General features: G+C 56.5%; 111 protein-coding genes (1 of these 111 cut by a window edge). 55 read left to right on the top strand and 56 right to left on the bottom strand.

The window, feature by feature from the left end; all coding sequences use genetic code 11:
* Window positions 1-109, top strand: a 109-nt coding sequence (locus TU84_RS26130) for an IS3 family transposase (RefSeq protein ID WP_138762977.1), incomplete at its 5' end; no start/stop codon positions are given.
* Between the two features lie 485 nt (window positions 110-594).
* Here TU84_RS26130 and TU84_RS19440 read toward each other — a convergent pair.
* The 6 genes from TU84_RS19440 to TU84_RS19415 form a co-directional block, all read right to left on the bottom strand.
* Window positions 595-810: a hypothetical protein gene (locus tag TU84_RS19440; protein WP_048371910.1), complete on the bottom strand. Its 216-nt coding sequence runs from the start codon at window positions 808-810 to the stop codon at window positions 595-597.
* 87 nt (window positions 811-897) lie between these two features.
* Window positions 898-1,401: a DUF4411 family protein gene (locus TU84_RS19435; protein WP_048371907.1), complete on the bottom strand. Its 504-nt coding sequence runs from the start codon at window positions 1,399-1,401 to the stop codon at window positions 898-900.
* Window positions 1,398-2,531, bottom strand: a complete 1,134-nt coding sequence (locus tag TU84_RS19430) for an ImmA/IrrE family metallo-endopeptidase (protein WP_048371905.1) — start codon at window positions 2,529-2,531, stop codon at window positions 1,398-1,400. The genes TU84_RS19435 and TU84_RS19430 overlap by 4 nt, the downstream gene beginning before the upstream one ends.
* Window positions 2,532-2,780: 249 nt before the next feature.
* Complete coding sequence (locus tag TU84_RS19425; RefSeq protein WP_241486419.1) at window positions 2,781-3,035, bottom strand: hypothetical protein; 255 nt, start codon at window positions 3,033-3,035, stop codon at window positions 2,781-2,783.
* Window positions 3,032-3,238, bottom strand: a complete 207-nt coding sequence (locus TU84_RS19420) for a hypothetical protein (protein WP_048371904.1) — start codon at window positions 3,236-3,238, stop codon at window positions 3,032-3,034. Before TU84_RS19420 ends, TU84_RS19425 begins: the two co-directional genes overlap by 4 nt.
* Before the next feature lie 12 nt (window positions 3,239-3,250).
* Complete coding sequence (locus tag TU84_RS19415) at window positions 3,251-4,045, bottom strand: LexA family transcriptional regulator (RefSeq protein ID WP_048371901.1); 795 nt, start codon at window positions 4,043-4,045, stop codon at window positions 3,251-3,253.
* A gap of 105 nt (window positions 4,046-4,150) precedes the next feature.
* Here TU84_RS19415 and TU84_RS19410 point away from each other — a divergent pair, with 105 nt between their 5' ends.
* The 15 genes from TU84_RS19410 (at window position 4,151) to TU84_RS19340 (ending at window position 12,626) form a co-directional block, all read left to right on the top strand.
* Window positions 4,151-4,351: a Cro/CI family transcriptional regulator gene (locus TU84_RS19410; RefSeq protein ID WP_048371899.1), complete on the top strand. Its 201-nt coding sequence runs from the start codon at window positions 4,151-4,153 to the stop codon at window positions 4,349-4,351.
* A 33-nt stretch (window positions 4,352-4,384) separates the two neighbouring features.
* Window positions 4,385-5,005, top strand: a complete 621-nt coding sequence (locus tag TU84_RS19405) for a hypothetical protein (protein ID WP_048371897.1) — start codon at window positions 4,385-4,387, stop codon at window positions 5,003-5,005.
* Between the two features lie 20 nt (window positions 5,006-5,025).
* Window positions 5,026-5,451, top strand: coding sequence for a hypothetical protein (locus tag TU84_RS26125; RefSeq protein ID WP_157403814.1), 426 nt, complete (start codon window positions 5,026-5,028; stop codon window positions 5,449-5,451).
* Complete coding sequence (locus tag TU84_RS26120; protein ID WP_157403813.1) at window positions 5,438-5,839, top strand: hypothetical protein; 402 nt, start codon at window positions 5,438-5,440, stop codon at window positions 5,837-5,839. The genes TU84_RS26125 and TU84_RS26120 overlap by 14 nt, the downstream gene beginning before the upstream one ends.
* Before the next feature lie 2 nt (window positions 5,840-5,841).
* Window positions 5,842-6,711: a BRO-N domain-containing protein gene (locus TU84_RS19395; RefSeq protein ID WP_048371893.1), complete on the top strand. Its 870-nt coding sequence runs from the start codon at window positions 5,842-5,844 to the stop codon at window positions 6,709-6,711.
* Entirely contained in the window at window positions 6,711-7,637 is a 927-nt protein-coding gene (locus TU84_RS19390; protein WP_048371891.1) for a DnaT-like ssDNA-binding domain-containing protein, read from the top strand. The genes TU84_RS19395 and TU84_RS19390 overlap by 1 nt, the downstream gene beginning before the upstream one ends.
* Window positions 7,627-8,439, top strand: a complete 813-nt coding sequence (locus TU84_RS19385) for an ATP-binding protein (RefSeq protein WP_048371889.1) — start codon at window positions 7,627-7,629, stop codon at window positions 8,437-8,439. The genes TU84_RS19390 and TU84_RS19385 overlap by 11 nt, the downstream gene beginning before the upstream one ends.
* Window position 8,440: 1 nt before the next feature.
* Entirely contained in the window at window positions 8,441-8,731 is a 291-nt protein-coding gene (locus TU84_RS19380; protein ID WP_053225270.1) for a phage protein NinX family protein, read from the top strand.
* Window positions 8,728-9,198 carry a hypothetical protein gene (locus TU84_RS19375; protein WP_048371887.1) on the top strand — a complete coding sequence of 157 codons (471 nt, stop codon included), beginning with the start codon at window positions 8,728-8,730 and terminating at the stop codon, window positions 9,196-9,198. The genes TU84_RS19380 and TU84_RS19375 overlap by 4 nt, the downstream gene beginning before the upstream one ends.
* On the top strand, window positions 9,195-9,470 hold the full coding sequence (locus TU84_RS19370) for a hypothetical protein (protein ID WP_048371885.1): 276 nt from the start codon (window positions 9,195-9,197) through the stop codon (window positions 9,468-9,470). Before TU84_RS19375 ends, TU84_RS19370 begins: the two co-directional genes overlap by 4 nt.
* Window positions 9,467-10,093 carry a recombination protein NinG gene (locus tag TU84_RS19365; protein WP_048371883.1) on the top strand — a complete coding sequence of 209 codons (627 nt, stop codon included), beginning with the start codon at window positions 9,467-9,469 and terminating at the stop codon, window positions 10,091-10,093. The genes TU84_RS19370 and TU84_RS19365 overlap by 4 nt, the downstream gene beginning before the upstream one ends.
* Window positions 10,094-10,107: 14 nt before the next feature.
* The gene (locus tag TU84_RS19360) at window positions 10,108-10,434 is read left to right on the top strand and encodes a hypothetical protein (RefSeq protein ID WP_241486418.1); all 327 of its coding nucleotides are present in this window, start codon (window positions 10,108-10,110) and stop codon (window positions 10,432-10,434) included.
* 142 nt (window positions 10,435-10,576) lie between these two features.
* Window positions 10,577-11,263, top strand: a complete 687-nt coding sequence (locus TU84_RS19355; protein ID WP_048371880.1) for a hypothetical protein — start codon at window positions 10,577-10,579, stop codon at window positions 11,261-11,263.
* 674 nt (window positions 11,264-11,937) lie between these two features.
* On the top strand, window positions 11,938-12,309 hold the full coding sequence (locus TU84_RS19345; RefSeq protein WP_048371876.1) for a hypothetical protein: 372 nt from the start codon (window positions 11,938-11,940) through the stop codon (window positions 12,307-12,309).
* Window positions 12,309-12,626, top strand: a complete 318-nt coding sequence (locus TU84_RS19340; protein ID WP_048371874.1) for a hypothetical protein — start codon at window positions 12,309-12,311, stop codon at window positions 12,624-12,626. The genes TU84_RS19345 and TU84_RS19340 overlap by 1 nt, the downstream gene beginning before the upstream one ends.
* 343 nt (window positions 12,627-12,969) lie before the next feature.
* On the opposite strand, the gene TU84_RS19335 is transcribed toward TU84_RS19340, so the two are convergent.
* Window positions 12,970-13,158: a hypothetical protein gene (locus tag TU84_RS19335; RefSeq protein WP_048371872.1), complete on the bottom strand. Its 189-nt coding sequence runs from the start codon at window positions 13,156-13,158 to the stop codon at window positions 12,970-12,972.
* 74 nt (window positions 13,159-13,232) lie between these two features.
* Between TU84_RS19335 and TU84_RS19330 the strand changes: the two genes are divergently transcribed.
* The 18 genes from TU84_RS19330 (at window position 13,233) to TU84_RS19245 (ending at window position 25,837) form a co-directional block, all read left to right on the top strand.
* Entirely contained in the window at window positions 13,233-13,856 is a 624-nt protein-coding gene (locus TU84_RS19330; RefSeq protein ID WP_048371870.1) for a putative metallopeptidase, read from the top strand.
* Between the two features lie 31 nt (window positions 13,857-13,887).
* Entirely contained in the window at window positions 13,888-14,439 is a 552-nt protein-coding gene (locus tag TU84_RS19325; protein ID WP_048371868.1) for a DUF2280 domain-containing protein, read from the top strand.
* Complete coding sequence (locus tag TU84_RS19320) at window positions 14,384-15,664, top strand: terminase large subunit domain-containing protein (RefSeq protein ID WP_048371866.1); 1,281 nt, start codon at window positions 14,384-14,386, stop codon at window positions 15,662-15,664. Before TU84_RS19325 ends, TU84_RS19320 begins: the two co-directional genes overlap by 56 nt.
* Window positions 15,665-15,666: 2 nt before the next feature.
* The gene (locus TU84_RS19315) at window positions 15,667-17,040 is read left to right on the top strand and encodes a DUF4055 domain-containing protein (RefSeq protein WP_048371865.1); all 1,374 of its coding nucleotides are present in this window, start codon (window positions 15,667-15,669) and stop codon (window positions 17,038-17,040) included.
* Window positions 17,041-18,153: a hypothetical protein gene (locus tag TU84_RS19310; protein ID WP_048371863.1), complete on the top strand. Its 1,113-nt coding sequence runs from the start codon at window positions 17,041-17,043 to the stop codon at window positions 18,151-18,153.
* Window positions 18,154-18,160: 7 nt separating this feature from the next.
* Entirely contained in the window at window positions 18,161-18,412 is a 252-nt protein-coding gene (locus tag TU84_RS19305; protein ID WP_048371935.1) for a hypothetical protein, read from the top strand.
* A 162-nt stretch (window positions 18,413-18,574) separates the two neighbouring features.
* Window positions 18,575-19,360, top strand: a complete 786-nt coding sequence (locus TU84_RS19300) for a DUF6651 domain-containing protein (RefSeq protein WP_048371861.1) — start codon at window positions 18,575-18,577, stop codon at window positions 19,358-19,360.
* A 77-nt stretch (window positions 19,361-19,437) separates the two neighbouring features.
* Window positions 19,438-20,586 (top strand): P22 phage major capsid protein family protein, encoded by a 1,149-nt coding sequence (locus TU84_RS19295; protein WP_048371859.1) that lies wholly within the window; start codon window positions 19,438-19,440, stop codon window positions 20,584-20,586.
* A 55-nt stretch (window positions 20,587-20,641) separates the two neighbouring features.
* Window positions 20,642-20,992: a hypothetical protein gene (locus TU84_RS19290; RefSeq protein WP_048371857.1), complete on the top strand. Its 351-nt coding sequence runs from the start codon at window positions 20,642-20,644 to the stop codon at window positions 20,990-20,992.
* Between the two features lie 39 nt (window positions 20,993-21,031).
* The gene (locus tag TU84_RS19285) at window positions 21,032-21,400 is read left to right on the top strand and encodes a hypothetical protein (protein WP_048371855.1); all 369 of its coding nucleotides are present in this window, start codon (window positions 21,032-21,034) and stop codon (window positions 21,398-21,400) included.
* 7 nt (window positions 21,401-21,407) lie between these two features.
* Complete coding sequence (locus tag TU84_RS19280; RefSeq protein WP_048371933.1) at window positions 21,408-21,791, top strand: hypothetical protein; 384 nt, start codon at window positions 21,408-21,410, stop codon at window positions 21,789-21,791.
* Complete coding sequence (locus TU84_RS19275) at window positions 21,791-22,363, top strand: hypothetical protein (RefSeq protein ID WP_048371853.1); 573 nt, start codon at window positions 21,791-21,793, stop codon at window positions 22,361-22,363. Before TU84_RS19280 ends, TU84_RS19275 begins: the two co-directional genes overlap by 1 nt.
* Window positions 22,360-22,782 (top strand): phage tail terminator-like protein, encoded by a 423-nt coding sequence (locus tag TU84_RS19270; protein ID WP_048371851.1) that lies wholly within the window; start codon window positions 22,360-22,362, stop codon window positions 22,780-22,782. Before TU84_RS19275 ends, TU84_RS19270 begins: the two co-directional genes overlap by 4 nt.
* Before the next feature lie 142 nt (window positions 22,783-22,924).
* Entirely contained in the window at window positions 22,925-23,440 is a 516-nt protein-coding gene (locus TU84_RS25280; protein ID WP_053225269.1) for a hypothetical protein, read from the top strand.
* A gap of 66 nt (window positions 23,441-23,506) precedes the next feature.
* On the top strand, window positions 23,507-24,670 hold the full coding sequence (locus tag TU84_RS19260) for a phage tail tube protein (RefSeq protein WP_048371849.1): 1,164 nt from the start codon (window positions 23,507-23,509) through the stop codon (window positions 24,668-24,670).
* A gap of 80 nt (window positions 24,671-24,750) precedes the next feature.
* The gene (locus tag TU84_RS19255; protein WP_048371847.1) at window positions 24,751-25,164 is read left to right on the top strand and encodes a hypothetical protein; all 414 of its coding nucleotides are present in this window, start codon (window positions 24,751-24,753) and stop codon (window positions 25,162-25,164) included.
* A gap of 71 nt (window positions 25,165-25,235) precedes the next feature.
* Window positions 25,236-25,484, top strand: coding sequence for a hypothetical protein (locus tag TU84_RS19250; protein WP_048371844.1), 249 nt, complete (start codon window positions 25,236-25,238; stop codon window positions 25,482-25,484).
* 56 nt (window positions 25,485-25,540) lie between these two features.
* Window positions 25,541-25,837 carry a hypothetical protein gene (locus TU84_RS19245; RefSeq protein ID WP_157403812.1) on the top strand — a complete coding sequence of 99 codons (297 nt, stop codon included), beginning with the start codon at window positions 25,541-25,543 and terminating at the stop codon, window positions 25,835-25,837.
* On the opposite strand, the gene TU84_RS19240 is transcribed toward TU84_RS19245, so the two are convergent.
* Entirely contained in the window at window positions 25,823-26,077 is a 255-nt protein-coding gene (locus TU84_RS19240; protein ID WP_048371841.1) for a hypothetical protein, read from the bottom strand. The two genes, TU84_RS19245 and TU84_RS19240, sit on opposite strands and share 15 nt — an antisense overlap.
* Window positions 26,078-26,288: 211 nt before the next feature.
* Here TU84_RS19240 and TU84_RS19235 point away from each other — a divergent pair, with 211 nt between their 5' ends.
* From TU84_RS19235 to TU84_RS25705, 10 genes are all read left to right on the top strand, one after another.
* Window positions 26,289-26,630 (top strand): superinfection immunity protein, encoded by a 342-nt coding sequence (locus tag TU84_RS19235; protein ID WP_048371838.1) that lies wholly within the window; start codon window positions 26,289-26,291, stop codon window positions 26,628-26,630.
* Window positions 26,631-26,685: 55 nt separating this feature from the next.
* Complete coding sequence (locus tag TU84_RS19230; RefSeq protein ID WP_053225268.1) at window positions 26,686-30,102, top strand: phage tail length tape measure family protein; 3,417 nt, start codon at window positions 26,686-26,688, stop codon at window positions 30,100-30,102.
* Entirely contained in the window at window positions 30,099-30,578 is a 480-nt protein-coding gene (locus tag TU84_RS19225) for a DUF1833 family protein (RefSeq protein WP_048371836.1), read from the top strand. Before TU84_RS19230 ends, TU84_RS19225 begins: the two co-directional genes overlap by 4 nt.
* Window positions 30,575-30,955, top strand: a complete 381-nt coding sequence (locus tag TU84_RS19220; protein WP_048371834.1) for a hypothetical protein — start codon at window positions 30,575-30,577, stop codon at window positions 30,953-30,955. The genes TU84_RS19225 and TU84_RS19220 overlap by 4 nt, the downstream gene beginning before the upstream one ends.
* Window positions 30,952-33,948 carry a host specificity factor TipJ family phage tail protein gene (locus tag TU84_RS19215; protein ID WP_048371832.1) on the top strand — a complete coding sequence of 999 codons (2,997 nt, stop codon included), beginning with the start codon at window positions 30,952-30,954 and terminating at the stop codon, window positions 33,946-33,948. The genes TU84_RS19220 and TU84_RS19215 overlap by 4 nt, the downstream gene beginning before the upstream one ends.
* Window positions 33,949-33,957: 9 nt before the next feature.
* Window positions 33,958-34,437, top strand: a complete 480-nt coding sequence (locus tag TU84_RS19210; protein ID WP_048371830.1) for a hypothetical protein — start codon at window positions 33,958-33,960, stop codon at window positions 34,435-34,437.
* Window positions 34,438-34,507: 70 nt separating this feature from the next.
* On the top strand, window positions 34,508-37,831 hold the full coding sequence (locus TU84_RS19205; RefSeq protein WP_048371827.1) for a hypothetical protein: 3,324 nt from the start codon (window positions 34,508-34,510) through the stop codon (window positions 37,829-37,831).
* A gap of 472 nt (window positions 37,832-38,303) precedes the next feature.
* Window positions 38,304-38,972 carry a glycoside hydrolase family 19 protein gene (locus TU84_RS19200; protein WP_048371826.1) on the top strand — a complete coding sequence of 223 codons (669 nt, stop codon included), beginning with the start codon at window positions 38,304-38,306 and terminating at the stop codon, window positions 38,970-38,972.
* Window positions 38,969-39,343 carry a hypothetical protein gene (locus TU84_RS19195; protein ID WP_048371824.1) on the top strand — a complete coding sequence of 125 codons (375 nt, stop codon included), beginning with the start codon at window positions 38,969-38,971 and terminating at the stop codon, window positions 39,341-39,343. Before TU84_RS19200 ends, TU84_RS19195 begins: the two co-directional genes overlap by 4 nt.
* 446 nt (window positions 39,344-39,789) lie before the next feature.
* The gene (locus TU84_RS25705; protein WP_082148767.1) at window positions 39,790-40,629 is read left to right on the top strand and encodes a MinD/ParA family protein; all 840 of its coding nucleotides are present in this window, start codon (window positions 39,790-39,792) and stop codon (window positions 40,627-40,629) included.
* A 53-nt stretch (window positions 40,630-40,682) separates the two neighbouring features.
* Here the strand turns inward: TU84_RS25705 and TU84_RS19185 are convergent, their stop codons facing one another.
* Window positions 40,683-40,898: a hypothetical protein gene (locus tag TU84_RS19185; protein WP_048371822.1), complete on the bottom strand. Its 216-nt coding sequence runs from the start codon at window positions 40,896-40,898 to the stop codon at window positions 40,683-40,685.
* Between the two features lie 1,084 nt (window positions 40,899-41,982).
* Here TU84_RS19185 and TU84_RS19180 point away from each other — a divergent pair.
* Window positions 41,983-42,759, top strand: a complete 777-nt coding sequence (locus TU84_RS19180) for an APH(3') family aminoglycoside O-phosphotransferase (RefSeq protein WP_053225267.1) — start codon at window positions 41,983-41,985, stop codon at window positions 42,757-42,759.
* Between the two features lie 129 nt (window positions 42,760-42,888).
* Here the strand turns inward: TU84_RS19180 and TU84_RS19175 are convergent, their stop codons facing one another.
* The 7 genes from TU84_RS19175 to cho all read right to left on the bottom strand — a co-directional run bounded on the left by TU84_RS19175 (window position 42,889) and on the right by cho (window position 50,831).
* Window positions 42,889-43,644 carry a fimbrial biogenesis chaperone gene (locus TU84_RS19175; RefSeq protein ID WP_048371820.1) on the bottom strand — a complete coding sequence of 252 codons (756 nt, stop codon included), beginning with the start codon at window positions 43,642-43,644 and terminating at the stop codon, window positions 42,889-42,891.
* Entirely contained in the window at window positions 43,641-44,939 is a 1,299-nt protein-coding gene (locus tag TU84_RS19170) for a fimbrial protein (RefSeq protein WP_048371819.1), read from the bottom strand. Before TU84_RS19170 ends, TU84_RS19175 begins: the two co-directional genes overlap by 4 nt.
* Before the next feature lie 26 nt (window positions 44,940-44,965).
* A complete protein-coding gene (locus tag TU84_RS19165; protein WP_082148766.1) occupies window positions 44,966-47,605 on the bottom strand; it encodes a fimbria/pilus outer membrane usher protein in 2,640 nt (879 codons plus the stop codon).
* A 19-nt stretch (window positions 47,606-47,624) separates the two neighbouring features.
* Window positions 47,625-48,266 (bottom strand): fimbrial biogenesis chaperone, encoded by a 642-nt coding sequence (locus tag TU84_RS19160; RefSeq protein ID WP_053225266.1) that lies wholly within the window; start codon window positions 48,264-48,266, stop codon window positions 47,625-47,627.
* A gap of 172 nt (window positions 48,267-48,438) precedes the next feature.
* Entirely contained in the window at window positions 48,439-48,966 is a 528-nt protein-coding gene (locus TU84_RS19155) for a fimbrial protein (protein ID WP_048371814.1), read from the bottom strand.
* Window positions 48,967-49,359: 393 nt separating this feature from the next.
* Window positions 49,360-49,797, bottom strand: a complete 438-nt coding sequence (locus tag TU84_RS19150) for an acetyltransferase (protein WP_048371812.1) — start codon at window positions 49,795-49,797, stop codon at window positions 49,360-49,362.
* Between the two features lie 194 nt (window positions 49,798-49,991).
* On the bottom strand, window positions 49,992-50,831 hold the full coding sequence (gene cho / locus TU84_RS19145; protein WP_048371809.1) for an excinuclease Cho: 840 nt from the start codon (window positions 50,829-50,831) through the stop codon (window positions 49,992-49,994).
* Between the two features lie 136 nt (window positions 50,832-50,967).
* Between cho and TU84_RS19140 the strand changes: the two genes are divergently transcribed.
* Window positions 50,968-51,528: a nucleotidyltransferase family protein gene (locus TU84_RS19140; RefSeq protein ID WP_048371807.1), complete on the top strand. Its 561-nt coding sequence runs from the start codon at window positions 50,968-50,970 to the stop codon at window positions 51,526-51,528.
* Window positions 51,529-51,604: 76 nt separating this feature from the next.
* Here TU84_RS19140 and TU84_RS19135 read toward each other — a convergent pair whose 3' ends face one another.
* From TU84_RS19135 to TU84_RS19095, 9 genes are all read right to left on the bottom strand, one after another.
* The gene (locus TU84_RS19135; RefSeq protein WP_048371804.1) at window positions 51,605-53,017 is read right to left on the bottom strand and encodes an amidase; all 1,413 of its coding nucleotides are present in this window, start codon (window positions 53,015-53,017) and stop codon (window positions 51,605-51,607) included.
* A complete protein-coding gene (locus tag TU84_RS19130; RefSeq protein ID WP_048371801.1) occupies window positions 53,014-54,294 on the bottom strand; it encodes a Zn-dependent hydrolase in 1,281 nt (426 codons plus the stop codon). Before TU84_RS19130 ends, TU84_RS19135 begins: the two co-directional genes overlap by 4 nt.
* Before the next feature lie 16 nt (window positions 54,295-54,310).
* Window positions 54,311-55,006 carry an ABC transporter ATP-binding protein gene (locus TU84_RS19125; protein WP_048371799.1) on the bottom strand — a complete coding sequence of 232 codons (696 nt, stop codon included), beginning with the start codon at window positions 55,004-55,006 and terminating at the stop codon, window positions 54,311-54,313.
* The gene (locus TU84_RS19120; RefSeq protein WP_048371797.1) at window positions 55,006-55,767 is read right to left on the bottom strand and encodes an ABC transporter ATP-binding protein; all 762 of its coding nucleotides are present in this window, start codon (window positions 55,765-55,767) and stop codon (window positions 55,006-55,008) included. Before TU84_RS19120 ends, TU84_RS19125 begins: the two co-directional genes overlap by 1 nt.
* Window positions 55,764-56,774: a branched-chain amino acid ABC transporter permease gene (locus TU84_RS19115; RefSeq protein ID WP_048371796.1), complete on the bottom strand. Its 1,011-nt coding sequence runs from the start codon at window positions 56,772-56,774 to the stop codon at window positions 55,764-55,766. Before TU84_RS19115 ends, TU84_RS19120 begins: the two co-directional genes overlap by 4 nt.
* 1 nt (window position 56,775) lies before the next feature.
* Window positions 56,776-57,636 (bottom strand): branched-chain amino acid ABC transporter permease, encoded by an 861-nt coding sequence (locus TU84_RS19110; RefSeq protein ID WP_048371794.1) that lies wholly within the window; start codon window positions 57,634-57,636, stop codon window positions 56,776-56,778.
* Window positions 57,637-57,703: 67 nt separating this feature from the next.
* On the bottom strand, window positions 57,704-58,906 hold the full coding sequence (locus tag TU84_RS19105; protein ID WP_048371792.1) for an ABC transporter substrate-binding protein: 1,203 nt from the start codon (window positions 58,904-58,906) through the stop codon (window positions 57,704-57,706).
* 126 nt (window positions 58,907-59,032) lie between these two features.
* Window positions 59,033-59,803, bottom strand: coding sequence for a FadR/GntR family transcriptional regulator (locus TU84_RS19100; RefSeq protein WP_048371789.1), 771 nt, complete (start codon window positions 59,801-59,803; stop codon window positions 59,033-59,035).
* 190 nt (window positions 59,804-59,993) lie between these two features.
* Complete coding sequence (locus TU84_RS19095) at window positions 59,994-60,701, bottom strand: murein L,D-transpeptidase catalytic domain family protein (RefSeq protein WP_048371787.1); 708 nt, start codon at window positions 60,699-60,701, stop codon at window positions 59,994-59,996.
* Between the two features lie 142 nt (window positions 60,702-60,843).
* On the opposite strand from TU84_RS19095, the gene TU84_RS19090 reads away from it, so the two are divergent.
* Both TU84_RS19090 and TU84_RS19085 read left to right on the top strand, forming a co-directional pair.
* Complete coding sequence (locus TU84_RS19090) at window positions 60,844-62,400, top strand: L,D-transpeptidase family protein (RefSeq protein ID WP_048371786.1); 1,557 nt, start codon at window positions 60,844-60,846, stop codon at window positions 62,398-62,400.
* Window positions 62,401-63,273: 873 nt separating this feature from the next.
* The gene (locus TU84_RS19085; protein ID WP_048371784.1) at window positions 63,274-64,359 is read left to right on the top strand and encodes an NAD(P)H-dependent flavin oxidoreductase; all 1,086 of its coding nucleotides are present in this window, start codon (window positions 63,274-63,276) and stop codon (window positions 64,357-64,359) included.
* Between the two features lie 57 nt (window positions 64,360-64,416).
* On the opposite strand, the gene TU84_RS19080 is transcribed toward TU84_RS19085, so the two are convergent.
* The 13 genes from TU84_RS19080 to TU84_RS19020 all read right to left on the bottom strand — a co-directional run bounded on the left by TU84_RS19080 (window position 64,417) and on the right by TU84_RS19020 (window position 79,659).
* A complete protein-coding gene (locus TU84_RS19080) occupies window positions 64,417-66,024 on the bottom strand; it encodes a phospholipid carrier-dependent glycosyltransferase (RefSeq protein ID WP_048371782.1) in 1,608 nt (535 codons plus the stop codon).
* A 101-nt stretch (window positions 66,025-66,125) separates the two neighbouring features.
* Complete coding sequence (locus tag TU84_RS19075; protein WP_048371780.1) at window positions 66,126-67,490, bottom strand: UDP-glucose dehydrogenase family protein; 1,365 nt, start codon at window positions 67,488-67,490, stop codon at window positions 66,126-66,128.
* Window positions 67,487-67,894 carry a 4-amino-4-deoxy-L-arabinose-phosphoundecaprenol flippase subunit ArnF gene (gene arnF / locus TU84_RS19070; RefSeq protein WP_048371778.1) on the bottom strand — a complete coding sequence of 136 codons (408 nt, stop codon included), beginning with the start codon at window positions 67,892-67,894 and terminating at the stop codon, window positions 67,487-67,489. The genes TU84_RS19075 and arnF overlap by 4 nt, the downstream gene beginning before the upstream one ends.
* On the bottom strand, window positions 67,891-68,235 hold the full coding sequence (gene arnE, locus TU84_RS19065; protein ID WP_048371776.1) for a 4-amino-4-deoxy-L-arabinose-phosphoundecaprenol flippase subunit ArnE: 345 nt from the start codon (window positions 68,233-68,235) through the stop codon (window positions 67,891-67,893). Before arnE ends, arnF begins: the two co-directional genes overlap by 4 nt.
* A complete protein-coding gene (gene arnT / locus TU84_RS19060) occupies window positions 68,232-69,881 on the bottom strand; it encodes a lipid IV(A) 4-amino-4-deoxy-L-arabinosyltransferase (protein ID WP_048371775.1) in 1,650 nt (549 codons plus the stop codon). Before arnT ends, arnE begins: the two co-directional genes overlap by 4 nt.
* Entirely contained in the window at window positions 69,878-70,762 is an 885-nt protein-coding gene (gene arnD / locus TU84_RS19055; protein ID WP_048371772.1) for a 4-deoxy-4-formamido-L-arabinose-phosphoundecaprenol deformylase, read from the bottom strand. Before arnD ends, arnT begins: the two co-directional genes overlap by 4 nt.
* Complete coding sequence (gene arnA, locus TU84_RS19050; RefSeq protein WP_048371769.1) at window positions 70,762-72,753, bottom strand: bifunctional UDP-4-amino-4-deoxy-L-arabinose formyltransferase/UDP-glucuronic acid oxidase ArnA; 1,992 nt, start codon at window positions 72,751-72,753, stop codon at window positions 70,762-70,764. The genes arnD and arnA overlap by 1 nt, the downstream gene beginning before the upstream one ends.
* Before the next feature lie 2 nt (window positions 72,754-72,755).
* Window positions 72,756-73,763 (bottom strand): undecaprenyl-phosphate 4-deoxy-4-formamido-L-arabinose transferase, encoded by a 1,008-nt coding sequence (gene arnC, locus TU84_RS19045; RefSeq protein WP_048371766.1) that lies wholly within the window; start codon window positions 73,761-73,763, stop codon window positions 72,756-72,758.
* A gap of 481 nt (window positions 73,764-74,244) precedes the next feature.
* Entirely contained in the window at window positions 74,245-75,069 is an 825-nt protein-coding gene (efeO, locus tag TU84_RS19040; RefSeq protein ID WP_048371765.1) for an iron uptake system protein EfeO, read from the bottom strand.
* 42 nt (window positions 75,070-75,111) lie between these two features.
* Window positions 75,112-76,431 (bottom strand): iron uptake transporter deferrochelatase/peroxidase subunit, encoded by a 1,320-nt coding sequence (gene efeB, locus TU84_RS19035; protein WP_048371763.1) that lies wholly within the window; start codon window positions 76,429-76,431, stop codon window positions 75,112-75,114.
* Window positions 76,432-76,447: 16 nt separating this feature from the next.
* The gene (gene efeO, locus TU84_RS19030; RefSeq protein WP_048371761.1) at window positions 76,448-77,641 is read right to left on the bottom strand and encodes an iron uptake system protein EfeO; all 1,194 of its coding nucleotides are present in this window, start codon (window positions 77,639-77,641) and stop codon (window positions 76,448-76,450) included.
* Window positions 77,642-77,649: 8 nt separating this feature from the next.
* A complete protein-coding gene (gene efeU / locus TU84_RS19025) occupies window positions 77,650-78,492 on the bottom strand; it encodes an iron uptake transporter permease EfeU (protein ID WP_048371759.1) in 843 nt (280 codons plus the stop codon).
* Window positions 78,493-78,657: 165 nt separating this feature from the next.
* Window positions 78,658-79,659 carry a DNA-binding protein gene (locus tag TU84_RS19020; protein WP_048371756.1) on the bottom strand — a complete coding sequence of 334 codons (1,002 nt, stop codon included), beginning with the start codon at window positions 79,657-79,659 and terminating at the stop codon, window positions 78,658-78,660.
* Between the two features lie 177 nt (window positions 79,660-79,836).
* On the opposite strand from TU84_RS19020, the gene TU84_RS19015 reads away from it, so the two are divergent.
* From TU84_RS19015 to ahpF, 3 genes are all read left to right on the top strand, one after another.
* The gene (locus TU84_RS19015) at window positions 79,837-80,775 is read left to right on the top strand and encodes a site-specific integrase (RefSeq protein WP_048371754.1); all 939 of its coding nucleotides are present in this window, start codon (window positions 79,837-79,839) and stop codon (window positions 80,773-80,775) included.
* A gap of 172 nt (window positions 80,776-80,947) precedes the next feature.
* Entirely contained in the window at window positions 80,948-81,511 is a 564-nt protein-coding gene (ahpC, locus tag TU84_RS19010) for an alkyl hydroperoxide reductase subunit C (RefSeq protein WP_016780891.1), read from the top strand.
* Window positions 81,512-81,636: 125 nt separating this feature from the next.
* Window positions 81,637-83,199 (top strand): alkyl hydroperoxide reductase subunit F, encoded by a 1,563-nt coding sequence (ahpF, locus tag TU84_RS19005; protein WP_048371751.1) that lies wholly within the window; start codon window positions 81,637-81,639, stop codon window positions 83,197-83,199.
* A gap of 94 nt (window positions 83,200-83,293) precedes the next feature.
* Here ahpF and TU84_RS19000 read toward each other — a convergent pair whose 3' ends face one another.
* From TU84_RS19000 to TU84_RS18985, 4 genes are all read right to left on the bottom strand, one after another.
* The gene (locus tag TU84_RS19000; protein ID WP_323370413.1) at window positions 83,294-83,875 is read right to left on the bottom strand and encodes a TetR/AcrR family transcriptional regulator; all 582 of its coding nucleotides are present in this window, start codon (window positions 83,873-83,875) and stop codon (window positions 83,294-83,296) included.
* Between the two features lie 167 nt (window positions 83,876-84,042).
* Window positions 84,043-84,564 carry a lactoylglutathione lyase gene (gloA, locus tag TU84_RS18995; protein ID WP_048371747.1) on the bottom strand — a complete coding sequence of 174 codons (522 nt, stop codon included), beginning with the start codon at window positions 84,562-84,564 and terminating at the stop codon, window positions 84,043-84,045.
* 467 nt (window positions 84,565-85,031) lie between these two features.
* Window positions 85,032-85,391, bottom strand: coding sequence for a histone-like nucleoid-structuring protein, MvaT/MvaU family (locus TU84_RS18990; RefSeq protein WP_048371921.1), 360 nt, complete (start codon window positions 85,389-85,391; stop codon window positions 85,032-85,034).
* Window positions 85,392-85,609: 218 nt separating this feature from the next.
* The gene (locus TU84_RS18985; protein ID WP_048371745.1) at window positions 85,610-87,166 is read right to left on the bottom strand and encodes an EAL domain-containing protein; all 1,557 of its coding nucleotides are present in this window, start codon (window positions 87,164-87,166) and stop codon (window positions 85,610-85,612) included.
* 329 nt (window positions 87,167-87,495) lie between these two features.
* Here TU84_RS18985 and hppD point away from each other — a divergent pair, with 329 nt between their 5' ends.
* Window positions 87,496-88,572: a 4-hydroxyphenylpyruvate dioxygenase gene (gene hppD, locus TU84_RS18980; protein WP_048371743.1), complete on the top strand. Its 1,077-nt coding sequence runs from the start codon at window positions 87,496-87,498 to the stop codon at window positions 88,570-88,572.
* Window positions 88,573-88,671: 99 nt separating this feature from the next.
* Here the strand turns inward: hppD and TU84_RS18975 are convergent, their stop codons facing one another.
* From TU84_RS18975 to TU84_RS18965, 3 genes are read right to left on the bottom strand one after another with little or no spacing between them, the layout of a single operon-like run.
* Window positions 88,672-89,310, bottom strand: coding sequence for a DUF1345 domain-containing protein (locus TU84_RS18975; RefSeq protein WP_048371741.1), 639 nt, complete (start codon window positions 89,308-89,310; stop codon window positions 88,672-88,674).
* Between the two features lie 56 nt (window positions 89,311-89,366).
* Window positions 89,367-92,468 carry an efflux RND transporter permease subunit gene (locus TU84_RS18970; protein WP_048371739.1) on the bottom strand — a complete coding sequence of 1,034 codons (3,102 nt, stop codon included), beginning with the start codon at window positions 92,466-92,468 and terminating at the stop codon, window positions 89,367-89,369.
* Between the two features lie 2 nt (window positions 92,469-92,470).
* Window positions 92,471-93,676 (bottom strand): efflux RND transporter periplasmic adaptor subunit, encoded by a 1,206-nt coding sequence (locus TU84_RS18965; protein ID WP_174479339.1) that lies wholly within the window; start codon window positions 93,674-93,676, stop codon window positions 92,471-92,473.
* Window positions 93,677-93,804: 128 nt separating this feature from the next.
* On the opposite strand from TU84_RS18965, the gene TU84_RS18960 reads away from it, so the two are divergent.
* Window positions 93,805-94,506 carry a response regulator transcription factor gene (locus tag TU84_RS18960; protein ID WP_048371735.1) on the top strand — a complete coding sequence of 234 codons (702 nt, stop codon included), beginning with the start codon at window positions 93,805-93,807 and terminating at the stop codon, window positions 94,504-94,506.
* A 3-nt stretch (window positions 94,507-94,509) separates the two neighbouring features.
* A complete protein-coding gene (locus TU84_RS18955) occupies window positions 94,510-95,805 on the top strand; it encodes an ATP-binding protein (protein ID WP_048371733.1) in 1,296 nt (431 codons plus the stop codon).
* Between the two features lie 33 nt (window positions 95,806-95,838).
* On the opposite strand, the gene rarD (TU84_RS18950) is transcribed toward TU84_RS18955, so the two are convergent.
* The 4 genes from rarD (TU84_RS18950) to TU84_RS25275 form a co-directional block, all read right to left on the bottom strand.
* Window positions 95,839-96,720, bottom strand: coding sequence for an EamA family transporter RarD (rarD, locus tag TU84_RS18950; RefSeq protein ID WP_048371732.1), 882 nt, complete (start codon window positions 96,718-96,720; stop codon window positions 95,839-95,841).
* A 235-nt stretch (window positions 96,721-96,955) separates the two neighbouring features.
* On the bottom strand, window positions 96,956-97,840 hold the full coding sequence (gene rarD, locus TU84_RS18945; RefSeq protein WP_048371730.1) for an EamA family transporter RarD: 885 nt from the start codon (window positions 97,838-97,840) through the stop codon (window positions 96,956-96,958).
* 117 nt (window positions 97,841-97,957) lie between these two features.
* Window positions 97,958-98,233 carry a peptidylprolyl isomerase gene (locus TU84_RS18940; RefSeq protein WP_019409622.1) on the bottom strand — a complete coding sequence of 92 codons (276 nt, stop codon included), beginning with the start codon at window positions 98,231-98,233 and terminating at the stop codon, window positions 97,958-97,960.
* 45 nt (window positions 98,234-98,278) lie between these two features.
* Window positions 98,279-100,012 (bottom strand): ATP-binding protein, encoded by a 1,734-nt coding sequence (locus TU84_RS25275; protein WP_048371728.1) that lies wholly within the window; start codon window positions 100,010-100,012, stop codon window positions 98,279-98,281.
* Between the two features lie 241 nt (window positions 100,013-100,253).
* On the opposite strand from TU84_RS25275, the gene TU84_RS18930 reads away from it, so the two are divergent.
* Window positions 100,254-101,555 carry an OprD family porin gene (locus tag TU84_RS18930; protein WP_048371726.1) on the top strand — a complete coding sequence of 434 codons (1,302 nt, stop codon included), beginning with the start codon at window positions 100,254-100,256 and terminating at the stop codon, window positions 101,553-101,555.
* Window positions 101,556-101,628: 73 nt separating this feature from the next.
* Here the strand turns inward: TU84_RS18930 and TU84_RS18925 are convergent, their stop codons facing one another.
* The 7 genes from TU84_RS18925 to TU84_RS18895 all read right to left on the bottom strand — a co-directional run.
* Window positions 101,629-102,567: a carbohydrate kinase family protein gene (locus TU84_RS18925; RefSeq protein WP_048371723.1), complete on the bottom strand. Its 939-nt coding sequence runs from the start codon at window positions 102,565-102,567 to the stop codon at window positions 101,629-101,631.
* 5 nt (window positions 102,568-102,572) lie between these two features.
* Window positions 102,573-104,060 (bottom strand): xylulokinase, encoded by a 1,488-nt coding sequence (gene xylB / locus TU84_RS18920; RefSeq protein WP_048371721.1) that lies wholly within the window; start codon window positions 104,058-104,060, stop codon window positions 102,573-102,575.
* A 58-nt stretch (window positions 104,061-104,118) separates the two neighbouring features.
* Window positions 104,119-105,594, bottom strand: coding sequence for a mannitol dehydrogenase family protein (locus TU84_RS18915; RefSeq protein WP_048371719.1), 1,476 nt, complete (start codon window positions 105,592-105,594; stop codon window positions 104,119-104,121).
* A gap of 30 nt (window positions 105,595-105,624) precedes the next feature.
* Complete coding sequence (locus TU84_RS18910; protein WP_048371717.1) at window positions 105,625-106,728, bottom strand: ABC transporter ATP-binding protein; 1,104 nt, start codon at window positions 106,726-106,728, stop codon at window positions 105,625-105,627.
* Window positions 106,729-106,750: 22 nt separating this feature from the next.
* Entirely contained in the window at window positions 106,751-107,584 is an 834-nt protein-coding gene (locus TU84_RS18905; RefSeq protein WP_048371715.1) for a carbohydrate ABC transporter permease, read from the bottom strand.
* A 7-nt stretch (window positions 107,585-107,591) separates the two neighbouring features.
* On the bottom strand, window positions 107,592-108,518 hold the full coding sequence (locus tag TU84_RS18900) for a carbohydrate ABC transporter permease (RefSeq protein ID WP_048371714.1): 927 nt from the start codon (window positions 108,516-108,518) through the stop codon (window positions 107,592-107,594).
* 138 nt (window positions 108,519-108,656) lie between these two features.
* Window positions 108,657-108,933, bottom strand: partial view of an ABC transporter substrate-binding protein gene (locus tag TU84_RS18895; RefSeq protein WP_048371712.1) — the 3' portion only. Its footprint extends 1,034 nt past the window's final position; only the last 277 of its 1,311 coding nucleotides appear in the window; the start codon falls outside the window, past its right edge — the gene reads right to left on this strand; its stop codon occupies window positions 108,657-108,659.

Raw genomic sequence — 108,933 nt, 5'->3', positions numbered from 1 at the left:
CGATTACATCGAGATGTTTTACAACCCAAAACGACGCCACAGTTTCAACAATCAGCTGTCACCGGTAGAGTTTGAAAAGCGTTACGCAGCGAGCCTGGAGAGTGTCTAGGAAACCCGGGGCGATTCAGGATCGACTCGTTAGCCAACCATCTCTCTCCGAGAAGCATAGACTTCATAAACTAGTTCCTCGGCAAGCTTATGAACGCTTGAGCTGTCTGCAAGTTTGGCCAAGTCGATGCCAGTCGTACAAAACAACGAGCCATGCTCGGGTTGCCTGACGAAAACGGTCGCTGTCCATCCATTGATCAAAACGCAATCTACGAGGTGTCCTGGAAGGCTTTGCTCAAGGCTTTCAGTAAGGGCGATTTTCTTCCAGCTGTGCATTATTAGGTACTGACTTAGAGGGGTGGAAGGTTGGCATGTGGCTGCTAATGTAATAAGCGTGAAAGATGTGAAAAGTGTGGTCCACGACAAGCCGACCACTATCTTTCCATCACCACATGCCACCTTTTTAAATCAGGGCTGGACCTTACCACTAGTTGCGTGCGGCCACCATACGCGGGGAGGAGGTCTTAGGTCGAAGAGGTAGGGGCTTCAATTTGATCCCAGTGCCTTAAGTCGTGCCAGGCCCTGCTTGATATAACCAGCGTTCTCACCGATTGTCTCAAGTGAGCCGCGTACATTTTCGTCCGCTTGCGTACCGCCCTGTTCTGCGACCCAAAGAGAAAGCTCCATGATGGCAGCCTCAAGGGCGAGTTGGTTTTCGTATATCCGCTCAAGGATATCTGGGAGGGAGTGGGGCGTAGGCATGGGGCTGACTCCAGAGGAAATGCCTGCAGCGTAGCAGGAGGCCAGATACAAGAAGCCCGGCGCTGGGCCGGGCTTGGCGCATCTCAATTAAACCTGAGGCCTTTCGATAACAAGCCTAGCCTGGAGTACGTCCAGTAGGTCGAATGATGTGATGTAGTTAACATCAAAATGCTTGCAAATATTTGGAATTTTAATTTTTTTGCTATTGTCTGGGGCTAAAACCTCATGAGTCACAATGGTTTTACCGGTCGTGGCTGCTTTTGCAATTAACCAAGGATCTGCACCACCTAAAAAACGAATTTTTTCAGGGTCCGTAGGGAGTTTCATATTCATTACATGCTCGGCAATTCGCCCGAAAAACTCCTGAGTATCTTTGTCGTCAATTGTATCGAACTGCGCGTGACGAATCTTTACCCAATCCGATAGTTCATCACCATAGTCGGACAATTCCTTGTATACCATGGTTATGCTCGATAGTTGTCCTAATTGAAAGGTCGTATCGAGCCAATCCCAAAAGCCAGGACAGAAATTCATTCGATAGTGAGCGTTTTTGGCTTGTATATAAGAGTTTGCATCTAGCAGGTAGCTCAAAATCCAAGTTCCTTCTTAGAATATTCAGAAATCTTGTGTGGCTTTATTCCTATCAGCCTAGAGGCATCCCTGAATAGCATGCGACCACTCAATGCCTCACTTGCCACGGCTTTGGCAAGCGCCTTACTGATTCGTGCAGTCTGTAGTCGCGAGTAGGGCGGAGCTCCATCTTTATTTCTGGCTTTATGCGCTGCTATTTTGCCACCAATGAAATTACTGTAATCAGCTTGGTTGATGAACCCCAGCGTCAATGCGCGCCTAGCAATCACCCACTCACTGACATGGAATGTCCGTGTGATGAAAGGGAGGTTATCTTTCCAGTCCTCAAAATGCTTCCAGGCAATACGAAACTCACGTTCTGGCGCCAACAGTTCAGCGGCAACGGCATTGCAGAATATTTCTTCTCTATTGTGTGTTTGTGGCTCTGCGTCAGATACGCCAGACTTTCCAATCCAGATATGCGAAAGCTCGTGGATAAGAGTAAAGAGTCGAGCCTCGGGGCAGTCGGCAGTATTAACGAATATTACAGGAGCTAGAGCGTCGCTCATCGCAAAGCCGCGAAACTCATCAATCGATAGAGGTCTACTCGTATTGTTGTTTACAATACTATTGCGCATGACCAGAATCCCGATACTTTCTATGCTTTGAACCAGTTTAGAAAAATAATCATCGAAAGTTCCGCGCTTAGGCATTTCAGGTATTCCCAACTTCTCCCGCATGCTAATCACAACTGCCGGAATTCCATCGTTAATACTTAGGATGCCAACTACTTCGTTTTTCTCATATCCCTGGGAAGTTAACCAGCTACGATACCAATCTTGTCGTTCCATCGCCCAGCGAATTGTGTCTCTGAGAGCGAGACTATAGCTTGGCTCTCGACCGTTTACGGTTCTAAGGTCGGGTAGAGGCAGGTCTTCAACAGGCGGTTTTGTCAGATAAAGATACCCAAAAGGGATGTGGGTATGATGCGCGTAGTTCATGGCCTGGTTAAAAGAAGGTCGTTTAGCTCCGTCTTCCCAAGCAAGCACGTTATCCTCAGCTGTACCGATACTTTTCGCAAGCGTGCCCGCGCTGATTCTCGCCCTCGAGCGGGCCCATCGCAGTATTTCTGGGTTGATTAGCGCTTCCATGTGCGAAACCTTTCATTAGACATTACACAAACACCTAGCATGGATCTGACTCTACGCGACATAGACGGCCTCTAAAAGCGATTCGTCACCGATGAGTCAGTCCGTTCATCGCGCAACTCGAGCACCGCGAGCTTTCTGCTAGATGCTGGTCCGCATGTTAAGCATTGACCAGCCTTCACCCTATTAATCGGCCGACAACCAATTTCAACCGCACGAACCAAAACACCATCCCAGCAAATCGCGCAGCTGCTAGGGCTTAGCTCTCGTGATCTGTCCTGTCTTCACCTCATCTATATAGCCCGCCAGCTTGTCCTCTGCATCCTTAAAGGCTTCCAGCTTCTTGACCAGTTCCAGCGCTTCAGTCTCAAGCCCTGCTTCTGACAGCAGCGCAGCCAGTTGCATCAGATCGACGGCAGACCACATGAGTAGGTGCGCGATGTCTTTCAGATCGCGCCGCAGTTCTTGCGTTGGTTTAGTAGAGCCCCATGATTTGCTCCATATCAAGGGCACCTCCAAACCGAATGGTTCCGCGCAAGCACCTTCACCAGCATCCGATCATACTTATCGGCCAAGAACAGAAGCTTTTCAGCTTCCTCTAGGTTGCCCGCCTGAATCTGTACCCATGCTTTAACCCGCATTTGTTGGCTGTGGTCATGCAGGTTTTCGTATGACTTGGCTATGCCTTCAGTGCCAGGTGCGTTTTGCATGGGGTAGGGCTCCTACAGGTCGCCGCCTCGCCAGATGACACGGCCTAACAAGCGGTGCTCGTTGATTTCTTCTTCAGAAAGCTCTTTATCCGGGTACCGAGTTTTGTCCGGGTTGTCACTACAGATGATCCAATCGCCGTATTCGGTCTGTATCAGGCGCTTGACGATATCGCCATCCAAGGTGCCCATGACGAAAATCTGGCCGTCGACAGGCTCTAAACACGACTCATCAACCAGCAATATGTCGCGATCACTGATCGTTGGCCACATGCTTTCGCCGTGCGCATAGATCACCTTGAGATTTTTAGCCTTGGCGCCTTTTGCACGCAGCCAGTCAGTTTTAAAGGCCAGGGTATTACGCAGGGCGAAATGCTGGTTTTCGTAGCCAGGCCCAGCAGCGGCCCGCGCATCGTACTGGTCGATGAATGTGTATTTCTCAAGATCGACACCCTGGTGGTCACGAGACGCCACCTCATCTTTAACCGCCGGAGTTTCTGGAGCAGGGCTGCTAAGCCCGGGAGTTCCGTCACGCAGCCGATCAAGGTCCGCAGCCAGACGCTCACTGAACGCGGCCACTGGAACCTTGAGCAGGCGAGCAAACACCACGGCAGCTTCCAAATTGAGGGCCGTTCGCCTGTTAAGGAAATGGCTAACAGCGCCCTGAGTGACACCGTCACCCAATTCAGCCGCGATCTTTTCTTGGGTTAGCCCAAGTTCTTTTTTTTTGCCTTCAAATAAAGCCTTCAGCCGATCACTTTCGAGCAGCTGTTCTTCTGTAAGCGGCAGTTTTCGTGTGTTTTTACTCATAAAAGAATCTTATTACCTGCGGTAATTCAAGGCTAATAGTGGCGGTATTGACTTAAGAACTACCGGCGGTAATACTTGCTCATGCATCACGTAGGAGAGATCCGTATGCAACGCACATCACTAAAAGAATTTGTCTCCGAGGTCGGGCAGTTGAAGGCCGCGCAGGCGCTTTGCATGACTCAGGGCGCCATTAGCAAGGCTCTCAGAGTTGAGCGTGAGGTTTATGTCATCAGCCTTGGCGACGGCAAGTACCGGGCCGAAGAGATCAAGCCTTTCCCCGCCCAGATACAACGCCTCGCCAGCTAACCATTGAAGACAGATTAAAAGAGAGCAGACCCCATGCGAACGTCCAGTCCCAGACACACAGCGCAAACCCGTGATCAGGTTCTGGTCGCGCATGCAGCCAACCAGATTGCTCGTACCAGCCTGAGCCAGGACGACTTTGCCCAGGCGCTGAGCCATGAGCTTCACCTGGCCATTCCTGAGAGAGCGTCCAAGAAGGACGTTCCTGACTTCAATTCGCCGGAACTCACCAGTAACGCAGGCGAATTTGTGAAGGCGACCGGCCGCTGGCTCAAGCGCGTTCAGCGCTGGCTGTCAGGGGATCAGGAAATGCCGTCATGGCTGGAAGAATCATGGGTCAGCGCCCTTGAGCCTGAATATCGCGATAACTGCGTTAACGAGCTTGCCAGCCGCTACGGCCTGACCGGCGCCCGCCAGATGACCGACGACCAGTGCGCGAACAAGAGCTTCGGCGCACTCATCCGTGCCTTTGGCGACGTGATCAACACCGGCAGCGAAGTATTCGACGACCAGGTTATGTGCGAGCAAGACCTGCCGCTCTTGCCGAAGTTCGCTGAGCAGTGCCGCCAAGTTGAAGCCAAGGCAGGGGAGTTGGGGCGCAAGGCCGAGCAGTTGATAGCGGCTGCGGGCCGGCCAACTTTGAAATCCATAGCCTGAATTTGACTCGGAGAAAAAACATGCTCGAAACAAGTATTCGTCAAATCGCAGTCCAAGCCATTGCGGCGCGTGCGTCCGGCTCTCCGGTCGAGGCTGCCGGCCAAATCTTGGCGGGGATTGCAGCTCTCGATTCGCCCGGCAAGCCATTTGTTATCTGGCCAACCAATCTTCCCCTTGCCGAGCAAATTAAGGCGCTGGAATCAGAGCTTGAGCGAATCCGCCATATCACTCAGTCCATGGCGGATTACCGGGCTATGCGCGATCTGCATCCTCAGGCGGATTCAGGCGCACACCTCCAACCTCAAGATACGCAAAGTCATCAAGAAGCTTTTGATATGCCGACTGAGGAAGTCGCATCTCAACCAATTCCTGGTGAAGCAAAAGAAGAAGCTGCTCTTCTTTCAGTGCAAAAGCCTGATCGGGGAGCCAGTGATGCTTCTCAATGAGGTAGAGCTGAGCCGGGATGAAACCCTCAAAGGCTTGCCAGTGAGTGGCGTGTTTCTGCCGGTACTTCTCGCAAAAGCAGAAGAGCAAGTATCCAGGGTAGGCGTCGTAGGCGGCATTTCTTCTCTCTCTATCGCTAACAGTCGCTCCCTCTGGAAGTGCTTTGTGAAGGGCGTCATCAAGGCGATCCCGCCATTCAACCTCGTAGTTAACCCTTTTCGTCGTGAAGCTCATATGTCCGGCCTCCTGGGCCTTTTCGTGTGGAAGCAAAAAGCTATCACGGATGCGCCGGACACCAAATTCACCCGCACCACCAAATCGTGGGCACAAAAAAACCACCGGGCAATGGTGGTTTCTTGTGCAGCACTTACAGCTAAATCCTGGAGCTGATTATGCACAGTTCAGTAAATACCGGCAATAGCCCCAACAATCCCGCGCCACGTTTTTCACAATCTGAAAACGTGGCGCGGATTAAGCGGGTCACGCCATTTGACTTTCATGGCTTCCCCGTTCGCGTCATTGACGAAGGAACCGGCGAGCCTTGGTTTATAGCCAAGGACATTGCCGAGGCGCTGGGTTACTCCAACACCTCCAAGGCAATCAACGCCCACTGCAAGGCTGTGAGCACCTGCCATACCGAAATGGGAGGACAGGTTCGCGCCGTGCAGATCATCCCTGAGCGGGATCTTTACCGGCTGGTGATGAAGTCGAAGCTTCCGGCTGCCGAGCAATTCGAAGAGTGGGTGGTGGGCGAAGTTCTGCCCAGCATTCGCAAGACGGGCGCTTACACCGCGCCTCAGCCAACCAACAACGCAAAAATCGTCGGCGAACTGGCAATCCTGGAGTGCTTCGACCGCCTACTGAAACCTGCCCCCTCCAGCAAAATGATGATGCTGGCCCAGATTGCCGCCAACAACGGACTGGACGCGAAGTTTCTCCCTGGCTACGCCATTGACGCCGCTCCTGACGCTACTGGCGGCAGTTCGATGCCAACCAAGGCCGTGACCGCTCTCATCAAGGAAAACGGTATCAGCAGCACAGCCGCTGCATTCAACCGCGCCCTGGCTACCCATGGCTTCCTGAAAACTTTGACTCGGTTGAATTCAAAGCGGGAAACCGTGGAGTTCTGGGGCGTTACTGACAAAGGCCTGCAATACGGCAAAAACCTCACAAGCCCTCAATGCCCCCGTGAAACGCAGCCTCACTGGTACGTAGATCGCTTCCTTGAACTGGCCGACCTGATCGGCAAAGGAGCCAAGTAATGGCCCGTGCACGCAATATCAAACCCGGCCTTTTCAGCAACGAGCTTCTTGTTGAGCTGCCTGCTTTCGACCGTCTGGCCTTCATTGGCCTGTGGTGCCTGGCTGACCGGGAAGGGCGCCTTGAGGATCGCGTAAAGCGCATAAAGATCGAACTGTTCCCATGCGACGACTACGACGTGGATGCCGGCCTTGATCGCCTGGCCGCTGCTGGCTTCATTTCTCGCTATCAGGTGGCTGGCTTCTCGGTCATTGAAATCATCAACTTCCAAAAGCACCAGAGCCCACACGGATCTGAAAAAGATAGCGTTCTCCCTGACATTAACGGGTATCTCACTGTTTACGAACGGAAAAAGAACGTTGTTGTAGCCGGCTCTCAACGGAAGGTTCTCGTAGGCGAACAAGCTTTTAACGTTAAACCACCGTTAGAGCCCGTTAACCCATCGTTAGATAACGCCCTGATTCCTGATTGTGGAATCCTGATTCCTGATTCCGGAATCACTGCTTCTCCGAATCAGGAAAATCAAAACCACTCTCTCTCTGCGGGCGAAGAAAACTCGCAGCCCGAGCCCGAGTCAGAAAAAGAGCCAGAGCCTGTCGACCCAAAGGCCCCGGTCGAAATGACCCTGGACTGGATGCCTGACGCCAACCTCCTGAAAACCTACTGCGTGCACTTCGGCGTATCGGTCGACCTGTTCACCAAGGAGGCCGTGGCTCCGTTCACTGCCCACCATGAAACCACCGGCCTGTTGCAGGTTCAGTCCAAGTGGGTATCGCTGCTGGTGAAGTGGGTCAAGGACGACAAGAACCGCGCCAGTAACGTCCGTCCATTCCCGAAACGTGAACCCCAGTCCCGCCACACCGGCTTTGCCGAACGTGACTACACCGACGGCTTGATCCAGCGGGAGGACGGTACCTATGCGCTCTGAAAAAATCGTTCCAATCACGGACACCGTTACGAGCACCAACGTCCGCACCCAGCCAGCCGACTGCGAGAAACACGGGCCTTTCGAGCAGAAGGTAACCGTGATCCTGAACCGCGAGCTTAAGGGCGGTTGTCCTGAGTGCCTGCGCGCCGAAGCCGCCGAGCGTGAAGCCAATGCTCAGGCCGCTGCCGCGTACGAACAACGCCTGTCCCTGACCCGCAAGCTTGGGGATGCGCTTATCCCGCTGCGCTTCCAAGGCAGCACCCTGGACAACTTCCGCGTCGAGCATGGCGAACAGAGCCACGCACTGAAGTTCTGCCGCCACTACGTCGCTGAGTTTGACCGGATGTACGAAACAGGGCGCTGCATGGTGCTGATCGGTAAGCCTGGTACTGGCAAAACCCACTTGGGCGCAGCCATCGCGAACGCGCTGCTGCACACAACCCCACGCACAGCCGTGTACCGCACTGTCGGCGCCGTCCTGCAGGCCATCAAGGCGACATTCGACCGCAAAAGCGAGCGATCCGAGTCGGACATTCTGTCCAGCCTGGTCAATCCCGATCTGCTGGTTCTGGATGAGATCGGCGTGAGCAAGGAAAGCCCGAGCGATTTCGAGCTAACCACTCTGTTCGCGATCATCAACGGCCGGTACGAGCAGCGGCGCCCAACGGTGGTGATTACCAACCTGTCTGCCGGTCAGTTGCCGGCCGCAATGGGGGAGCGCTGCGTTGATCGCTTGCGCGAGGGTGGCTTGATCGTTGTTCCGTTCAACTGGGAGTCGCAGCGCGGCAAGGAAGGGTTCTGACATGACCGAATTCGTAGAAGTGAAGACGCAAGACCTGTCGGGCGCGGCTCTTGATTGGGCTGTGGCAATGGCGGAAGGATATCGGGTTGACCCTGAAGGTGATGGCCGCTCAGTGATCAGCCCAAAGGGCGTGTTCACAAGTGTCAGCGTTCGTGGTGCTGCAGAAGGTTTTGGCTATCGACCATCCAGTGACTGGAATCAGGGCGGCCCGCTGATTGCTTACGTCGGCTGCGTTGGGTTCTTTTTTGATGTTGGAAGACCAAAGCCTGAGCGCGGGGAGAAGTGGCAATGACGGACAAGATCAGCGTCAACTGTCAGGCCAAACTCTCTGAAGCCATCACCTGCCTGACCATCATGTACCGGGAGAAAAAGTACGTGGTCGTGTCTCTGCGCCCCGGCAAAGACCGCACGCTGGATCAAAACGCTCTTTGGTTCGGAATGTACAAGCGCATTGCCGAAATGACCCAGATCGGCGACATCGAGGACGCCCGCCGCTACTGCAAGCTGCACTTTGGTGTGCAGATCCTGCTGAACGAGGACGAAGACTTCCGCGCGGCCTGGTACCGGACCATGCGTCATCTGAGCTACGAGGAAAAGCTCGACCTTATGGGCGGCAACCCGTTGTTTGGCCCGGATGGCTTCCCGGTAACTCGCCTGTTCAATCGCGCCCAAGGCGTGGCCTACACCGATCGCATCGCCGCTCACTTTACTGAATTGGGTGTGGTGTTCACCGACTTGCTGAGCAAGGAGACCGCATGAGCCATAACTTCAAGCCGGGCGATATAGTGATCATTGTCAAAGCTCTCCCTGAATGCGCCGAAAACATCGGCCGGTGCGTTGAAGTCGTCGAGGTTGATAGTCCAGCCGTCGATGATTATCCGATTCGTGTCGGGGGCGAAAGCCTCGTGGGATTGAATCAATTTTCCGGGGCTCCAGAGCTGACGGATCAGTGCTGGGGTTCTCCTAAATGTTTTATGCCCCTGCGCGGCGACTTCAGTCATGAGCAGCAGAAAGCCAGGGAGGTCGTATGAAACGCACCCCACTAGAGCGGAAAACCCCGCTCAAGTCCGGCGGCCAACGTCGAAAGCGCTGTCCATCGTGCCGGGTCATGTTCACTCCGGCGCGTAATGGTCAGGCTGTATGCGGGGAAATCGAATGCGCCATTGCTTACGGCCAGTCCGAGAAAGGGCAGGCGACTGCTAAGAAGGCTTTGGCGGATGTTGGTCGCCGCGAGATCAAGGTCCGCAAGGAGAAGCTGAAGTCCCGCGGCGAACACATGCGCGAAGCACAGCAGGCGTTCAACGAGTTTATCCGCGCACGGGATCAGGCAGCAGGACACCCCTGCATATCCAGCGGCAAGCCTTTGGACTGGAGCGGCAACGCGGTAGATGCAGGTCATTACCGCAGCGTTGGCTCCGCACCTCACCTGAGGTTTGACGAGCGCAATTGCCACGCTCAAAGCAAACAGGACAACCGGTTTCTGTCGGGCAATGCCGTGGATTACCGAATCGGCCTGATTGCTCGCATTGGCCAGGAAGCAGTTGACGCACTAGAGGCTGATCAGAGCGTGCGCAAGTACACCATCGAAGAAATCAAGGCCATCAAGGCTGAATACCGGGCAAAGACCCGTGAACTGAAGAGGGTAGCAGCGTGATTGAGCCAATCAAGATGAATCCTTGCCCGTTCTGCGAAGGGCCGCCCTGCATCACTGCGCTCAACTGGATCACCAAGGAAGAGTTGGGCGAGGGCCACAAGCAGAACGAAGACTGCGACGAAGCCTACGAGGCGCATGTCTGGTGCCATGACTGCGGCGCACAGGGCCCAAACATCAATACCTGCACGCTCGGCACCTTCGAGCAAATCTACGACCTTGAGGTGGCTGACGTGATGCGGATCGCGGTTGAGCGCTGGAACGAACGACACAACCGGGCTCGCAACTGCTATGACGCGGGCGAAAAAAAGGATTTGAACATCTGGCCGAGGGCTGCGGCATGACAGCAAACAACTTGATGATCGGCTTGTTGGTGGGGTTCGTCGTCTTCTCTGTCGCCGGTCTTATGGTCGCCGAGAGCCGCAGGAACCGCAGTTACAAAGATTTCGTATCGCGCAAAAAGAAGCCTACCGAGGGGGGAGCAGCATGAAACTAGTCAACGCAAGACAGGTTTGGACAGAGGCTCAGCATGAGTCGAACGCGTCAATCAGCGCTGTAGCCATCGATCGGGCAGAATCGGCACCTTTGAAGACTGGTCGGCGAATTGGCAAGCGTGATGCCCAGTTTCCAGCCATGGGGAGCGAAAAGGGGGAGGAGGCCGGGCGCTTCTCCGTTCCAGGGCAGCGCATCAGCATCAGCGAAACCCGGCGCACATCCGCCGGGCGATCTACCGCACGCGCTGCGCACCTAGCCATGATCGGCAAAGTCCTGCGCGCCATCGACACGCTTCCATTCCAAGTCCAGCAGTTTGGCCACTACCTCTACCATCCGGTCATGAATGTGCGACACCTGATGAATGCGGTACTGCTGATCAATACCAAGGCAGAGTTGCCGGGTCTTACCTCGGTCAAGCGGGCCAAAGCTCAATACCTGGTCCCGATGGCTTTGCAGTCATACAAGGGCGAAGTGCATGGCGCCGCAGAGTGGGGGCCAGCCCGCGTGGCAGCCGAGATCAAGGACTTCTTTGGGATCACAATTGACCCGAAGAACTGGACGCGTGACTGGCAAGGGCTGTGGGAATCCCTGAAAGAGGTGGTTAAGGAAGTGGATATTCAGGCGCAGCAGCCGATTTGGCAGTTGATTCACGCGGAAAAAGATCAAGAAGCGGCATAAAAATATTGACATGACGGGGTTTTGCGCGTACTTTTCCCATAGTGCACAAGTAACGCGAAACGCACACAGAAACCTAAACCCGGCCATGGCGCCGGGTTTTGTTTTTTAGACACCTTGAAAGGTGAGGCAGGGCTGGTAAAGTCGGCGCCCTGTTTTTCAGGACTTGAGAAGGATCTTATGCGACAGTTTTTTGCTATGAGTTTTGGTGGGCTGACCCCGAGCTACTATATCCGGCAGTTGTTTTTTGGGGCATTGTTTGCCGCGCTTTTCGTATATGTAAAATCGCAATCCCCAAGCGGGCTAGGATTAGGCCCCTTGTCTCTAGCTGTAGTGTGCACACTCCTGTATCCATATTCGCGATTTGTTTATGAGAGCGTTGTCGGGTTTATAGTTGGGAAGAATGTGTTCTTCGTGAATGCACTGCTGATGCTCATAGTGAAAGTTTTCACCATGCTCCTGTGCTGGTTCCTTGCTCTGTTCATTGCGCCGATCGGCCTTGCATATATCTACTGGCATCACAGTCGGCAGTCATCCAACTAAAAGAGTCTGAGCCCAGCCCTCCCGCTGGGCTTTTTCGTTTTCGGCCCCACCACACCCACTGCTCTGAGCTGGGAGTGCTGCCGAGACTGAATCAATTGCACTGGCCAGACGGCCATTTTCTCGATGGAGCAACGATGGACCCTACCGATCTCGGCCCAGGCACAGCCACCTGGCTGGGCGGTAGTGCCACGGTCATTCTCGGCGGCCTGCTTTGGCTGCGCCGATTCCTTTCCAAGGATGCGGCAGACCGCGCAATGGACAGCGCCGATATCGGCACGCTGAAGCGCCTGAACGAACTGCTAAACCAGGAGCGCGCCGCCCGCAAAGAGGCTGAGGCTCGCGCTGACCAGTTCGCGAAAGAGCGAAACGACCTTGCCGCAGCCGTTGGCCGCATGGAAGGCAAGATCGAAGCGCTGACCGGTCAAGTCGCCCAGCTCACCGAACGCGTGACACTTCAGAGCGACGAAATCCACCGCCTGCGCACCAAGTTGGGAGGTGGCGCCTAATGGACAGATGCTCGCTGGAATTTATCGCCCGCCGCTGGTGGCGCCGGACTGAGGTCTGGGCCATTGCCGTCGTGCTGGTGTGTGGCGGTGCTGTGCTGGGCTATCAGGCCGCTGACTGGCGCCTAGCCGAAAAGCAGAACAGCCAGGTGCAGGAAATTCGCAGGGCCTACGACGCGGCAATGATCGAGCGAGACAAGCGCCTGGAAGAGCTGACTCGCCAGACCGGCACCGCAGCTGACAAGGCATCGAAGGCCGCAACTACTGCCGCGCAAGCTGCTGACAAAGCGGACGAAGCCCTCAACCGGGTTTCGCAGTAATCCGCGCCACGTTTTCGAATGCGCCAAATCGTGGCGCGCATATGGAGGTTTCGGCAATGAACACTATCTGCATAGGTCGCCTGTACTTCGCCAAGTGCGGCCAGGCTGCTGGCGCGCCATTGGTTGACCGTGGCTTTACCAATGATAAAGGTACTGGTCGCCGAGGCCGGTGCCTTGTTATCCGTCCACCCTTTGCGCGCAACAGGCCGTGCAATGCCGTTGCCATCGGCTGGTGGGGTAAGTCTGCCGCCGCTTGATCGCATGGTGGGTCATAACAGAGCAGAGAAATTCATTCTTGCGCGGGGAAGGGTAGGTGTGCCGCAGGTGAGTGCGGCAAGTGTGATTATTCAGCATTAAGCCTGTCGCACTCGCTCTGCGCTTCCTCATAAGACTCGTAGAGCTTTGGCAGCACCTCTAGGGTGTGGTTATTTCGAATCTTGTACCGTTTAGTAATGGTCTCAATAATTTCACCATTGGGTAGTTTTCCGCCGGTGGTGGTAGATATGCCGGGCACAACGTCAAAATTTCTCATAAGTCACTTCCTTGCTGGCATTTGGGGTCCTTCAAGTGCGAAGGACTCCCCACAATACAGGTGCGAGGCCATACATGGATAGGCCACATCCCCCAGCGTCATTGCTCGAACTGTCAGACCTATCCGACTTCGGAATCCGCCTGACTCCCGCGCCAGAAGTATGGGACTGGCTCCAAGCCGAAATCCTCGCCGACACCGGCAGCATTCACAACCCAGACCATGCCCACCTCCTGGATGCAGATATCCGCGTGATGTGGGCGTCATCGTGCTTTGAGAAGCAAGGCCGAACGGTTCTGGGTCAGGCTGAGCAGGTAGCGTTCCGTGCTGGTGGCTGGCAGAAAGCACGGATGGAACAACAGATGCGTGATTGGTTCGGTGATGTGCCGGCCTTCATCATCACCCTTGCTGCCGACTACTGCGCCCAGTGCAGCGACCTTGAGTTCTGTGCCCTGATCGAACATGAGCTGTATCACCTGGCTCACGCGACCGACAAGTACGGTCAACCAGCATTCACCCAAGACGGCGCGCCCAAGATCAAGCTGCAGGGCCACGACGTCGAAGAGTTCGTCGGTGTGGTCCGCCGCTACGGTGCAAGCCCTGACGTTCAAGCGTTGGTGGATGCTGCAAACAGTCCTGCTGAGGTGGGGAAATTGAACATTGCGAGGGCCTGCGGAACCTGTCTGCTCAAGTCGGCCTGAATCTTGACAGGCTTTAGACGGATGGAAACTTATGGCAGCCCTGAAAAATGAGGTGAAGAGCTTCATCGTTCAGGCCTTGGCGTGCTTTGACACTCCCTCTCAGGTCGTTGAGGCCGTCAAGAACGAATACGGGGTTGTGGTTTCTCGGCAGCAGGTCGAGACCCATGACCCAACAAAGGTCGCGGGGAAGGGTTTAGCGGTGAAGTGGGTAACCCTGTTCCACGACACCCGCAAGCGTTTCCGCGAAGAGACGGCCGAGATTCCGATCGCCAACCGTGCCTATCGGTTGCGCACACTTGGGCGAATGGCTGAGAAGGCCGAAAGCATGAGGAACATGGCGCTGACTGCCCAGCTACTGGAGCAGGCCGCCAAAGAGGTGGGCGACCTTTACGTGAATCGTCGAGTCGAGCCGGACAGATCTCTCGACGACGAAATCAAGCGCCTGAACATTCAAAAGCTTCAGCGCGAATTGGAAGACCCGAACAAGGGCTTACCAGAGCCCAAGCAAGTCATCATCGGGGTAGAAGATGCAAGCGACCCTGAAGCTGAACAAGCCGCAGTTCGAGTTCATCAAGCATCCTAAGAAGTTTTCAGCGTTCGTGGGTGGCTATCGTAGCGGCAAGACCTTTGTGGGCTGCGTCCGCATGTGCATCAACGCACTGGAACACCCAGGTATCCCGCAGGGCTACTTTGCTCCGACCTACCCGCAGATCACTGACATTTTCTACGACACCATGCCGGGTGTTGCCGAGGCCTTCGGGTTGTTCGCTGACGTTGTTCCCAGCAAGCGGCGCGTATATTTGCGCGACAACCGGGGTCGTTGCCTGTCGACAATTGTCTGCAAGAGCATGGAGCACCCGCACCGGATCGTGGGCTTTAACATTGCTCATGCTCTGGTCGATGAGATCGACTGTATGTCGATCAAGAAGGCTGACAGCGCCTGGAAGAAGATCATTGCGCGTATGTCGACTGTTTGGCCTGGGCGCGATCAGAACACTATTGACGTTACGACGACGCCAGAGGGGTTTAACTGGGTATACCGCAAGTTTGTCAGGGAGCTATCCGAAGATCCTGAGCAACGCCCGCTGTACGGGATTGTGCATGCCAGTACGCGGCAGAACGCCAAGAACCTGCCCAAGGATTACATCGCATCCCTGCGCAAGTCGTACCCGGCCAACCTTGTAGACGCTTACATCGATGGGCTATTCGTTAACCTGACGTCAGGCAACGTTTATCCCAACTTCGATCGGCGCCTCAACCACACAAGCGAGACTATTCGCCCGGGTGAGGCGCTGCACATTGGCATGGACTTCAACATCAACCGGATGGCGGCCTGCGTATTCGTTTTGCGTGGCGGTCAGGCGCTGATGCTGGATGAGATCACAAAGCTTTTTGATACCCCGGCAATGGTTTCAGCAATCAAGGCCCGCTACCCGGGGCGCAGCATCACGATTTATCCCGATGCCAGCGGCAAGAACCGCAAAAGCGTCAACGGCTCAGAGTCTGATCACGCGCTGCTGCGCCAGGCGGGCTTTAACGTGCAGGTGAACCCATCCAACCCATTCGTGCGCGATCGCGTACTGGCCGTTAACGCTCAATTCCTCAATGGGGCAGGTGAGCGCCAACTGCTGGTCAACACCGACAAGTGCCCGCACACAACCCAGGTGCTTGAGCAGCAGGCTTACAACGAACACGGGGAGCCCGCCAAAGACGGCACGGAAGACCCGGCGGACGCCTTTGGCTACTTCGTAGTGCAGCGCTTCCCGATCATTCACAGCATCGCAACCGTCCAACCTTTGAGAATCTAGCCATGAGTAATGACCCATTCGCCGTATCCGACGCAATCAAGGCGATGCGTGCCGAATGGGCCATCACTGAGCCTTTGATGGGCGGCACGCTGGCCATGCGTAAAGCTGGTAAAGCCCTGTTGCCCAAGCATCCAGCCGAAGAAGACGAGGCCTACGCCACGCGCCTGGGTGTCGCCACGCTGTTCCCGGCCTACTCGGAAACCGTTGTGTCGATGACTGACCGGGTGTTTGCAGAGCCTATTCAGCTCGGTGATGACATACCGGACGAGCTGAAAGAGTTTGCATCGGACATTGACCGCCAAGGCAACGACCTGAGCGCCTGGGGCGTCAACTGGTTCCGGGTAGGCCTCTCCTACGGATTGAGTCACGCCTTGGTTGAGTATCCGAAGGCCGACGGTGTTCGCACCAAGGCCGAAGAGGATGCCGCGGGGCTTCGCCCTTATGTCGTCATGATCCATCCCATGCAGGTTCTCGGCTGGCGCGATGACGGTACCAAGCTGACTCAGTTTCGCTACCTTGAGACCGTAACCGAGGATGACGGTGACTTTGGTGTCAAAATTATTGAGCAGGTGCGTGTCCTTGAGCCAGGCACCTGGAAGATTTACCGCAAGACCAAGGAGGGGCACGCTGTGCACGATGAGGGGGTTACAAGCCTTAACGTGATCCCGCTTGTGACGTTCTACACCAAGCGTGTAGGCATGATGTGCGCAAAGCCCCTGATGATGGAGCTGGCGCACCTGAACATCAAACACTGGCAGAGCCAGAGCGATCAGGACAACATCCTGCATGTCGCCCGCGTGCCAATGCTGGCGGTGATTGGCCCGACTCAGAACCATGACAGCAACGGTAATTTACTGCCGTTCCAACTGGTCGTGGGTACCGGAGCGGCAACCGTGCTGCCAATGAATGCTGACATGAAGTTCGTCGAGCATGGCGGCAAGGCTATCGAAGCGGGCCGCCAATCGCTGCTGGACTTGATCGACGAAATGCGAATGGCCGGCGCCAAGCTGTTGCGCAAGGATCAGTCAGGAACGAAGACGGCGACCCAGGCGCAGGAAGATGCGAGCCAAGAGACAAGCCCGCTGATGCGCATGGCTCATCATTTTGCTGACTGCATCGCCCAGATGTTTCAGCTCATGGCCAACTATCGCAACCTGCCGGAAGGTGGTCATGTCGAGATCAAAGGTAACTTCGATATCGACTACGCGCCTGAAACCAGCATTCCAAGCCTCATCAACATGGCCAACTCAAGCTTGCTGAGCCATGAAACGCTGTTCTCTGAAATGCAGCGCCGTGGCGTGATCAGCGATGAGTTCGACTGGGCTGATGAAAGGGCGCGAATCGAGGAGCAGGGGCCAGCACTGGGGAGCATGTAAATGGCAACGGTTAACGAGCGCCTACAGTCAGCATCAATCGGCCATGCGGTTGACCTGCAGCACCTCAGCAATGCCGAGGTTCGCAAAATGGTCTCCCTGCTCAACAGCGTAGATGCGGACCTTCGCAAGCTGTTGATCGAGGCTGTTATGAAGGCCGGTACCGACACCTACACGGTGCAGCGAATGAATGCCGTACTTGGTTCGGTGCTGGAGTTGAACAAGTCAATCTATGCCTCGATCGGTGAGGCTATGGTTGAAGTGGTCAGCGACCTGGCGGCCTACGAAATCGGCTATCAGAAGGCGCTATTCACCGCGATCATTCCTCAAGAGGCGCTGGTAACGGTCTCCCTGAACACGGTCAACCTTGCCCAAGCGCGCCAGATTGCTTTGGCAAGGCCATTCCAAGGCAAGCTACTGAAGGAGTGGATGGGCGATCTTGAGAAAGAGCGCGCCGCCCGAATCAGAAACGGCATCAGAATTGGCATGACCGAAGGCCAGACGACCGAGCAGATCGTCCGGCGGGTGATGGGCGTCAAGGAGGAAGGCTACGCTGACGGTTTGCTAAATCGCAGCCGCAAGGACGTTGAGGCGGTGGTCAGGACGGCTATCAGCCATACGGCGCAGGGCGCGAGGGACGCGCACTACAAGGCCAATGGCGATCTGATCTCCGAGGTGGCGTGGCTCAGCACCCTGGATAACAAAACCTCTGAAGAGTGCAGGCTTCGTGATCGGCTGATCTACACGAACGACACTCACCAGCCGGTGGGGCACCAGGTGCCGTGGCTCAGTGGTCCGGGTCGCATTCACTTCTGCTGTCGCAGCACCTCGACCCCGATCATTAAGGGCTGGGAAGAATTGAGACTGTCCAAGGGGCTGCCAGAGAGCACTAGGGCAAGCATGGACGGCCAGGTGCCCAGATCAACGTCCTACGGCGAATGGCTGGAAGGGCAGAGCGCAGCAAGGCAGGACGAGATACTCGGCCCCAACCGGGCCAAGTTGTTGCGCGACGGCGGGTTGAAGCCGGGCGACTTCTACAATGACAAAGGGAAGTTCCTCACGCTCAAAGAGTTGCGCGAAAGGGATGCTGCAGCGTTCGTCAAAGCTGGGCTATGATGGCCACATGACAGATAAACCGAAATTCCACGTAATCGACGGAACGCCCGCGCCTGACACGCCAAAGGAAAAGGCGATGAAGCGTCTGCGCGCCATGCCGCGCCCGCCATCAATGATCCGCTGCCACAGATGCGGCGGCGCTGAAGTGATTCAGACCAAAATCGGCATGATGTACAAGGATGGCAAAGCCGTCGGCGGAACCAAACAGTTGCTGTGTGCCCTTTGCTTCATGCTGGGTGAGCGGGTTGTGCTGACCTAATCCTGCACCAGAAACACCAGAGCCCGCCTGGTGCGGGCTTTTTCATACCCAAAATTCAAGCCTCGGCATTCGCTGGGGTTTTTTTATGGGCGCGATTCCGGATGGATAGCGCCGCATCGGGCCGGATGGCTCATCAAATGGGCGGATGCCCGGAGACTCAAAATGAAACTCAAGCTCGACGAACAAGGCCATGTGGTTGTTCAGGAAGGCAAGCCGGTTTACACCCATGATGACGGTAAGGATGTGCCGTTTGACGCCCCTTCGGCGGTGTCCAAAATCACCGCACTGAACTCCGAAGCCAAGGGGCACCGCGAAGCTAAAGAGGCGGCAGAGGCTAGAGCCAAAGCCTTTGAAGGTATCGAAGACCCTGAAAAGGCCCGCGCCGCATTGGCAACGGTTGCAAACCTTGATGCAGGCCAGCTTGTTCAGGCGGGCAAGGTGGAGGAGATCAAAGCCGCCGCTATCGCGGCCACCGAAGAAAAATTCAAGGCCCAGGTATCGACGCTTACCGATCAGGTGAAGGCGGTCACAGCTGAGCGCGATACCACCACCGGAATTCTCTATCAAGAGAAGATCGGCGGTGCTTTCGGTCGCTCTAAGTTCGTGAGCGACAAAATCGCCGTACCGCCAGACATGCTGCAAAACACCTTCGGCAAGGCCTTCAAAGTTGAAGATGGCAAGGTCGTCGCCTATGGCGATGACGGCAACAAAATTTACAGTCGCACCCGTCCAGGCGAACTGGCCGACTTCGATGAGGCTCTTGAGTCGCTCGTTGAGCGTTACCCGCACCGCGAAAACATCCTGAAGAGCTCTGGCGCTACTGGCGGCGGGGCTAAAGGTGGTGGCAATGGCGGCGGGGCAAAGTCTCTACCCCGAGCTGCATTCGATGCGCTTGACCCGGCCGCTAAAGCCGCTCACGCACGAAGCGGCGGCACGGTCACTGACTGACCTTAAGCCGCTGGGCGAACCCCAGCACCAACCCTACAGCCCGCTATTGCGGGCTTTTTCATATATGGAGAACGCCCGTGGCGAATACCTTGAACAACCTCGTTCCTGACCTCTATGAGGCGCTGGACGTTATCTCTCGTGAGCTGACCGGTTTCATTCCGGCCGTATCTCGCGACTCGTCTGTTGCTCGTGCAGCTATCGGCCAAAACGTGCTGGTGCATATCACGTCTGAAGCCGCCGCTGCTGACAACGTTCCGGGCGTGACTGCGCCTGATACCGGTGACGCTGTTGTCGATAACGTCGCAGTCGCCATCACCAAGAGCAAGCACGTACCGGTTCGCTGGAACGGTGAGGAAACCAAAGGCCTGAAAAACGCCGGGACCTTCTCGACAATCCAGGCTGACCGCTTCTATCAGGCGATGCGAACTCTGGTTAATGAGATCGAAAAGGATCTCTGGCTAGAGGCTTACCGCAAGGCTTCTCGCGGTTACGGCACTGCCGGCACCACTCCATTTGGTACCGCTGCCGATCTTTCGGACTTCGCGGGCGTACTGGGCATCCTGGAGCAGAACGGTGCGCCTACCAACGACTTGCAGTTGGTGTTGGGTCATGCCGCCATCGGCAACATGCGTGGAAAGCAGTCCGGCCTGTTCAAGGTTAACGAAGCCGGGTCCAGCGATATGCTGCGTAACGGCATGACCGACCGCATCATGAACATGGCGATTCGTCATTCTCACCAGGTGAGCCGCCATGTTAAGGGCACCGGCGCCGCCTACGTCACCAGCGGTTCCACGGCCGTCGGCGCAAGCTCCGTGGCGCTGGCAACCGGCACAGGTACAGTACTGGCTGGCGATATCGCCACCTTTGCGGCAGACGACGGCAATAAGTACGTGGTGGGTTCAGGTGTTGCTGCGCCCGGGACCATCAGGCTGAACAAGCCGGGCGCGCAGATCACAATCCCGACGGGCAACGCTCTGACCCTGGGTAATTCGTACACCGCGAACGTGGCCTTCGCCCGATCAGCTATCGTGCTGGCAACACGCGCTCCAGCAATGCCGGACGGCGGCGACTCTGCGGACGACGTGATCACCATCACCGACCCGTTGACCAACCTGTCTTTTGAGATCGCGGTTTACCGCCAGTTCTTGCAGACCGCCTACCACGTCCGCCTGGCTTGGGGCTGCAAAGCCATCAAGGACGAACACATCAGCCTGCTGCTGGGCTAACACATCATGACGACAACCGAGGGCTTCGGCCCTTGCGTTGTTTCTGGAGAAAAAAATGGCAGGACTGACGAAAGAGCAGAAAGCAGTAAAAGCGTTGCGTGATAAGGCGGTTGAGTTGAGCGGTCTTAGTGTCGAGGATTTCGACAAGCTGGGAGAGCAGGAGCGCGCTGATTGGGCCAAGAGCGCACAGGATGCGCTGAACTTGAAAGCAGCAAATGCGCAGCTTACTTCCGGCCAAGCTGCCGCCAGCGTAACCAAATCAAATCCGAAAACCAAAGAAGATGAGCCGGACTACAGCGGCCTTGTCAAGGTCAAGCAAGGTGCCGGAGAGCTTTATGTGCACCCAACTTGCCTTGAAGATCATCAGCGGCTTGGCTGGCAAGTTGAAGACCTGCCGAAGGCGTAACACCAGGGCCACAGCCCCATCCATTCAAGCGGAGGCCCAATGGCAGCCTACATCACCGTGGCAGACGTAGACGGCGCCCTCGGGCCAGACTGGACCACCGAAGACAAGAAGTCTCGGGCGGTACTGATGGCAAACGCCTGGCTTGATGAGCGCGTCCGGCCAAATATCAGGCCGGTTCCCAAGCCCATCATCCAGGCCGGGGCCGAAGTTGCCCGAGAAGCGGCGCAAGGGAATCTCTACGCGGCGCAGGGGCGGGAGGTCACGACCACCTCTGTGAAAGCAGGCTCTGTGGCGACCACCAAGTCGTTCACGGAAGGCTCAAAGGCAATTACGGCAGGTGAAGCATTCGCGCTGTCCCTGATCAAGCCCTGGGCCTCAAGCGGTCAAATCAAGATGGTGAGAGGCTGATATGGGCATGCGCGAAGAGTTACAGGCTGAGTTGGCTGAGGCTTTCGATAACGAGCTGGCGGATGCCGTGCACTCGTTCACTGGCGGCGTGACGCTGCCCAGTGAGCAGTGGGACCCGGTTACCGAAACCGGCGGCGAACCGGTGGTTATCAGCTACTCAGGGCGCGGCATCCTCGATTCCTTCAAGGTTGAACTGGTCGACGGCGTGAACATCAAGGCCACTGACCAGAATCTGATCGCCCTGACCAACGAAACAACCGGCATCCCACAGATCGGCCACAAGATCACCACCAAGAACTTGTTGACCGGCCAGCAGACGACCTATGACGTGCTGAAGCCCGATGTTGATCCAGTGGGCGCCCATTACGAGATTCACCTGCGGGAGGTCTAATGGCTAACAGCGGCTGGAGCACACCACCCACGGCATTCGTTGAGCAGATCAATCAGGAAATGGAAACCAAGGTCAGAACGATCGCCCTGGCCATGCTGACAGAAGTGATCGAGCGCTCGCCGGTCGGCAACCCCGATCTTTGGAAGACCAACATCGATTTCCGGGCAAAGAACGTCGCACTGGCCGATGCCTACGACGCCAACGTCGACGCCCGCAACGCCGAGAACACCGGCAAGAAGAAATTCAAAAAGCTGACCAAGGCAGAGCGCGCGCAGAACTACTTCGTAAACGACCTGGCAGCCGGCAAGGGATATGTGGGCGGGCGGTTCCGGGGTAGTCACATTGTCAGCATAGGGTCGGAAGACTTCACCGTAACAACGGAAATTGACCGCTCTGGCTCAATCACCATGGGCAAGGGCCAGGCAGCGCTCGAAGGCATAAAACCCTACACCCAAGTGTTTATTCAAACCAACCTGCCATACGCCGAGCGCTTGGAGAATGGACACTCCACTCAGGCGCCCGACGGCGTTTACGAACTGGCATTTATCAGCGTTTCTGAGGTGTTCCGATGACCTATGAGCAGATCCGCGCACTACTTGCCGGCCACATGAAAGCCTTTTCCGGTATTGAGCAGGACTCCATTTTCTACCCAAACGCGCCTTACCCGGCCAAAAACACCGATCAATCGGGCATTTTCAAGCCGCCCGCAACCGGTTTGTGGTGCCGGTTCAACGTGCAGCACGGCACGGCCTTCATGGCAGGCATGGCCGACAAGCCCTACACCCGCAAGCCGGGCCGGGTAAGCATCCAGTGCTTCGCCCGGGCAAGAACCGGCACCAAGGCCCTGACCGAGCTGGCCGATCAGCTTGAAGCGCACTTCGCCTACTGGTCGTCCGGGGATCTTGAGTGCCTAGAGGCCTCTCAGGTCGATGCGGGCGAGTTTGAAGGCTTCTATCAGATCAACGTGAACATCCGGTTCCGCGCCGGCTGATTTCAGCGGCATAGCTCGCATCGCTCAAGCCCTAGCATTTGCCGGGGCTTTCTGTTTCTGGTCGCAGATAGGAGGCATCCGAAAGCGCTTTCCCTGGGGCGTTTCTGCGGCCGATTTATCCCGGGCATTGTAGGGGATGACTATGGACAAGCTGATTTTTGACGGCATCGAGTTAAAGGTTGTGGATCATGGCGGTCAGCCTTGCCTGACTCTGGCTGAAGTTGCGATTGCGCTGTATGGCAAAGGGGGTGATGAAACTGCGACCCCCTTTGATTCTCGCGTTAGAGACCTGTATCGACGGCACGCAGATGAATTCACGTCGACCATGACAGCTCTTGTCAAGATGCGCACTCGCGGCGGCGAGCAAGAGGTCCGCGTCTTCAGCCTGCGAGGCGCTCACCTGCTGGGCATGTTTGCCCGGACTGAGCGGGCCAAGCGGTTTCGGCGCCAGGTGCTGGATATTCTGGATAACGAAGTCGGAGCCGCGCGAACGCTGACAGCCGAATTTCACCAGACTCTGCTGGAGTACAGCGGAAAGAAAGCGGTTGCCAGTCTGTGCGGGCGAGGCTTACGGCAATGGCAATCCCAGAAACAGCCACTGGAAGCCCGAATCGAATCGCTTTCTGAACAAATACAGCCGTCGCTCTTGCTCAATTAGAGAGCGATAGCACCCATCCCACCCGCCCTGTGCGGGTTTTTTATTACCTACACAAAGGTGGAAAGAATGAGCTCCGGCGCAAAAATCGTCAGTCACATCATTCCCGAAGTGACCCCAGGCATCACCCCAACAACCGGCAAGTGGAGCACGCTGCGCCTGACAGGCAACGCGCTGACTCCGACCGTGAACACGGCGGCGAGTGACGAGATCACTGACTCTCGCCTCAGCCAGGGTTCGGTGGCCACCAGTACCGACATTAACGGCGACCTGACGGCCGAGCTGTCGTTTAGTTCGTTCGACCAGCTGCTGGAAGCGGCTTTTTACGGTAACTGGACCAACAACGTGCTGGCGATTGGCGATGTTCGCCACACCTTCAGCATCGCCAAGGGCTACACGGACGTAGGCGTTTACAGCCTGTTCAAAGGCGCCCACGTCAGCACCTTTGCCCTCGACATTCCATCTGACGGCAAGATCACCACCACCTTCGGCATGGCCTGCCTGGACTACGACGATAGCGACACCCCAATCGTTACCGCACCGGATGGGCCGACCACCACACCGTTCCTGAGCAACAAGAACGTCGGCACCATTCTGGTGGACGGCAAGTCGTTGGAGGGTGTGGCTTGTGTGTCAGCCATGACGGTCAGCCTGGACAACAGCCTGCAGGCCCAGCGCTGCATTGGCTCCAGCCGCTTGGGTCCAGGCGCGCAGATCGCAACCGAGGCCGCAATCACCGGCACCATCGTGCTGGCCTGGTCCAAGCGTGCATGGGAAATCTGGAAGAACACGTTCACGCGCCACCCGATCGGTGTTCAGTTCCCAATCACTGACAGCCTGGGCAACAAGTACATCTTTGACTTTCCGGCTGTAGAGGTCGACGGTGAGCTCCCAAGCGGCGGCAAGCGCGACCTGGTTGAGGTAACGCTCAACTACACCGTAGCCAAGGTCAGCCCGACCATCACGCGTGTTCCGTTTGTGCCGGTTGCCAGTGTGTCCGTGGCGCCTACGACTGCCTCTATCGCGGTAGCTGCAACCCGCCAAATGACCGCTTCGGCCTTGCCCGTAACGGCGGGCCAAAACGTCACCTGGTCCAGCGCAACGCCCGCTGTCGCAACTGTGAGCGCTGGCGGGCTGGTAACGGGCGTATCTGCCGGTACCGCCGTCATCACCGCGAAAAGCGTCTCCGATCCAACCAAGACCGCGACGGCAACCATCACCGTCACGGCTTAAACAGTTCAACCCTTTGGCCTCTCCGGTGATAACGCCCGCCGGAGGGGTCTTTTTTATTGGCGTGGCGTTGAGGATTTCGCATGGCTCTCCAGTTGACGAAGAAGGCTCTAACACCCGGTCTGCGCTGGGTGGAATTCGATAAAGACACCAAAATCCAGCTTGAAGGATTAGGCAACCCTGAGTACCAAGTTGCCCTTGAGCGTGTGCGTCGGCGCACTCAGCGCAACGATGCGATCTTTGAGCAGGGTGAGGTTGGCGTGCTACCTGGTGAAAAAACCGAGCATCAAAACCACTGCGCCCTTTTGGCGCAATTTATCGTCAGGGACTGGGATGGCGTGCAGGACGATAAGGGGAATCCCCTGAAATTTGATGTTGGCGCTTGCGCCGAGCTGCTGGACAGCAATATCGATTTCTTTCTGTTCGTGATTGGTGAGGGCAGCAAGTCCAGCGAAGTAGCCAACGAAGAAATCGCTGAAACAACCGAAAAGCAGTAGCCCGGTTTCGGTGGGATAAAGAGTGGGGCGGGCAGTCAGATAAGCGAAAAGCTATCTACGAACGGCTGGGTATGCCGCTTCCTGAAGAGCCCCCGCTAGACCCCATCACCAAGCACCTGCTGACTACGTTTTATGGCGCCTGCCGGGGGCGTCGTTTCATAACGTCGATGACCGGTGTTTTTCCGTTGCCGCTTTCGGCTCGCGAGATTTCAGACTGGCTTGATGCCCACCCGTCGCCTCTTAGTCGCCGAGAAATCGACGAGGTTATGTTTGTCTTGGATGGTATCTGCCTGGAAGACGAAGAAGGTGGTGATGATTAAGTTTTGATGGCTGGTCCAGACTGAAAAGACGATCTGGCCCAGCCCTGGGAGTGCAAATGATCAGCGTAACTGTTCGAAATATGTCTCTCGAAAAACAAACCCAGCTGGAAGCCCGCATTACCGAGCTGGAGGCCGAGAACGCCCGCCTTCTGGTGCTGGAAAAGAGTGTTTTGGATAAGGCCAAAATGCTGCGGGAGGGCGGCTGGCATTTATCTGACGAAGAGGGGGCTGCCGGAGAGCTGCATGCTGCAATTACTGGCTTCTGGATTGACTATGAAGAAATGCAAGATGATTACGAGAAACGGCTCAAAGCGGCCCTTGGGGAAGGGCCAGCCGAACTAATTGAAGCCTAAGGTTTCAAGGCGCTGAGCACCTGCCAGGGTTATTGGAGAAGGCGGGGTAAATCGAAATTGATAACGGCCCGACATTTTTCGTGAAAGCTTGAAATTGGCCAGCCCCAACCTTAATAGATGCTCGCCAATCTCAGGGCTCATCGCATCAAAGAGTTTGTCTATGCCAATCTCTTTTTTGGCGTACCTGGAAACAGCTATCAATGCCGCATCAAGCTTCTCTTGCGTTATCTCTTCTGCCATTTGACCTCCCATTCATTAATCCCCCAGTCCGTGGGCATGTATCCAGCGGACCAGGGGTTCGTTGGAGGCAGAACGCTACTACGCTCTCACGCCGAGCAGCTACTGGTATTACATCCAAGCTGGATGTCTGGACAGCAGCGCGTGGGCGGTGGGCTTTGGCGCTTCCTTGCGATGATGGTAGATTGCCCACATTTATCAGGGAGATCAGTCTATGTCGAATGATTCAGGCGCCGCTGGTGCGTTGATGCTGCTTTTCATTGGGGTAGTTATTTATTTCTTGCCAGCTATCAATGCGAGAAACAGAAAGCACCCGAACGCAAATTCAATCTTGCTTCTCGACTTGTTTCTGGGGTGGACCCTCATCGGCTGGGTTGCTGCCCTGGTGTGGTCAGCGTCAGCCGTTAATAAGGCTGCTCCGGTCCAATCCAGCAAGGCCGGCGCGCCTGAAATAAACAGGTATGAAGCTCTCGAAAAGTTGGCGTCCATGAAAGAGCGCGGACACATAACGGAAGAAGAGTATCAGGCCGAGAAGGAAAGGCTGTTTCGCAGCTGATTTTTAAAACAATAACCACCCGCTCCGGCGGGTTTTTTTATGCCCGGAGAAAAGCATGGCTGAGCAAAAATCCCGCTTGGTGCTCGAAATTGACAGCCGTGATGCTGAACAGAAGGCAGTCGACGTTCAAAAAGCGCTGGACGCCCTAGAGTCTGCCGGGCTGCGCATCAAGCCAGCCATGGACAAGGCATCTACCGGCCTGGATGGCCTGAGCAAATCAGGCTCTGATGCGGGAAAGTCTGCCGATGGCGCCGGCAAGGCGTGGTCTGCGGCTACCGACGGAATAGGGAAGGGCATTCAGCAAGTAGTCAAAGAGCTTCAGTCGCTGAACACCAAGCAGGACGCCGCCGCCAAACTGATTGAGTCGCTTGGACTCTCGCTGTCGAAGGCTTCTACGTCATTTCTTGATGTGGCCAGCTCTGCCGGGAAGCTAAAGCCAAGCAATGATGCGGCTGCGGCCTCAATCGAAAAAGTTGGCGAGACGGCTGCGCAGGCAGAAGAGCGCTTGCTGGCGATGGCCAAAAGATCGCTTGAGGCGAGCGACTACGTTAAGTCGCTTTCTAACAGCACCGAAAAGGCCGCAAGCAATTTTGATTACGCAGCCGACAAGGCTGAAAGGCTGGCTGATCTTGCCCGCCGAATGCGAGCGGAGTCTAATGCAAACGTTAAGACCAACAACACCCTGGCAGACGGGACAAAGAAGGCTGCTGTAGCAACTGATGAGCAGGCTCAGGCGCTCGAGAAGTTGCTTGGCAAGATCGATCCTGTTTATCGAAAGCTGGCTGAAATTGATGAGCTTGAGAAGGAGCTGGCAAAGAACAAACGGTTTCTCGATGCTGATACCTACGCCGAATATCAGGCAAAGATTACTGCCACACGCAAAACTATCGGCGGTATGGACGACGACCTTAAAGGGCTTAGCCTGACAACAAAAGGTTCTCAGCGAGATGCGGCTCAGCTTCTAAACGCCCTGAAATCGGGCGATTGGCAAGGCGCAGCGCGCAACTTTCAGCAAATTAGCGTTAGCGCTGGAGGGGCAGGAAATGCGGTTAAGTCGCTTGGCGGTTTTGTTGGATCAATCATCAATCCGATCACAGTGGCAGGGGCTGCAGCCGCAAGCCTGGGCTTCATCTTCTACGATGCCGAAAGACAGGTGAGCGCCTTCAACAAGGCGCTTTTTTCTGGCTCTGCAAACTCAGGCCAGACGGCTTCTAGCCTTGCCGCTATTGCAAAATCTGCCGCAGGCTTAAGCGGGAGTATTTCAGCTGCAAATGATGCCGTTATAGCTCTTGCTGGCAGCAGCAGGCTCAGTCGGGCGCAGTTCATTGATCTGGCCCAGGCAGCTGCCGCAATTTCCGAGTACTCCGGGAAGGGAGCTGCCGAAGTTGCAACTGAACTCGCTAGCGTGGGCGACAGCGCGACGAAAGCAGCTGAAAAGATAAGCTCCAAGTACGGGCTTCTCACGAGCGCCCAGTACGAGGTTATTGCCGCGCTTGATGAGCAAGGTCGTAAGCAAGAGGCGCTGGACGTTCTGAGCTCAGCGCTCAACGAGAATGCTCAGCATCGCCTTGAGAAATATCGAGAGTCGCTTTCATCTGTTGAGCGTGGCTGGAACAACATTGCAACGGCAATCAGCAATGCTTACAGCAGGGTCAAGTCTGAGCTGTTCCCTGACCTTGAAAAAGAGGCTGAGCTTATTGAACGGGTGCTTAAAACGCGCAAAGAGGGCGGTATTCTCGGAACTATATCTACCGGCTTAGGCAAGGCAAGCACTGCGTTTGACTCAGCGCTTGGCCTTCCTGATGGTGATTCGACCGAAGCCCTTGAGAAAAAACTTGCGCTAATCAAGCAGCGTCTTGGAGTGACCAAGCAAAGAGCGGCTGAAGAGGCTGCGGCAGATCAAGCAGAGCAGGCCCGGATTGAGGCTCTGAGCAAGTGGGATGCTTTGCACAAGAGGAACTTGTTCGACCAGGCAAAGCTTGAAAACGACATCAAAGAGGCGAAAAAACTCGGTTTGGAGGCAGGGAAATCCCAGGCCGAGATCGACAAAGAAGTCGCCAATGTTCAGGCGAAGTACGACAAGAGCAAGGCCAAGCCCAAAGCCTACCGCGAGGATGCAGGCCTGAAAATGCTGGATGCTGCCCGGCAGACCCAGGCCGTGCTGATCCAGCAGAATGCATCCATCAACGCCCAAGGCATTGCCACGGAACGTGTGGGTGTCCAGGCTCAGGCTTTGATCAAGTGGGAGCAGCAACTTGCAGACATCAAAGGCAAGAAGACGCTCACCGCTGATCAAAAATCGCTGTTGGCCAGCCAAGACCTGATCACCGCTCAATTGAAGAAAAACGCCGCTCTTGAGAAAGAGGCGCAACTCAGCAAGGACACGCTCCAGGCTCAGAAAGATCAGGTCCAACTGCTGATCCTCACCGGGCAACTCCAAAAGGCAAACCAGCTCAAATCATCCCTGGATGATGCGGCCCAGCTTGCCGAGTACGAGCGCCAAGGCAACGTTGAGGCTGCAAAGCGGCTTGAAACCCTGATCAAGATTCGCGATATCAACCTGAAAGCAGCTCAAAAGCCGGGAACCGTTGAAGGCGTTTCAAAAGCCCCGACGGTAACCGGCCTTGATGCATCTGTTGGCGGGGCTTACAGCGAGATTCAGCGTCTGACTGATGAGTCGACAAAACTCGATGCTTGGCGAGAAATGGAACTCGAAAAGCAAAAAGCCTACCTGGACCTCAAGGCTATCAACGAGGAAACCTATGCCTCCCGAGTCGCGAACATCAATCAGCAGGCCCAAGACAATCAAACAAAGATTGAGCAGGCCAAAAACAACGCGGTGCTCTCCTACAGCCAGGACTTCTTCGGAAACATGGCTGCGCTGAGCGCTTCCGGTAATAGCAAGCTTGCTGCGATCGGCAAGGCGGCAGCAATTGCCCAGGCGACGATTCAGGGCTACGTGGCTGTGCAAAACGCCCTTGCAGTTCAGCCTTATCCGTTGGGCGTGGCCTTGGCCATATCGGCAGGCATTGCGGCGGCGGCAAACGTTGCGGCTATCTCGGGTGTTGGATTCTCTGGTGGCGGCTACACCGGGGCTGGCGGGGTTAACGAATATGCGGGCGATGTGCACAAAGGCGAAGTCGTCTGGAGCCAGGCCGATATCCGCCGTCACGGCGGCGTGGCCACGGTCGAGGCGCTGCGCAAGGGCAACGTTTCTCCGATTCGCCCTGGTGCAACAGGTTCGGGCTCAGGCTCGGGCGGGCAAGAGGCGGGCGCCGAAAAACCAAGCGGGGGAAATCTCACTGTCCACAACTACGGCGGCGTCCCATTTGAAACTCAACGGGACGGTAATGACTGGAAGGTCTTCATTAACCGAGCCAAGCGCGAGATTGCCGGTGACCTTGCCAGCGGCAATGGCGATATCACGCGAGCGCTGACAAATGGCTACGGGCTGCGGAGGGTGCCTCGATGAGTATTTTAAAAAGGCTCTACGCAAGCTCCGGGCCTGAAATCATTCACCCGGTGCTAAAGGTCACGGACGGCATCACCACGTATTACCTCACCAACGGCTGGGATGAGCTGGTGGTGGGGCTGGGGAATGGTTCGGTTGTGACGTGCACGCCGTGCGGCATGGAGCTGGCTATCCCGGCGCGCAACGACGACGGGACTCAGGATCTGAACTTTGCCCTGAGCAACGTCGACGGCCAGGCGTCGGGCTTCATCCGCGCCGCGATCAAGGACGGTCGCGAAATGCACCTGGAGTTGTTCACTTTCACCTCAAACGATTTGGGAGCGCCGGCCACTGCGCCGAGCCGCTTCAAGATCAAAGGCGGGCAGTGCACAGCAAGTCAGGTGTCCGTCACCGCTGGCTACTTCAACCTGCTGGACACCAACTTCCTGCGCAACACCTACAACCTCGTCAAATTCCCGGGCATTCGCTACCTATGAACCTCGAAAAATACACCCTCGGCCAATACGTCGAGGGCGGCCGACTGTGGCCGCACGTTGACTGTTACGGCCTGGTGTTGGAGGTGCGTCGGGACTTGGGCCTGCCGGATTGGCCTGAGTGGTCGGAAATGCGCAAGGCGGATGGCGGCCTGGTGCGAGCCTGCAAGGAAATGATCCAGACCCAGTTGACGCTCTGCGAGCCAGACCACGGTGTTGCTGCCGTGGCCTATCGCGGGAGCGTGCAGGATCACATCGGGATCGTGGTCAGGATCAGCGGCTTGCTTGAGGTGCTGGAGATCAACAAGGGCCGCAACGTCAGTTTCACCCCTCTGCGCCGCTTTGAGCGCCGGTTTTTCAGCGTGGAGTACTACCGATGATTCGCATCTACCCAAGCCGCCTGGAGGGCGCGCCGCTGGAGAGTCACGCTATTGCTGAGCCGATCCTGCTGGTGGACTGGCTGAAAGGCCAGGCGCCTGACTTCGAATTGGATCGCGAGCACCCGATTTTCATTGAAGTTGATGGCGTGGTGTTGCCGGTAGAGCGCTGGGCAACGTTTGTTGTGCTGCCGGACACGGACCTGCGGATCTACCCGCAAGTGCGCGGCGCCGTGGCGATTGTTGCGTGGGTGGCGGTAGCGCTTGCAGCCGTATCGCTGGTCATGATGATGAGCATGACCACACCCGGCATGACGCAGCCGGGGCAGGGGAAATCACTCGACACCAACCCGGCGAAGGTTAACCGGGCAAAGGTGAATGAGCCGGTCCCTGAAATCCTTGGTCGCAGCAAAATTTACCCGGACTGCGTAGTGCAGCCGGTGTCACGGTTCGTCAATAAGCGCGAAATGCACACCAGCCTGTGCTTGTGCCTTGGTGCCGGGGAGCTGTCGACACTGGCCAGCAGTATCAAGATCGGCGACACGCCGGTTGCAGCCTTCGGCTCTGATGTGTCGCACAAGTTTTACAAGCCCGGCGCGAGCCTGGCGGGTGATCGCCGGGCCGAAAACTGGTACATCGTAGGCGAGGTGGGCGGTACCAGTGCCGGTACGGCTGGCCTGGACACGGCATCGACAGCTTCGGGCGGTTCGTCCGTGGTGGCTGATGCGCTGGTTCTGGCCGGGCTGAGTGTCAGCCTGGCCGGTGCCAACCCTGAGTTTCCAGATAACTGGGCCGTGGGCACCACCGTCACGCTGAAAGCACCCAACACCTTCAAGGTCAGCAACGCGGGGTCGTACACCCAGATTGCTGGCCCGTTGGGTGATCTGGCCCCTTTCGTGGGGATGAAGGTCACGCTGTCGGTTGATACGGATTATGACCTGGTGGTGGCCAGCTACTCGCCATACGTTCCGCCTGTTCCTGGCACCGGCGGCAACCCGTCATCGGTTCAGGCTTCCTCTTCGCCAACCACTTACGATTTCAGTGATACCTCTGCGGTCTGGACGATAACCTACCGGGGCGACAGCCGAACCATATCGCTGGCTTCAGACTTCGTGAACATGAGCGGCGTGGTGTCGGCAATTAACGCCCAGCTTTCAGGTATTGGCCTGACCGCGCAGGACAATTCGGGGCGACTCCTGATTGCTGAGCCGTACAGCCCCTACAAAGGCGGGTCTATATCGCAGTCCAACGCACCGGTTGCGTTGTTTGGCGTGGGGCCGGTTTATACCGTCGGTACCGCCTCGGCGGGTGGTGTTGCGGAGCGCGAGGCCTTCATTACGCTGCGTTACGACAGCGGCGCCCCCTTTGCCGGGCTGAATGACGGGGCGCAACGCATGTCGATCGGATATCGCGGTCAGCGGTACCGGATTGCCAGCCTGGATGCATTGACCATGACGGTTCAGCGCCTAAACGATGCGGGCAATGTCGACTCGGGGTGGTCAGGATTTGCCGCTCGCACGCTGCTGGACTTTGCGCTGGGCTCTGACTTTGTTGGCTCGCTCAACTGGCTTGGCTCGTTTATGGGCACTCCAGAGCAAGAACTGACAGACACCCTTGAGTATGACTTTTACCTCCCTGCCGGGCTGGCCTGGTACAAAAGCAACGGTCACCGCCGAGCGGGTACGGTCATAGTCCATGTCAACTGGCGGGATGCTGCGGTGGGTGGCGCCTGGAGCAACGTCGTGCACACCATCACCGAAAGCACCGAGGATGCCCTGGGGTTCACGTTCACGTTGAAGCTTCCGTATCGGATGCGCCCTCAGATCCGCGTGCGCCGGGATGCGCCGCAAGAGGGTGGGAACACACGGGACACGGTTTACTGGTTTGGTCTTCGCTCAAAGCTGGATGCACCCACCTCATACGAGGGCGTGACCATCTTCACAGCGGATATCAGGACGGGCGACCGTCTTGGGGCTCAGTCAGATCGTCGTGTCAGCATGGTCTCTGAGCGGCTTTACGAGGGCAAGGCAGGGCGCACAATCAGCGGCGCCGCGCTTCATGTTCTTGATAGTCGCGGCATTGATCGCAGTGAAATCGACGTAGCCACACTCAATGAGTTGGAGGCTCAGTTCTGGACGCCCCGAGGCGAGACGTTCGACTTTGCCTTTACCGATCAGGTGACGGTGCGCGAGGCGCTGCAAACCATCTTCGCCGCAGGCATGAGCCACTTGCGGTTGGCTGACGGGCTTATCGGTTGTACCCGCGAGGGCGTGCAACCTTCGCGCGGCCCGATCACCAACCACGAAATGACGACTGAACTGGTTTCCACGTTCAAGGCGATCAGTTCGGACGACTTTGACGGCGTGGACGTCAAGTACATGAGTCCGCAAACCTGGGCTATCGAAACGGTTCAGTGCCGTTTTGAGGGAAGCCTGGGCCTGAAGGTTGATGTACTCGAGCTTGATGGCGTGCAGAGCCGAGATCGAGCATGGCGGATCGGCATGCGCCAGTTGCGCAAGCACCTGTACCAACGCTGGAGTTACTCAGGCAACACCGATCTGGAGGCGCTGTGCTTTGAACGGCTTGACCACGTGACGCTGGCCGATGACATACCGGGCACCAGTCAGTCGGCATTGATTGTTGATGCCGAATTGGTGGGCGATAGCGTGGTGCTTGAACTGACCGAGCCGCTGGACTGGGATATAGAAAATCCCCGCGTCCTGCTTCGTCGTCACGACGGCTCAGGCACACCTCTGATCGTGCCGACTCGACTGTCTGATTCCACAATGAGCATCCCGGCCAAGGCCCTGGACTTTAACCTGATCACTGACCTTTCGATTGAGCCTGCGCGCTTGCTGTTCGCGGCCTCAACGCAGGTCGGCTACAGCGCCATGCTAACCGAAATCGCGCCCGACCCCGACGGCTCTTGCAGCTTCTCAGGGGTCGAGTATCGCGACTACTACTACGCCGACGACGACAATTACGCACCTACATAAGGACTGCACATGCTTACCTATCCGGAGGGCTTGTCCCTGCCGCTGCGGGAGGGTTATGGCTTCACGCCTGTCAGTCCGATAAAGCGGTCAAACAAGGTGAGTGGCCGCGCCGTGCAGCGGCGGCTTTATTCAAGCGTGCCCACCACGGCCAACGTGTCGTGGCTGTTTACCGCTGAGCAGGCGCAGCTTTTCGAGGGCTTTTGCAAGTGGGAGCTTGGCTGGGCTGCCTGGTTTCTCTGCCCGATCAGAACCCCGCTGGGTCTTAAGCTAACCCGCGTCAGGTTCACTGACGACTTCTATCAGGGCCCCGAGCTTGTCGGGGTCAACATGTGGCGCTACTCGGCCACGGTCGAACTGTTTGAAATGCCGGTCGTCAACGAGGCCGAGTACGTCAGCCTGCTGGCAGGTATGGATATTGGTGTCATGAATGCCCAACTCCGAGGCATGATGCAGCGCTGGTACACAAAGTCCTGGCCCGGCGCCAAATAACCCCACTCGAAACTTATTTTTTAATTCCCATGCCCGCCACCGCGCGGGCTTTTTTGTGCCTGGAGTATTTATGAGCGGAGCCGATGATCTCGCACGCCTGACGGTTACGATTGATAAGGCCAACGAGCTGTTCCTGTCGGAAGAGCCAAAGATGGTCGATGTGGGGGGCGGGGTAATGCGCCCAACTAACGCCAAGGTGCTGGCCGATCTGGCAACTCAGATGAATGGTGCGCAGATTTATACGTCTGTGGCTTTAGGGTTGGCGAGTACTGCACAAGGCAGTTATTTCAGTGTGCCCAGCCCTGAGTCTGTCGAGTACCTGATCCTCTATCTGAACAACAGAGGGGCCCCTTTAGAGATAAAGCGCTACCCAAGCAGTAAAGGTTTGGATAGTGCGCGTGCGCAGTGGCTTGCTGCTGATGCAGACCCTTCCGGCTCTGTAACTCAGATCCTTGATGCAATTTCGACATTGCGGATCAAAGGCGGGAACAAGGCTAGGACATATCGCATCATAATCATGGCTAAAAATGATGCTGCTTATGCAGATCGCATCCAGATTGCCGATGATCTTGGCAATAACTGGTCATTCACAGGGGCAGCTGCTGGTAAAGACGATGGCCCTGTTAGTTTGACACTTACCGGTACCGCAGGAACCTCTTTTGTAGCGCTCATCGATTATCGCAAGATCGCGGGTAATGGCGTGATCTTCAACAGCTCCACCTCTATGGCGCTGAAGCTGTCGTCCAGAATTTTCGGCCTGGCCGATATCGACACTGGCGTGGCTGCCGCTTCAGCCGAAGCTGCCACTGCCAATGATGGTGTCAGCGATGTAAGGGCGAGGTTTCCAAACCCTTGGCGCGACCTGACGACCGATCCTACGACCAATGCCAGTCAGGCTCAGGTGCTTGCTTCTATTCTTGCCGTTCAGGCGAAGAACGGCGACAGAACAAAGCAGTACAAAATTTCGGTGTTGTGCAAGGATGATCCGGCGGCAAAAGACCGCCTTATTATTCAAGACAGCCCAGCAACTCGAAGCTGGTCATTCAATGGCGAAGTCCAAGGCAAGGCTTCAGGTCCAGTTTGGGTCAAGGTTGTGAGCGCTGACAATGACACAAGCTTCGATGTGCTTATTGATTATCGCCAGATCCTGACCACAGGGGTCATCCTTAATACGACGGGTAATCTATTCAAGTTATCACCGCAGATTTTTGAATGGGATCGTCTTCGCGCAGAATTTCCGGCTATTCCTCCAGTTGCATCGTCGACTCCTGCCACAGCCTTGGCTCGGGCGATTCGTGTTTCCGTCGCTGGCAGCTCAATCACTTGGGGTAGTGGCTGGCTTGGCGAAGATTCATATGTCGGTGATGTAGAGCGCTACCTGCGTAACGAGCTGGCCACCACCTTGCATGGTACGGACTTCGCTCTGACTGGTACCTCCGCAACTGTTGCCAACAAGCTGTTTTACAAAGGGGCAGCGTTGCGCCTGCAGGGCGTAAACACCGAGGTCCGCTTTGACCTGTACGGTGATGAGCTGTCTCTCTGTATTGCCCGTGAACGCGGTAACACTGGGGCGTCCAAGGTTGAGGTTTACGCGGACGGCGCGCTGCTGGATACCTTTACCACCTGGAACGATGAACCGTTTGCGACTGGTCAGCGTGCGAGCTTTACCGGCGACGGGACAACACGCCAGTTTGATCTTGGCCAAGCCTTTACTTATGGGCACAGCGTCACGGTGGACGGGGCAGCAAAAAACGCGCAAATGAATACAGGCGGCTACGGCGCTGGCTTCCCGGCCGGTGTTGATGTCTTGGTGATTCGCAAGCTGGTGACGGTAAGTGGTGTTCCGCAGGTGCGTCATTTCTTGTGGTTTGCTGTGGCGCCTGCCAGCGGCGCGGCAATTGCCGCCTCCTTTTCGGCGGGAGAGTCGATCACTTATGTGCGCGGAACTGTCGGGCAGACTGCCCAGGCACTGACCAGTGCCAACGAGTCGCCCTATGGTGACGGTAATGTGGCGTTTGATCCGGCTAACCCGGCTAATCTTTCGTCAGGGCTTGGCTTTCGCGAAACCGACCCGAGAGCCGTGGTTAGCTGGAGTTTCAACACGACAGCTAAGCGCGCTTTTCGGGTAAAAATTGTCGGCCTAGATCCTCGCGCAACCGGTACCCCGCAGCTCTATTTGAATGCGGCGACCAACCGCATGCATCATCTGCAGAATGCCGGCATTGGTGGCTGGACGGCTGCTTTGTTGCTCAATGACAGCGGGCTCAACAACATTGCCGCCGTTCAGCGCTTTCAGCCGGATGTGTTGTTGTTTGAGAGCTGCACCAACGACGACTGGCAGACTCATGTGGATCGGGCGTGGCGCAGCCGAACCGGCCTGACTGATGCCCAGGTGCGCGGCGATGAAACCTCCAACTGGTTCCATGCTGTCACGTACGTGGGGCCCAACAATTACAGCGTCGACGACAACCGTATGTTGATTACGGCGATCACCGAGAACTCTGTGACATTCGATGGTGTAGGCGCTGCGTTCTCGGTGGTACCTGGTGATGTTGTGATTTTGGGCGACTTCAAGGGGGATAACCGGCGCTTATCCTGCCGCGTGGTTAAGGGTTGGGATTCGGCCAATCGTCGTTTGACCTGGGCCAGACCGCTCAACCCGCGTGAACTAACCCATATCAACAGCCTGAATGACCTGGTTGGCAGCACCGCCATGGTTAAGGGCGCTCCGGCTTGGGTTTCCAACGTGGAGGCGGTTATCGACGGAGTGCGCGCAGCACTGCCAGAGTGCGCTATCGCCATTGGTACAGGCGGTATTCCCAACTTCTACAATCGTCGTTTGGAAGGCTATCGCGAGTTGGCGGCTGATATTGCGCGGCGCAAGGCCGTGTTGTTTGAAGACTTCTATGCTCGCACTCTTGCTTGGCAGTACACCCAGCCTGCGACGGCCCAGCTGTATATCGATTCAAGCCAGGGCACTGTGAGTACAGGGGCTAGCGCATACACGTTGTACTTGAACAGCGGCAGCAAGCCCAATCCGTTAACTGATAGCAATGCCAACCTTTATCGGGGCTGGTCTGTGAAGGTCGATGGCGTGGAACGAATCAATCGCGGGTGCCACATCGCAGGCGGTTACAAGTCTGGCTGGCCCGGTAGCGTGACACAAATGTCAAAAAGCAATGTCGGGGTGATTGGAGATGACTACCGGCTTGTGTTTGAAACAAATCCTCCCGCAGTTGGAGCTGTCATTGTGGTGAAGCGCGCTGCTGCAAAGTGGGCCACTGATGACACACACCCAGGAGCCCTCGGCATCCCTGTGTTTGGCCAAGCTGCTATCGCGGCTCTTGGCCAGGCTTCGCGACTGGCTGTAGCCGCATGCGGGATGAAACCTTAAAAATCGGAAGTTCGACCCGCTTCGGCGGGTTGTAGTTGGAGAAACCCATGCCCATCACATCGCAGCAACTGCTGCAGACTCTAGCGAATCTCGAACAAGTATCAGTTAGGTGATTAGTCGCTAGACGCTTAACGGCGAATATGAATTTTTCCCATCGTCAAATTGCTGCGGAAAGTACCGGTGTCTCCACGAATTGCGTACAGCGTTGCTCTATAAAAGGATATCCATCTCGAACAGTGAAGGCTTCGAATTTTTTTATACGCCCACAGCCAGCCACGCTTCGAGACTGTTCCCATGATGTGCATCTGCTCTATTTATTGGAATTTGAAATATAGCAATTTGCTATTGGTGGTGGAGGTTCTGGAACTTTGACATTTTATAACACCAAGTTTTTACCTCCCTACTAAATACTCATCATTTACGGGCCGCGTGGAGCATTGCCCTTACGTTGCTCTTTCTCCCGGAGAAGGCTATGCCAATCACAGTGCAGCAACTGCTGCAGATCCTCCCGAACGCCGGCCAGGTTGCCGGCTTTTTTGTTCCTGTCTTAAACACTGCAATGAATCGGTACCAAATCGTTGGCCCGAAGCGCATTTCAGCCTTCATCGCGCAGGTCGGCCATGAGTCCGGTCAGTTGACGCGCCTGGTGGAGAACCTGAACTACAGCGCTGACGGGCTGGCCAACACCTGGCCCAATCGCTACGCCGAGCCGGACGGCAAGGACGGCTACTTCAAAGTGCTGATCAAGGACAGGCAGCGCAACAAGCCCAATGCCTTGGGCCTGAGACTTGCCGGCAATCCTGAGCAGATCGCCAACAACGTCTATTCCGGACGCATGGGCAACACCGCGCCGGGCGACGGCTGGAAGTATCGCGGGCGCGGCCTGATCCAGCTCACCGGCAAGACCAACTACAGGCTGTGCGGCGAAGCGCTGGGCGTGGATCTGCTCACACAGCCTGAACTGTTGGAGAAGGCGCAACACGCCTGCATGGCCGCCGCATGGTTCTGGTTCAGCAGCGAGCTGAACTCGCTCGCCGACAAGGGCGATATCGAAACAATCACCCGGCGCGTGAACGGTGGGCTGACGGGATTGGCTGATCGCCAGGCAATCTACGCCCGGGCGCTGAAGGTGTTGGCATGACCCCCATTGCGTGGAAGTTCGCCGGAATAGGCCTTGCCCTTGCTCTGATGTTGAGCTTGGGTGCCGCTGGCGGGGTTTGGCTCGCTGCCAACCACTACAGGCCATTGCTGGATACCTCTAACGCCGACCTAGTCAAGGCCAAACTGGCCCGCGACAACCTTGAAGAGCTGGCGGGTGAGCAGGGCCACAAGCTGGGCGAGCTGGTTGCTGCTGGCGAACTGCGAGAGCGGAACGCGGCCCAGGCGATTGCCAAGGCCAAGGAAGAGGCCGGGGCAGATTACGCCGCAGCCAACAGATTGATGCAGGAGCGAACCGGCGGCGATCCGGCCGAGGCTGCTGCTTCAATCATTGATCAGGAGTTGGGTTTGTGAACTACAAAAGCAGCTGCAAAGTATTCCAAAAATTATTCACTGCCTGCTTTCTAATGATATTGGTCGGGTGTGGTACTCGTGATCCCGAGGTACGCAATGTGCGTGTCGAAGTTCCGGTGTTGGTCCCATGTAAGTCGCAGGAGGTCGCAGTGCCGCCATGGGCGGCGGCAGGATTGCAAAAGGATGACTCGCTCGAAGTGAAGCTTAGGTCTCTACTGGCTGAGCGCCGTCAGAGAATTGGCTACGAGAAGCAGCTGATAGCAGTAATAACTGCTTGTCAATAGGGATCATATTTGCGCGACCATAATTACACGGTAGTTGTTGCTACAGATTCTCATTATTGATTTGGCAATACGAATCTCAACCAAAATAAATTTTTCATCTATGATCTTGATGATATGCTCAAATTTCGCATACGACGTAAGCGATTCATGGATGGATAAAAAATGGCAAACAAGCATTTAATTCAAGTCATCGCAATTACTAGCGCTAAGGGCGGGGTCGGTAAGACTACGGTTGCTGTAAATCTTTCAATAGCTCTAGCCAAGCTTGGAAGGCGAGTTTTATTATTTGATGCGAATTTAGGGCTGGCTGGCGTAGATTCCATGCTTGATTTAAAGCCGAAATATACACTGCAAGACGTTCTTGAGGGGAGAAAAAGTTTAGAAGAAGTAGTAGTGTCCGGGCCGTGCGGTGTTAGTATTGTTCCTGCAGCATCAGGCGTTGAGTATATGTCTGAACTGCCACTTATTCAACATGCAGGATTGATCCAGGCTTTTAGCTCTCTTGCTGATAATATCGATGCTCTTATAATCGATACTGCTTCAGGTCTGAATGGCACTGCAATAGATTTTGTTAGCGCTGCAAATGAGGTTTTAATAGTAGTATGTGATGAGTATTCTTCGATTGTCAGTGCTTCGGTTCTTATAAGACTTTTAAGTGTCAGTTATAGAGTCAGTCGCTTTAGAGTTTTGGTTAATATGGTAAGAGGCTGTCAGTCTGGATATCGAGTCTATGAATCATTATTAAGGTCAATTAATCATATTCATGATGTGTCAGTCTTTTATGCTGGCTCCATACCTTATGATGAGCAAATTTATCAATCTGTAAAAATGAGGCGCGCAGTACAAGAAGTTTTCCCCAAGGCCCGATCTGCTAAGAGTTTGAGTATGATTGCTCTAAAAGCTGATGCGTGGCCTATACGGGAAAACTCATCTGGCCGCCTGGAATATTTTTGCGAAAACATAATAAAAAATTCAACTGGAGCGAATTTATTAGCTGTGTGAATTTGCTTTTATGTTTGTGCCTCTAAGCTCTGCGCCATGAGGCACTTGTTTTATTAAAATTCTTTATGCTGTGCGTATATTTTAATTGCGGAATCGATATATTTTGAGTTGTATTCGATAACCTCTAGTGCCCCTCTAACATTTCTTCCTACATCTATTGATCCTCTCTGCTCAATCCACTTTGTAAGCTCCATTATAGCTGCTTCTAAGGCTAGTTGGTTTTCGTTTATTCTATGGAGTAGCATGGGCAGTAGTTCGGGATTAGACATGATAATTTTCCATTAAAATATCTCTGTAGTTTTTGGTGATTTCAATTGAGATAATGGTTTTTATTGAATTTTATTTTTTTTTAAATTCTTAAATCGAGCGGCAGTTTTTTGGGGGAGGTGATCCAAAGTATAAATGTGCATTCATGCAGTGTGCGCGCACTTTGGACATGCATCCAGCGTCTGAAAAAATCAACATACGTCTCTGGCACAGCTGAAAAGGTGCATTTTAAGCTATTCTGATTGTCTGGATTTAAATGTAATCTCTCGATTATTGAGATTTTTTATCCGGCCTTGCTCTTCTCTTCTTAAGCGATCTGTCAAACCCGCACTAAGCTGGGAGGCTAATTTTCTGATTCTTATAGCATTTCAGTTTTTTTGCAAGCACTGCTGGGGGGGAGGAAGTTTTAAGATACGAGTGACGTTTGAGTGCCTGTTCGTGGAAGCTGCAGATATACCGCGCATGGAGTTGCAACTCACCGACATGCATGAGCTGCTAGACGCAGATTGTGGTCAGCACAACAAGCGCCCGTTCTGCCGGTGATTGGACGAACTCTGCGAGAGGTTCTTTGCTGAATTTGCTTAGCATGGCAGGGGTTGCTGAAATTTTGCTTAAGCAATGCGGATTTTTTGTATAACTATATGAAATATATAGACTTTTAAGATTGATCGACACGATCCATCATGGGTGCCACAGAAAATCTTCTGGAGGGTTCTGAGCGCTCTATAACGGTGGTTTCAGCGATAATTTTAGTCATGATCTATCGTTCAAAAGTATGCATTTCCAGCCGCTTTATAGGCTTGATGTACCGCAGTGCAGCAAAGCCCTTAAATGATGAGGACTTAAGGCGAGGCAGGCTGGAATATGAAAGGCTGTGCGCTCAAGCTTCTGCTGAGGCGTAATGGCCGGGAGTTTATCAGGAATCGGAATTGCAATTGACTTAAGTAAACATTGAGCCTGTAGGAGCGAGCTTGTCTCGCGATCTTTTGATTTTCAAAAGCAAAAGATCGCGAGACAAGCTCGCTCCTACAATTTTGTTATGGTGACGGCTGAAATGAGTTTCAAAGCCTGTCGAGTCGAGTACCAATGATCATCAAATTGCCTCGCACTATTGAACAATTCATAGGTGGCGCCGCGCTGAGAGCCGACGAGATCGGTGAATCCCCCTGCGATGTTTATAGCTTCAAACGTGGTAACGATCGTTTATTTCTCAAGACTTGCCCGGCTATCTTGGCACCTACCACGTATAGCGTGTTACGAGAGGCGCGGGTCTTGTCCTGGCTCGCAGATCGCCTGAGAGTCCCTGAAGTGGTGGCTGTCGCGGAAAGCGTTGAAGGTGAGTTCATGATTACGCGTTGTGTCGAAGGGCAACCCCTTCAGGCGCGTATCAATGACCCGTCTTCGATCATCATGTTTTTTTGCGAGGCGGTGCGGCAGTTACAGGCTGTGCCAATCCACGATTGCCCGTTTGATTCAAGTGTTGAAACGCGTCTGCATGAGCTGGACTATCTGCTGGCACATAACTTGGGCGAGGATTGTTACAACCTGCAGCAGTGGCCTTACTTGCAGACTCCGCTGGATCTTGTCGCTCGCCTGCATAAAACGAAGCCGCCAGAGGACCGAGTGTTCAGTCACGGCGATCTGTGTGGGGCCAATGTGTTTGTCGATGCCCATGACACGCTGCACTTCATTGATTTGGGTCGTGGCGGGAGTGCCGATCGATGGTTGGACATTGCCTTTGTTCATCGCTTTTTGCGTAAAGACGTCTCTTTGGGCGTTGCCGGTGAGTTTCTAACTGAGTTGGGCGAGGGAGATGAACCGGCCAAGCGCGAGTTTTTCGAGCAGTTGGACGAATTTTTCTAGAGTTCCTCGCCATGGGCTCTGCCTGTAACACACCATAGAGCGATTTAGAAAATGCCAGACATTCAACGGTACAATTGTCTTGGCTTCCAAGCCTACCGAGTAGATGGGGCATAGACCCTTCAGTCGATTCTAGGGAATTTTCACGGTTGTACTTGCGTCGTGATAGTGGCCCTCATCATCAATCAGCGTGTAATTCACAGTCAGCTTGCTCTGAACATCAAGGCTAAAGGAGGCCAATGAATAGGGTTTGTCGCTTAAAGGAGGGGTCATCATGTCCAGCGTTTTGGCATTGGCGCGCTCTCGACCTTCATCCATTACACTCAGAGAGGAAAATGAGGCGTGATAAGGGGTGGGGTTGTGACATACCAAGATCCAGCCACCAGCGTGTTGCTTAAGGCTGAAGGTGAGCAATGTGGCCATTTTTTCCGGGGGAACAGGTAAGTTGGCAGGGCGGTAGAACACCTTCATTTGGGTGTTCATTGCCACAGCAACTTGAGTCGCAAGCATCGGGCCAATCGTTTTGGTGGGCGGGATCTCGTAAATGTTCAGCCAACTCACCGACTCGCGGTCTCTTGGAAGTGAGCTAGCATCTTGAACGATTCGCAAGCCTTGAATGGCGCCTGCTTGCAGCTTGAATACCGAGGGCAGTGCGACCATGGTTGACACAGCATTTTCCGGGGCTTGATTACCCTCGCCGTTGTCGAGCCAGGTTTGTACAACGACCGGATAGGTATTAGTATTGGCAAGCATCAGCGAGCGCTGTGTTTGCCCCTCGTGGAAGATCAGCCGGGTCCTTTCCGGCATGACGCCGGCATGAGCGCTTTGCAAAGCGCTCAGCATTAACCCTCCCCAAAGCAGCAATTGCGCACATTTTTTTTTATTCATTGTACTTTCACCAAGACATAAGCAGTTGCGTTGACTTTTCCCGGTTTGACCGTCAAACCGGGCAGTGCACTGAGGGTGGCAGTGATGGTCTGCGAATAATTGGTGAAGTTCTGCGTGTTGCTCCCATTGCTGCTCGCCCCATCCAAGACCGGGTACCAGCCACCGGAGGCACCGGTGCCGGTGTTGGACCAACCTAAAAAATTCATGGCAGTGCCGTCCTTTGCGTTGCGCAGGCTGATCCCGACACCCGTCGCAACCGACGGATCGCTGCCATAGCCGTTGGACAATAAGTGAGTGACTGCGCCGCCACTGGTCACAAGACCCATGGATTGGGCTTGGGTATAGGCGCTTTGAGCGACTTGAATACCGAGTGCTGTTTGATTGGTTGATGTTCCGGAATTCACCGCGTTATCGCATTCAAGATCAATGGTGAAGTCGCTGCTGCGCGTGGCTCCCTGGTTAAGCTCAGCGGCGGTGACGGGCAGGAAGGTGACGACAGGTGTGACGTTTCTGGCTACACAAGTGGCAGCGTAGCTGATTGACGCCGCCGAGCGCATGCCGTACCCAACGCCGTTTCGAGCGCCCCAAAATCTGTAGTATCTGCTGGAGTCTTCCCCGACCGAGTCGGACTTGATACCGCCACCCTGGAACTGGATATAGCCGTTGGGTTGTGTACAGGTGTAAGGATAAACACCACTACCACTGCTGGCGGCTGTTCCAGTGCAGTAATTTGAAACTGAGCCTGTCGTTGGAGGGAGACTTGACACACGAACGAGCTCGGCCTGGATCAAGCTCAAGTGTTTTGCCTTAATCTGGATCTTGTTGCCTACCGTGTCGTATTCGGTGATCCGGGCTTGCTGCCAGTAACGGGTGTAAACCTGGCCGGAATTGACATGAGTCAGCCTGATTGCAACATAAGGAAACCAGGTCGCAAAGTAATTAGGCAGACCATCGGCAGCCCCAATGTCCCAGAATCCGCCCACCCGATCATCACCATTAGTGGCAAAAAGTTCGTAGAGGTCATCAGCATCAGTGATATCACATTCCCACATTAATGTTTCACTGGTCAGTCCGGGGGCGGAAGCCGGTGAAATTACGATTGAACCTAGCACAGTGCCCACGGGCTGTAAGTGGGCTGATGTCAGGTTGATCCGGCCGAAGGTAAGTTGTGCTGTACTGTTGTCTCGTGTCTGGATGCCGGAGTAGATCCTGCTGCAGGTTGCCTGAGCGTCAGAAATGACTGCCCCGAACATCACGATAAGTGTGAGCGTTAATCGATAACGGGAAATCATCATTAGGGTGTTCTTTTTGTAAAAAGGGATCATGGGATGCGGCACTCGCTATTGATCTTGATCAGAGCCTGACTGACATCCTGTCGAGTCAGGTCGAAGTGCATGCTGCATCGTTCTTCTGGAGCGTCGCCCCAGCGTGCGACCAACGTGCCTTTGAGTTTGTCGGTCCGAAGGTAGGCCTGGCTGCCTTGGCCGACCATGCCAATTACGCTGTCGCTGTCATCCAGTACATCGGCTCCCATGGGCACCGCTTTGCCATCACTGCGTAGGGCTTTTACCAGAATTGCGTTGCCAATCACTGTATTGAACTTGACCTTGACTGCCGCCCCCGCATATGGAGCAACGCGTTGTTGGCCATTGCCGATTTCCGTCTTTTCACTGATACCTTCCGGGTTGATGACAACGGAGTTGTAGCGGTATGGCGTTAGTGACGGCACCAGTGCATACCCTCGGCTATCGATTGTGGCTCCGCTTGCGCTCATGACTTTGGCACCACTGGCACCCTTGGCTTCGATCAGCGCAAAGGTATCGCTCAAGTACGGGCCAAAAGTGATACCCCCCTCGTGCACTGCCAGAGCACCGCGGGCACTCCCTGAGGCCTGCCAGTAATCCTGACTTTTGGAGGCTGTGGCACTCAGAGAAGCGTTGGGCAGATATTTTTGAAGGCTGGCACTAAAAACGTTGAGCTTTTGTTGGGCATCGCGAGAGGCGTCAATGCCATAACTCAGCGACTGATCGTCGCTCTGAGTGCCTGATAACGAGGTTTGATACACATTGCCAGAGTCCGAGCTATGGGTGACCGAGGTACTTAGATAGGGCGTGTTAGGGCGACCGGGGCTGCCGAGCGGGAAAGACACGGACAGTAGTGTGACGGTTTCGCTTCTGCCGTCTGTACGAGCAATGCCAAGACCACCATTGGCGAATGTGTTGTCGAGCGGATCGTCATAGTGCCCGCTGCGGCGGTTCAGGTAACTGCCGGTAGTCTGTCGTGATGTTGTCAGGTTCAGGCTGATATTGTTACGCAGTGTGTTGGACCAGCCAAACTGTAACTGAGTGTCGCGGTCTCGACCATTGCGATAGTCTTGGGTCGAGCCCGACAGAAACACGCTGCCCATGTCATCAAGGCTTTGGTTAATCGACACTTCGAAGCGCGAGCGCTGCATGTAGCTTGTCGACTCCCAGGTTTCGTTTTTTCGAGTCGATCTGCGTACCCCTAAGACATCGCCCAAATCGCGATAGCCTTCAGTGGAATAGCGATACCCGGCTATTGATAAGGTAGTGTTGGTGGGCTGAAACGTTCGACTGTATGACAGACGTCCCATCCAGCCATCCAACTGACCGTCTCCGGGCAAGTCAGCCCGTGAGTACGTAGTATCCAGGCCGAATGCACCCAGGCTGCTGGAGTACACGCCTCCTACTACGAACGCCTGATAACGATCCGCGATTCTCAGGCCGCTGTTGGCGGTAATGCTATTGCTCAGGCCGATTTGGTAGGTCACCTCACCAAACGGATCGTGATCTCCGTTGTCTCGGGTTCGTCCCAGCGCCAAGCTGTAGCGAGACACGCCAGGGCGCAACGATTCTGGAACCGCCGAGAAGGGCACCGTAAACGTGCTGACGTTACCATCAGCTTCAATCACAGAGACTTCGAGGTCGCCGTTGTAGTTGGTTGAATAAAGGTCATTGATCTCAAATGGACCCGGCGTGACGGTAGTTTGATAAATATCATTGCCGTTCTGACGCACGATCACTTGTGCGTTGCTGGTAGCGACTCCTCGTATCGTGGGCGCATATCCGCGCTGTGACTCGGGCAACATGCGGTCGTCAGAGGCGATCTCAATACCGGTATAACTTAGCCCTGAAAAAAAACGCCCCGACGTAAACCCCTGGCCTGCAGTCAGGTCGCCCTTAATGCCAGGTAATGCTCGTTGGGCGTATGTACGGGTCGTATTCCAGTGCGATCCGTAATCGTTGTCATAACGCCAGTTTCCCTGTTGGCGCAAGCGCCATAGACCCACGTTCAAGCCACTGTTCAGGGACAGATAACTCGAATCTGTACTGCTGTTGTTTTTACCGGAGCGAGTCACATGATATTGGTTGGCGCTGTAATTGACGAAGCCCATAAGGCTGCCAGCATCAAGACTCTGTGTTGGCACGTAACCCCTTGGCGTGTTGATCATCAGGCTCTGCGGGATGCTTAAATCCAGTCTCAGTATCGAAAAATCGAAAGCCGTGGAGGCGCCGTGGATGGCCTGTGAGAGGATCAGGCATTGATTGTCGTCGGTGGTATGAATGGCGCTTTTAAGCACACCTGAAGACTCCAGCAGTTTCTCTGACAGACAGGGCTGGACATCGCCATTTCCCTGGCTGGCAAAGCGCAAGTCAACCCGATCTACAAAACGCCGGTTGATAAATAGATCGACTTTGTACTGCCCTGGTTCTACTGCGTTAATACGGTTGAAACGCGATAACGAGCCATTACCGAACATCATGTTGTCGTCGAAAACGTATGGGTCGTTAGCGCTCACTGTGGCAGGTTCTGCCAGAACCGGATCAGGGCACAACAAACTGACAGTGGTTAACGCCGATGCTCCTACCAGATCGCGTAATCCATATAAGCGTGAAACCTTAAAATCCTTTTTAAATACATAAACGCGACGCACAAGCATAAACACTCATCCCGAGCCATCAGTTAATAAGGAGGTCATTGATGACATCTGCACCGTAATCGTTGACTAACGTCAGGCGTAGCATGTCGCCTTTGCTGGCTGACGTATGAGTGGGAAGCATCCAGTTGACTTCACTCAGTGGCGGAATCATCACAGCCTGATTTACGGTAAGTGTTTGACCGCCATGGATCACCTTCGCGTCGCGCACGGTGGCGTAGTAACCACTGCGATTGCTGGCGACGATGGACCTGCCTTGCACTTTGAAGCTAAGTGATTTACTCAGTTCATCCGGGTTGCCCGCCAGTTGCTGAGGGCGGTAGAACAGTTTCATCCGGCTGTTCACGCCAACCAGCAACTTGTTGGCCTGTAATTCGCTGGCCTTGATGGCCGGCATTTGCAAGAAACTAAGATAAAAGAGTGTTTCTCTGTCTTTGGCTAACCTGTTACCAGTAAAGACCAAGCGAACAGTCTGTCCGGCATTCGGGTTAATACGAAAAATTTGCGGATTGGCAATAAAAGGTGAAGTGGTATTTTTCGGTTCATTATTGTCAGGATCGTTATCAATCCACATTTGCACGATATAGGGCAGTGCATTCTGATTGGTCAACTGCACGGTTTTTTCTTGCGCCTGAGCAGGGTATATCACTCGGGTGCCGGTCATGATGACACTGGCACTAACAGGATTCACTGAAAGTGCCAGGAGAGTTAGAGTGAAGGTCTGAGTTAGTTTTATTAGGCGTGACATGGCAATCCGCACACAACGTGTAAAGAGTAGGGAAGTTAGGGGGAGACAACTCTACCGGGCGTATTGCCCGGTAGAGTGGACTACTGTCTTACAGATAATCCAAAGCGTATTGCACGCTGGCTGTAACTGTACCCGCAGTGGCACCACCTGTTTCGCTGACATACTGCGCAGCGAAATCATGGCTGGTTTCAGTTTGCGCGCTGGGTAGAACCAGACCGGCCACCGAGGTGACCCCTTCAAGTACGATGGCCGTACCTGCAGGTGCGCTAAGCAATTGAATTTGTACGTTTGTGGCTGTACCTGAGCTGCCAAGGTTGCCAGCACTGGTCACGTTGTTGCCCAAGAATGCAGTTTTGATCGCCAGGGCTGTTGATGATGGGGCAGTGCAACCGCTGATGCTTACAGTGAAAGGGGTCTCTCCGGATTTGCTGTTCGCGGCACTCAACGATGTGGCACTCACAGTGGGTAGCAGGATCATCGGGCTGGCCGCATTACCATTGACTGCAACCGTACATGTTTGATCGGTGACTTGTCCGTTAAACGTGATGGTGTTTTGAGAAGCTGCGAAAGCCATGACAGGGAATGTAGCGGCGAGGATTAAAGCGATCCGTTTCATGGTGTAACTCCTGTGTGAGGTTTAGATGTACTCCTAAAGCCGGAAAGAGTTAAGAAGGCGTTTTGTCAAAATGCAAATATAAAATAAAATTTGTGTTGTCGTTGATAGTGTCTAGGCTGTGTGATTTGGCGAGGTGTTACTGAGAGTCTGCTGTGCTGTTTTAATCATTGTTTAAAGTGGGGGTGTTGCCGTGTGGTCAGTTGGGTTTTTTATCTAATTGCACAAGTAATGGAACTTTTTATCAGATCGGTAATACACGTTCGCGCTATGGGGCAATTCAAGACGTAGGCGATTTTTGAATATGGGAGAGTTGGTTTTTAAGCTAGATCGTCATCTCTTTCATGGGGGCCTGTTGCGGGGCTGTATGCAGTGTGACACACAGCCCCAACCTTTTTACTCAGGCAAGCTCATGTGCAATAACGGGAAGGGTCGTCCTTCACCGTCCAGTGGCGAACGCCCCGTTTGCACGAACCCGTAGTGCAGGTAGAACCCTACGGCCTGTGGGTTTTGCTCGTTGACATCCACGCTGAGCGTCGCGCGCGATGTACGGACATGGTCCAGCAGGGCTCGGCCAATGCCTTGGCCATGCTGTTGTGGGTCTACGAAGAGCATTTCCACATGGTTGTCACTCAGTCCAATGAACCCTAGTGGCCAGTCTCCAGTATTTGCCGCGACCCACAGCTCTACGGCTGGCAAGTAGCTGTCACGTAACTGCGGTGTCAGTGCTTCGATGTCGGATGGCTGCAAAAAATCGTGAGTGGCCTGAACTGCGCGCAGCCAGATGTTCAGCAACTGCGGATGGTCCACAGCGTTACCCTTGCGAATGATCATGAAATCATCCTTCTTCTCTTTAGGTCTGATGATGGGTGCGCCGGGCAGTGGCGACCGATTAAGAGTCGGCTTCAGGTATGACCGCTTCGCGAGTTAACGCCTGGGCGGTGCACTTAAGAGGGGCCGAAAAAGAATGGGCGGCCAATTTGCCGGGGCACGTTAAAGATGTCAAGAAGGTGGGTAGGGGCCGACCACTACCCAAGCATGATCAACTCGGCACCCTCTAGCAGCAGCGGACGCACGAGGATCTTGTAGCAATCGGCATCAAATGCCTGGCCGGTGCTTTTCGGTGCCTGTCTGGCTTCAGCTTCCGTGGCGTAGGTGCCGATGTAATGCCAGCCGTCCACGACGTGGTATTCCTCATGTTCACCGTGGCGCTCGTGCAGGGCGATTGCGCAGGGGAAGGGCCAGCGGTGTACGGCCCAGCGGGCAAGCGCGGTTAACAAGCGTTCGGTGTGGGCAGCATGGCTTTCATCACCTCTGCAGGCGCCTGCGCATTTGCCGATTTGTGCTCTGAAGCAACTGCGGCCCATCGCTTTTTCGATGCCGAGCAGGCTGTGGCACAGGCGCTGCTCGTCAGCGATCAGCATCAACGCTTCAGTGGCCATGCGCTTGTTGCGGAACAGCCCGTACAACGGGCTGGCGCCGGGCAAGTCTGTGGTGTCGATGATGTCTACAGCACCCTTGATGACGCGTATTGAGCACAACCGGCGTTGCTTGCGTAATCGCTTGTTTTTGAGGGGTTGCAGTTCTTTGATCAGGCGCGATTCCAGCAGCAGCGCGCCGATTTCTCCGGCGGTTTGCACATACTCGATTCTTTTTGCTTGGCGCAGCATGCGGGCTTCTTCGGGTGTTCGCAGGTGTGCCAGCAGTCGGCTGCGGATATCGACACTTTTACCGATGTACAGCGGCATCGAGTCGTCTTGCGCATAAAAGAAGTAAACCCCTGGCGCTCGCGGTGCTGCAGCGACTTGAGCGCGCAGGTGCTCAGGGTATTCATAAACAGGGGCGAGTGATGCAGGACGTATAGGCATGGTGGTTATAGTGCGGCATAGGTAACGGCATATGACAGCCGCCGGTCAGAATCGCTCCGGTGTGTGCGGCTAGAACCGGTCATGGAACCCGGATAGAGTTGTGCCCAATTGGAACGCAGAAGCTAAAGGACTGCCGATGAATTTGACGCCTGAACACTTTGTTAGCCTGGCAATGGGTAACCCGGTCAACGCTGAGCTCATGGAGCGCTTGCCCAAGCTGGGCGTTGAACAGTGCTTGTTGACGGCGGGCAGCCTGTTTCAGGCGGTCTGGAACCATCGCTCAAACCTGCCGCCGGCGTTTGGGGTTAAGGATTACGACGTTTTTTACTTTGATCAAGATGTGTCCTGGGAGGCGGAAAACGAAGTCATTATCAAGGCACGGCAGCTGTTCGAGGATCTGGGTGTGAACGTTGATATCAAGAACCAGGCCCGGGTGCACCTCTGGTATCCCGAACGTTTCGGCAGGCCTTATCCGCAGTTGTTTACCGCCCGTGACGGTATTGATCGTTATCTGGTGGCCGGGACCTGCGTGGGGCTTTGCGCTGACAGCGGCGAGGTGTATGCGCCTTATGGGCTGGATGATATCGGGCAGGGTCTGTTACGCAATAATCCGTTAACCCCGCAGCCTGATTTGTTTATGCACAAGGCCAGAAGCTACCAAGCGCGTTGGCCATGGCTGACGATTATCAATCTGTAGGAGCGAGCTTGCCTCGCGATCTTTTGATCGTTTAAAAGATCGCGAGGCAAGCTCGCTCCTACAGGGGGAACCGTTTTTATACGGGCGTTATTGGCGCATGCGGGTGGCTTTGCGCGAAGTATTTTTCATAGGCCCGGCAAACTCGCAGTACCTGGTCATCGGCAAAGCGTGCGCCGACCACATGCAGGCCTACCGGCAGGCCATTGTCGGCCAGCCCGCAGGGCACTGAGGCCGCCGGTTGTTGGGTCAGGTTGAACGGGTAGGTGAACGGGGTCCATTGCATCCAGTCGGTCAATGAGGACTCGGGCGGCACGTTGTGCCCGGCCGCAAATGCGGTAATGGGCAGCATGGGCGAGACCAGAATGTCGTAGCGCTGATGGAAGTCGTTCATGTGCGCGACCAATGCCGCCCGTGCTTCCAGCGCGGTGCTGTATTGCTCAAGGGTGATGCGCTCGCCAAGGCCGGCAATCCGTTGCAGCCCCGGGTCCATCAGCTCGCGCTGGGCACTGCTGAGTTGGCCGGCCAAGCGCGCTGCACCGGCAAACCACAGGGTGTTGAAAGTCTCCAGCGGATCGCTGAAGCCAGGGTCAACTTGCTCGACATGGGCGCCGAGTTCGGCCAGACGCTGCACCGCTTGGGCCACGACGCGGGCGACCTGCGGATCAACGTCGACATAGCCGAAGTTGGGGCTGTAGGCGATGCGCAAACCCTTGAGGTCATCGCTCTGTACAAGCCAGGGCGTGGTGCGCGGGGCGCCGATCAAGCCATCGCGGGCATCGGGCCTGGCCACGGTTTGCAGCATCAGCACCGAGTCTTCGACGGTGCGGGTCATTGGCCCCAGATGCGAAAGGATGGTCATGGAACTGGCCGGCCATTGCGGTACGTAGCCGAAGGTCGGTTTGATGCCAAATGTGCCGGTAAACGCGCAAGGGATGCGGATCGAGCCGCCGGCATCGCTGCCCTGATGCAGCACGCCCAGGTTAAGCGAGGCGGCTGCGGCAGCCCCGCCGGATGAGCCGCCTGCGGTCAGCCGGGTGTCCCAGGGATTACGGGTGATGCCGTACAGCGGGTTATCGGTGACGCCTTTCCAGCCGAACTCGGGGGTCGTGGTCTTGCCCAGCAAGACCGCGCCTGCCTTGCGCATAAAAGCACTAAAAGGCGCGTCAATCTCCCATGGACCTTGCGCCGTGGTGGTGCGAGAGCCTTTGAGTGTAGGCATGCCTTGAGTCAGGGTCAGGTCTTTGATCGAGGCCGGTACGCCATCCAGCGCACCGCAAGGCGTGCCCTTCAGCCAGCGCTGCTCCGATTCCCGGGCCGCCTGCAGCGCGCCTTGCGGGTCAACATGGCAGTAGGCGTTGACTGCCGGGTTGTAGCGCTCAATACGCAGCAGGGCATCCTCGACCACTTCCACTGGAGAGAGGCTTTTATCGCGATACCGGGCCAGCAGTTCGACGGCGTTCATCTGGCCGATGTCAGGTGTATTACTCATGATTGTTTACCTCCTTGCGCGGCATTGACCATGGCCCGCAGCAGTACTGCGCAGCCGTCAGCCAAGTCCTGTGGCGCCGCGTTTTCGATTTCGTTGTGGCTGATGCCGCCTTCACATGGCACAAAAATCATCCCGGCCGGGCCCAGCTCCGCGACAAAAATCGCGTCGTGCCCGGCGCCGCTGACGATGTCCATATGGCTCAAGCCCAACTGTTGCGCGCCCTGGCGCACGGCATCGACACACGCAGGGTTGAAGTCCAGCGGCGGGAAGTCAGCGGTCGGGGTCAGCTCAACACTCAAGCCGTGCTCGACACTGGCCACTTCAATGGCTTCGCGCACTTCATCCACCATGGCTTGCAGGTGATCGGCATGCAGGTGCCGCAGGTCGATGGTCATGTGCACTTGCCCGGGGATCACGTTACGCGAGCCTGGGTGCAGGGTCAGGCAGCCAACGGTGCCGCACGCATGGGGTTGATGCTGGTGGGCGATCCGGTTGACGGCGCTGACCACGTGCGCGGCGCCGACCAGCGCATCTTTGCGCAAATGCATGGGGGTAGGGCCTGCATGGGCTTCAACGCCGGTCAGGGTCAGATCAAACCACTTCTGGCCGAGGCAACCCATGACCACGCCAATCGTGGTGGCGCGGTCTTCCAGCACCGGGCCTTGCTCAATGTGCGCTTCAAAATACGCGCCCACCGGGTGCCCGAGCACCGGGCGGGTGCCAGCGTAGCCAATACGCTGCAACTCGGCACCGACTGACAAGCCTTGTTCATCGACTTTGCTCAGGGTTTCGTCCAGGTCGAATTTACCGGCAAACACCCCGGAGCCCATCATGCACGGCGGGAAGCGCGAGCCTTCTTCGTTGGTCCAGACCACCACTTCAATGGGAGCTTCGGTGGTCAGTTGCAGATCGTTCAGGGTGCGGATGACTTCCAGTCCGGCCATGACCCCGTAGCAACCATCGAATTTGCCGCCGGTGGGTTGGGTGTCGATGTGGCTGCCGGTCATGACCGGTGGCAGGTCGGGTTGACGTCCCGCGCGGCGGGCAAAGATATTGCCAATGCCGTCAACGGTCACCGTACAGCCGGCTTCTTCACACCAGCGCACAAACAGGTCGCGGGCCTGGCGGTCGAGGTCGGTCAGGGCCAGACGGCAGACACCGCCCTTGGCCGTGGCGCCGAGTTGTGCCAGGTCCATCAGCGATTGCCAAAGACGGTCGCGGTTGATCAGCGGCGCGTTGCTGTTGAAAAGGTCGGATAACACGATAGGGCTGTTCATGGACACGAGTCTCCCTTCAGGCGCTAAGGGCCAGGTAACGGTTCTTGATCGTTGGGTTGGCACGGAAATCGGCGGCGCTGCCTTCGTACACCACGCGGCCTTGTTCAAGCACGTAATGGCGATCGGCAAGCTTGTCGCAGACCATCAGGTTTTGTTCCACCAGCAGCACGGGCAAGCCGTCGTCCTTGATCTTGCGCAGGATCTTCACCAGTTCATCGACGATCACCGGTGCCAGGCCTTCGGTGGGCTCATCGAGAATCAATAGCTTGGGGTCGTTGACCAGGGCGCGGGCAATGGCGAGCATTTGCTGTTCTCCGCCGGACAACGCATGGCCAGCGTTTTTACGCCGTTCCTTGAGGCGTGGAAACATCGTGTAGACGTCTTCCAGCTGCCAGCGGCTGCTTTTGCGCTGGGCAATGCGCAAGTTTTCTTCAACGCTCAGCAGGCGGAAGATCCCGCGATGCTCCGGCACCAGGGCCAGGCCTTCGCGGGCGATTTCGAAAATTTTGCGCCCGACCATGTCCTGGCCGTTAAAGCGGATCTGCCCTTTGCGCGGGCAGACAACCCCAAGAATGCTGCGCAATGTCGTGGTCTTGCCCGCACCGTTACGGCCCAGCAAGGTCACCAGTTCACCGGGATTGACCTGCAGCGAGACGCCCTCGAGCACGTGGCTTTTGTCGTAGTAGGAATGGATGTTGTCGACGATTAGCATCAGGCGGCTTCTCCCAGGTAGGCGGTGCGCACACGCTCATCGGCGCGGACAAATTCAGGGGTACCCTCGACCAGGATCTGGCCGTGGCTCATCACCGTGATGCGTTGGCTGATGGACATCACAATGCTCATGTTGTGTTCGATCAACAGCACGGTGTGATCGCGGCCCAGGTCGCTGATCAGTTGGGTCATGATCGGAATATCGTCAATGCCCATCCCGGAGGTAGGCTCGTCGAGCATCAGCAGTTTGGGTTTGGAGCAAATCGACATGCCCACCTCCAGCACCCGTTGCTGACCGTGGGACAGTTCGCCCGCCAGGGTGTTGGCGCGCGCGGTCAATTGCAGGCGTTCGAGCACCTGGTCTGCCATGTCCAGGTGTTCACGTTTGCTGTCTACCCGGCGCCAGAAGTTCAGTGCGCCCAGCCCGTCACGGCCCTGAGCGGCAAGACGCAGGTTTTCCCGTACGCTGAGGTTCTGGAACAGACTGGTGAGCTGAAAGGAACGCGCCATGCCCAACGCAACCCGGCCATGGGACGGCTTTTTGATGATGTTTTTACCGCCAAACACAATCGCCCCGTCGGTGGCCCGGCGCTCGCCGGTCAAGCAGTGGAACAGGCTGGTTTTACCCGCGCCATTGGGGCCGATCACGGTATGAATGGTGCCTTGCTCGACCTTCAGGTTGACCCCGTTTACAGCATTGAATGCGCCATAGGACAGCTTCAGGTTCTCGGTTTCCAGCAGATAAGGTGTTTTAGCGCTCATGGCTGTTCCTCCTGAATCGGCAGGCGGCTTTTGCGCGAGCCTTTGATGCGTTCGAAAGCGCTGGTAAATCCACCCCACAAACCGCCGCGCATAAACACCACGACGACGATCAAAATGATCCCGAGCAGCATCAGCCAGCGCGGCCACAGGTCTGACAGGAAATCACCCAGCAGCACAATGGAACCGGCACCCAGCAAGGAGCCAAACAGCGACCCGGTACCCCCGACAATGGTCATGATCAGGATGTTTTCGGACATCATCAGGTCGATGTTGGACAGCGGCACAAAGTGCAGCAGCATGGCGTACAGCGCCCCGGCAACCCCGGTGACTGCGCCCGACAGCATGAACACCAGGATCTTGAAGTGACGGGTGTCGTAGCCGATGGCCGCGGCACGGGTTTCGTTCTCGCGGATCGCCATTAACGTGCTGCCAAAGGGCGAGGCAATCACCCGGCGTGCGCCAATGAAAATCAGCAGAAACAGCACCGCGACAAAGCCGTAAAAGTAGCGCGCATCACTCAGCGACATCAGCAACGTGTCGCCGATACGGATTTCAGGCCGTGGCACATCGAGCAGGCCGTTGTCGCCGCCGGTCCAGCCGCTCAGGGTGTAGGTCAGGAAGTACACCATCTGGCTGAACGCCAGGGTCAGCATCACAAAGTAAATACCGGTACGGCGAATCGCCAGGGCACCGACCAGAAACGCCAGCAAGGCACCGGCGATGGCCGCACCCAGCAGTGCGCTGAATAGCCCCCATTGCAGATGAATCATCAGCAAGGCGGCGCAATAAGAACCGGCGCCAAAGAAGATGCCCTGGCCGAAGGACAGCAGCCCGGTGTAACCCAGCAACAGGTTGCAGGCCAGCGCGGCCATGGCGAAGATCAGGATTTCAGTGGCCAGCGTGGCCGAGGGCAATACCAGTGGCAGGCCGATCAGCACCGCAATAACCCACAGCAGCATCGAGCGCGACTGGGTTTTGGCGAAGGGCAGGGGGTTTTTCTCGCTCATGTCAGGCTCTCCCAAAGAGGCCGTAAGGACGCAGCAAAATCACCACGGCCATCGCGCCGTAGATCATCAGGCTCGCACCTTGGGGCCAGATAGTTGTCATCAGGCTTTGCACCACACCCACCAGCAGACCGCCCACCAGTGCGCCACTGAATGAACCCATGCCGCCGATCACGACAACCACGAAGGCCACGCCGAGAATCTCCGGGCCGACAAAAGGCTGGGCGCCGCGCAATGGCGCGAACAGCACCCCGGCAATGCCGGCAAGCCCGGCGCCGAGGGCGAAGGTCATGGAAAACAGGCGGAAGATATTGGTGCCCAGCAGTGACACGGTTTCGGTACTTTCACTGCCGGCGCGAACCAGCGCGCCGAAGCGTGTGCGTTCCAGCAACAGCCACAGGGCAAAGCCCACCAGCGCCGAGAAGGCAATCAGGAACAAGCGGTAGTAGGGGTACACAAAGTCGCCGATTTCCACCACGCCGCGCAGTAACGGCGGCACCGCGACACTTTTGCCGACCGGGCCCCAGATCATCACGCTGGCTTCTTGAATAATCAGCGCGATACCCAGCGTCACCAAAATCTGGAACATGTGCGGCAGGTTATAAATGCGCTGAATCAGCACCCGCTCGATCACCCATGCGAGGGCAGCAACCAGCAGCGGTGCGATCAGCAGCGACAGCCAGAAGTTGCCGGTCAGGCTGACGGCGGTGTAGCAGAGGTAGGCGCCCAGCAGAAAGAACGCACCGTGAGCGAAGTTGACGAAGTTCAACAGGCCAAAAATGATGGTCAGTCCGACCGCAATCAGAAAATAGATCATCCCCAGGCCCAGGCCATTGAGAATTTGAAACATATAAAGTTCGAGCATGCAGATACCCTCTGCAGGCGGTCGTGGCTGACCGGCTGCGTGTAGCAAGTGCTAAATAGTCGGTGGTTTAGCTGAGTACGCAGCCGGTGTCGGCGACGGGGGCAAACGACTGACCGGAACTGACCACCAGCGCAAGATCGTCCTTGTCGGTCATTTCGCGCTCCGGTTTGCCCAGCATCAGGTAGTAATCCTTGATCACTTGATGGTCACCGGCGCGGATGGTTTCTTTGCCGGTCGGGCCTTCGTAGCTCAAGCCCTGCATGGCGTTTGCAACTGTGGGGCCATCGAAGCTGCCCGTGGCGGCGATGGTGTCGAGCATGACCTTGGTGCTGATGTAGTCAGCCGCCAGCGGGTAGTTTGGGTTGATGCCGTATTTGGCCCGGGTCGCCTTGACCAGCTCGCGGTTGAGCGGGGTGTCGACCTGATGCCAGTACTGGGCGCCGAGGTACACGCCTTCAAGCACATCACTGCCCAGCTCCTGGAATTGATCCAGCCCGGCGGACCACACCAGCAAAATTTTCATGCGCTCTTTCATGCCGAAATTCACGGCCTGACGCAGGGTGTTGTTCGACTGGCTGCCGAAATTGAGCAGCACCAGAACGTCCGGCTTGGCTGAAATGGCGTTGGTCAAATAGCCGGAGAATTCCTGCTCCTGCAAAGAGTGGTAACTGTTGCCGACAAGCTCCAGGCCATGTTCTTTGAGCACTTCCCGGGTGCCATCAAGCAGTGCCTCGCCGAACACGTATTGTGGGGTGATGGTGTACCAGCGCTTGGCCTCCGGCAGGCGTTTGATCAGCGGTATCAGGGTTTCACGCACCGCGCCATAGGTGGGCACGGACCAGCGAAACGTCGAACTGTTGCAGTCCTTGCCGGTGACTTCATCGGCGCCGACCGGGGTCATGAACACTCCGCCAGTCTTGTTCACTTCCTTGGCCACGGCCAGGGCAGACGATGACAGGGTGCAGCCTTGGAAAAACCGTGCGCCGTCCTGGCCAATGGCTTCCTGAACCTTGCGTACTGCTTTGCCGGCATTGCCTTCGGTATCAATCACCTTGTAGACCAATGGCCTGCCCAGCAACTGCGGGTATTGCTCGACGGCCAGACGCGAGCCCATGTCGGCAAACTTGCCGTAACTGGCAAAGGCTCCGGACATGGACTTCAACCCATAGAAGGTAAAGGGCTCGGCGGCGAAGGCTTGGCGTATGCCAAGCGGAAGGCTTAAAGCGCTGGCAGCAGCCAGGCCAGCTTTCAACAAAGTACGACGTTGCATGGGGTAACTCCCTGGTTTAATTATTGGCAGGAGTAGCAATGGCAAACGGCGGATCAGGTCCTGTGGGCAGGCCTTTTATTGGATAGGGGTGGAGCGCTTGCTAACACACGGTTACGGCAAAACGGTTCAGTGGTGGTGATCGAACTCCAGCAGGAAATGCGGATTGACCTGGCCTTCGAGGGCGGTCATGTGATGCTCGGCGTCGCACATGTGCTCGTGCATCAAGGTGCGCACTTGCGCCTCATCCTCGGCACGCAGGGCAACCAGTAACTGCTTGTGATAATCGAGGTTGGCGGCATCAAACTGCTTGCGTTTAGGTTTGTAGGCCTTTTTCAGGACCACCAGATCGCGCAGCAAATCGTTAAGAAACTGCGCCATAAAACTTAACAGCGGGTTAGGGCAGGCCCGGGCCAGCAGGGTATGAAACTCAAGCTCGGCCAAACGCTGCTCCCGCTGGCCGGCCTCGCTGTCTTCAGGGGCGCTGCAGAAATCTACGTTGGCTTGCAGCGCTTGATAATCTTCGGCGCTCAAACGCCCGATAACAGAAACCGCCAACTCGACCTCAATGACCTTGCGCAACTGATAGACCTGTTCGCCATCCAGATGCTGGAAGTGCAGGTAGTTACGCAAGGCACGGCTGGCCGGCTCAGTCCCGGCCTGATTCAGGTAGGCACCGCCGCTGGGGCCGGTACGGGTACTCACCAGGCCTTCGACCTCCAGCGCCTTCAAAGCTTCGCGGGCTGAGCCTTTCGAGCATTGAAAGCTTTCCATCAGCTCACGCTCAGTGGGCAGACGATCACCGGGCTTGAGTGCATCAGTCACGATCGAACGCTTCACCGATTCGACAATCACATCGGACAGCTTCTGGCGTTTGCGGCGAATCGGGCGATTAAGCATGTTTTCTATTTATCGTATTAATGCGGATAAATAGTAATAAATAGATCTGCGCAGGCGCAGTCAACCATCGACCGGGCGAGGTGTCGTTTTCAGAGAAAAGGGGTCGGGAATGGATATGGCTGTAGGAGCGAGCTTGCCTCGCGATCTTTTAACAGATCGCGAGGGTCAGGCGTCGTAGCGCAGGCAGTTTTTACTTAGCCGAAACAATGCTCGCCACCAGCTGTGGCTTGCAGTTCAAGTAAGCCGACGATTTGAGCCAGCGCTGGTCGGGGTACCAGGCAAACATGAACTGTCCGTTCTTGAGGTTGTCCACTACTTGGCGTGCTACTTGCGGGCGTACGGCAGGGCAGCCCTGGCTGCGGCCGATGCGGCCTTGGCGTTGGCTCCACAGCGGATTCACATAGCTGGCGCCATGGATCACGATGTCGCGGTCACGGGCCCGGTCATTGATGCCCGGCTCAAGGCCATCCATGCGCAAGGAGTAGCCGTTGGCACCCTGGTAGCTTTCGCGGGTACGAAACAGCCCGAGGCTGGACTGGAAGCTGCCTTCGCTGTTGGAAAAACGGGTGGCAAAATTTTCACCGGAGTTTTGCCCATGAGCGACCAGCTCACGCAGGACCAGCTTTTTAGAGGTCAGGTCGAAGATCCATAAGCGTCGGGCGGTTGAAGGCATGGAGTAGTCGATGACCGCCAGGTGCCGAGCTTGACTGGCACCGTTGTTAACGGCGCATTGCATGGCGCTGAGGGCGCTTTGCAGGACTTGCGGATTGAGTTCCGGAGCGGCCTTGGACAGGCTGTTGTAGAGCACCGGGGCGGAAGTATTGGCGGCGAACGCCGGGCTGCAGACTGAGCCCAGGGTCGCAGCGACCAGAAAAAGTCGTCGCAAAAAAATCAGCATATAAAGAAAACTTCCACATTAAATAAACGAATGACAATGCGCTGATCCAAGGGCCACCGCGATTTAGCTGCTAGCCTGACTGTATAGCGCGACAAGCAACACGGTGACCCTCACATAAAGGCCACGGACTGGAGTTAAGCAGTTGATCAAAAAACACGCATGTTACTTGACCCTGACCTTGCTCGCTGCGCCACTGGTCGCACTGGCTGATGAGCCGCCAGTAGAGCCGTCGAACCCGGTGCAAGTGGCGTTGACGCAACTGCCGCAAGCATGCCCGACCCTGGCAGGCAGTATTAATGAGCCCACACAGGCACTCCTTGAGGCTTTTTATCAGAGCCAGAATTACCAGCCAATCTGGGCCGACAAAGTGCGTTTGGCGACCTTGCAAGCCGCGTTGCCAACCCTGGCGGATGATGGCCTCGACCCACAGAACTACCTGTTGCCCAAGGGGCAGGACCTGTGCGCCGATATCGACATCAGCCGCCAGTACCTGCAAGCCCTGCAAGACCTGCATTACGGGCGCCTGCCGCAAGCGCGTTTTGAGCCGGTCTGGCATGCCAATGAAGTAGTACCTGACAGGCGCGAGATTCTGCCGATTGCCGAAGCCGGTTTGAATAACATCAGTGACGCCTTCGCCAAGGCGCGCCCTGCGTTCGAGCAGTACAAAAACTTGCGTCAGGTCTACGCCCGGCAACGTCTGCAACCGCTACCCAAATGGCCAACTATCGGCGACGGCCCTGTGCTGCGCCCCGGCATGCAAGACTCTCGCGTACCGGCCTTGGTGCAGCGGCTGATGAGTGAGGGTTATCTGGATCATAAAATCGCGACAGCGGATAACGTCTACAGCAATGAGCTGGTGTCTGCGGTTAAAAGCTTTCAGCTCAACCATTCCTTGCAGGCCGATGGCATCATCGGGGCGGGCACGGTTAAAGAGCTGAACGTCAGCCCGGCGACCCGCCGTGAACAGTTGCGGATCAACCTGGAGCGCTTTCGCTGGATGGCCCAGGACGTTGAGCCCTCCATGCTGCTGGTCAATGTGCCTGCGGCGCAGTTGACGGTGTATGAAAACGGCCAACCGATTTGGCAAACCCGTACTCAGGTGGGGCGTGCTGACCGGCAGACGCCGCTGCTCAAGTCGCGGGTCACGCGGCTGACCCTGAACCCGACCTGGACCATCCCGCCGACCATTTTCAAGGAAGACAAACTGCCGCAAATCCGCCGTGATTCGTCTTTTTTGAGTCGGCACGACTTGCAGGTTATTGACAGCAACGGGCAGCCCGTCTCGCCGCAGAGTATTGATTGGGACCGCCCCGGCAATATCCTCCTGCGTCAGGGCGCCGGGCCAAGAAACCCGTTGGGCAAGATTGTCTTGCGCTTCCCCAACCCGTTTTCGGTGTACCTGCACGACACGCCAAGCCAGGCGCTGTTCAGCAAAGGCCCGCGGGCATTCAGCTCTGGGTGTGTGCGCGTTGAGTCGGTATTCCAGCTGCGCGACGTACTGGTCACTCCGGCGGAAAAAAGCCGCACGGAAGACCTGCTCAGCACCGGCAAAACCCATGAGTTTCGCTTGTCCAACCCCAAACCGATTCTGATGACCTACTGGACGGCCCAAGCCGATAAAACCGGCAAAGTGATCTACACCCCGGACATCTACAACCGTGATCCGGCCCTGATAACGGCGCTGAGCAGTAAGCGCTGATCTAAACCCCTGTAGGAGGGGCCGCCCCGTCTTCGACGCCGCGCTGTCGCGCAGCAAACAGGCCGCCGAGTATCTTCAGCATCCCCCAATCGGTTCCCTCTCCTTCGGGAGAGGGCTAGGGTGAGGGGGCTCTTGACTTGAGTACATATCCGTTGCTGCGGCAACGGCCACTTAGGGTTCCGGCCTTACGCCGCGTCACTTTGCAAAAGCGGCAAAGTAACCAAAACGCTTTTGCCCCTACCCCTCGGTGCCTCGCTTTGGCTCGGCATGCCCTCACCACAGGCCTTGCTCCGTAGGCCCGCCGCGATCGGCCATCCATGGCCGTGTCGCGGCTAACCCGGCGTCCTGCCGGGTTACCCACTGCGCAAAACCTGCGTTCGGCCAGCGTGGTTTAATGGGGCCTTTTAGATCAAGATCAAAAGCAAGATCTAGATCAAAAGATCGCGAGCAAGCTCGCTCCTACAAAGACTTTAAAATCAATCACTTATTTTATGTTTGATAAGAGGGGTCGCCCCGTCTTCGACGCCGCGCTGTCGCGCAGCAAACTGTTATGTGTCTACTCTTATATTTGCGTGAGGCAGAGACCGTAGCCAGCACTGGTGTGTTTGCACCCGAATAAGAGAGTGGTCCGTACGGTATCGGCGTGGAGTCATTGTCGGCACGGCTTGCCGTGACCACGTATAGGAGAGTGAACCCTTTCGCCACCGTACAACTCGCGCACCAATATTTTTTACTTAAAAAACAATGGTTTATTTCATGTTTGATAGGAGCGAGCTTGCCTCGCGATCTTTTGCTGCTTTAAAAGATCGCGAGGCAAGCTCGCTCCTACACGTTACTATCCAGCTTCCGATATTGACCGTAGAGAGAACCCCCATGGCTCAATGGCCTGACTCGCGCTTTATCAATCTGGTTGGCATTAGCGTTCCGATCATTCAGGCGCCCATGCTCGGTGCTGGCGCCGATGTAATGATCGGTGTGGCAAAGGCGGGTGGTCTGGGCTCACTGGCCTGCGCCACGTTGAGTCATGATGCGATCCGTGAGGAAGTCGCAGCCTTTCGTGCGGCCACTGACCAGCCGTTCAATTTGAACTTCTTTTGTCACCAGGCCCCGGCATACGACGAGGCGCACATTCAGCGCTGGAAGGCGTTGTTTAAAGACTATTACGCCGAACTCGGCGCCGACTTTGACGCACCCACTCCGGTCTCCGTCCGTGCGCCTTTTGATGAGGCCACGTGTGCGCTGGTCGAGGAACTGCGGCCTGCGGTGGTGAGCTTCCATTTTGCGCTGCCGGCCCCAGAGTTGATGGCGCGGGTCAAAGCCACGGGCGCGAAGATTCTCAGCTCGGCAACCACTGTTGAAGAAGCACAGTGGCTCGAACGCCACGGTTGCGATGCCATTGTTGCCATGGGCAATGAAGCGGGTGGCCATCGGGCGATGTTTTTAACCACTGAGTGGACCAGTCAGATCGGCACCTTCGCGTTGGTCCCACAAATCGCTGATGCGGTCTCGGTGCCGGTGATTGCCGCTGGCGGGATTGCCGATGCGCGTGGTATCGCAGCAGCCTTTGCCTTGGGCGCAAGCGCCGTGCAAATCGGTACCGCGTACCTGTTTTGCCCGCAGGCGAAAATATCCAGACCTCATCACCGTGCGCTGCGCGAAGCCAGCTCCAGTGATACCGCATTGACCAATCTATTCACCGGGCGACCGGCGCGGGGCATTCTGAATCGAGTGATGCGAGAGATTGGCCCGATTAACCCGCAAGCCCCGGCGTTTCCGCTGGCTGGCGGTGTGTTGCTGCCCCTGAAAGCCAAATCCGAGCCTGCCGGCTCAGGCGATTTCATCAACTTGTGGGCTGGTCAGGCGTTCCCGTTGAGCCCTGGGCGCACGGCTGAGCTGTCATCGTTTGAGCTGACCCGCAAGCTGATCGACGACTATCAGGCGCGTTCAGCGGGTCAATAAGTCCTCGATGTTCGAGGCTGCGGCGCACATGCCGCAGCCTCTTTGCTTACCTAAGACTCAGGGCAAATGCAGCAACACGAAGTCGTTCTTGTCGAACTGCCCGGTCAATGCCGGAACGATATTGCCCAACTCGGTGCCTTGCAGTGCTTGATAGTCCTTGCGGTCCATCACGATCCATGCCGGCGCTTGCAAGGCCGTCAATTCAACTGCTGACTGGGTGAATACCGGCAGCAAGTCGCGGTCCACGTTAACCATGAACTTGATGGCCTTGGCGTCTTTGCCCATCCCATGCAACACCAGCGGCGCGGGTGCCTGGTCGATCAGGTGCAGGGCGTTGAGGGTGAAATCGCGAGTGTTGTAGGCGTTCTGCTCAGCCGGTTCGAGCACCAGAATGTAGCTGCTCCACATCGCCAATACCGCACACGCACCCAAGCCCACAGCGCGCAAATGTGCTTTGAACAGCAGACCCAGTGCGATGACCTGCAACACGCCCAAAATGATATAGATCGCGTTCAGGGGCGGTAGTTGGTCGGCGAAACGCTTGCTTGCGACCATCAGCCCGGCAATCAGCAAGGCTGGCAACACCAGCGCAATGGCCTGGATAAATACGCGCAATGCGGCGAATGCCCGACCTCGAACGCCTTGAAACGGGTACGCGGCAATAATCGCGGCCATCGGCAGCATCGGCAATATGTACCGGGCTTTTTTCGCTTGCGGGACTGACAGGCCGATCATCACGATCAAGCCGGCTGCGGCGCAATACTTGACCAGATGCAAGGCCGGGCTCGACGGCTTGCGCCCGGCGATCAAGACAACAACCAGCACCAGTACGGCCAATGGATAGGCGAGGGCGTAGTTACCCATGGAACTGGTGAAGTAGTAAAAGGGGCCGCTGGCGCCTTCAGAGCCGTCGATACGGCCAGTGACCTGCATGCGGATCACGTCTTGTACAAACGCTTGCCCGCCACTGACCCAGGCCAGAAACAACAGCAGGCCAATGCACAGCAGCAAAATCACCAGTGCCTGCAAGCCGACGCTGATCATGCGTCGCCATTGGCCGCTGAGCAGGAAGTAACTGCACAACATACCGGTCGGGATCACCAGACCAATCGGGCCGCGAATGGCAAAACCGAGGACCAGCAACAGCAGCAGCCAGAAGTGTCGGCGCGGTGCTTCAAAGTGATCGTGGGCATACGCCAGATAGAACGCGCCAAGGCTGACGGCCGCGAGCATTTGGTCCAGCGACACGGCGCGGGTTTCGGTGATGAAGGTCATGCTGAGTAACAGCAGAGCCACGCTGAGCAAGGCCCACGTCGTGGATTGCGGGGCTACCAGGCGATAGATCAGGGTCACAATGACCGAGCTGGCAATGGCGGTGGGTAGCCAGGCGGTGAGGCTGTTGACCTCGCCAAATGGCAACGACAGCAGCCAGGTAAACACGGTGGTGGTGGCGTTGTAGTCGGCGTAGGGCTCGCCATAGGTGGTGGGGAAAAAGCTTGGACCGTGACGCAGCATTTCCTTGGCAAACATCACAAAGCGCGAATCAAAGCCGATCGCCGCCTGGTGAATATCACCCACAATAAACAGCAGTAAGGTCAACGCACCCAGTATCAATGACTGTCGGTGCAAGGCACGTAAAACGCTGGGGGAAGAGAAAGCCGGCATGTCGAGTTTCCTTGACTCAATAGGGGCGTGCAGGGGCAAACAGTCGAATTTCATCCATAAAAAACGCCGCCATTGTTGCCAATGGCGGCGCTGTTGTAGCGTTAAATGGCTGTAGCGCCTTGTGAAACCGGCAAGTTGATAGACTCACCGCGTCCCATCGGGAAGTACTGCAAGCCCGCGCGGGTCAGGCGCTCGCCGTCGTACAGGTTACGGCCGTCGAAAATCACCGGGGTTTTCAGGCGTTGTTTGATCAGGTCAAAATCTGGCGCCTTGAACTGCTGCCACTCAGTGCACACGATCAAAGCGTCGGCACCTTGCAGCACGGACTCCGGCGTGCCCATCAGGCTCAGGCGAGGTTCATCACCGTACAGGCGCTGGGTTTCTTGCATGGCTTCAGGGTCGAAGGCGCGAACGTCTGCGCCCGCTGCCCACAAGGCTTCCATCAGTACGCGGCTAGGCGCGTCGCGCATGTCGTCGGTGTTGGGTTTGAACGCCAGGCCCCACAAAGCAAAGGTTTTGCCCTTGAGGTCGCCTTTGAAGTAGGCATTGATGCGATCAAACAGCTTGTGCTTTTGACGCTCGTTGATGGCTTCCACAGCTTGCAGCAGGTCGCTGGAGCAGTTGACTTGCTGAGCGCTGTGGATCAACGCGCGCATGTCTTTAGGGAAGCACGAACCGCCATAGCCGCAGCCAGGGTAGATAAAGTGGTAGCCAATACGGGTGTCGGCACCGATGCCCAAACGCACCGACTCAATGTCCGCACCCAAGTGTTCGGCCAGTTCGGCGATCTGGTTGATGAAGCTGATTTTGGTCGCCAGCATGCAGTTGGCGGCGTATTTGGTCAGCTCGGCGCTGCGCAGGTCCATATTGATGATGCGGTCATGGTTGCGGTTGAACGGGGCGTACAGATCACGCATCACGTCGCGCACTTCGTCGCGCTCGCAACCAATGATGATGCGGTCCGGGCGGCGGCAGTCGCTGACGGCTGAACCTTCCTTGAGAAATTCCGGGTTGGACACCACGTCGAACTGCAACGAGCGGCCGGCTTGTTCCAGCGCTTTGTTGATGTGCGCGGTCAGTGCGTCACCGGTGCCCACGGGCACGGTGGATTTCTCGACCAGAATCACCGGCTCTACGCGGTGACGGGCTACTGCGTCGCCCACCGAGAATACCGCTTTAAGGTCAGCAGAGCCGTCTTCGCTGGGCGGAGTGCCAACGGCGATAAACAGTACCTGGCCATGCTCAACAGCGGTTTTTTCGTCGCTGGTGAAGCGCAGGCGCTTGCTTTCGAGGTTTTCACGCACCAGGCTCGAAAGCCCAGGCTCAAAAATGCTGACGTGACCTTGCTGTAACAGCTCGACCTTTTTCTGATCAATGTCCATGCAAATCACGTCGTGGCCGACTTCCGCCAATACCGTTGCCTGCACCAGGCCTACATAACCACTACCAAATACACTGATTTTCATGCGCTGTTCCTGGAACTTGGGGTACGTCGAGAGTTGATCGTCAGCACCCCCAGAATGACCAAGGCCACCCCAAGGGTTTTTGAAAGGGTGAAGCTTTCATGGAATACCGGCAGGCTGGCCGCCAGCAGATAGACCAGGGCGTAGCTGAAGCTGAGCAGCGAATAGGCCCGCCCTAAGGGCAGATCACGCAAGGCCAGCAACCAGCAGAGCATTGACAGTGCGTAGGCCATGATCGCGGCAAACACGACTGCCAATGCGCTGATTGAAACGTTTCCTTGGCTGATTGCCTCCAGCCACTGGGTCGGTTCCGGCAAGCGCGTCATGCTCCAGCGCATGCCCAACTGGGCGCCGCTGACCAGCAATACACTGGAGCAGGCAAAGGTAAAACCACGGCGCAGGCTCATGCGTGTTGCCCTAGCAGAACCACACCGGCAATCACCAGCCCTACGCCACACCAGTGGCGCAGGTCGATGGTTTCTTTAAACAGGTAGCGGGCTACCAGAGTGATCAATACAAAGTTGAGGCTGAGCATCGGGTAAGCGATGCCCACTTCAAGGCGTTGCAACACCAGCAACCACACCAGCAAACCCAGACCCAGGCATAGCAGGGCCAACCATAGCCAAGGGGAGCGCAGCTTTTGCGCGATCCCCGACTCAGGCCCACGCCAGCTTTCAACGGCGTACTTCTGGGCCACTTGGCCTGCACACGTCAACAGACATGCCATGAGCAACAGGGTGAGGGTCATGGAGTGGTCTGCGGGTAGATCAAAATCACCATGTTGCCTTCGTCAAAACGTTGGGCGTCTTTGGGCAGCATGTCCATTTCATGGGTTTCATCGCTGTCCTTAACCCGCATCACAACACCTACCGGGCCTTTAAGACGTGCATCGGCCAGCCATTGCTGAACGTCTTCCAGACCGATACTTTTGCCTTTGGCATCGTCATAGGTCAGGCCGTATTTGACCTCGCCTTGCGTGTTGTACAGCGTCACGTCTGGACGACGCAGGCGCCATGACAGTGCCGATGCCGCACCCAAGTCGTTACTCAGCAGGGCAGTCACAGGCTTCAATGCGTCCAGATGATGCAGCACAAACTGGTCAGGCATTTTGTTGTGCACCACGCTGCTTGGCATGCTGGCTGGCAACACCAGGACCAGAACGCCCATGGCGACTGCAGGCGCCGCCCACATTTTCAGCGGACGGGTCATGGCCAGCAGGCCGGTGATGATCCAGGTCAGCAAGACCACGACCAGCAAAGCCATGTGCAGCGGCTCGTTGTCGTAAAACGGTTTTTTGATCTGGAAGAAGATCAGGGCCAGCAAGGCCACGGCGCCAATCAGCAGGTTGACCAGGCCGTTGAGGCGCAGCGACAGGGTTTTCGCCTGATCAACGCGATCCATCAGGGCATGGCCCAGCAACAGGGCCAGCGGCAGCATGCAGGGCATGATGTAGGTCGGCAGTTTGCCCTTGCTCAGGCTGAACAAGGCCAGTGGCAGCAACATCCACATCAGCACAAAGATCACGCCGGTCTGACGCTTCTGGCTCCAGGCATCTTTGAGCGTGGCAGGCAGCAGGGCTGCCCACGGCAAGCTGGAAACCACCATCAGCGGCAGGTAGAACCACCATGGGCGACCGTGCTGGGCATCTTCACCGGCAAAGCGGCGGATGTGCTCGTGCCAGAAGAAGAAACGCCAGTAGTCCGGCTCTTGTGCGTGTACCGCCAGTACCCACGGCAACGACACGATAGCCGCGACCAACATGGCGACCAGGCCGTACTTGACCAGCTCCAGAAAACGCTTTTGCCAGATCATGTAGGGCAGGGCGATCAGAACCGGCAGTAACAGGGCCAGAAAGCCCTTGGTCATAAAGCCCATGCCGCAGGCAAAGCCCAGCAGCGCCCAACTGAACAGGCGCTGGCGCGAGTCTTGGGTATCGACTGCAAACCACAGGGCAACCAGGCTCAGGTTGACCCACAGGGTGAACTGCGGATCGAGGTTGGAGTAGCCAGCCTGGCCAGCAATGAGGCCGAAGGTCATGTACACCAGCGCGCAGGCGAAGCTCTTGCGCGGGTCGTTCCACAGGCGGCGGGCGACCAGGTAGGCCAGCAACACGCTCAGGCCCGTAGCAATCGCCGAGGCAATCCGCACGCCAAACAGGTTTTCACCAAAAATGGCCTGGCCGATCGCGATCATCCAGTAACCGGCAATCGGTTTCTCGAAGTAGCGTATGTCCATGAAATGCGGGGTGACCCAGTTACCATCGACCAGGATTTGCTGGCCGATCTGGGCATAACGCGTTTCGTCCGGGATCCACAGGCCGTGGGTACCCAGGGGCAACAGGTAGAAAGCAACAAATGCCAATACCAGCAGCGGAATCATCCAGCGTTGAGTCATGGCTTCTGCACTCCCAGCCAACCTTCACGACCTTCCAGCACGCCACGGCTCAATTGGCCGGCGGGCAGGCTGTCGATATCGGCGGGTAACAAGTCCTTAAGCGGCTGAAAGTGAATGTCGCGGGCACGGGCCTGCGTCAGCAATTGACGAAAGTCATTGGCCATTAGAATCCCTTCTACTTCTGCATGGATGGTGTACGCGTTCAGCTTTTGTGGGCTGAAGCGATCAAGAATGTATGAGTTGAAGTCGGCAGCACTCAGCTCGGGCCCGACTACTTCATCGAATGTAGGCAAATCAACAGGGATTTGCGGCGCACCCAGTCTGCCGTCGGCCAACCTTGGCCGAAACAGACTGTGCCCGCGGCAATCGCTGTTGTAACGAAAGCCAAAAGTTTCTTTGGCCTGGACTACGCGTTCATCTGCGCGCCAACCTGCGGCGGCCGAACACTCGACCGCTTGCCCGGTGATGTCGCTCAGGGTGTCAACACCCCGGCGAATCTGCTCGATCAGTTGTGCCTCGCTCCAGCGCCCGGTGTTGGCCTGCCAGCCGTGGTGATCCCACGCGTGCAAACCCACCTCGTGGCCCGCGGCCAGGGTCTGGCGCATCAAATGCCCCAGATCCTTGCCGATCGGTTTGCCAGGCCAGGCGGTGCCGGCCAGCAAAATATCCCAGCCATACAGACTGGCAGCTTTGGAACGCATCATTTTCCAGAAGAACTGGGGCTTGATCAGGCGCCATAAATGGCGGCCCATGTTGTCCGGCCCCACGCTAAAGAAAAACGTGGCTTTTACATCGGCTTCGTCGAGCAGTTCGAGTAACCGCGGCACCCCTTCACGGGTGCCTCGGTAGGTGTCGACATCAATACGTAGTCCAGCTTGCATTAACGTTTTTCCGCGATTTCAACCATGGCTTCACGCAGGAAGAAATCCAGAGTCTTGCCGATGGTTTCGCTCAGCTCGGTGGTCGGTGTCCAGTCGATCAGGCGACGTGCGTTCTCAACGCTTGGCTTGCGGTGGCTCACGTCCTGGTAGCCGGTGCCGTAGAACGACTGGCTTTCAACATCGCGGAAACCGGCGAACGGCGGGAAGTTGTCACGCAACGGGTGCGCTTCGAACTGACGCAGCAACTCATGGCCCAGTTCACGAATGCTGGCTTCGTTTTCCGGGTTGCCGATGTTGATGATCTGGCCGTCACACTTGCCGTCTTTGTTTTCAATGATGCGTGCCAGGGCTTCGATGCCGTCAGCCACGTCAGTGAAGCAGCGCTTCTGAGCACCACCGTCAACCAGACGGATCGGGGTACCTTCCACGAGGTGCAGGATCAACTGAGTGATGGCGCGCGAGCTGCCAACACGAGCCGAATCCAGACGGTCCAGACGCGGGCCCATCCAGTTGAACGGACGGAACAGGGTGAACTTCAGGCCTTTGGTGCCGTAAGCCCAGATCACGCGGTCCAGCAGTTGCTTGGACACGGAGTAGATCCAGCGCTGCTTGTTGATCGGGCCAACAATCAGGTTGGAAGTGTCTTCGTCGAAGTTCTGGTCCTGGCACATGCCATACACTTCGGACGTGGACGGGAAGATCACGCGCTTGTTGTACTTGACGCAGTAGCGAACCAGCTTGAGGTTCTCTTCAAAGTCCAGTTCGAATACGCGCAGCGGGTTGCGGGTGTATTCGATCGGCGTGGCGATGGCTACCAGCGGCAGAATCACGTCGCACTTCTTGATGTGGTACTCGATCCACTCGGTATGGATGCTGATGTCGCCTTCCACGAAGTGGAAGTTCGGGTGGCTGCGCAGGCGGTCAATAGCGTCGGAGCCGATGTCCAGGCCGTACACTTCGTAACGGTCGTCTTGCAGCAGACGCTCGGACAGGTGGTTACCGATAAAGCCGTTAACGCCCAGGATCAGAACGCGGGTACGACGGGCCGGACGGCCGGATTCGCTGCCACGCAGACGCGAGCCATCAACCAGACCCAGTTCACGAGCCAGTTGCGGGCCGCTCAGGTACAGGCCGTTGTCGTTGCGCTGACCGGCGGTGATCACCAGCGAGTCTTTGCCACAAGCGATACGCAGCGGGTCGCAGCTGATCACGTTGCCCGGTGCCTGGCCTTCGTTGCCGGCAACCACTTCGCTGGCCCAAACAATCAGTTTGTGCTCGCCAACGGCGCAGAACGCGCCTGGGTACGGCTGGGTAACTGCACGGACCAGGTTGAACAGTTCTTCTGCCGGGCGATTCCACTGCAGCAGGCCGTCAGCGGCTGTGCGGCGACCGAAGTAAGTGGCCTTGGATTCGTCTTGCGGGGTTTCTTTGAGCTTGCCTTCAGGCAGCACAGGCAAGGTTTCTGCCAGCAGTTTTGCAGCGGTTTCACGCAGCTTGGCGTGCAGGCTCAGCGCGGTGTCGCTGCGCTCAATGCTGATGCGTTCCTGGGCAACAATGTCACCGGCATCGGCACGTTTGACCATGCGGTGCAGGGTTACGCCGGTTTCGGTTTCGCCGTTGACCAGTACCCAGTTCGCTGGAGCGCGGCCACGGTAGCGGGGCAGCAGGGAACCGTGCAGGTTGAATGCGCCTTTGCTGGAGCTGGCCAGCAGTTCTTCGCCCAACAGGTTGCGGTAGTAGAACGAGAAAATGTAGTCGGCATTCAGCTTGCGAATGCGCTCGATCCACAGTGGGTGGTTAGCATCTTCCGGAGCGTGTACCGGAATGCCTTTACGGGCGCATAGTTGGGCCACAGAACCGTAGAAGTTATTTTCCGAGGGGTCATCAGCATGGGTGAACACGGCAGCAATGTCGTAGCCTGCATTGAGCAGGGCTTCGATGCCTGTGCAGCCAATATCGTGATAGGCGAAAACAACGGCTTTCAAACTCATGGTTAGACCTGTGTCGAAGTAGAAGAAGACGAGTTGCAAGGTGTAGCAGTTTCAGTGGCCGGTTCAGCGCGGACGATTTTCTCGATGAAGAACCGAGGGCGTGCACGCACATCGCTGTACATACGTCCCAGGTACTCACCCAGCAGGCCCATGCCAATGAATTGGCCGCCGGTGAACACAAACAGCACGGCAAACAGCACGAAGGTGCCGTCGCCCGCCCAGGTAGCGCCAAAGATCAGGCGCAATACGATCAGCAGAATGGCGAAAATGCCGCCCAGCAAGGCCATGCTGAAGCCGATAATGCTCAGCAGGCGCAGGGGGGTGGTGGTCATGCAGGTGATCAAGTCAAACATCAGGTTGATCAGGCGCATCGGGCTGTATTTCGAATCGCCGTGTTCACGCTCGGCGTGCTGCACCAGCACTTCGGTGGTGTGGCGGGCAAAGCTGTTGGCGAGAATCGGGATAAAGGTGCTGCGCTCGCGGCATGCCAGCATCGCGTCGACAATCGAACGGCGATAGGCGCGCAGCATGCAGCCGTAGTCGCTCATGGCAACGCCGGTGGAACGCTGTACGGCCAGGTTGATGAGGCGCGAAGGCCAGCGGCGCCAGGCCGAGTCCTGACGGTTGTTGCGCACAGTACCAACCACGTCATAGCCCAAGGCTGCCTGGGCAACCAGACGCGGGATTTCTTCTGGAGGGTTTTGCAAGTCAGCGTCCAGGGTGATGACTACATCGCCCTTGGAGTTTTCAAAGCCGGCCATGATGGCGGCATGTTGTCCATAGTTACGGTTGAGGATCACCGCCACTACCGGGCTGCCTTCACGTTCGGCAGCGTCTTGCAGGATTTGCGCCGATTTGTCTCGGCTGCCATCGTCGACCAGTACGATTTCGTAAGCTTGGGTAAGCTGGGCACAGGCTGCTTCGGTACGGCGCAGCAGCTCAGGCAGGCTCTGTTCTTCGTTGTAGACCGGAATGACGATCGACACGCACTGGATAGGGTAGGGTTTCAAGTTATTCGTTCCAGTCAGTTTCAATGGTACAAGATGACTCGTCTGAGAAGTCGGCCTGTTCAGGCGCGCTAGACAGATTACGCCTGCAGGCATTAAAGCCTAAAACTGACGAAGGTAAAGTCATCAAACTACGTTATCTACATGATTTTTCTTACAAACTATTTTTGTTATTCCTAAAAGCTGACGCCTACGTTAAACGCAGAGGTGTGAAAAACCTATGAAAGTTGAATCAAAAGGCCATGTTTTTAGGGGGCAGACAGGTGCTATTCAGGAAACCCCGTGTAGCGCTTGGCCCGCGGCTTTATGGGTAAAAGTGTGAGGGAAATGTATCGGGTGACAAGGATGGGGTTTTGGCGATTTTAAACAATGATCCAAGTCATTCATTACACAGAAAAATGACTTTTTTTAACGAATGCAAAAAACAGCGCCAATCTGCGGATTTGTGAAGTGCGTCACACAGATTGGCGCTGCTCAAGCGGGTTTAGTTCAAGCCCAGCTTGCCGCGCAATGTAGACAGGTCTTCTGCCAGGGTGTTAACCGGGCCAACCAGTGCCTTACGATCGTTATCCTTGACCTTGTCGTAGGTTTCAAAACCGCCATCTTTGGTTTTGTACTTGGCCAGGATCTTGTCAACCGTGGCGAAGTTTTTGTCGACCTTGTCGGCAAAAGCTTTGTCATTGGCTGCAATTTGCGGACGGAACAGGTCGAAAATCTTCTTCGCGCCGTCTACGTTGCCCTGGAAGTCATACAGGTCGGTATGGCTGTAACGGTCTTCTTCGCCAGAAATCTTGGTCGCAGCCACTTCTTCCATCAGCGCAGCCGCACCGCCCACGACCTTATCTGGCGGGAAGGTTAGACCGGCAACGCGGGTTTGCAAGTCTTTGACGTCGGCATTGAGTTTGTCAGCCAGCACATCGAGGCCCTTGGTGGTGTTCTCGGAGAACAGGGTGTATTCGATGCGGTGGAAGCCGGTGAAGTCTTCAGCGGTCACGCCTTTCTCATGGTCATCAACCCGGGAGTCGATAGACGCGTCGAGGTCACTGAACAGTTCGGCGATCGGCTCAATCGACTCGTAGTGCACGCGGGTCGGTGCGTAGAGCTTTTTGGCGGTGGCCAGGTCGCCCTTTTTGATGGCGTCGGTGAACTTCTGGGTTTCTTGCGCCAGCGTGTCGATTTCATCGGTGACGTAAATCTTGTAGTCCGATACAGGTTGCACCAGGTCCAGTGGTGCATTCGCCGCGAATACCGAGAGCGGGGTGTGGAGCAAACCTAGAGCGATAAACAGTGCGAGCGGCGTCTTCTTCATGGGACTTTTCCGGTTTGTTTTAGGTTCAGGTTGGGGGTGAAATCAAGTTCGAGTCAGGGGCGCTGCGGCATTCAGCAGCGAGCGCCCAATAAAGTCCTTGTCGTCGCGTACGCCCGGCAAGGTAAAGAAGTAACCTCCGCCAATTGGCTTGAGGTATTCCTCCAGTGGCTCACCATTGAGTCGGGTCTGTACGGCGATAAAGCCGTTTTCCAGGTTGCTCTGGTAGCAGATAAACAGCAGGCCCATGTCCAGTTGGCCGTTCTTGTTGACGCCGTTCGAGTAGTTGAACGGGCGGCGCAAGATCAAGCTTTTGCTGGTTTCGGCGGTGCGCGGGTTGGCCAGGCGGATGTGCGCATCCAGCTTGGTGACCTTGCCTTCGGGGTCTTTGCTGTAATCCGGCACGTCGGTTTCGTGATGGCCATCCATCGGTGCGCCGCTGGCCTTGTTGCGGCCGAAGATGCTTTGCTGCTCTTGCAGCGGCGTGCGGTCCCAGCGTTCGACAAAGTTGCGAATGATGCGCACCGCCTGGTAGCTGCCATCGACCGCCCACTTGGGTTCGTCGCTGCCTGGCTGGACCCAGACGATGCTGTTCATCAAGGTGTTGTCGTTGGAGTCCGGGTTGGCTGAGCCATCACGGAAACCCAGGAAGTTGCGCGCGCTCTGCGGGGGAACGCCCGGTTTGGTGGGCGCTTGCGGCGGTACTGTGCCTTCTTGCTTCCAGCGCACCAGCAACAGGTCGGGCAGGTTTTTAACGATGTCGCGCAGGGCGTGAATGTTGGTGTCGGCGGTGTTGGCGCAAAATTGCAGGCTCAAATCGCCATGGCAAAAGGCAGGCTCCAGCGCGTCGTTGGGAAAGCCCTGCATGCGGATCAGGTGCTTGGGCTTGACGTTGCCCAGGCCGTAACGCTCATCAAACAGCGACTCGCCGACCGATACCGTGACGGTCAGGTTGTCAGGCGTTACTACCGGTCCGAGGATCCCTGAGTCGGTAGGTGGCAGTTTGGGGTCGACTTGCGTGACCGGGCCGCCCTTGGTCAGAAACGCGATGCGTTCGTTGAGGGTGCGGAACAGGCGTTCGAGGTCTGCGCGATCAGTGGCCAGTACATCGAAGGACACCAGCATGCCGGCAGCCGGGCGAGGCGTGACGATGCCGTTTTGGTGTTGGCCGTGGAACTCGTGATGATCCTGGGTCTTGTCACTGCTGGGTGCCTGAGTCACTTGCGCATTGGCTGCACCGCTGGCGGCCATGGCCGGGCAACTCAGAGCGCTGCCTGCCAGCGCGGCGCCGGCGACGCCCATGCCGAGCAGTACGCGACGACGTTGCAGGTTGATCTCATTCTGGGTGTTGTCTGAATCGCTCATGTACGTCTCGTCTGCATTACAGGCCTGAAAGGCCGAGGGCTGGATCGATTCCATCGAGTGCATCGGCCAGAGCCTTGGCCTTGTTACTGATTGCTTGACGCTGGGCGGCGCTTACCGTGTCGTACGTGGCGTAGCCCTGTGCGGTTTTAAAGGTGTCGAGCTCGGTGTCGAGTGCAGTGCTGGCGTTATCAATGTTGAGCAAGATGTCAGCATTGTTTTTGGCCAGCAGTGGGCGCAACAGGTCAACCACTTTGCGGGTGGTTTGCAGGTTGGCGGCAAAACCGTTGAGGTCGATATGGCTGTAGCGCTCTTCTTCGCCGCTGGTGGCGCGGGTGTCGGCCATGTTGTGCAGCGTGCGCGAAACGATGCTGACTAACTGCTCGGGCGGCAGTGATTGCGCCATCAGTTGCTGCTTGAGTAGCGCCGCATTGGCTTTCAGTTGTTCGGCCACAGGCGTCAGGCCCTGGGTGCTGCGTTGATCAAACAGGCCATATTCGAGACGATGGAAGCCGCTGAAGCCTGGATCTAGCTCGCGTTTTTCAAAATAGTCGGCGCGGGCATTCAGGGTGTTGTCCAGTTCGCCCAAACGTTGCGCGGCGGGTGCCAAGCGCTGATAAGCCTCGCGCGCCGGTACATAGAGTGTTTGCGCCTGGGCAAGGTCGCCACTGCTGATAGCTTGCGACAGAGCTTCTACCGCCTTGATCAGCGCGTTGCTCTGGCTGCTCACGTACACCCGGAACTCAGACAGCGGGCCGATAAACGCCACCATCGATGGGCGCGCCTTGGCCTTGGCTTCAGATTCGGCGGTCGGTGTGACATGGAGCTTGCCGCGCGGGTTGCTGAGCAGGCCGCAAGTAATGGCGTAATCACCGGGGTTGAGCGTGGCATTGATCACCTGACTCAAACCGGGGGCAATGTTTTCGCGCTCTTCGATCACCAGCACGCCGTCGAGGATTTCCCATTCCACTGCGCGTTCCGAGGCGTTGACGATGCGGAAGCTGTTAAAGCCTGCCGGAACTGTCAGCTCATTCGGTTCGCAGCTGTGCGGGTGAATCGTAACGGTGATTTCATTGCTGTGAACCTTGCGTTTGGCGGCGGCCAGTTGCGAGGCGTAATAGAACAAACCGCCGGCCGCGATCATAACGATCACCGAGCCGGCCACCGCCCAGCGCAGTGCGCGAGGGGGTGTACCGCTTGCAGGGGTAGACATGCAGGACCTTATGAGTTTGTCACTGAAGAGGGTTGAGCAACCTTTGGTGCGGGCGGGGAGCGAAAGAACATCACCAGGGCCACGACCAGATAAATGACATAAGCGCCGAGCACGCTGACGGTGGGCGCATCTTGATAGCCGAACATGCCGGCGAGGACTGAGCCGAGCGGGCCGTCCATCGGCAGCGTGCTGCTAATGTCAAACACCACGCCTTGCAGGGCATTCCACAAGCCGGCTTCGTGCAGGGCCTGGACGGAGTTGGCCAGAATGCCCGCCGCTACTACCAGAATGAACAGCCCGGTCCAACGAAAAAACAGGCCGAGGTTCAGGCGCATGCTGCCGGTGTAAATCGCAAAACCGACAAAGATCGCCAGAATCAAACCGAGCAGAGCGCCCAAAGGCGCTGCCGGGCCCTCGCTTTGCTGGAAAACCGCGAGCAGGAAGAACACGGTTTCCAGGCCTTCACGGGCCACGGCAAAAAACACCATGGCGATCAGCGCAGTGACCTGGTGTTTGGAGCCGGCAAGGGCGTGATCAAGGGAGGTGTGCAGCGTGCTTTTAATGGAGCGCGCGACTTTGCGCATCCAGAACACCATCGAGCTGAGGATGCCGACGGCAATCAGGCCGACGATGCCTTCAAAGAGTTCTTGTTGCTTTTGCGGGAATTCAGCGCTCATCAGCTCCAGGCCGCCACCGACCAGCAGGGACAAGGCTGCGGCGAGGAAAACCCCGATCCATACCGCGGGCATCCACTGCCCACGCCCGGTTTGCTTAAGGTAGCTGGCAATAATGCCGACGATAAGCGCGGCTTCAATGCCCTCGCGCAGCATGATCAGAAAAGGAACAAGCATGAAGAGAGCACCGCGTCACGAATTAGTAGTGGCTAATTTGTAACATACTGATACGTATTGCTAAACAAGAATCGATTTCATTGGCTGAACGGTTGCTGAACGCATGTTCTGGGAGCGGGCTTGCACGTGGAGTTGCTGGCGCTGACGGGCAAGCCTGCTCAAGGGTTAATTCTCGGTAGCCACTTTTGGGGTGTTGCTTGGGCTGGCAGTGAGGGTCTCCAGCGCCGCCTCCGCCTTGAGGGCTCTTAATGTCAAAGCTGCGCTGGCTTCAAGGGCCTGATTTTGCGCTTCTTTTAATGCCTGGCTTTCTTGGGTGGCGACCCGCAAGCGTTCTTGCAGCAATGTGCGTTCGCTTTCTTGCTGGCTCAGTTGGGCGGTCAGTCGTTCATTCAGGTTGCTCAGTTTGTGCTGCTGATCGCTGGCTTGATTCAGCTCTTTGCTTAATACGCGGCTTTCACTGAGTACGCGTTCGTTATCGCGGTGCAGTTGGGTGATTTCGTCCTGACGCACCAGCGCGCTTTGCTGCGCTTGTCGCAATTCCATTTGTAGCTGTTGCAGTTGCCCTTCATGACGGCGCTGTTCCTGCTCGCGCTGCTCTTTGGCCGCGCTGCGGTAATGCTCCAGCGCATCGCGGGCGTGCAGGTGTTTTTCTTCCAGTGAGCGGATCTGCTCGTCGCGGTCGTTGAGGCGCAGCTCGAAATCGCTGCACGCCTGATTGAGGGCGGCGTTGCGCGTTTGCTCGGTTTGCAGCATGGAGCGGGTGGCTTCCAGATTCGCCGTTTCTTGCTGCAAGGCCGTGTTCTGGATCTCCAGCTCTTTCTGCAATTGCAGATGGTCTTGCTGCGCTTGCGCCAGTTGGTCGCGTAACTCTGCTTTGAGCTGCTCGTAGTGCGCTTCGGCGCGGTCGATCGGCTCTTGCGCTTGTTCTTTCAGGCGCTGGGCGAGGCGGGCGACCAGTTCGCTCAGCTCATCACCTAGCTGTTCGTGCTGCACGCCGCGACGTGAGTCAGTCTCGTCGAGCTCCTTGAGGTAGCGGTGGATCGTGGTTTTCGACCCGGTGTTGCCCATTTCAATCCGTACTGCATCGATGCTGGGGTGTTCACCGCGAGCCAGTATCGCCGTGCGCGCTATTTGCACCACCGCCTTGTTTACGCCGCCACGAGCCATGGCATTCTCCTACGATTATGTACTGTGGTATGTACCCTGTAATTACGTACTATATTAGCACTTTATTTTCGTTTTTAATTGCTGAATTTGAGGCGGGATATACTGGTATTATCCCGTGTTATAGCGCCTGAGCCGTTGTTAGGCGCTATTTCAGTACGTCAACCAAGAGAACAGGGCATGAGCGAGCTGGATCGCTACTTAAACGCCGCGACCCGCGATAACACCCGTCGCAGTTATCGGGCAGCCATCGAGCATTTCGAAGTGACTTGGGGCGGCTTTTTGCCCGCCACCAGCGACAGCGTGGCGCGCTATCTGGTTGCGCACGCCGGGCAGTTGTCGATCAACACGCTCAAGCTGCGTCTATCCGCGATTGCGCAGTGGCATAACAGCCAGGGCTTTGCCGACCCGACCAAGTCGCCAGTGGTGCGCAAAGTGTTCAAGGGCATTCGCGCGCTGCATCCGGCCCAAGAGAAACAAGCTGCGCCGCTACAGTTGCAGCATCTGGAGCAAGTCATTGCTTGGCTTGAAAGTGAGGCGAATATCGCGCAGGTCAATGAGGATCAACCGGGGCTGCTGCGCGCGCGACGCGATGCGGCGTTGATCCTGCTGGGGTTTTGGCGCGGGTTTCGTAGCGATGAGTTGTGTCGCTTACAAGTCGAGCACGTGCAGGCGGTGGCAGGCTCAGGCATTACCTTGTATTTGCCGCGCAGCAAAAGTGATCGCGACAATCTGGGCAAGACCTTTCAAACCCCGGCGCTGCTGAGGCTATGCCCGGTGCGGGCTTACATCGAATGGCTGAATACAGCAGCCCTGGTACGCGGCCCGGTGTTCAGGGGTATTGATCGCTGGGGCAATTTGAGTGAGGAGGGCTTGCACGCTAATAGCGTGATCCCGCTGCTGCGCCAGGCGCTGGAGCGCGCCGGTATTTCTGCCGAACATTACACCAGTCACTCGCTGCGTCGCGGTTTTGCAACATGGGCGCATCAAAGTGGATGGGACTTGAAGTCGCTGATGAATTACGTCGGCTGGAAAGACATCAAGTCAGCCATGCGCTATGTTGAGTCCACCCCGTTTGCCGGGATGAGCATGACCGCTGAAAAACGCATTGGTAGCTGATCGACGTCAACTTGAAAGCCGGCCATTCGGTCCATATTTAGTTTTTGACTATTTATAGGGTCGGCTGATAGTCAAAACCAATCGTGAGCATCAGCTTTACCAATGAGCCAGATACGAAATGAGTTGTTAGGATTCACCCCATCAACTTTTCAACCCTGACGGAGAGTCAACGATGCCTATCATCAACAGCCAAGTAAAACCGTTCAAAGCTACTGCATACAAAAACGGCAGCTTCGTGGAAGTGTCGGACGCTGACCTGAAAGGCAAGTGGTCTGTAGTGTTCTTCTACCCAGCCGACTTCACCTTCGTTTGCCCAACCGAGCTGGAAGACCTGGCTGACAACTACGAAGAGTTCAAAAAACTCGGCGTGGAAATCTACAGCGTGTCGACTGACACCCACTTTGCTCACGCTGCCTGGCACAACACTTCGCCAGCCATCGGCAAAATCCAGTACACCATGATCGGCGACCCTACGCTGACCATCTCCCGCAACTTCGACGTTCTGATCGAAGAAGCAGGTCTGGCTGACCGCGGTACTTTCGTGATCAACCCGGAAGGTCAGATCAAAATCGTTGAACTGAACGACGGCGGCGTTGGCCGTGACGCTTCCGAGCTGCTGCGCAAAATCAAGGCTGCTCAGTACGTTGCTGCTCACCCAGGCGAAGTATGCCCAGCTAAATGGAAAGAAGGTGAATCCACCCTCGCTCCTTCGCTGGACCTGGTTGGCAAGATCTAAGTCTGTGAAGACTAGGGCGGTGATCCGCACCTGAGTTGTCAGCAGCATCGCCCTCAAAACGCCCGGGCGACATTCGCTCGGGCGTTTTTTTTGACACAGAATTAAACAGTTAGGAGATCGCCCGTATGTTGGACGCCAATCTAAAAGCACAGTTGAAGTCATACCTGGAGCGGGTCACACAGCCGATCGAGATCGTTGCGTCTCTCGACGACGGTGCGAAATCCCGTGAAATGCATGACCTGTTAAAAGAAATTACCAGCCTCTCCAGCCAGATTACCTTGCTGGAAAACGGCAACGATGCGCGCAAACCGTCGTTCTCGTTGAACCGTCCAGGCGGCGATATCAGCTTGCGTTTTGCTGGTATCCCGATGGGCCACGAATTTACTTCGCTGGTGCTGGCCCTGTTGCAAGTCGGCGGCCACCCATCGAAAGCCAGTGCCGAAGTGATTGAACAAATCCGCTCCCTTAAAGGTGAGTTCAACTTCGAGACGTATTTCTCGCTGTCATGCCAGAACTGCCCGGATGTGGTGCAGGCGCTGAACCTGATGGCAGTGTTGAACCCGAACATTCGCCACGTGGCGATTGACGGTGCGCTGTTCCAGGACGAAGTCACCGAGCGTCAAGTGATGGCGGTGCCGAGCGTTTACCTCAACGGGGTTAACTTTGGTCAGGGCCGCATGGGCCTGGAAGAGATCCTTGGCAAGCTGGACACCAGCGCCATTGAGCGTCAGGCCGAAAAAATCAGCGCCAAAGAAGCCTTTGATGTGCTGGTTATCGGTGGCGGCCCAGCCGGTGCAGCAGCTGCCATCTACGCGGCGCGTAAAGGCATTCGTACCGGTGTGGCGGCAGAACGCTTCGGCGGCCAGGTACTCGACACCATGGCGATCGAGAACTTTATCTCGGTGCAGGAAACCGAAGGTCCGAAACTGGCCACCGCGTTGGAAGAGCACGTCAAGCAATACGACGTCGATATTATGAACCTGCAACGTGCCGACAAGCTGTTGCCGGGCAAAGCGGGCGAGCTGCACGAAGTTAAATTCGCCAGTGGTGCTTCGCTCAAAGCCAAGACCGTGATTCTGGCGACCGGTGCCCGCTGGCGCGAAATGAATGTGCCGGGCGAGCAGGAATACCGCAGCCGTGGCGTGGCTTACTGCCCGCACTGTGACGGCCCGCTGTTTAAAGGCAAGCGCGTTGCGGTGATCGGTGGTGGTAACTCCGGTGTCGAGGCGGCCATTGACCTGGCCGGCATCGTGTCACACGTGACATTGCTCGAGTTTGACACCAAGTTGCGCGCTGACGCCGTGTTGCAGCGCAAGCTCAACAGCTTGCCAAACGTAACGGTGATCACCAATGCCCAGACCACCGAAGTGACCGGTGACGGGCAGAAGGTCAACGGTCTGCGCTACAAGGACCGTGCGACAGAAGCTGTGCACACTGTCGAGCTGGAAGGCATTTTCGTGCAGATCGGTCTGCTGCCTAACACCGATTGGCTCAAAGGGACCATCGAGCTGACTCCGCGTGGCGAGATCGTGGTTGATGCACGTGGTGAGACATCGATCCCCGGGATCTTTGGTGCCGGTGACGTGACCACCGTGCCTTATAAGCAGATCGTGATTGCGGTCGGCGAGGGCGCTAAAGCTTCTCTGAGCGCTTTCGATCACTTGATCCGCACTTCGGCGCCGGATTGATTGCTCGGCAATAGAGTCGCGTTGCGTTAGCAAAGCCTCTCAGTAAACAAAAGCGCAGCCCACGGGCTGCGCTTTTGTTTGTGTGCAAAATGGATTACGCCTTGGGGCTTGAATCTTTCAGCAAACCATTGGCCAGCGCGACGAATGCATTTTTTGCTTTCTCCAGTGCGGCCAGTGGTTGTGGATCAGCGGCGATCCATAAGGCGGCGCTCAATGTGGCGCCATTCAACAGCCTGGCTGTTGCTTCAACCTCGATGTCCTGGATGACGTGCTCGCTTTTCAGCTTCTCCAGGCACTCCATGGTGCCCTGAATGCAAGCGTTCTGGTTTGACCACAGGGCAGGGTTGCCCAGTACTGCGGGGCCATCGAGCAGCACAATACGCTGGATTTCCGGCTCTATCGCCATCTCCATGTAGGCGATGCTTTCATTGATAAAGCCATCCCAGGTAGAGCTCGCCTGAGCGGTAATGGCGTGCAGGCGTACAGACGTCTCGGCGTCTATTTGCTGAATGACGGCCTCAAGCAAGCCTTTTTTGTCGCCAAAGTGGTGATAAAGCGCTCCACGGGTCAGGCCGACATTGGCAGTGAAGTCATCCATTGAGGACTCGGCATAACCTTTGCTCGCGAATGCTTGCCTGCCTGCTGCCAAAAGCCTGTGCCGCGTGTCTTCGATCATCTCTTTGCGTGTTCGTACCATAGAGGCGCAGATCTCCTGAATCCAATTCAATCCATACAACATACGTGGCGTATCTAATGCTACGGGCTTGATCGCTTCTGAACAACGCTCATGTTTCAGGCGTAAAAAAACCCATGAGCGATCATGGGTTTTTTGACGTGCGAACGTTACAGCGGGGTCGGCTGAATGATCTCGACCCAGTAGGCGTCCGGGTCCTTGATAAAGGCCAGAGATTTCATGCGGCCGTCAGTCAGGCGCTTCTGGAAGTCCACGCCCAAGGCTTCAAAGCGCTCGCAGGCGGCGACGATATCAGGTACCGCGATGCATATATGGCCGAAACCACGCGGGTCAGTGTTGCCGTTGTGGTAAGCAAAATCAGCATCGTTTTCGGTGCCGTGGTTGTGAGTCAGCTCCAGGATGCCTGGGATCGACTTCATCCACACGGTACGGGCAGCATCGTCAGCCGGGATCAGGGCTTTATCAACCAGCGCCAGAAAGTACAGGCTGAATTCGGCTTCCGGGAAGTCGCGCTTTTCCAGCAGCGAGAAACCCAGGACGCGGGTGTAGAAATCGAGGGATTTCTCGATGTCTTTGACGCGCAGCATGGTGTGGTTGAAAACGAATTGTTGGGTAGCGCTATCCGGTTGTGCGGTTACGCCAGGGACGTTGTTCAGCTCTTGCAGGCTCATGAACCCTCCGAAAGTGATGCATGGGTAAACAGTCGATGCACGAATGATACGGAATGTGACGGCCTGCGCGAACCCCGCGGGCAACAAAAGATCGTTGTTTGGGGTGTTCAGCGGGAGCGCGGGGGAGGGGAATTGGCAAAATTCAGGCAAAAAGAAGCCCGCCGAAGCGGGCATGGGGCGCTAGTCCTTTAGCAGCCTCTATCCTGTGATGAATCGTGTGAAAAAACTGTGAAAGGGCATCGGTTAATTTGGCCTTTCATCCGGGGAGACTCCGTTCTCGGGAAATGGGCTTATTGTGCCTTCTGCGAGGGTCATCATTGTGACAATTGAGCGTGAGTGATTATTAACATTTTGCTTAACGGCGCGTGTTGCACGGGCCTCACACTGTCTGTAAGTCACGTTAGTTATGCCTGGGTTTAGTGATATTAAAAAACCCTGCCGGGCAGGGTTTTTATACTACTAAAGCATTAAGTGCGTACCCAAGACTCAACAGTGGCTGCGCCGTATTGTTCTTTCCATGCTTTCAAACCACGGTGATTACCACCTTTGGTTTCAATCAATTCGCCGGTATGCGGGTTTTTATAGACTTTTAAAACACGAGCCTTGCGCTGTTTTGGTGCTGCTGTTTGGCGCGCAGCTGCAGGGTTTGGATCCAGAATGGCAATAATCTCTCGCAGGCCTTTGCCGTAAGAGCTCATCAGCGCTTTAAGTTTCTGTTCAAACTCGATTTCTTTTTTAAGTCCGGCATCATTCTTCAAGGCTTCCAACTGAGCCATTTGTTCTTGAAGGGCCTTTTCGGCAGCACGGTATTCAGCAAGTCTAGACAAGGTCATTACTCCGGTCATGGCTTCGGCATTGACAGGGCCGAAGTGAATTAATGAGGCGAGGCAGCAAGGGGTAGACAGAGACCCGAGTCAACAGTTCAGCCGAAACACGAGGGCTTTGTTATTGACTGTCAATAAACTTCAACCTGATCGAAATTGTAGTTGTCATTTTTCCGTGCGCCAGCCGATATTCACTTTTGCTGAAGAATCATCTTGAGCGTTTAAACCGACACTCGATGTTGCGCCATTAAAGACTTAATGAAATCGTCGGCGGTTAACGGACGGGCAAATAGATACCCCTGCAAAAACTCTACGCCTTTAAGTGCCAGGTACTCACTTTGCTCTTGTGTTTCGACGCCCTCAGCCACCAGCCCGAGGTTCAGCTTGGCGCTCAAGTCAATGATGCTGTCCAGGATCGGGCTGGATAATGCATCTGCCCCAATCATGGCGACAAAGCTTTGATCGATCTTCAAGTAATCGACATTGAACTCGTGCAAGTAGCTCAAGCTTGAGTGCCCGGTACCAAAATCATCCAGCGCAATCATGATCCCCATCGCGCGCAACTCGGCAAACAACTGGTGGGTGATCACGCTGGGTATCACCAACTCGCGCTCAGTCAACTCCAGTACCAACGTGATGCGTCCCGGCGGGAATGCCTGAAGCAGCGCACGGCAATCGTCTATCAGTTCAAGGCTGTGGCAGTGATGAGCGCTAATGTTGAAGCCCAAGTGAAAGCCCGGCGCCATGCTGTTGGCGTGAGGCGCCAGTAACTGTGCAGTTTGACGAAACAGTGAACGGGTCATCGGCACAATGAGACCCGAGTGTTCCGCCAGTGGAATAAACAAATCAGGCCGCACCAACCCTTCAGTGGGGTGTTGCCAGCGCATCAGGACTTCGGCACCGGCCCATTGTTGTGTGTCACTGCGCACCACTGGCTGAAAGTAAGGAATGAACTCTTCGGCTTCCAGCCCGCGTTGCAGCTCGTGGGTGGGGGAGGATAAAGACATACGCTTTTGTAGCCAGAGAACAGTCGCGCCAGAAACGCAGCCCAAAAATACAAACAGGGCCAATAAGCCCAAGTACCGGGCTTTAATAAAACGCCACAGCGTACCTTCGCTAAAACCTGCCATGACGCGATAAGGATATTGCGCAGACGACACGCTTACAGAAGCGACAGGATAAGGCGCAGACGGTGTGTTACGGACCACTGCATAGCGGTCTATGGAGTTGTTGCCCACTTGAAACATCATTTGCGTGTACGGGTTGATCAGACTCAAGACATTGATCAAGTGCAGGCCGTAGAGGCTGACAATGGCGCCGGCCTGGTCTTGTTGGCGGCGATAAACCAGCAGCGGCTGGTCTGGCGTAACCGCGTTGCCGGGCATGAGCCACAATACGCCGTTGTTATAGTCAGCCGCATTGACCGGTTCTTTAAAGTTGCCAAACAGGGATGTGCAATAAATCTGGTTATTCCAGACCAGATTCACTGAGCGGACAAAAGGGCGGCGCGTCACCTGTTCGCGCAGGTCCAGTTCTACCTGTTCGCACGGCTGGCCTGCGAGAGGGGATACAACATCTGCGGCCAGCTTGGCATTGTCCAACATGAGATCGAATTGGCGAACGGCCTCTTTAGCGGTATCACTGGCTTCTGATTCCAGTGACCTGCTGGCCTGCCAGACAATGATAAAAACACCCAGGACAATGGGCAGTAACGCGCTGAGTACGACCAGCGCGTAGCGATCGGTCCATTTTCGGGTCCGTTTGAGCGTTAATTGCATTCAAGATCCCGAGGACTGATGGCGACTGCAGCAAGATGAGATGAATAGACAAAGCCTAGCATTGGTTCAGGGTCATTTCACATGATGTAAGACAAACATGATTACGCCATGTAGAATCCGCTTACGCATACAAGAATAATGGCCCCTGTCATCAGGCGTCACCACCGCGTAAGAGATGGCTAAATGAAGATATTCGGGTTTCAACTGATCTACGGAGATTTCCTGGCGCGCAGTGTACGCGGGATCTCCTGTGCGCCGCCTGTGTCCCTCAGCATTCTTGGCAAATAACCTATTGTTAATTGTAAAAATGACTCTGATGAGGCGCCAAAATGGCCGATCTATACGAAAACCCAATGGGCCTGATGGGCTTTGAATTCATCGAATTCGCAGCGCCAGTAGCCAATACCCTCGAACCTATCTTTGAAATCATGGGCTTCACCAAGGTGGCCACCCATCGCTCCAAAGACGTGCACCTGTATCGCCAGGGCCATATCAACCTGATCCTCAATAATGAGCCGCACAGCGTTGCGTCCTATTTTGCCGCCGAGCACGGGCCTTCCGTGTGTGGCATGGCGTTCCGCGTAGCCAACGCGCAAAAAGCCTACAACCGTGCGTTGGAACTGGGTGCTCAACCTATTGAAATCCCGACCGGCCCGATGGAGTTGAACCTGCCTGCGATCAAGGGCATTGGCGGTGCGCCGTTGTATCTGATTGACCGGTACGGCGAAGGCAGTTCGATTTATGACATCGACTTCGTGTTTATTGAAGGTGTTGAGCGTCATCCAGTGGGAGCAGGGCTGAAGATCATCGACCACCTGACCCACAACGTGTACCGCGGTCGTATGGCTTACTGGGCCAACTTCTACGAGAAGCTGTTCAACTTCCGCGAGATTCGCTACTTCGATATCAAGGGCGAATACACCGGCTTGACCTCCAAGGCCATGACTGCACCGGATGGCATGATCCGTATTCCGTTGAACGAAGAGTCGTCCAAAGGCTCTGGTCAGATCGAGGAGTTCTTGATGCAGTTCAACGGTGAAGGCATTCAGCACGTGGCCTTCTTGACCGATGACTTGATCAAGACCTGGGATGCATTGAAAAAAATCGGCATGCGTTTCATGACCGCGCCGCCAGACACCTACTACGAAATGCTCGAAGGTCGTCTGCCTGACCATGGTGAATCGGTCGAAGCCCTGCAGTCGCGCGGCATTCTACTAGATGGCTCGTCGGTTGAAGGTGACAAACGCCTGTTGCTGCAAATCTTCTCGGAAAACCTGATGGGCCCGGTGTTCTTCGAGTTTATCCAGCGCAAGGGTGATGATGGCTTTGGCGAGGGCAACTTCAAGGCACTGTTCGAATCCATCGAGCGCGACCAGATTCGTCGTGGCGTGCTTGAAGCCAACTAAGTAACAGCCAACGGCTGCAGGAGCGAGCTTGCCTCGCGATCTTTTAAACACGCTAAAGATCGCGAGACACGCTCGCTTCTGCACGTTTGGCGGTTAGTGTTAAAACAGCCCCGCTGCAATGTTGATCGAAAACCCCAGCACTGCCGTATTGAACAAAAACCCCAGCAGCGAATGGCCCAGCACTGCTTTGCGCATTTCGCGAGTGGCGACTTCTACGTCTGACGTTTGTACCGCAACGCTCAGGGTGAAAGAAAAATACATAAAGTCCCAGTAGTCCGGGTTCAATTCACCTTCGGGGAAGCGCAAGGCTGGCTCCGTCCCTTCGTTGTTATAAAACAACCGCGCATAGTGCAGGCCGAAAATAACCCCGATCATCAGCCATGAGCCCACCACGGTCAGCCCGGTAAAGGCGTAGTGCAGCAGTTGCTCGGAGTGACGCAGTTGGCTGTTGCCGGTGAGTTCGAGGGTAATCGCCGCCAAGCTGACAACCGCCGCGAAGCTCACGGTGAACAGCACCATGCTGGCATTTTCGTCTTCTATTTCTGCGGTGCGTTTGACGTCGCCCACTTTGGAGCGAAGCATCAGCCACAGGGTCAGGAGCAAGTACAGCCAGACACCGGCGTTCCAACCCAACAGAAACTTGGTGGTCAACGAGGTGGCGGGATTAAAGATGCCGACCGCCAGCCCCAACAAGGTGCCAGCGGTCAGGCGAGGATGGGTACGTGCAAGGTGCGGCATCGTCAATACAATCCATGTTACTGGGCGTTGCCGAACCTTAGCACGTGAAGCAGGCGTTAACGTTGACGCGGTTTGCTGCGGGTCAGTTTCATCACCACCACAAAGAATACCGGCACAAATACCACGGCCAATGTGGCGACGATCATGCCGCCGATAACGCCTGTACCAATGGCTTGCTGGCTGCCCGAGCTGGCGCCCGTGGCAATCGCCAGAGGCACAACGCCTAGGATAAAGGCCAACGAAGTCATGACAATCGGCCGCAGACGCAGGCGGGCGGCTTTCACCGTGGCCTCAACCAGGTCATGGCCTTCGTCGTACAGGGTCTTGGCGAATTCGATGATCAAAATGGCATTCTTGGCCGACAAGCCAATAATCGTAATCAAGCCCACTTTGAAGAACACGTCATTCGGCATGCCGCGCAACGTCACCGCCAACACCGCACCGAGCACGCCCAAAGGCACTACCAACAGCACTGCGGTGGGGATCGACCAGCTTTCATACAGCGCCGCAAGGCACAGGAACACCACCAGTAACGACAGGCCCAACAACAACGGCGCCTGAGAGCCGGAGAGCTTTTCCTGCAGCGACAACCCCGTCCATTCAAGGCCGATGCCTGCCGGCAACTGATCAACCAGGCGTTGCATTTCCAGCATGGCTTCACCCGTTGTGTGGCCCGGGCCTGCTTCACCCGAAATACTCACCGCCTGATAACCGTTGTAGCGGGACATCTGCGACGGGCCTTGAATCCAGCGCGCTTCGACAAACGACGACAATGGCACCATTTTCCCCAGGTTATTGCGCACATTGATCTTCAGCAGGTCTTCAACCTGGCTGCGTTGATCGCCTTCAGCCTGTACGACAACCCGTTGCATGCGCCCCTGATTGGGGAAGTCGTTGACGTAGGCAGAGCCCACGGCGGTCGACAGCACATTACCGATGTCGGCAAACGAAATGCCCAGTGCATTGGCCCGTTTACGGTCGACTTCGAGTTGCACTTGCGGGCTTTCTGCCAGGGAGTCTTCGCGCACGTTGGCCAGCACCGGGCTTTTCTCGGCCAGGGCCATCAACTCGGTGCGCGCTTGCATCAGCACGTCATAACCGACACCGCCACGGTCTTGCAGGCGCAATTCAAAACCGCTGGAGGTGCCCAAACCACTGACCGCAGGCGGCAGAATGGAGAACGCCACCGCGTCTTTGAGCTCGCCAAACGCGGCGTTTGCGCGATCTGCGATGGCCGAAGCGGAATCCTTGATGCCACGGGTCGACCAGTCCTTGAAGGTGGTAAACGCCAGCGCGGCGTTCTGTCCGCTACCCGAGAAGCTGAAGCCCAGAATCATGGTCACGTTGCTGACCCCGGGCTCTTCGGCGTAGTGAGCTTCAATCTGCTTGGCCACCGCGATCGTCCGGCCCTGGCTGGCCCCCGGCGGCAACTGAATGTCAGTAATGATGAAGCCCTGATCCTCAACGGGCAGAAAAGAGGAGGGCAGGCGCGCAAAACACACCACCAGCACCACCAGCAAGGCACCGTAAAGCAACAGATAACGGCCGCTGCGCTTGATCAGGTGCACCACCCAATGCTCGTAGCCTTCAGACAGACGCTCAAACTTGCGGTTGAACCAGCCAAAAAAGCCGCCCTTGGCATGGTGCTCACCCTTGGCAATGGGCTTGAGCAGTGTCGCGCACAGGGCCGGGGTCAGCGACAGGGCCAAGAACGCCGAGAACAGAATCGAGGTTGCCATCGCCACCGAGAACTGCTGATAGATCACGCCCACCGAGCCCGGCATAAACGCCATGGGAATGAACACGGCCACCAGTACCAGAGTAATGCCGATAATCGCCCCGCTGATTTGCGTCATGGCCTTGTGCGTGGCCTCGCGGGGCGGCAAGCCTTCGCTGAGCATGATCCGCTCAACGTTCTCTACCACCACAATCGCGTCGTCCACCAGAATCCCGATGGCCAACACCATGCCGAACATGGTCAGTACGTTGATCGAGAAACCCAGGACCAGCATCGTGGCGAATGTGCCCATCAGGGCCACAGGCACTACCAGGGTCGGGATCAGCGTGTAACGGATGTTCTGCAAAAACAGGAACATCACGGCGAACACCAGCACCATGGCTTCGATCAGGGTGTACACCACCTTGGTGATCGAGACTTTGACGAACGGCGTGGTGTCATAAGGGATCTTGTACTCAACGCCCTCAGGGAAGTAGCGGCTCAGCTCATCCATCTTGGCGCGGATCATATTGCCGGTGCTCAAGGCGTTCGCTTCTGGCGCCAATTTCACGCTGAAAGCGCTGGACGACTTACCGTTCAGGCGGGTGCCGTACTGGTATTCCTGGCTGCCGATCTCAACCCGTGCCACATCGCTGACCCGGACCGTGGAGCCGTCCGGGTTGGCGCGCAGGACAATATCGCCGAACTCTTGCGGGCTCGACAGCTGGCCTTTAACTAGCACCGTGGCGGTAATTTCCTGAGTCGAGCGCCCCGGCAAATCTCCGATGCTGCCCGCAGACACTTGCGCGTTCTGGCTGGCAATTGCTTCGTTGACGTCGGCCGGTGTCAGGTTGAAACCAATGAGTTTTTGCGTGTCGATCCAGATCCGCATGGCCCGTTCAGAGCCATACTGCTGAGCCTTGCCGACCCCTTCAACGCGCTTGATTTCGTTCATCACGTTACGCGCCAGGTAGTCGCTGAGGGCAACCTCATCCAGCCCGCTGCTCGGGTCTGCAGTCAGCGTTACCAGCATCAAGAAGCCCGAGGAGATTTTCTCAACCTGCAAGCCTTGCTGGATAACTGCTTGTGGCAAACGCGACTCCACCGCTTTAAGGCGGTTTTGCACGTTGACCTGAGCCATTTCCGGGTCTGTACCCGGCTTGAACGTGGCTGTAATGCTGGCACTGCCCAAACTGCTCTGGGACTCGAAATACAGCAGGCCGTCGGTGCCGTTGAGCTCTTGCTCAATCAGGCTGACCACGCTTTCGTCCAAGGTATGCGCCGACGCGCCGGGGTACACCGCATACACTTCAACTTGCGGCGGCGCGACCACCGGGTATTTGGCCACGGGCAGCTTCGGCAGCGCCAAGGCCCCGGCCAGCACAATAAATAACGCTACGACCCAGGCAAAGATCGGGCGATCGATAAAAAACTGCGGCATGCTCACCGATCCGTGGAGTGTGCGAGGGGAGGTGTCGGGTCATCAATTTGCACCTGTTCACCGGGACGTGCGTGTTGCAGACCTTCGATCACAATGCGGTCGCCCGCCTTCAGGCCTTCGTTAACGATCCAGCGATCATTGATCACGCCGCCCAGTTGCACGGGCTGCTGTTTGACCTTGCTTTCAGCATCTACCAGCAGCACCTGCGCCACCCCCGCGCTGTCACGCAGAATGGCCCGTTGCGGCACGCTGATGCCTTGCTTGTTGACCGCCTGTTCCAGGCGCACGCGAACAAAGCTGCCCGGCAACAAGTCGCGGTCCGGGTTGGCAAACTCACTGCGCAGGATGATCTGCCCGGTGCTCGGGTCAACGCTGACATCGGTAAACAACAGTTTGCCCGGTACCGGGTAGAGGCTGCCGTTGTCGCGGATCAAGGTGACGCGTGCCTGATTCTTGCCAACCTGTTGCAAGTCCCCGGCGCGAAATGAGTCGCGCAGGTTGTCGAGGTCACGGGTTGATTGCATCAGGTCAACCTGAATCGGGTCCAGTTGTTGGATGCGCGCCAGCGGTGTCACTTCACCCTGGCCAACCAGTGCACCTTCGGTGACCAGCGCACGACCGATACGCCCGGAAATCGGTGCGGTCACGGTGGCATAACCCAGATTCAGTTTTGCCCGTTGCACAGCGGCCTTGTTGGCGGCGACTTCGGCCTGGGCCTGCAGCGATTGCGCGCGGGCATTGTCGTAGTCCTGACGGCTCACGGCATTGCTGTCGACCAAGGCGCTGTAACGCTGGTCTTGCAGTTTTGCCTGGAGGGCAAGTGCCTCGGATTTGCGCAGTGCTGCTTGCGCGCTGTCCAGATCGGCCTGCAACGGCGCAGGATCAATAATAAACAGCACGTCCCCTTGTTTGACTTCGCTGCCTTCTTCGAAAGCGCGCTTGAGGACGACGCCCGCCACTCGCGCGCTGACCTGCGCGACACGCGGCGCAACCACGCGGCCACTCAGTTCGTTATTGATCGACAGCGCTTGCGGGACGATGACTTCAGTGCTGACCTTGACCACAGGCGTCTTTTCTTCAGTGGCCGGAGTTTTACCGCAGGCACTCAAGGCTAAAGCCAGTGCCGAAAGACATAGCGGGACGAAGAGCTTTTTCAACGTTCGTGCCTTCTTATATATGCAGGGTAAGTCTGTAAAAGACCTTGGCATGCTAAGCGCAGCACGCAAAAGGCGTTGTGAAGCTGTGTAGGCGGTGTGTGAAAAAGTGTGAAGGTTCTGCTCCTATCCCTGAGAGGTTGTATATCCTTTGGGTTTTCCCCCGGTTGTAAGCATTTATTATGCCCACTATCTTGCTGGTCGAAGACGACGCCGCACTCTCCGAACTGATCGCCAGCTATCTGGAACGCAATGGTTACCAGGTCAATGTCATTGCGCGCGGTGACCAAGTGCGTGATCGAGCGCGAAACAACCCCCCGGATCTGGTGATTCTCGACCTGATGTTGCCGGGGCTGGATGGTTTGCAGGTCTGCCGATTGCTGCGCGCCGACTCCGAAAGCTTGCCGATCCTGATGTTGACTGCGCGCGACGATAGTCATGATCAGGTTCTGGGGCTAGAGATGGGGGCCGACGATTATGTGACAAAACCTTGCGACCCTCGCGTTCTGTTGGCGCGTGTACGCACTTTATTGCGGCGCAGCAGCCTGGCAGAGCCTCACGTCGCCAGTGACCGGATCCTGATGGGCAACCTGTGCATCGACTTGTCGGAACGCACAGTGACATGGCGCGGCGACATCATCGAACTGTCCAGCGGCGAATACAACCTCTTAGTGGTGTTGGCCCGGCATGCCGGCGAAGTACTGAGTCGTGACCAAATTCTGCAGCGTCTGCGCGGCATCGAATTCAATGGCACCGATCGTTCGGTTGACGTGGCCATTTCCAAATTGCGCCGCAAGTTCGACGATGACGCCGGTGAGGCCCGCAAAATCAAAACCGTGTGGGGCAAGGGTTACTTGTTCAGCCGCTCGGAATGGGAATGCTGATTCGTGTTCAAAATTCTCATCCGCCTGTACCTGGTGACCATCGTCACGTTCGCCGGGGCCATTTATCTGGTGCCGGAAATGATTGTGGCGGTGTTTCACGACCGCTTCATGAACTACAACGTTGATATGTCACGCGGCATGCAAGCCTTGCTGGTCAAGCAGTTTGACCAGGTGCCTGCGCTGCAGTGGCCCGCGCTGGCACAGGACCTTGATACCCAATTCGCGCCGCTGCGGATCAACCTGCTGCCCATTACCGACCCGCAGTTCAGCACCGCCGAGCAGCACCAGCTGCATCAGGGGCAGGGCGTGTTGCGCATCGGTGAGTGGGGCTGGCGCACGCGGGTGGTTTCACCGTTGAACGGCGAGCAGGCCATCGAACTGGTGATGCCGCCTGATCCGTTCGACCTGAACGTGCTGTATTGGAGCATCAACGTGTTGATTGGTGCGGCATTGCTCGCGGGCTTATTGCTGTGGCTACGCCCGCATTGGCGCGATCTTGAGCGCCTCAAGCGCACGGCAGCACGTATCGGTCAGGGGCAGCTTAGCGAGCGTACGCAGATATCCCCGCGCTCCAACATTTACAGCCTGGCCAGCGCTTTTGACACGATGGCCCAGGACATCGAGAACCTGCTCAACCAGCAGCGGGATTTGCTTAACGCAGTCTCACATGAGTTGCGTACCCCATTGACCCGCCTCGATTTTGGCTTGGCGCTGGCACTCTGTGACGACCTGCCGCCCGCCAGTCGAGAACGTTTGCAAGTGCTGGTCGGGCATATTCGCGAACTGGATGAATTGGTGCTGGAGTTGCTGTCGTTCAGCCGTCTGCAAAACCCGGCGCTGGTCCCTGAGCGCATCGAGGTGTCGTTGGCAGAGTTTATCGACAGCATCCTCGGCAGTTTTGACGAAGAGCTTGAAGCACCGGAAATCGTCCTCGACGTGATGCTGCACGGCACCGAAGAGCGTTTTGTACTCGACCCGCGGCTGACTGCCCGGGCCTTGCAAAACCTGTTGCGCAACGCCATGCGTTACTGCGATCGACGGATCCAGGTGGGGGTTAGCCTCAATGCCAAAGGCTGTTCGCTGTGGGTGGATGACGACGGCATCGGCATTCCCGAGCAAGAACGAGAACGCATCTTCGAGCCGTTTTATCGCCTGGACCGCAGCCGCGATCGGGCAACCGGTGGTTTTGGCCTGGGGTTGGCCATCAGCAGGCGAGCCCTGGAAGCCCAGGGCGGCACTTTGAATGTTGAGCAATCGCCGTTGGGCGGGGCGCGTTTCAAGCTGTGGTTACCAGTTTGACGCAACGTAGCGCGGGCGAACCCGCGCTTTGCCTCAGATCGAGCGGCGTTGCCGGCTCACGTGTTTCAAGCCTTCAAGCACCAGAACCGCAACGGCCAGCCATATAGGCCCATAGGTCAGCCATTGACCATCTTCCAGGCTATCGCCCAGCAACAGGGCGACGGCCACCAGCAACACCGGCTCAACGTAGCTGAGCAGGCCAAACAGGCTGAAGGGCAGCAAACGGCTGGCGAGAATATAAGAAAAGCCGGCGGCCGCACTGATGATCCCCATCAAGGGCACCAGCCAATACAGCGCCTGGCGTTGTGCATCGAGGTCTACATGCTGGCCTGCCAGCACAAACCACAGCGCAACCGGCACCATCAGCAGCATGTCCAGCCACAGACCGCCCAGGTTATCGATGCCGATTTTCTTGCGCAGCACGAAGTACATCGGGTAGCCGATGGCCACAACCAGTGTTGTCCAGGAGAACCCGCCGGTGCGGTACAACTCGTTCGCCACGCCAATCACGGCCAGGGCGGTGGCTATTTTCTGCAAATGCGAGAGATGCTCGCCGTAGACAATGCGCCCGGTGAGAATCATGGTCAGCGGCAGCAGAAAGTAACCCAACGACACATCCAGGCCGTGCCCGTTGAGCGGCCCCCACATAAACATCCATAGCTGCACGCCGACCAGAAAGCTGGTGACCAGTACGCAAGGAATTAGAAGAGGTTTGTCTCGTAAGCGATTGAAAATTATGGGAACCCATTTCCAATCACCAGAGAAGCAGATAAACAGAGTCATGAAGGGCAGCGAGATCAGTATTCGCCAGCCGAAGATTTCCTGGCCATCAAGCGGCCAAAGCAGGGAAGTGAAGTAGTACAGGACGCCAAACAAGCAGGAAGCCAAAATCGATAAAACAATACCTTTAGACACAACAACCTCAATGGATCTACAGCGTTACTCATGAGAGTGGGCACATAGATTGAGGTTGTTGGAGGTCGTTGGCAAATCCCTTTTAAACCAGTGACTTGGCTTAAGGACTTACAGAAAACGATCAAACTTTAAAAGTCCAAGCAAATACTGGGCCAAAGTCGTTTTAAACGAGCGTTCGTGTTTTCTGAAAAAGTGATTAACGGTAGTTTGGGCAGCATCCGGGCAGGCTCAAACGCTACACAGATCGACGTTGGCGCACCAAATGTTTGAACCCTTCGAAGATCAGCACCATCACCGCCAGCCAGATCGGGATGTACGTCAGCCATTGGCCTGAGCTGATGCTTTCGCCCAGCAGCAGGGCGACAAGGACCAACAACACCGGTTCAACATAACTGAGCAAGCCAAACAGGCTGAACGGTAGCATCCGGCTGGCAATGATGTAGCTGATCAAGGCCAGCGCACTGATGCCGCCCAGAATCGGGATTAGCACATACAGTGCTGCTCGCTCGCTGGCCACGTCGAAACCGTGTTCGCCGCTTTGCACGAACCACCAGGCAATCGGGATCAGCAACAGCATGTCAAACCACAAACCGCCGAGGTTGTCGGTCGCCATGCGTTTGCGCAGCACGAAATACACCGGGTAACCAATGGCCACCAGCAGCGTGGTCCATGAGAACCCGCCCACGCGATAGACCTCGTTGGCCACACCGATGGTGGCCAGGGCAGCAGCGATTTTTTGCAAGTGCGACAAGTGCTCGCCAAACACGATGCGCGCGGTCAGCAGCATGGTCAGCGGCAGCAAAAAGTACCCCAGCGACACATCCAGGCTATGCCCGTTAAGCGGCGCCCACAGGAACAGCCAGAGTTGCACCCCAACCAGCGCGCTGGATGCCGCCAGCACGCCCCACAACCGAGGCTGCTTGCGCAGGCGGGAGAAGATCACCGGGACGTGTCGCCAGTCACCCGAGAAAAACATGAACAGCGTCATGCATGGCAGCGTCAGAAGCATCCGCCAACCGAATATCTCAGCCCCGCTCAGGGGCCACAGCATGGACGTGTAGTAATACATGACACCGAACAGGCTCGATGCCAGAACCGATAAAACAATACCTTTGGACACAACAGCCTCGTTGAAACGCACTTTATGATTTTTAGGAAGTGCATAGCTTGAGGCTATGGAAGGTGCAGGGCAATAACATAAAGGAGGTAGGGGTTTGTTCCCGCAGGGTTAACCGATTCAGTCGCGGTAAAACACTTGCACCAGGTGATAGCCAAATTTGCTCTTCACCGGGCCGTGCACCACGCGCAGCGGCTTTTTGAAGATGATCTGATCAATCACCCCGACCATCTGCCCCGGACGCACTTCGCCCAAGTCACCCCCGCGCTTGCCTGACGGGCAGGTCGAGAACTTTTTTGCCAGCACATCGAAGGCTTCGCCTTTGGCAATGCGCTGCTTGAGCGACTCGGCTTCTTCGGCGGTCTTGACCAGAATGTGGCGGGCTTGAGCTTTCATGGGGCAGATACCTTGCAACTGTGGGGCTTTTTACGAGGGCGCGGATTATGCCTGAGTTTTCTCCAGGTAGCGCGGCAAGTGCAAGCGCACGCGGGTGCCGGAGCCACTTTCGCTGATGATGCTGACGTGCCCGCCGGACTGCTGGGCAAAGCCGTAGATCATCGACAGGCCCAGACCGGTGCCTTGGCCCACCGGCTTGGTGGTAAAGAACGGGTCAAAGGCCTTGGCAAGAATTTGCGGAGTCATGCCCGCACCGTTGTCGCTGACTTCAAACATCACATACTCACCGGCCTTGATCGGCTCAAGCGTGCTGGACTGGCTGTCTGTGAGGTAGGTGTTGGCGGTACGCACGACCAACTCGCCGCCGTCTGGCATGGCGTCCCGGGCATTGATAATCAGGTTGAGCAGGGCGCTTTCGAGCTGGCCGCTGTCTGTGTTCACGGCCCAGACGTCTTCGCCCAGTTCAACGTGCAAATCAATATTGGCCCCTTTGGTACTGCTGAACAGCGCTTGCAGTGAGCTGACCAGTTGGTTGGGGTCCAGCGGCCTGCGGTCCAGTGATTGGCGCCTGGAAAACGACAGCAATCGGTGCGTCAGGGCCGCTGCACGCTGTGCCGAAGACACCGCTGCGTCGGTAAAACGACCCACTTCAGTGATCCGACCGGCCGCGATATAACGCTTCATCAAGTCCAGGCTGCCGAGAATCCCGGTGAGCATATTGTTGAAGTCGTGGGCGATACCACCGGTTAACTGGCCCACGGCTTCCATTTTCTGGGCATGCCGCAAAGCTTCTTCGGCCCGTTCACGCTCGTGCATCTCACGTTGCAGTTGCGCGTTGGCTTCGGCCAATGCCTGGGTGCGCTGCGCAACGCGCTCCTCAAGGGTTTCATTGAGGTTGAGCAGCGCTTGTTCGGTTTTTTTACGCTCGGTGATGTCCAGCGCCGCGCCCATAAAGCGTTGAGCACTGCCTGGGCCGCCGGAAAAACAACGGCCCCGGGCAAAAATCCAGCGCACCTTGCCGTCCAGGTTCTGCAGGCGATATTCCTGAGCGTACTCGCCGTTACGGGTCACGCAGTCCTTGATCGTACGGGTCAGCAGTGCGCGGTCATCAGGGTGCACGCCTTGCAGGTAGGCGGTGATCGGCAATTGCCCGGAAAGCTGCGGCTCGATGCCGTGCATTTGCGCGAAGCGGCTATCGGTCACAAACAGGTCCTGGTCAATGTTCCAGTCCCAGGTGCCGACGCCGTTGGTGGCGGTCAGTGCCAATTGCAGACGCTCTTCAGTGTCATGCTGGGCTTTGCGGCTGGCCAGCGAGCGTTGGCGCAACTTGATGGCGGTGCGCCTGCGGCGCGAGGTCTTGACTGCCGTCATCAGGATGCCCGCCACGTTGCCTTGCTCGTCGTGAATCGGGCTAAAGGTCAGGTCCAGCCACAGTTCGGTGGCGTGCTTCTGGTCCGGATAAAGGAAGTACTGGTCCAGGTACGAGCGGCTTTGCCCGGCCCGTACCGAGGCAATCACCGGTCGACTGAACTCTGCGTATTCCGGCCAGCTGAAATGCAGCGGCTGAGCAAAGCCTGCCGGGTGCTTGTTGCCCGCCAGTGCGGCAAAACTGTCGTTGTAGATTTGCGTCAGTTCTTCGCCCCACAGCAACAACATTGGCATGGGTGAGTGCATGACCATTTGCGCACTGGTGCGCAGGCTTTGCGGCCAGTCAGTGATCTGGCCCAAAGGGCTGCGTGCCAACGCCGTGAGTTGGCGGGTGGTAAAAACGGCGCTCATGGATAAGTCCCGAGTGTGAAGCTAAAAGAAGTGTATTTAATGCCGGATAGCGGCTAAAGGCTATTAATGATCTTGAAAAGCCCGTGCTTGAGCGTGCGACTAAGGTCCAATGAGTGTCGAGCTTAGCCTTTCGTACAATTGCGCCCCGTTTTTACAGGCAAGGGATTCGCTTCGGTATTTCACCGCAGGTGCGACGTCCCTTGTTTTTGTTGCGCGAAAGATTCGCTGCTGGAGCATGGTCATGGTTCATCCTTTTTCATCGTTGAAGCAAAGCCGCATGGCGCGTATGAGTGCACTGGCCGTGTGTGCCGGTTTCGCTGCCCAGACGCAGGCCGGCGGTTTTTTTGAAGACAGCAGCGGCTCGCTGGAGTCGCGCACGGTGTACTTCAATCGCGACTTCCGCGATGGCAGCAGTTCAAGCCCTCAAGGCGCTTCCAAGCGCGATGAGACGGCGCAAGGCTTTATCCTCAACCTGCAATCGGGCTACACCGAAGGCACCGTCGGTTTTGGCCTCGATGCGCTGGGCATGCTGGGGATCAAGTTGGACTCCAGCCCGGCCAACAGTAACAGCGGCCTGCTGCCTTCGACCGGCAGCGATCCGCGTCGTTCCAAAGATCAATACGCCAAAGGTGGCCTGACCGCCAAAATGCGTGTTTCCAAGACCGTGCTCAAGTACGGCACCTTGCTGCCTGACCTGCCGTTGCTCAAGTACAACGACGGCCGTTTGCTGCCCAACATCTTCAACGGCGCGATGCTGGAGTCTCAGGAAATCAAAGACCTGAAGTTCATGGCTTCGCGTCTGGACCGCTACACCGCGCGGGACTCCACCGACTCCCAGGACCTGCGGCTGAACTGCAAAAACAAGCGTTATGCCTGCAACATCACGGCTGACCATTTCACGATGTACGGCCTCGATTACAAGGTTAACGAGCAACTGACGGCGCAGTACCACTACGCTGAGCTGCAAGACATTTACCGTCAGCAGTTCATTGGCCTGTTGGCCAAGCAGCCGATGGGGCCGGGTGTACTGGCCGCCGATGTGCGCTTGCTGAAAAGCGATGACAGCGGCTCGTCCAGAGCCGGGACCATCGATAACCGTGCCTTTGGCACCTTGCTGTCGTACACGTTGGGCGGTCATAAGTTCGGTGCCGGTTGGCAGACCCTGAACGGCAAGACCTCAATGCCGTACCTGGATGGGACCAACCCTTACCTGGTCAACTATGTTCAGGTCAACGACTTTGCCAACGCGCAAGAGCGCTCGTGGCAACTGCGTTACGACTACGACTTTAAAGCCATGGGCATCGACGGTTTGTCCTTCATGACCCGATACGTGAACGGCGACAACATCAAAGTGGTTGGCCGCAACGAAGAAGGCAAAGAGTGGGAACGCGACAGCGAGCTCAAATACGTGGTGCAGAGCGGCCTGTTCAAAGACGTCAGCGTGCGCTTCAGAAATGCGACCTACCGCACCAACTACTCAAAATTCGCCCGCGACGTCGACGAAACACGACTGATCGTCGCCTATAACCTGTCGATCTGGTAACCATCCCCCTTGTAGGAGCGAGCTTTTAAAGATCAAAAGATCGCGAGGCAAGCTCGCTCCTACAAGAGATGTCTTAATCCAATTGGTGCCTGTACGGCAAATCCGGCCCGGTTTTGCTGCAGGTCAGTGCCGCCGCACGGCATGCAAAATCGAGCAGGGCGGCGATGTCCGCTTTGCTCAACTGCTGCAAACCTTCGATTGAATCCCGTTGCTGCTCGGTCAGCCAGGCAATGACCGCAGCCTGAAAGGTGTCACCGGCGCCCACGGTATCGGCCACGGTCACCGACTGCGCTGGCAGCGAATACTGCCCGTGTTCGCGACTTAACACGCTTGCGCCTTCTGCGCCCCGAGTCAAAAACACTAACTGACAACGCTGACTCAACCAGGATTGCGCGATCTGCTGCGGGTCTTGTCCCGGATACAGCAACTCAAGGTCTTCATCGCTGACTTTTATCAGGTCGGCATAGGGGATCAGTTGTTTGATCCGCTGGCGCCACACCTCGATATCAGGCTCAGGGTTGAGCCGCACGTTCGGGTCAAGGCTGATCAGGCGCTTGCCGCTTTCACGTTGCACCAAGGCCAGCAACGTATCGGCAATCGGTTGCACCACCAGCGAGAACGAGCCGACGTGTACTCCACGTATCAGCGGCCCCAACGTTGGCAGGTGCTGCACGTGCAGTTGCCGGTCGGCACAGCCTTCACCGCGAAAGCTGTAGTTGGGCACGCCATTGGCATCCAGCGCGACCATGGCCAGGGTGGTGGGTGCATCGATCTCCCACCAATACTGATCCGTCACGCCTTCGTTGAGCAGGACCTGTTTCAGGCGTTTGCCCAGATAGTCCGTGGAAAGCCCGGCAAACAACCCGGCTTCTACGCCCAGTCGACGCAAGCCCACGGCCACGTTGAAGGGCGAACCACCGGCAATCGCATTAAAGCCGACTTTATTCGGCAAGCCGGCCGTGTCCGCCTGGGCAAAAAAATCAAATAACGCTTCACCGCATACCAGGTACATAAGTCTCACTCGGTTAAGGCGCTTACCTGCTCTCGGTAGCGCTGATAAGCCTGTTCATAGGCGAGGACATGGGTCGGGACGGGGTCTGTCTGGCTGTTTGACTCTAGCCGCACGCAACGTTGGCAGAGGTCTTCAAGGGTCTCGGCACCTGCGCTGACACACCATGCCGCCTGAATGGCGGCCCCCAGTGCCGCCGCTTCGCTTTGCTCGGTACAGACCACCGGGGTGTTCATGATGTCGGCCACCATCTGGCGCCACAGTGCGCTTTTGGAGCCGCCGCCAACCAGGCGGATGGCCTGGCTTTGCAGGCCGTTACGGCGCAATAAATCCAGACCGTAACGCAAACCAAAGGTGGTGCCTTCGATGGCGGCGCGGCACAGATTGGCCTGGGTCATATTGGTCAGGGTCAAGCCCTGAACACTGCCGGTGGCATGGGGCAGGGCGGGCACCCGTTCACCGTTCAAAAACGGCAGCATGCTGACCCCGTCGGCGCCAATCGGGGCTTGGCTGGCCAGCGTGTTAAAGGCCTCGACGGACAACCCGAACAATTCACGAACAGCGCTGGTGGCGTTGGTCAGGTTGAGAGTACAAATCAGCGGCAGCCAGCCGCCGCTGGAGGAACAAAAGCTCGCCACCGAGGCATCCGGGCTGATCTGCGCTTGCGCATTAAATGCGTACACGGTGCCCGACGAGCCGAGGCTCATGGTGATGATCCCCGGGCTGATATTGCCCGTACCGATGGCGCCCAGCATGTTGTCGCCGCCTCCGCTGGACACCACGGCATTCGGGTTGAGGCCCAGCAAGTGGGCGACGTGCGGGCGCAGTGTGCCGACCGCTTGATGGGGTTCCAGCAACTGCGGCAGTGCCTGTTCCAGACGCCCGCTGGGGTCGATGTGGCGCAAGATGTCGAGGTCCCACTGGCGGGTTCGCACATTGAAATAACCGGTGCCGGAAGCGTCGCCATATTCACTGCAATAGCGCCCCGTCAGCCAGAAATTCAGGTAATCGTGGGGCAGCAAAATATGCGCGGTCTGTTCAAGTACCTGCGGATGGTGACGGCGTGTCCAGAGCAGTTTGGACACGGTATATCCCGGTGCAATCACCAGCCCCAAGCGCTCGAGCGCCCCGGCATCACCGCCCAGCCAGACCAGCAGTTGTTGGTTTTCGGGGCTGGACTCGGTGTCACACCAGAGTTTGGCCGGGCGCAGGACATTACCGTCTGCGTCGAGCAATACCAGCCCGTGCTGTTGGCCGCTGACGCCGATGCCTTGAATCTGCAGGCCGCTGACCCCGGCGTTGTTCAGGGCCTGGCGGGTGGCGATCTGCAAGGCCTCTAGCCATTGCCCGGTGTCTTGCTCGCGACGCCCGTTTTCGCCCTGGATTAATGTATGTGCGGCAGCCCCCAACCCCAGCACCTGGCCGGACTGGCTGTCGAGGACCAGGGCTTTGGTGCCCTGGGTGCCGCAATCGATGCCCAGATATAGATGTTTCATAGAAGCTTGGCCTTGCAGTACGTGTGATCGCGGACGAGGGTGGGGGGGATAGGCGCTTTTACAGCCGCGCCAGACTCTCCAGCGTCCCGCTCACGCCCACTTCACGCAAACTGTTGAGGCACCACTCAAAGGCCGCCACAAACTCGGCCGACTGCGGGATCACCGTGCCAAAAATCTCCTCAGCCCCCAGCAGGCGCTGCACGATCAGTTCGTCATCAGCCACCAACGCCTGGCAGAACTCTGCGCGCGGGTCCGGAATGGCATAGGTTTGCCCGGTTTCATCAACCCCCTTGAGGTACAACGCCCACGCCGCGACCACCAGGGCGGCACGCTTCAATTCAGCGCCGTCGGCAATCAGGCGATTGATCGTCGGCACGGTGAATTTGGGGAATTTCGACGAGCCGTCAGAGCACACGCGCTCCAATTGGTCGGCAATCGCCTGATTGGAGAAGCGCTGCACCAGCGTGTTTTTGTAGGTCGTAAGGTCAATGCCCGGCACGGGGGCGAGTTGCGGGGTGACGTCTTCGTCCATGTAGGCGCGCATGTACGCCACAAACAGCGGGTCGTTCATGGTGTCGTGGACGAAGCGATAACCCTTCAAAAAGCCCAGGTATGTCAGCGCCAGATGGCTGCCGTTGAGCAGTTTGATCTTCATTTCTTCATAGGGCGTGACGTCGTCGGTGAGCTGCACGCCCACCGTTTCCCAGGCGGGGCGGCCGTTGTTGAACTTGTCCTCCAGCACCCATTGAATAAACGGCTCGCACACCACCGGCCAGGCATCGTCGATGCCCAACTGGTCGTGCAGTTGCAAACGGTGGGCGTTGCTGGTCATGGGCGTAATGCGATCGACCATTGCATTGGGGAAGCTGACGTTGGCGGCGATCCAGTCGTGCAAATCCGGGTCGCTCAACGCGGCGAAGGCCAGCAGGGCTTTACGGGCCACATTGCCGTTATGCGGCAGGTTATCGCACGACATTACGGTAAAGGCCGGGGTGTGGTTGGCGCGGCGTTGGGCGAGGGCGGCACACAACACGCCAAACACCGTGCGCGGTGCGTGCGGCTGGGCCAGGTCCTGCTGAATCTGCGGCAGATGAGCCATAAATTCGCCGGTGCTGTCGTCGATGCAGTAGCCACCTTCGGTGATGGTCAGCGAGACGATGCGGATGTGCGGGCTGGCCAGTTTGTCGATCACCGCCTGGATGCTGTCTTCGGCCAGCAGCATGTTGCTGATCGAGCCGATGATGCGGCTTTGCGTGTCGTCGCTGTCGCCCAGTTCGAACAAGGTATAGAGGTAGTCCTGGCCTGCCAGGTCATCACGCACTTTACGGTCTTCGGGGCGCAGGCCGATGCCGCAGATGCTCCAGTCCAGATCGCGCCCTTCATTCATTAGCGCATCGGTATAAAACGCCTGATGCGCGCGGTGAAAGCCGCCGACCCCGAAATGCGCGATGCCGTGCTGCGTGTCGCTGTCGAGGTAGGTTGGCTTGGCCACTTGTGAGGTCAGGTTGTCGAGGTTACGACGGTTCAATTTCATGGGTGCGATCTCAAAAAAAGCGCGTCAGAGTCAGGCAGCAGCACGCAAGGAACGGCTTATGGCCAGCCCTTGGGCATCAAATAAATGGCAATGTTCACTGTCCAGATGCAGGTGCAATTGCTCGCCGTACTGGCTCGCCATATCACCGCGAATACGCATGGTCAGGGGTTCGCCACAGGCAGTGATCACATGGCAATAGGTGTCGCTGCCCAGGCGCTCACCGACGTCAGCGGTGACCGTCAGGGTGCAGTCCCCGGGCTTGGCCAGGTTCAGGTGCTCGGGGCGAATGCCCAGTGTCACCTCACTGCCCAGGCTCAGCGAAGGGCCGATTAAAGGCAGTTGAATGCGCGTGCCCGCATCCAGCGCGACTTCGCAGCCCTGGCTATCGAGGCGGCTGATTTTGCCTTTCAAAAAGCCCATTTTCGGCGTGCCGAGAAAGCCTGCGACAAACAGGTTGACCGGGTGGTGATACAGCTCCAGCGGCGAGCCGACCTGTTCGATTTTACCGGCGTTGAGCACCACCACCTTATCGGCCAGGGTCATGGCTTCGACCTGATCGTGGGTCACGTAAATCATGGTGGCTTGCAGTTCTTGATGCAGGCGCGCCAGTTCCAGGCGCATTTGCACTCGCAGTGCCGCATCCAGGTTGGACAGCGGTTCGTCAAACAGGAAAATCTTCGGGTTGCGCACAATCGCCCGGCCAATGGCCACGCGCTGGCGTTGCCCGCCAGATAACTGCTTGGGCTTGCGCTCAAGTAAGGGCGCCAGTTCAAGGATGCGCGCCGCTTCGTTGACCTTTTTCTCGACGTCGGCTTTGGGCACGCCCGCCAGATCCAGCGCAAACGACATGTTCTTGCGCACGGTCATGTGCGGGTACAGCGCGTAGGTCTGGAACACCATCGCCAGGTCACGCTTGGCCGGGCTGACTTCGGTGATGTCACGTCCGTCCAGGGAGATGGTCCCGCCGGTGACTTCTTCAAGCCCGGCAATCAGGCGCAGCAGGGTCGATTTACCGCAGCCCGACGGGCCGACAAACACCACGAATTCCCGGTCATTCACTTCAAGGTCAATGCCCTTGATGATCGACAGCCCTTCGAAACCTTTTTGCAAATTCTTGATTTTCAGGTTGGCCATGATGAGCCTCCAGTCGTTATTTTTATTTAACAGCGCCGAAAGACAAGCCGCGCACCAGTTGCTTCTGGCAGATCCAGCCGAAAATCAGAATCGGCGCGCAGGCCAGGGTCGAGACGGCCGATAATTTGGCCCAGAACAACCCTTCAGGGCTTGAATAAGAGGCGATCAGGGCGGTCAGCGGAGCAGCGCTGGAGGATGTGAGGTTCAGCGACCAGAACGCCTCGTTCCAACACAGAATCAGCGACAGCAACAAGGTCGACGCCAGGCCACCCTTGCTGATGGGCAGCAGCACGCGAATCACCTCTTGCCACAGGGTGGCGCCGTCCAGCCGGGCGGCTTCGAGGATGTCTTTGGGGATGTCCTTGAAGTAGGTGTAAATCATCCAGACCACAATCGGCAGGTTGATCAAGGTGTAGATAATGATCAGCGCGACGCGGGTGTCGAGCAGGCCGAAAGTTTTGGCCAACAGGTAAATCGGCATCAGCACGCCCACCGGCGGCAACATCTTGGTGGAGAGCATCCACAGCAGCGTGCCTTTGGTGCGCTTGGTCTCGTAGAACGCCATGGAGTAGGCGGCCGGGATCGCGATCAACATGCACAGCAGGGTCGCGGTGAACGAGATCACCACCGAGTTCCAGGCAAAGTGAAAGTAGCCACTGCGCTGCTCAATGTGCAGGTAGTTTTCCAGGGTCGGGGTGAAGATAAACTGCGGCGGCGAGGCAAACGCGTCGAGTTCGGTCTTGAAGCTGGTCAGCACCATCCAGAAGATCGGGAAGAAAATCAGGATCGCGATGGCCCAGGCCAGGGTGCCGAGCAGCACGCTTTGCAGACGGCGGGATTGTTGGAGTGTCATCACGTGATCCTCACGACTTGTCTGTCAGGTTTTTGCCCAACATGCGCACCAGAATAATGGCCGCGATGTTGGCGATGACCACAGCGATCAACCCACCGGCCGACGCCATACCGACGTCGAACTGCACCAATGCCTGGTTGTAGATCAGGTAGGCAAGGTTGGTCGAGGCGTAGCCGGGGCCGCCGTTAGTGGTGGTGAAGATTTCGGCGAACACCGACAGCAGGAAGATGGTTTCAATCATCACCACCACGGCAATCGGGCGAGCCAGATGCGGCAGGGTCAGGTGCCAGAAAATCGCAATCGGCCCCGCGCCATCGAGGCGAGCGGCTTCTTTTTGCTCCTGGTCCAGCGACTGCATGGCGGTCATCAGGATCAAAATGGCGAACGGTAACCACTGCCACGAAACAATGATGATGATCGACAGCAGCGGGTAATGCGCCAGCCAGTCAATCGGCTGGGCGCCGAAGAACTTCCAGACGGCCGCGAGAATCCCGGATACCGGATGAAAAATCAGGTTCTTCCAGATCAGCGCGCCCACCGTGGGCATGATGAAAAAGGGTGAAATGAGCAATATCCGGACAATGCCGCGGCCCATGAACTCAGTGGCTTCCAGCAGGGCACTGATCAACACGCCGAAGACCACGCTGATCAACAACACGCTGCCGACCAGCAGCAAGGTGTTAGTGGCCCCCGGCAAGAAACCCGAGTCGGTCAAGAAGTAGGTGAAGTTTTCCAGCCCGACAAACTGGTTTTCGCCGGGGTAGAGCAAGTTGTAGCGGATCAGCGAAAAGTACAGGGTCATGCCCAGCGGCACGATCATCCACAGCAGCAACAGCGCCACGGAGGGTGAGACCAGAAACCAGCCGGGATTGAGCAGCCGTGATTTACGCACCTGCGGCGGGGCGTCAATCGCTGTCGTAACAGTCGAAGTTGTCATGGTAAATACCTGAAAAATAACGCAAAGCGTTTGTGGGAGCGGGCTTGCTCGCGATCGCATCACCTCAGTGAATCAGGTGTGCCGAGTTGCCTGTATCGCGAGCAAGCCCGCTCCCACAAGTTTTTGGCGTTGGGTCGACTACTTTGGATAGCCCGCACGTTTCATTTCGCGCTCAGTGGATTGCTGGGCGGCCGCCAGGGCTTGGTCCACCGTGGTCTGGCCAATTAGCGCTGCCGAGAACAATTTGCCGACCTGGGTGCCGATGGCCTGGAACTCAGGAATCGTCACCAATTGAATGCCCACATAGGGCACAGGTTTGAGGGTCGGGTCTTTGGGGTTGGCGGCTTTGAGCGACTCCAGCGTGACCTTGGCAAATGGCGCGGCCTGCAGGTAAGCGTCGGTGTAGGTCGAGTTG

The organism is Pseudomonas helleri, assembly GCF_001043025.1.
Lineage (GTDB): Bacteria > Pseudomonadota > Gammaproteobacteria > Pseudomonadales > Pseudomonadaceae > Aquipseudomonas > Aquipseudomonas helleri.
This window is presented reverse-complemented; position numbering and strand designations above follow the sequence as displayed.

What these genes read in the sequence shown, in the direction of transcription:
- TU84_RS19360 (WP_241486418.1), top strand. Translation starts at nt 10,108, where the DNA reads ATGAATCCTTGCCCGTTCTGCGAAGGGCCGCCCTGCATCACTGCGCTC.
- TU84_RS19390 (WP_048371891.1), top strand. Translation starts at nt 6,711, where the DNA reads ATGGCCCGTGCACGCAATATCAAACCCGGCCTTTTCAGCAACGAGCTT.
- TU84_RS19420 (WP_048371904.1), bottom strand. Translation starts at nt 3,238, where the DNA reads ATGCAAAACGCACCTGGCACTGAAGGCATAGCCAAGTCATACGAAAAC.
- TU84_RS19260 (WP_048371849.1), top strand. Translation starts at nt 23,507, where the DNA reads ATGAGCTCCGGCGCAAAAATCGTCAGTCACATCATTCCCGAAGTGACC.
- TU84_RS19120 (WP_048371797.1), bottom strand. Translation starts at nt 55,767, where the DNA reads ATGAGCGCTAAAACACCTTATCTGCTGGAAACCGAGAACCTGAAGCTG.
- TU84_RS19080 (WP_048371782.1), bottom strand. Translation starts at nt 66,024, where the DNA reads ATGCCGGCTTTCTCTTCCCCCAGCGTTTTACGTGCCTTGCACCGACAG.
- TU84_RS25280 (WP_053225269.1), top strand. Translation starts at nt 22,925, where the DNA reads ATGGACAAGCTGATTTTTGACGGCATCGAGTTAAAGGTTGTGGATCAT.
- TU84_RS19255 (WP_048371847.1), top strand. Translation starts at nt 24,751, where the DNA reads ATGGCTCTCCAGTTGACGAAGAAGGCTCTAACACCCGGTCTGCGCTGG.
- TU84_RS19110 (WP_048371794.1), bottom strand. Translation starts at nt 57,636, where the DNA reads ATGCTCGAACTTTATATGTTTCAAATTCTCAATGGCCTGGGCCTGGGG.
- TU84_RS19335 (WP_048371872.1), bottom strand. Translation starts at nt 13,158, where the DNA reads ATGAGAAATTTTGACGTTGTGCCCGGCATATCTACCACCACCGGCGGA.
- TU84_RS19230 (WP_053225268.1), top strand. Translation starts at nt 26,686, where the DNA reads ATGGCTGAGCAAAAATCCCGCTTGGTGCTCGAAATTGACAGCCGTGAT.
- TU84_RS19245 (WP_157403812.1), top strand. Translation starts at nt 25,541, where the DNA reads ATGATCAGCGTAACTGTTCGAAATATGTCTCTCGAAAAACAAACCCAG.
- TU84_RS19155 (WP_048371814.1), bottom strand. Translation starts at nt 48,966, where the DNA reads ATGAAACGGATCGCTTTAATCCTCGCCGCTACATTCCCTGTCATGGCT.
- TU84_RS19315 (WP_048371865.1), top strand. Translation starts at nt 15,667, where the DNA reads ATGAGTAATGACCCATTCGCCGTATCCGACGCAATCAAGGCGATGCGT.
- arnF (WP_048371778.1), bottom strand. Translation starts at nt 67,894, where the DNA reads ATGAGCCTGCGCCGTGGTTTTACCTTTGCCTGCTCCAGTGTATTGCTG.
- TU84_RS19250 (WP_048371844.1), top strand. Translation starts at nt 25,236, where the DNA reads ATGCCGCTTCCTGAAGAGCCCCCGCTAGACCCCATCACCAAGCACCTG.
- TU84_RS18940 (WP_019409622.1), bottom strand. Translation starts at nt 98,233, where the DNA reads ATGAAAGCTCAAGCCCGCCACATTCTGGTCAAGACCGCCGAAGAAGCC.
- TU84_RS19430 (WP_048371905.1), bottom strand. Translation starts at nt 2,531, where the DNA reads ATGGAAGCGCTAATCAACCCAGAAATACTGCGATGGGCCCGCTCGAGG.
- TU84_RS18910 (WP_048371717.1), bottom strand. Translation starts at nt 106,728, where the DNA reads ATGGCCAACCTGAAAATCAAGAATTTGCAAAAAGGTTTCGAAGGGCTG.
- TU84_RS19075 (WP_048371780.1), bottom strand. Translation starts at nt 67,490, where the DNA reads ATGAAAATCAGTGTATTTGGTAGTGGTTATGTAGGCCTGGTGCAGGCA.
- TU84_RS25705 (WP_082148767.1), top strand. Translation starts at nt 39,790, where the DNA reads ATGGCAAACAAGCATTTAATTCAAGTCATCGCAATTACTAGCGCTAAG.
- efeO (WP_048371765.1), bottom strand. Translation starts at nt 75,069, where the DNA reads ATGAAGAAGACGCCGCTCGCACTGTTTATCGCTCTAGGTTTGCTCCAC.
- TU84_RS19160 (WP_053225266.1), bottom strand. Translation starts at nt 48,266, where the DNA reads ATGACCGGCACCCGAGTGATATACCCTGCTCAGGCGCAAGAAAAAACC.
- TU84_RS19135 (WP_048371804.1), bottom strand. Translation starts at nt 53,017, where the DNA reads ATGAGTAATACACCTGACATCGGCCAGATGAACGCCGTCGAACTGCTG.
- TU84_RS19395 (WP_048371893.1), top strand. Translation starts at nt 5,842, where the DNA reads ATGCACAGTTCAGTAAATACCGGCAATAGCCCCAACAATCCCGCGCCA.
- gloA (WP_048371747.1), bottom strand. Translation starts at nt 84,564, where the DNA reads ATGAGCCTGCAAGAGCTGAACAACGTCCCTGGCGTAACCGCACAACCG.
- TU84_RS19320 (WP_048371866.1), top strand. Translation starts at nt 14,384, where the DNA reads ATGCAAGCGACCCTGAAGCTGAACAAGCCGCAGTTCGAGTTCATCAAG.
- TU84_RS19355 (WP_048371880.1), top strand. Translation starts at nt 10,577, where the DNA reads ATGAAACTAGTCAACGCAAGACAGGTTTGGACAGAGGCTCAGCATGAG.
- ahpC (WP_016780891.1), top strand. Translation starts at nt 80,948, where the DNA reads ATGCCTATCATCAACAGCCAAGTAAAACCGTTCAAAGCTACTGCATAC.
- TU84_RS19345 (WP_048371876.1), top strand. Translation starts at nt 11,938, where the DNA reads ATGGACCCTACCGATCTCGGCCCAGGCACAGCCACCTGGCTGGGCGGT.
- efeO (WP_048371761.1), bottom strand. Translation starts at nt 77,641, where the DNA reads ATGTCTACCCCTGCAAGCGGTACACCCCCTCGCGCACTGCGCTGGGCG.
- TU84_RS18915 (WP_048371719.1), bottom strand. Translation starts at nt 105,594, where the DNA reads ATGAAATTGAACCGTCGTAACCTCGACAACCTGACCTCACAAGTGGCC.
- TU84_RS19300 (WP_048371861.1), top strand. Translation starts at nt 18,575, where the DNA reads ATGAAACTCAAGCTCGACGAACAAGGCCATGTGGTTGTTCAGGAAGGC.
- ahpF (WP_048371751.1), top strand. Translation starts at nt 81,637, where the DNA reads ATGTTGGACGCCAATCTAAAAGCACAGTTGAAGTCATACCTGGAGCGG.
- TU84_RS19220 (WP_048371834.1), top strand. Translation starts at nt 30,575, where the DNA reads ATGAACCTCGAAAAATACACCCTCGGCCAATACGTCGAGGGCGGCCGA.
- TU84_RS19385 (WP_048371889.1), top strand. Translation starts at nt 7,627, where the DNA reads ATGCGCTCTGAAAAAATCGTTCCAATCACGGACACCGTTACGAGCACC.
- TU84_RS19365 (WP_048371883.1), top strand. Translation starts at nt 9,467, where the DNA reads ATGAAACGCACCCCACTAGAGCGGAAAACCCCGCTCAAGTCCGGCGGC.
- TU84_RS19215 (WP_048371832.1), top strand. Translation starts at nt 30,952, where the DNA reads ATGATTCGCATCTACCCAAGCCGCCTGGAGGGCGCGCCGCTGGAGAGT.
- TU84_RS19210 (WP_048371830.1), top strand. Translation starts at nt 33,958, where the DNA reads ATGCTTACCTATCCGGAGGGCTTGTCCCTGCCGCTGCGGGAGGGTTAT.
- TU84_RS19140 (WP_048371807.1), top strand. Translation starts at nt 50,968, where the DNA reads ATGAATTTGACGCCTGAACACTTTGTTAGCCTGGCAATGGGTAACCCG.
- TU84_RS19440 (WP_048371910.1), bottom strand. Translation starts at nt 810, where the DNA reads ATGCCTACGCCCCACTCCCTCCCAGATATCCTTGAGCGGATATACGAA.
- efeB (WP_048371763.1), bottom strand. Translation starts at nt 76,431, where the DNA reads ATGAGCGATTCAGACAACACCCAGAATGAGATCAACCTGCAACGTCGT.
- arnD (WP_048371772.1), bottom strand. Translation starts at nt 70,762, where the DNA reads ATGCAAGCTGGACTACGTATTGATGTCGACACCTACCGAGGCACCCGT.
- TU84_RS19380 (WP_053225270.1), top strand. Translation starts at nt 8,441, where the DNA reads ATGACCGAATTCGTAGAAGTGAAGACGCAAGACCTGTCGGGCGCGGCT.
- TU84_RS19195 (WP_048371824.1), top strand. Translation starts at nt 38,969, where the DNA reads ATGACCCCCATTGCGTGGAAGTTCGCCGGAATAGGCCTTGCCCTTGCT.
- TU84_RS19235 (WP_048371838.1), top strand. Translation starts at nt 26,289, where the DNA reads ATGTCGAATGATTCAGGCGCCGCTGGTGCGTTGATGCTGCTTTTCATT.
- TU84_RS19205 (WP_048371827.1), top strand. Translation starts at nt 34,508, where the DNA reads ATGAGCGGAGCCGATGATCTCGCACGCCTGACGGTTACGATTGATAAG.
- TU84_RS19015 (WP_048371754.1), top strand. Translation starts at nt 79,837, where the DNA reads ATGAGCGAGCTGGATCGCTACTTAAACGCCGCGACCCGCGATAACACC.
- TU84_RS19310 (WP_048371863.1), top strand. Translation starts at nt 17,041, where the DNA reads ATGGCAACGGTTAACGAGCGCCTACAGTCAGCATCAATCGGCCATGCG.
- TU84_RS19280 (WP_048371933.1), top strand. Translation starts at nt 21,408, where the DNA reads ATGCGCGAAGAGTTACAGGCTGAGTTGGCTGAGGCTTTCGATAACGAG.
- TU84_RS19020 (WP_048371756.1), bottom strand. Translation starts at nt 79,659, where the DNA reads ATGGCTCGTGGCGGCGTAAACAAGGCGGTGGTGCAAATAGCGCGCACG.
- TU84_RS19095 (WP_048371787.1), bottom strand. Translation starts at nt 60,701, where the DNA reads ATGCTGATTTTTTTGCGACGACTTTTTCTGGTCGCTGCGACCCTGGGC.
- TU84_RS18960 (WP_048371735.1), top strand. Translation starts at nt 93,805, where the DNA reads ATGCCCACTATCTTGCTGGTCGAAGACGACGCCGCACTCTCCGAACTG.
- TU84_RS19325 (WP_048371868.1), top strand. Translation starts at nt 13,888, where the DNA reads ATGGCAGCCCTGAAAAATGAGGTGAAGAGCTTCATCGTTCAGGCCTTG.
- TU84_RS19170 (WP_048371819.1), bottom strand. Translation starts at nt 44,939, where the DNA reads ATGATGATTTCCCGTTATCGATTAACGCTCACACTTATCGTGATGTTC.
- TU84_RS18965 (WP_174479339.1), bottom strand. Translation starts at nt 93,676, where the DNA reads ATGCCAAGGTCTTTTACAGACTTACCCTGCATATATAAGAAGGCACGA.
- TU84_RS19285 (WP_048371855.1), top strand. Translation starts at nt 21,032, where the DNA reads ATGGCAGCCTACATCACCGTGGCAGACGTAGACGGCGCCCTCGGGCCA.
- TU84_RS19225 (WP_048371836.1), top strand. Translation starts at nt 30,099, where the DNA reads ATGAGTATTTTAAAAAGGCTCTACGCAAGCTCCGGGCCTGAAATCATT.
- TU84_RS26120 (WP_157403813.1), top strand. Translation starts at nt 5,438, where the DNA reads ATGCTTCTCAATGAGGTAGAGCTGAGCCGGGATGAAACCCTCAAAGGC.
- TU84_RS18930 (WP_048371726.1), top strand. Translation starts at nt 100,254, where the DNA reads ATGGTTCATCCTTTTTCATCGTTGAAGCAAAGCCGCATGGCGCGTATG.
- xylB (WP_048371721.1), bottom strand. Translation starts at nt 104,060, where the DNA reads ATGAAACATCTATATCTGGGCATCGATTGCGGCACCCAGGGCACCAAA.
- TU84_RS19290 (WP_048371857.1), top strand. Translation starts at nt 20,642, where the DNA reads ATGGCAGGACTGACGAAAGAGCAGAAAGCAGTAAAAGCGTTGCGTGAT.
- TU84_RS19185 (WP_048371822.1), bottom strand. Translation starts at nt 40,898, where the DNA reads ATGTCTAATCCCGAACTACTGCCCATGCTACTCCATAGAATAAACGAA.
- TU84_RS19410 (WP_048371899.1), top strand. Translation starts at nt 4,151, where the DNA reads ATGCAACGCACATCACTAAAAGAATTTGTCTCCGAGGTCGGGCAGTTG.
- TU84_RS19100 (WP_048371789.1), bottom strand. Translation starts at nt 59,803, where the DNA reads ATGCTTAATCGCCCGATTCGCCGCAAACGCCAGAAGCTGTCCGATGTG.
- TU84_RS19270 (WP_048371851.1), top strand. Translation starts at nt 22,360, where the DNA reads ATGACCTATGAGCAGATCCGCGCACTACTTGCCGGCCACATGAAAGCC.
- TU84_RS19340 (WP_048371874.1), top strand. Translation starts at nt 12,309, where the DNA reads ATGGACAGATGCTCGCTGGAATTTATCGCCCGCCGCTGGTGGCGCCGG.
- TU84_RS18925 (WP_048371723.1), bottom strand. Translation starts at nt 102,567, where the DNA reads ATGTACCTGGTATGCGGTGAAGCGTTATTTGATTTTTTTGCCCAGGCG.
- TU84_RS19130 (WP_048371801.1), bottom strand. Translation starts at nt 54,294, where the DNA reads ATGAACAGCCCTATCGTGTTATCCGACCTTTTCAACAGCAACGCGCCG.
- TU84_RS19275 (WP_048371853.1), top strand. Translation starts at nt 21,791, where the DNA reads ATGGCTAACAGCGGCTGGAGCACACCACCCACGGCATTCGTTGAGCAG.
- TU84_RS19085 (WP_048371784.1), top strand. Translation starts at nt 63,274, where the DNA reads ATGGCTCAATGGCCTGACTCGCGCTTTATCAATCTGGTTGGCATTAGC.
- TU84_RS18970 (WP_048371739.1), bottom strand. Translation starts at nt 92,468, where the DNA reads ATGCCGCAGTTTTTTATCGATCGCCCGATCTTTGCCTGGGTCGTAGCG.
- efeU (WP_048371759.1), bottom strand. Translation starts at nt 78,492, where the DNA reads ATGCTTGTTCCTTTTCTGATCATGCTGCGCGAGGGCATTGAAGCCGCG.
- arnT (WP_048371775.1), bottom strand. Translation starts at nt 69,881, where the DNA reads ATGACTCAACGCTGGATGATTCCGCTGCTGGTATTGGCATTTGTTGCT.
- hppD (WP_048371743.1), top strand. Translation starts at nt 87,496, where the DNA reads ATGGCCGATCTATACGAAAACCCAATGGGCCTGATGGGCTTTGAATTC.
- TU84_RS19415 (WP_048371901.1), bottom strand. Translation starts at nt 4,045, where the DNA reads ATGAGTAAAAACACACGAAAACTGCCGCTTACAGAAGAACAGCTGCTC.
- TU84_RS19240 (WP_048371841.1), bottom strand. Translation starts at nt 26,077, where the DNA reads ATGGCAGAAGAGATAACGCAAGAGAAGCTTGATGCGGCATTGATAGCT.
- TU84_RS19165 (WP_082148766.1), bottom strand. Translation starts at nt 47,605, where the DNA reads ATGCTTGTGCGTCGCGTTTATGTATTTAAAAAGGATTTTAAGGTTTCA.
- TU84_RS26125 (WP_157403814.1), top strand. Translation starts at nt 5,026, where the DNA reads ATGCTCGAAACAAGTATTCGTCAAATCGCAGTCCAAGCCATTGCGGCG.
- TU84_RS19125 (WP_048371799.1), bottom strand. Translation starts at nt 55,006, where the DNA reads ATGCTAATCGTCGACAACATCCATTCCTACTACGACAAAAGCCACGTG.
- TU84_RS19405 (WP_048371897.1), top strand. Translation starts at nt 4,385, where the DNA reads ATGCGAACGTCCAGTCCCAGACACACAGCGCAAACCCGTGATCAGGTT.
- TU84_RS19375 (WP_048371887.1), top strand. Translation starts at nt 8,728, where the DNA reads ATGACGGACAAGATCAGCGTCAACTGTCAGGCCAAACTCTCTGAAGCC.
- cho (WP_048371809.1), bottom strand. Translation starts at nt 50,831, where the DNA reads ATGCCTATACGTCCTGCATCACTCGCCCCTGTTTATGAATACCCTGAG.
- TU84_RS19370 (WP_048371885.1), top strand. Translation starts at nt 9,195, where the DNA reads ATGAGCCATAACTTCAAGCCGGGCGATATAGTGATCATTGTCAAAGCT.
- TU84_RS19000 (WP_323370413.1), bottom strand. Translation starts at nt 83,875, where the DNA reads ATGATCGAAGACACGCGGCACAGGCTTTTGGCAGCAGGCAGGCAAGCA.
- arnE (WP_048371776.1), bottom strand. Translation starts at nt 68,235, where the DNA reads ATGACCCTCACCCTGTTGCTCATGGCATGTCTGTTGACGTGTGCAGGC.
- TU84_RS19330 (WP_048371870.1), top strand. Translation starts at nt 13,233, where the DNA reads ATGGATAGGCCACATCCCCCAGCGTCATTGCTCGAACTGTCAGACCTA.
- TU84_RS19180 (WP_053225267.1), top strand. Translation starts at nt 41,983, where the DNA reads ATGATCATCAAATTGCCTCGCACTATTGAACAATTCATAGGTGGCGCC.
- TU84_RS18975 (WP_048371741.1), bottom strand. Translation starts at nt 89,310, where the DNA reads ATGCCGCACCTTGCACGTACCCATCCTCGCCTGACCGCTGGCACCTTG.
- TU84_RS19150 (WP_048371812.1), bottom strand. Translation starts at nt 49,797, where the DNA reads ATGATCATTCGCAAGGGTAACGCTGTGGACCATCCGCAGTTGCTGAAC.
- TU84_RS19305 (WP_048371935.1), top strand. Translation starts at nt 18,161, where the DNA reads ATGACAGATAAACCGAAATTCCACGTAATCGACGGAACGCCCGCGCCT.
- TU84_RS18900 (WP_048371714.1), bottom strand. Translation starts at nt 108,518, where the DNA reads ATGACAACTTCGACTGTTACGACAGCGATTGACGCCCCGCCGCAGGTG.
- TU84_RS19200 (WP_048371826.1), top strand. Translation starts at nt 38,304, where the DNA reads ATGCCAATCACAGTGCAGCAACTGCTGCAGATCCTCCCGAACGCCGGC.
- TU84_RS25275 (WP_048371728.1), bottom strand. Translation starts at nt 100,012, where the DNA reads ATGAGCGCCGTTTTTACCACCCGCCAACTCACGGCGTTGGCACGCAGC.
- TU84_RS19105 (WP_048371792.1), bottom strand. Translation starts at nt 58,906, where the DNA reads ATGCAACGTCGTACTTTGTTGAAAGCTGGCCTGGCTGCTGCCAGCGCT.
- TU84_RS18985 (WP_048371745.1), bottom strand. Translation starts at nt 87,166, where the DNA reads ATGCAATTAACGCTCAAACGGACCCGAAAATGGACCGATCGCTACGCG.
- arnA (WP_048371769.1), bottom strand. Translation starts at nt 72,753, where the DNA reads ATGAGTTTGAAAGCCGTTGTTTTCGCCTATCACGATATTGGCTGCACA.
- TU84_RS19175 (WP_048371820.1), bottom strand. Translation starts at nt 43,644, where the DNA reads ATGAATAAAAAAAAATGTGCGCAATTGCTGCTTTGGGGAGGGTTAATG.
- TU84_RS19115 (WP_048371796.1), bottom strand. Translation starts at nt 56,774, where the DNA reads ATGAGCGAGAAAAACCCCCTGCCCTTCGCCAAAACCCAGTCGCGCTCG.